Source organism: Streptomyces sp. NBC_01520 (assembly GCF_045040375.1).
Lineage (GTDB): Bacteria > Actinomycetota > Actinomycetes > Streptomycetales > Streptomycetaceae > Streptomyces.
The window spans coordinates 749,731-860,899 of sequence record NZ_CP109404.1 but is presented as its reverse complement, the minus strand read 5'-3'; the positions used below and the strand labels follow the sequence as shown (position 1 = coordinate 860,899).

The following is a 111,169-nucleotide window of genomic DNA, read 5'->3' as shown; positions in this document are numbered from 1 at the left end:
TCGGCGGCATGACCTGTGCCTCGTGCGCGGCCCGCATCGAGAAGAAGCTCAACCGCATGGACGGGGTCGAGGCGACCGTCAACTACGCCACCGAGAAGGCGAAGGTCACCTACGCCGAGGACATCGCGGTCGAGGACCTGATCGCCACCGTCGAGGCGACCGGCTACTCCGCCCGGCAGCCCACCCCTCCCCGGCACGACGGCGAGGGCGCGGCAGCCGGACCGAGCGACGACGAACGGGCCGACGACGAACTGCGTCCGCTGCGCCAGAGGCTCGTCACCGCGGTCGTTCTCGCCGTTCCCGTCATCGCGATGGCGATGGTCCCGGCCCTGCAGATCGAATACTGGCAGTGGCTCTCGCTCACCCTCGCCGCGCCCGTCGTCACGTACGCGGCCTGGCCCTTCCACCGTGCCGCCGTCACCAACGCCCGGCACGGCGCGGCCACCATGGACACCCTGATCTCGGTCGGCACCGGCGCCGCGTTCCTGTGGTCGCTGTGGGCGCTCTTCTTCGGCACGGCCGGTACACCGGGCATGACGCACCCCTTCGAGTTCACCATCGCGCGCAGCGACGGCTCGGGGAACATCTACCTGGAGGCCGCGGCGGGCGTCACGGCCTTCATCCTGGCCGGCCGGTACTTCGAGGCACGCTCCAAGCGCAAGGCGGGTGCCGCGCTCAGGGCGCTCCTGGAGCTCGGCGCCAAGGAGGTGACCCTCCTGCGCGACGGACTCGAAGTCACCGTACCCACCGCCGAGTTGCGGGTGGGCGACCGCTTCCTGGTACGGCCCGGGGAGAAGATCGCCACCGACGGCACCGTCGTCGAAGGGGCCTCCGCCGTCGACGCGTCGATGCTCACCGGCGAGTCCGTACCCGTCGAGGTGTCCGTCGGCGACCCCGTCACCGGGGCGACCCTGAACGCCGGGGGCCGGCTGGTCGTCGAGGCCGCCCGGATCGGTGCCGACACCCAGCTCGCCCGCATGGCCGAGCTCGTCGAGGACGCGCAGAACGGCAAGGCCGCGGCCCAGCGCCTCGCCGACCGGATCTCCGCCGTGTTCGTGCCCGTCGTCATCGGGCTCGCGCTCGCCGCACTCGGCTTCTGGCTCGGCAGCGGCGCCGGCCTCACGGCCGCGTTCACCGCCGCCGTCGCCGTACTGATCATCGCCTGCCCCTGCGCACTCGGCCTGGCCACCCCGACCGCCCTCATGGTCGGCACCGGCCGCGGCGCCCAGCTCGGCATCCTCATCAAGGGCCCCGAGGTGCTGGAGACCACCCGCAAGGTGGACACCATCGTCCTCGACAAGACCGGCACCGTCACCACCGGCCGGATGACCCTGGTCGGCGTGCACACCGTGGGGGACACGGACGAGAAGGAGGTCCTGCGTCTCGCCGGAGCCCTGGAGCACGCCTCCGAGCACCCCATCGCCCAGGCCGTCGCCGCCGGCGCTTCGGAGGAGGCCGGCCCCCTGCCGACCCCGGAGGACTTCGCCAACATCGCCGGGCTCGGTGTCCAGGGCGTCGTCGACGGCCACGCCGTCCTCGTCGGCAGGGAGAAGCTGCTCACCGAGTGGGCCATGCAGCTGCCCGAGCCGCTCCGGCGCGCCAAGGACGAGGCGGAGAAGGCGGGAAGGACCGCGGTCGTCGTCGCCTGGGACGGCGAGGCACGTGCGGTCCTGGAGGTGGCCGACGCGGTCAAGGAGACGAGCCCCGAGGCCATCCGGCGGCTGCGCGCACTGGGTCTCACCCCGATCCTCCTGACCGGCGACAACAGGGCGGTCGCCGAATCCGTCGCCGCCGAGGTCGGGATCGACGAGGTCATCTCCGAGGTCATGCCCGAGGACAAGGTGGCCGTCGTCAGGAGGCTCCAGGCCGAGGGCCGCAGCGTCGCCATGGTCGGCGACGGCGTCAACGACGCGGCGGCGCTCGCCCAGGCCGACCTCGGGCTCGCGATGGGCACCGGCACCGACGCCGCCATCGAGGCCGGCGACCTGACCCTCGTCCGCGGAGACCTGCGGGCCGCGGCCGACGCGATCCGGCTCTCCCGCAAGACGCTCGGCACGATCCGCTCGAACCTGTTCTGGGCGTTCGCCTACAACGTGGCGGCCCTGCCGCTCGCCGCGGCCGGCCTGCTCAACCCGATGATCGCCGGAGCGGCCATGGCCTTCTCCTCCGTCTTCGTCGTCGGCAACAGCCTGCGCCTGCGCGGCTTCCGCGCCGCCGACTGAGACCGGGCACGGCGTACGGCGCCGGGGCGGACCGACGGTCCGCCCCGGTCCTGTGCCGTTCGTGCGGGTCAGGCGTGGAAGCCGTTGCACACCACGGACGTGTACTCCCCGGGCCCGCCATCGACGTGGTAGAACACCACCGTCCAGTCGCCCTTGTCGTCGCCCACCGGGATCGCGTCGACGACCCGGTCGCCGCCGAAGTGGGCCCGGAAGTCGTCGGGGTACTTGAGTGTGATGGTGCCGCCGGACGACCACCGGGAGTAGAGGTCGAACGGCTTGCTCGTGAAGCCGATGCCCTTGCTGACGGACCCGGTGGGCCGGCCGGTGGCGCGGTCCGTCTCGTGCGGCGGCCGCACCCCCACCGCCAGGTGGTACGGATCCGGCCGCTCGCCCTTCCCGGACTCCTTGGGGCGCAGCGTCACCGTGGCGGTGTCCGTTCCGGTCGTGTGCGAGACGCTGGACTCCAGGTTCATCGGCACATGGTCCAGCGCGAGATCCGCCGGGTCGCACGAGCCCGCGAGGAAGGCTGCCTGACCCGGATCGTCCGACAGGGTCCAGCGGTCCTTGGAGACACGGTCGTTCAGGATGTGGTCCGGGGGCCCGGCCGGAGTGGACGGGGCGGTGGTGCCGGGCGAGGAAGCGTCCGAGGAAGTGCCCGCCGTGCCCGATCCCCGCGCGCCTCCGGCCGACCCGCCGTCCGGGCCGGTCAGCTGCCAGACCAGCGCCGCGGCGGCCAGCACGACCGCGCAGGCCGTGAGCCAGAACCCTCTGCGGCGGACGGGACGCGGCGAGGCGTCCGGACCGTCGTACGGCGTGGGGGCCTGCGGGGGAGCGGCCACGTCCTCCCGTTCCGCGGCGTCGCCCGCGCGCGGCAGGACCTCGGTGCCCGCCGTCTCGCGTACGGGGACGGGGCCGTCGCCCTGGACCAGCGCGCGGTAGTGGGGGTCCGTCGCCAGCGCCGAGTCCACGGCGCACCGCGCGATCAACGTCGCCGGATCCGGCCGGTCCGCCGGGTCCTTGGCGACACACTCCCGGATCAGCGCGGCGAGCGCGGGCCGCACCCCCGCCAGGTCGATGTCCTCGTGCACCGCCCGGTAGCTCACGACCGACGGATCACCGGAGCCGTACGGGGGCCGGCCGGTGACCGTGTACGCGAGCGTCGCCCCAAGGGCGAAGACGTCAGCCGCCGGACCGGCCTCGTTCCGCCGGATCACCTCGGGCGCCGCGAACCCGGGCGTCCCCGTCGCCATCCCGTCCCTGGTGATGAAGGTCTGGTCGAGCCCTCGGGCGATCCCGAAGTCGATCAGCTGCGGACCCTGCGGCGAGAGGATCACGTTCTGCGGCTTGAGGTCCCGGTGGGTGACCCCGTGGACATGGACCGCCGCCAGCCCCTCGGCGAGCGCCGCGAGCAGCCGCAGGGCGCTGTCGGGCGGGAACGGCCCGCCCGCCTCCACCGCCCCGCGCAGCGTCGGCCCCGCCACGTACTCGGTGGCCAGCCAGTAGGGGGAGGTGTCGAGGGACGCCTCGATCAACTGGGCGGTGTACGCGCTGCGTACGGTCTCCACGGTCGCGGCCTCACGCCGGAACCGGGTCAGTGCCTCGGGGTGATCACTGATCTCGTCGCGGATCACCTTCACGGCCACCAGCCGCCCGCCGGGCGACCGGCCGAGATACACCTGTCCCATCCCGCCGGCGCCGAGACGGGCGAGTAGCCGGTACGCGCCCATGCGCGAGGGATCCTGGGGCCGCAGATCATCCACCGGCACGACTGTGCCATATCCGGGCACCCGTCGGACCCGGCGTCCCGGAATCGGCAGGCACCCCGCGCGGACCGCTCCGACCCGGCCGGACAAATCCCCGGATGCCATGAGCGGGAGCGGGTACGCGCCGTCCGGGCCCGCTCCGCCGGGACCTCCGCAGCCCGGCGACCGTACAGCGCCCGCGCTCCCGCCCCGGGATGCGGAGGGCGGCGAACGAACCGAGGATGCCTAGGGGACCGGCCGCGGGGCCCGGACCGTACGCACCGGCAAGCGACATCCCGAGGGAGACACCACCATGGCGCCCGAGCGATCCTCCTCCGGCAGCACCTCACCGCGCGACCCCGCCCTCGCCCTGCCGGTGGCGGACCGGGCCGGATGGAGCGCACTGGACGTGCGGGCGGTCGACACCGTACGCGTACTGGCCGCCGACGCCGTGCAGAAGACCGGCAACGGACATCCCGGTACGGCGATGAGTCTGGCCCCGCTCGCCTATCTGCTGTTCCAGCAGGTCATGCGGCACGATCCGGGCGACGACCGGTGGCTCGGCAGGGACCGCTTCGTACTCTCCTGCGGCCACACCAGCCTCACGCTCTACATCCAGCTCTACCTCGCGGGCTACGGCCTGGAGAAGGAGGACCTGGAGGCGCTGCGGACCTGGGGCTCGGCGACCCCCGGGCATCCGGAGTACCAGCACACCCGCGGTGTCGAGATCACCACCGGACCGCTGGGACAGGGCCTGGGCGCCGCGGTCGGGATGGCCATGGCCGCCCGCCGGGAGCGGGGACTCCTCGACCCCGACGCCGCCCCGGGCACCAGCCCCTTCGACCACCACGTCTACGTGATGGCGTCCGACGGCGACATGATGGAAGGCGTCGCGTCCGAGGCCTCGTCGCTCGCCGGCCACCAGCAGCTGGGCAACCTCGTCGTGTTCTACGACTCCAACCACATCTCCATCGAGGACGACACCGACATCTCCTTCAGCGAGGACGTCCCGGCCCGCTACGCCGCGTACGGCTGGCACACGCAGACCGTGGACTGGACCCGCACGGGCGACTACGTCGAGGACGTCGATGCCCTGCTCGCCGCGATCGAGGCCGCGAAGGCGGACCGGGAACGGCCGTCCCTGATCATGCTGCGCACGATCATCGGATGGCCCGCCCCGACGAAGCGGAACACCGGCAAGGCGCACGGAGCGGCCCTGGGGGACGACGAGGTCGCCGGCACCAAGCGGCTTCTCGGCTTCGACCCCGAGTCGTTCTTCCCCGTCGAGGACGAGGTCCTCGCCCACACCCGGGAGGTCGGCGCGCGGGGCAAGGAGGCCAGGAAACGCTGGCAGCGGACCTACGAGACCTGGCGGACCGCGAACCCCGGGCGCGCGGCGCTGCTGGACCGGCTGCGGGAGGGGGAACTGCCCGACCGGTGGACCGACGCCCTGCCGGTGTTCCCGGCCGACCCGAAGGGCATGGCCACCCGCAAGGCGTCCGGCGAGGTGCTCACCGCCCTCGCACCCGTGCTGCCCGAACTGTGGGGCGGCTCGGCGGACCTCGCGGGCAGCAACAACACCACCATGGACGGCGAGCCCTCCTTCGTCCCGTCCGACCGGCAGACCCCGGAGTTCGCCGGCGGCCCCTACGGGCGCACCCTGCACTTCGGCATCCGCGAACACGCCATGGGCGCCGTACTCAACGGCATCGGCCTGCAGAGCCTCACCCGCCCCTACGGCGGCACGTTCCTCACGTTCAGCGACTACATGCGGCCCGCCGTCCGCCTCGCCGCGCTGATGAAACTGCCCGTCACCTACGTCTGGACCCACGACTCGATCGGGCTCGGCGAGGACGGCCCCACCCACCAGCCCGTCGAACACCTCGCCGCCCTGCGCGCGATCCCCGGCCTCGACGTCGTACGCCCCGGCGACGCCAACGAGACCACGGTCTGCTGGCGGACGGTCCTGGAACACGCCGACCGCCCCGCCGGACTCGTGCTGACCCGGCAGAACCTTCCGGTGCTGGACCGCACCGACGGCGTCCACGCCCCGGCCGAGGGAGCGGCCCGCGGCGCCTACGTCCTCGTGGACGCCGCCACGAGCACCCCGGACGTCATCCTGGTGGCGACGGGGTCCGAGGTCCAGATCGCCCTCGACGCCCGCAAGCTGCTGGCCGACGAGGGACTGGCCGTACGCGTGGTCTCGATGCCCTGCCGCGAATGGTTCGCCGAGCAGCCGTTGTCCTACCAGGACGAAGTGCTGCCACCGGACGTGCGTGCCCGCGTCGGTGTCGAGGCCGCCGTCGGCCAGGGCTGGCGCGAGGTGGTCGGCGACGCGGGCCGGATCGTCGGTCTGGAGCACTACGGGGCGTCCGCCGACTACCGGACGCTCTACGAGGAGTTCGGCATCACCGCCGAAGCCGTCGTCGCCGCCGCGCGCGGCAGCATCCGCGACGCGGTGGAGCCTCCGAGGCCCGGCGGGCAGAGGCCGTAGGCGTCCGTCAGCTCATCTGACGCCGCACCAGTTCATGGAGCTGCCCGCCGGTGTCCGCGAGGAGCTCGGCGGGCGGCCCCTCCTGGACGACCCGGCCCTCCGCCATCACGATCACACGGCGGCGTCCATGACCGTGGACAGCCGGTGCGCGATCACGACCCGGGTGCCCCGTAGGGCCCCGGTGCTCTCGATCACCGTGCGCTGCGTCTCGTTGTCGAGCGCGCTGGTCGCCCCGTCGAAGAACAGGACGCGGGGACGCCGGACGAGACGAGAGCCTGGGCGACCATCAGCCGCTGGCGCTGCCCACCGGAGACCGCCCCGCCACCGGAGATCATCGTGTGCAGGCCCATCGGCATCCGCTTGACGTCCTCGGCCAGACCGCCATCGCCGCGGCCTCCCACGCCTCCTCCTGACTGAAGACCTCCGCGCCGCAGACGCAGTCGAGGATCGCCCCGGACAGCGGCTGGGAGTTCTGCAGCACGACCCCGCACTGGCGGCGCACCGCCGCCCGGTCGAGCGAGGCCAGGTCCTGGCCGTCGTACAGCACGCTGCCCGTGACCGGTTCGTCGAAGCCGATGAGCAGCCTCAGCAGCGTCGACTTGCCGCACCCGCCGGGTCCCACGATCGCGACGATCTCGCCCGGCCGCACGGTCAGCGACACCCCGTCGAGGACCACGGCTCCGAGGGCCCCGCGAATGCTGCGGACGGCCATCGGTCAACGGTGGGCGGACGGTGCGTACGGGCGAGGTCACCGGATTCATCCGATGAACCGGCTGCACCACCCTTCACTCGGGCGACGCGCGGCGCTACCATCGGGGTGCTTTATGGGAGCGCTCCCATCTCTGTGTCAGCCCCGTACCGCCGCCCCGCGGCGGTCCAGCTCGGAGAGGACGCTTCCGTGCCCTTGAGCGCCAGACCCTTCGCCGCCCTACTGGCGGCACTCGCCCTGACCCTCGGACTGTCGATCACCGGCAGTCCGGCCGCAGCACGCACCGACGAGACGCCCCCCGCGGCCGAAGCATCCGATGTGTCGATCGCCGCGGACACCTATACCTGGAAGAACGCGCGGATCGACGGCGGCGGTTTCGTACCGGGCATCGTCTTCAACCGGTCCGAGAAGAACCTTGCCTACGCACGCACCGACATCGGCGGTGCCTACCGCTGGGACCAGACAGACAAGCGGTGGGCCCCGCTGCTGGACTGGATCGACTGGGACAAGTGGGGCTGGTCCGGCGTGGTGAGCCTCGCCTCCGACACGGCCGAGCCCGACAACGTGTACGCCGCCGTGGGTACGTACACCAACAGCTGGGACCCGACGAACGGGGCGGTCCTGCGCTCCTCGGACCGGGGCGCATCCTGGAAGGCCGCCACGCTCCCCTTCAAGCTCGGCGGCAACATGCCGGGGCGCGGGATGGGGGAGCGGCTCGCCGTCGACCCGAACAAGAACTCCGTCCTCTACCTGGGCGCGCCCAGCGGCAAGGGACTGTGGAGGTCCACCGACTCGGGGGTCACCTGGTCGGAGGTGACAGCCTTCCCGAACCCCGGCAACTACGCGCAGGACCCGTCCGACACCAGCGGATACGCCAGCGACAACCAGGGCATCGTGTGGGTGACGTTCGACGAGCGCTCCGGCGGCGCGGGCAGCGCCACCCAGGACATCTACGTCGGGGTCGCCGACAAGGAGAACACCGTCTACCGCTCCACGGACGGCGGCGGCACCTGGTCCCGGATCGCCGGCCAGCCGACCGGATACCTCGCGCACAAGGGCGTACTCGACTCCTCGACCGGCCACCTCTATCTGACGCTGAGCGACACGGGCGGCCCGTACGACGGCGGCAAGGGGCGCATCTGGCGGTACGCCACCGGGACCGGTGAGTGGACGGACGTCAGCCCGGTCGCGGAGGCGGACACCTACTACGGGTTCAGCGGGCTCTCCGTGGACCGGCAGAAATCCGGCACCCTCATGGCCACCGCGTACAGCTCCTGGTGGCCCGACACCCAGATCTTCCGCTCCACGGACAGCGGCGCGACCTGGACGAAGGCCTGGGACTACACCAGTTACCCCAACCGTTCGAACCGGTACACGCAGGACGTCTCCTCCGTCCCCTGGCTCTCCTGGGGCGCCAACCCGTCCCCGCCCGAGACCACGCCCAAGCTGGGCTGGATGACGGAGGCGCTGGAGATCGACCCCTTCGACTCGAACCGGATGATGTACGGGACGGGCGCCACGGTCTACGGCACCGAGAACCTCACGTCCTGGGACTCCGGCGGCCAGTTCAAGATCACCCCGATGGTGAAGGGGCTGGAGGAGACGGCGGTCAACGACCTGGCGAGCCCGCCGTCCGGTGCCCCGCTGCTGAGCGCGCTCGGTGACATCGGAGGCTTCCGGCACACGGACCTCGATGCGGTGCCCGCGATGATGTTCACCTCGCCGAACCTCGACTCGACCACCAGCCTGGACTTCGCGGAGTCGTCCCCCGGCACGGTCGTGCGGGTCGGCAACGCCGACGCCGCCCCGCACATCGGATTCTCGACCGACAACGGGGCCAACTGGTTCCAGGCCTCCGAGCCCTCCGGCGTCACCGGCGGCGGCACGGTTGCCGCAGCGGCGGACGCCAGTGGATTCGTCTGGAGCCCGGACGGCGCGGCCGTCCACCGCACCACGGGCTACGGCAACTCCTGGACCGCGTCCACCGGCATCCCGGCCGGGGCAACGGTCGAGTCCGACCGGAAGAACCCGAAGAAGTTCTACGGCTTCAAGGCCGGCACCTTCTACGTGTCGACCGACGGAGGCGCCACCTTCACCGCCAAGGCGAACAACCTGCCCGCCGAGGGCAACGTCCGCTTCAAGGCGCTGCCCGGGACCGAGGGCGACATCTGGCTCGCGGGCGGCACCGCGGCCGGGACGTACGGACTGTGGCGCTCCACCGACTCCGGTACGAGCTTCACCAGGTTCTCCGGCGTGGAGCAGGCGGACAGCGTGGGCTTCGGCAAGGCCGCCGCGGGCGCCTCGTACCAGACCGTCTTCGTCAGCGCGAAGATCGGCGGGGTGCGCGGCATCTTCCGGTCCACGGACGGCGGTGCGAACTGGACCCGGATCAACGACGACGCGCACCAGTGGGGCTGGACGGGTGCCGCGATCACGGGTGACCCGCGGGTCTACGGGCGGGTGTACGTCTCCACGAACGGCCGCGGGATCCAGGTGGGCGAGTCCTCGGACACCGGCGGGGGAGGCACGGACCCGGACCCCGGCACGGACCCTGAGGAGCCGCCGGCCGATGCCGACTGCTCGGTGACGTACAAGGTGACCAACCAGTGGTCCGGCGGCTTCCAGGCCGATGTGACGGTCACCAACACCGGGGCCACGGCCTACGACGGCTGGCAGCTCGGCTGGTCGTTCCCCGACGGGCAGAAGGTCACCCAGATGTGGAACGCCACCTCGCAGCAGGACGGGGCGAAGGTGACGGCCACGAACGCGGGCTGGAACGCCAAGGTGGCGGCCGGCTCCTCGGCGGGCTTCGGCTTCTCGGGCAGCTGGACGGGCGCCAACACCGAGCCGACGGCGTTCACGCTGGGCGGTGAGGTCTGCACCGTCGGCTGACGCACGCGGACCGGCGTGGGAGGCGGACCCTTCCGCGCCGGGGCCGCGGGCTCGCCCGAAATGGACACGACGCACCCTGTGTGCTGCATTGGAGTGGACGTACTTCGCCTGGGAGGCACCCGTCGTCGACGTCGACGTGCTGGTCGTAGGAGCGGGTCCGGTCGGTCTGACTGCCGCGTCCGAGCTGAGTCGCCGGGGCCTCGCCTGCCGGGTGGGCGACCGGCTCCCGGCCCGTCCGCCCTACGCCAGGGCGGTGGGCGTCCAGCCGCGGACCCTGGAGATCTGGGACCGGATGGGCATGGTGCGCGAGGCACTGGAGACGGCCGTCCCGATACGGGGACAACTCCTCTACGCCAACGGCGTGGAACAGGCGAGGATCGAGCTCACCCTGCCCCCGGACGTGCCCTACGGCTTCGCCGCACTCCCGCAGTACGAGACGGAACGGCTCCTCGAAGAACTCCTGGAACGCTGGAAGTGGTCCGGCGGACGGTCCGTCACGCACGGAGCGGCATCGGGTCCGATGCCGACGACCCGGACACGATGATGCGCCGGGAGGCCCAGCTCCTGGTCGGCTACCGAGGCAGCCCCGTCGTCGGGCCGGACGGCTTCTCGCACGACGGTCCCGCTCCGGGCGACCGCGCCCCCGACTGCGGCGGCCTCACCTACGCCCTGGCTGCCTTCCCCGTACGGCTGTTCACCGTGCCGCGTGGACGGGACCACACGCTGCTGCTGTACGCGGACCACGAGGAACAGGCGGACCGGTTCGACGAGGTGGCGGCCGCTGCCGGGCGCGCGGCGCCCGGCCTGCTGAACGCCTGCGCGGTACTCGCCCCGAAGGTGCGGGCTCCCGGACTGCGGCTGCCCGCCGTGCACGACGGCCTCGACGAGTTCCGGTCGGCGTACGGCGCACGGGGCGGCGAGGCGATCCTCGTACGGCCGGACGGATACCTCGGGCTACGGTCCACCCCGGCGACCGGCCCTGAACTGTGTGCGCATCTGCACCTGCTCTTCGGGCGTGACGCGGGGCCCGGCAGTGACCGACTGCCGGGCCCCGCGCCGTACGGTGAGTGAAGCTCAGCTCACCTCACCTCACCCCGCCTCAGGGGAAGGAGACCACCTGGGACGGGATGGTCGACGTACCGGAGGTGGGGGCTCCGGTGTTGTTGATGACGTGTTCGTACTGGCCATGGCCGCCGAGTGACACGACGAGCAGGTCGTGGAACTTCACGCCGGGTTTCACCGGGGCCTGGAATCCGTGCTGCTGGCGGATCGTCGGGTCGACGTTGAAGTAGCAGTAGCTGCCCATGCCCCAGCCCTCGTGGGTGGTGACGGAGTCGTCGACCTTGTAGGCGGCGTAGCCTTTGATGTCGCCGTTCTGGACGGCGGCCTGGTTGGGCGCGTCGTAGGCCTTCTCGTTCTGGAAGAAGATCGTTTTCCCGTTCTCGCCGTACCACTGGACGTCGTACTTGTTGAAGTGCTCGACGAACAGGCCGGTGGCCAGGACGTCGTCACCGTTGACCCGGAGGCCGTAGTCGGACCGGTTGGTTTCCCAGCCGACTCCTTCGCCGTGGTCGGCACGCCAGAGCCAGGTGTGGTCGATGATCGTGTCGTCGCTGTTGACGACGATGCCGGTGGTCGCCTTGCCGGGGCCGGCGCCGCCGATGCGGACGAACACGTCCTGGAGGGAGGTCGGGTTGGCCGAGTGGTCGGCAAGGGCGCCGTCGGGGCCGACCTCGATGAGGGTCCCGGAGTTGACCGGGCCCGCGTCGATGAGGAGTCCGGCGAGCTTGACGCCGTCGACGTCGCCGATCTTGATCGCGGTCACGCCGTTGTCCGGGATGATTGTGGCCAGGCCCAGGCCGAGTGCGATCGTGTCGGCGCGGTTGATCTCGATGGTCTCGTTCACGTGGTAGATGCCCGGGGTGAAGAGCAGGTGCAGGCCCTGGCGTACTGCTGCGTTGATGGTCTGTGCCGTGGCGCCGGGTTTGACCACGTAGAACTGGTCGAGTGGGACGGACTCGCCCTGGGGGGTGCCGTTCCAGGAGACGCCGCGGGTGTTGGTGCGTTTGGCGGGGACGAAGACCTTGTAGTCGTTGCCGTCGAGGTGGAGGAAGGGCTTCTCGCGGGAGACGGGGGTGGTTTGCAGGGTGGTGTAGGGGGGTTCGGGGAAGCTTTGTGCGGGGGCGCCTTCGACGCCGGAGAAGGTCATGTTCCAGACGCCGTTGCCCCAGCTGCCGATGGTGCTGTCGCGGGTGTACCACTGTTGTTGGGAGTAGGGGGCGACCTGGCCGTCGATCTTGCTGTCGGCGATGTAGCCGCCGCTGGCCCAGCCGTAGCCGTCGGGGGCGAGGTTGAGGCCGCCCTTGACGTGCATGCGGCGGAAGGGGGCGGCCTGGGAGACGGCCCAGCGGTTGGTGCCGCTGACGGGGTTGAGGGCGAGGTTCTCGGCGGAGCGCCAGAAGTTCTGGGTGGCGTTGCCGTTGAACCAGCCGGCGTCGACGGTCACGTCGCCGTTGAAGGTGGTGTCGTCGGGTTTGAGGCCGAGTCCGGCGATGGAGGTGTAGAAGCCGATCTGGGCGTTGATGTTGTTGTAGGTGCCCGGTTTGAACATGAGGGCGTAGCGGTCGGTCCCGAACTGGGCCGACTCCTGCTTCTTGAAGATCTCGTCGACCTTGCCCTGGATGTCGGGCGTCGACGGGTCGAAGACCAGCACGTTGGGACCGAGATCACCACCGCCGGGGATCTGCGGGTCGCCCCCGCCGCCCGTCGTGCCGAACACCTGGAACTCCCAGAGGGAATAGCCGTACCCGGTGGCCCGGGCGGTGCCCGTCAGCCGGACGTAGCGTGCGGTGCCGGAGACGTCGAGCGTCTCCGTGCCGCCGGGGCCCGTGGTGGTCGAGTAGGCGGTGCTCCAGGTGTTGTTGTCCGAGGAGAACTCGATCCGGTAGGCGGTGCCGTAGGCCGCCTCCCACCGCAGGACGATCTGGCTCACCGAGGCGGCGGCGCCGAGGTCGACCTTGATCCACTGAGGATCGGCGAAGGCGCTCGCCCATCGCGTGCCGTTGTCGCCGTCGACCGCGGAGCCGGCGGGGGTCCCGCCGTTCTCCTGGCTGGAGGCGGTGACCGTCTTGCCCTGGGACAACAGCGACGGTGCCGCGCTCGCGGACGTCGTGGGGACGAACGCGAGGAGCGAGAGGACGAGTCCGGCGACGACGGCCAGCACACCGCCGCGTCTTCCGCGCGGTGAGGGGACGGGTCTGTGGAACAGAGGGGGTGCGTACATGGGGGTCTCCTGAGCCGTGGGGCGGGTACACGACGCGCACAGCCGGAGAGAGCGCTCTCCGGCTGCGGCAGATACTTCACCCTTGTTACGAACACGTCAAGAGATGTGCAACAACAGATGTCTCAGGGCCTGTTGACGACAAGAACTGATGGCATCTCCGCTGTGATTGCCCCTTTGGCTCGACCTCCGCGGTGACGGAACGTGAGATCTGACGCGCGGTTTCTTCAAAAAGTAACGGATCGGCCCGGGCGGTTCCGGTACTGCTCCTGGTCACGGCCCGCCGTGGGCTCACCCCAGGTCGGACATGTCGAGTACGAAGCGGTAGCGGACATCGTTGTTCCGCAGGCGGTCGAGGGCCTCGTTCACCCGCGCCGAGGGGAGCAGTTCGATGTCCGCGGTGATGCCGTGCTCGGCGCAGAAAGCCAGCATGGCGGCGGTCGCGGGCCTGCCGCCGCTCCCTGCCGAGCTGAGCTTCTTGCGCCCCACGAGCAGGTCCATGGTCTCCACGGTGACGGGCCCGAGATACCCGAGCTGGCTGAGTGTGCCGTCCATGGCGACCAGGCGCAGGTACGGGCCGAGGTCGTGCGGGGCGGAAACGGTGTCGATGACGACGTCGAAGCTGTCGCGGGCCTCCTTCATCTGCTCCGGGTCCGTGGAGGCGATGAGGGCGTGGGCGCCGAGACGGCGGGCGTCGTCGGCCTTGTCCGGGGAGCGGCTGAGGACGGAGGTGTCGGCGCCGAGCGCCACCGCGATCTTGACCGCGAGATGGCCCAGGCCGCCCAGCCCCGCCACGGCGACGCGGCTGCCGGGTCCGACGCCGAGGGAGCGCAGGGGTTCCCAGACGGTGATCCCGGCGCAGAGCAGAGGTGCCGCGGCGGCCGGATCCAGGCCGGCGGGAAGGATGTGGGCGAACCGGTCGCGGACGACGTATTCGCGGGAGAAGCCACCCAGGGTGGTCGATCCGTCATGCCGGTCGACGCCCCCGTAGGTGAGGGTCGGGAAGGCGTGGCAGAAGTTCTCCTGGCCGGCCTCGCACATCGGGCACTCGCCGCACGAATCGACGATGTTGCCGACCGCGACGGGGTCGCCGGGGGAGAAGCGGGTGACCGCCGTCCCCGTCTCGGTGACCACGCCCGTGAACTCGTGCCCCGGCACCAGCGGGTGGCCCGCCTCGCCGTCGTGGGCGTGGACGGCGTGCAGATCGGTGTGGCAGACGCCGCAGTAGTCGACCCGGACCGCGAGATCGTCGGGGCGCAGGTCGCGCCGCGTCAGCGACGTACGCCGCAAGGGTGTCGTCGCCCCGTCCGCCTGCCAGCCGGTTGTTGTCCGCACCGTGCAACTCCTTAAACAGACTGTTCTGTCTATTTCAAGGTAAGGGCATCCGGGCCGCCAGGCAAACCAACTGTTCTGTTTGGTAGCGTGAAGGCATGGCAGACCAGCCCCTTACCCCGCGCGGAGCGGCGACGTACCGGCGCATCCTCGACGTGGCGACCCAGGAATTCGCCGAGCACGGGATCGCCGGAGCGCGCATCGAGCGGATCGTGGCTGCCGCGCGCAGCAACAAGGCGCAGCTCTACGCCTACTTCGGCAACAAGGACGGGCTCTTCGACGCCATCTTCTTCGGCTCCCTCGAACGGATCATGAACGTCGCCCCGATCGACGCCACCGACCTCGCGGACTGGGCCGTACGCCTCTACGACGAGTACCTCCGCCGCCCCGACCTCATCCGGCTGGCCACCTGGGCCCGCCTGGAGCGTCGGCCGGGCGGGCACCTGGTTGACGACCCCGACCGCCTCGACGACCTCAAGCTGCGCGCCATCGCCGAAGCCCAGTCGGCCGGTCTGGTGCGCCGGGGGGACCCGTTCGACGTGATGGCCATGGTCATCGCCATGTCCATGGCCTGGTCGCCGGTCAGCAACGTCTACGCGGCGACCGCCGACGAGCCCTCCGAAGTGCACGAACAGCGCCGCGCCCTGCTCCGCGAGAGCGTCCGCCGCGCGGTGGCGGCGGACTGACGGAGCGCGGGACGGCGCCGTTGCGCGCCGCGGAATCCGGCCGGGAGTGTTGCGCGCGGAGGCTCCGGGCCCGGGCGTGTTGCGCGGAGTGGGCGCGCCGGGCCGGGCGTGTCGCGTGCCACGGACCCCAAGTGGTGCGACCGGTCACCTCAGTTGGCCGCGTGGACGAACCTCGCAGGTCGCGGACGGTCCTCATGACGCATGCTCACCACGACACGCCGGTGCGGGGTGTCGGCGGCCGAGTGAAGCGCCCGGGTCCGGAAGCGGCACGCCCCGCGGGACCACCCATGATCACCGTCGCGCAAACATCCTCTCGGCGTGGCGTGCCCTCCAATGGGTGATATCCGGCCCGCAGTCACACGATGAGCCCATGGCATCGCTCGAATGCGGCGCTCTCCAGTGGTGGGAAGCGGAATTCCGGCTGACGGTGGAGCACGTCGCACCTGTGATCCGATGAGCCGACAACCAGCCGGCCGTCGCAGGGGTGGCGAAAGGACTGTGTATCCATGCGCTCTGCCCGCACCCTGTTCGCATCGGCCGCCGTCACGGCGGTCCTCGCGGTCTCCGTCCCCGCCGCATACGCCGTGACCTCGGCAGACGGCTGGGACAAGGACAGCGGATCCTCCTCCAGCAGCAACAACGACGACCGTGAGAAGCCGGACTCCTGGAAGCACGAGAAGCCTGAGGGCGGTGTGCACACCGGTGGTGGTGCGCTGGCCGGCATCACGGCGGACGACTGGCAGAAGGACAAGGGGTCGGAGTCCGCGACGGGTAACAACGCGGACCGTGAGAAGCCCGAGTCGTGGAAGCACGAGAAGCCTGAGGGTGGTGTGCACACCGGTGGTGGTGCGCTGGCCGGCATCACGGCGGACGACTGGCAGAAGGACAAGGGGTCGGAGTCCGCGACGGGTAACAACGCGGACCGTGAGAAGCCCGAGTCGTGGAAGCACGAGAAGCCTGAGGGTGGTGTGCACACCGGTGGTGGTGCGCTGGCCGGCATCACGGCGGACGACTGGCAGAAGGACAAGGGGTCGGAGTCCGCGACGGGTAACAACGCGGACCGTGAGAAGCCCGAGTCGTGGAAGCACGAGAAGCCTGAGGGTGGTGTGCACACCGGTGGTGGTGCGCTGGCCGGCATCACGGCCGACGACTGGCAGAAGGACAAGGAGTCCGAGTCCGGCAGCACGACGGACAGCGGGAAGCCGGGTTCCTGGGAGCACAAGAAGCCTGAGGGCGGCGTGCACACCGGTGGTGGCGCGATGGCCCTGTCCGGCAGCGGCCTGGCCGCAGGCTCGGTGCTGATGCTCGGTGGCCTCGGTGCCGCCGCGTACAAGATGCGCCGCCGCAACGCCTCGGGTGCCGCGGCAGTCTGACGGGCGCCCGCACCGCTGAACGAATCCTGTCGTGGCCGCCGCCCTTCCCGGGCGGTGGCCGCGCCGATTTTCCCGGTCCTCGTACCTCAGCTCTTCCCTCACGCGAAAGGAAGCACGCGCATGGCCGCCCAGCAGCCGTCCGACTCAGACTCCGCCTCCCCTGCCCCCGGCCGTTCCCTGCTGTGGCCCGCCGTTGCGGTGGGGCTCGGCTTCCTCCTCGTCTACAACTCGATCGACGCCTCGGCGGGGGTCCCGCCGCCCGTCGCCGCCCTGGCCTCCGCCCCCGCGCCCGCCGTCACCGCCCCGGCCCTGCCCTCGTCGTCGCCCACCCCCAAGCCGTCGGCTTCCGCGCCTGCCGTCGACCACGGACTGCCCCGGTCCGAACCCGAGCGGATCAGGATCAAGAAGATCGCGGTCGACGCCCCCTTCACACCGCTGGCCATCGGCCCGTCGGGGCGGCTGGACGCGCCGCCCGCGAACGACATGAACCTGGCCGGCTGGTTCAAGGACGGGGCCACTCCCGGCGAGCGCGGTACCTCCGTCGTCGCCGGTCACGTCGACACCAAGACGGGCCCGGCCGTGTTCCTGCTGCTGAGCACGCTCAAGGCGGGCAACAAGGTGAGCATCACCCGGGAGGACGGCATCGACACCGTCTTCAAGGTGGATTCGGTCGAGACCTTCAGCAAGGCGGACTTCCCGAACGACCGGGTGTACGCCGACAACGGTACGGCCCAGCTGCGGCTGATCACCTGCGGCGGCGAGTTCGACAAGAAGGAGAAGGACTACAAGGACAACGTGGTGGTGTTCGCCCACATGGTGGGCGCCAGGAACTCGTGACGGGCGCCAGAGGGCTTGACCTTGACGCGCAGGTGAGGGTTTAGCGTCTGCGTGCCGCCGGCCGGCCGGCGGCACGGTACGCAGACGAGGAGCCCCGCATGACCGTTCGCCCGTCCCTGCCCCGTACCTCCCGGGAAGTGCGGCTCGCTTCCGTACCCGAAGGACTGCCGCGCCCGGAGCACTTCCATGTCGTGGAGACGCCGCTGCCGCGGCCGGGGCCCGGCGAGGTGCTGGTGCGCAACACGCACTTCCAGGTCGTCCCCGCCTTGCGTACGGTCATCGGCGGGGGAGTGGAGGGTGCGCCCTTCCCCGGTGTGAGCCCCGGTGACACCCTGTTCGGTGCGGCCGTCGGTGAGGTCGTGGCCGCTCCGGGCCCCGGCGGACCACCGGTCGGCGCACAGGTGTCGCACTACCTCGGCTGGCGTGAGTACGCCGTGGTCCCCGCCGCCGGATGCACCTCGCTCGACGGGGAACTGCCCGACCCGGTCGCCTACCTGTCCCAGGGCGCCCTGGCATACGCCGCCCTGACCCGGGTCGCGGAACTCCGGGCCGGGGAAACGGTGTTCGTCTCGGGCGGGGCAGGGTCGGTCGGGTCCATGGCGGGACAGATCGCCCGGCTGCTCGGTGCCGGACGGGTGATCGGAAGTACCGGCTCACCGGCCAAGGCCGACCGGATGACGGAAGACCTGGGATACGACGCGGTCGTCCTGAGGGGCCCGGACGGCTCGGTCTCCGCCCGGCTGGCCGAGGCGGCCCCCAAGGGGATCGACGTCTTCGTCGACATGGTCGGGGGCGAGCAACTGCGCGCTGCCGTCGGAGCTGCCCGGCCCGGCGCGCGCTTCGTCCTCGTCGGAGCGCTGTCCGGTCAGCTGGCCGCACAGGGCAGCGGCACCACGGCACCGGTCGAGATCGACTCCTTCCAGCTCGTCGTCAAGCGGATCACGATGAGCGGCATCAGCGGCCTGGACCACCCGGAGGTCCTCGGCGAGTGGAACCGGACGTTCGGGCGATGGCTGCGGTCGGGGGAGATCACCTTCCCGCATGTACGGATCGCGGGCATGGACCACGCCGCCCGGGCGTTGCACGAGATGATCGGCGGTCACCATCTCGGAACCGTCGTCGTCACGTTGTGAGAAGGCTGCGGGAAGCCAGGGGGTGGCAGATGCGGATCGGTGACGCCGCCGCAGCGGCGGGGACCACGAGCAGAGCGCTGCGGTTCTACGAGGAGCGGGGGCTGCTGCCACCACCGACGCGCAGCACGACGGGCCAGCGCCAGTACGGGACGCGGGACGTCGCGAGGGTCAGGGTCATCCGTGAACTGCTGGCCCTGGGGCTCACCGTCGAGGATGTGCGCCACTGTTCGGACCGCCTGGACCTGCTGGTGGACGAAGGACCCCGGCGGTGCTCGGGATTCGGCGAAGGAGGCGTGGCGAGCGAGGGCGTCGCGGCGCGGCGGCTGGCCGTGCTCGACGCCGAGATCCATCGGCTGACCCGGCTGCGTGAGCAGCTCGCGGCCAGAATCACCGGGCGCACGGCGGTCTCCTGAGCCTGTCCGCACGCCGGTCTCCTGACGCCGGTCTCCCGGGGCCGGCGCAGGCCGTCGGCGCGTACGGTTCAGCCGGTGCGCAGGCCCTGGCCTTCCGCCGTGGCGACCTGGTGGAGGGTCCGGCCGGTGCGGGCCGAGCGGGCGTGGTACGGATCCGGGGTGCCCGGCCTGTCGTGGACGGCCTGCCGGTCGTTGGCCTTGATCAGCAGCCACGCCTCGGGCGCCTGCGAGTCACCCTCGTCGCCCACCTGGAAGCGGGTGAGCGTGAATTCGCCGTGCAGCTTCGCCCCGTCGAGCCAGAAGGTCGCGTGCCCGCGCTCCAGGGACTCGCCGAAGGGGACGGGCGCGCCCCCGGGGTCGTGGCTGAGGGGCCGGTAGGTCCCCTGGTCCCAGACGATGACGGTGCCGCTGCCCTGTTCGTCCTGCGGGATGACGCCTTCGAACTCGCGGTACTCCAGCGGATGGTCCTCGGTCGGCACGGCCAGCCGCTTGTCGCGCGGATTGTCCGAGGGGCCGCGAGGCACGGCCCAGGACCTGAGTACGCCGTCGACCTCCAGCCGGAAGTCGAAGTGCATCCGCCGGGCGTCATGGATCTGCACCACGAAACGCCGTCCGCCGTCGCTGTTCACGGCTGAAGTCCTTCCGCCGGGATGCGGCCGGACCCTGTCCGCCCATCGGCTGGACCGGTGGGACCCGCACGGTCCGTACCCCGTACCTCCACTGTGCCGCCGCCGGCCGTGCCGCGCACGACGGCGGCCACGCGATCTCCAACGCGTGGCCGCCGTCGTGCGCGGGCCGGGCCGTGTGCCGGTCAGTCCGTATGCCGGTCGAGCACCGCGTCGGCCTCGGCGCTCGACCTGTGCCACCACGTGGTGACCGGTTCCCACACCCTGATCCCGTCGGGCGCCCCCAGGGTGGCGGCGTCGAAGGTCCGGCCGCGGTGCGCGGGGTCCCCGGCGACCGTCAGCGCGTCCACCAGCCGCAGCTCGGTGGATACCGGGTCGAGGGCGCGGACCGCCGCGTACGCGGAGCCGCCGGCGGGCAGGCGGTACGGCGCGCTGTCGGCGTCGGGCACCGGGAGTGTGGGCCCGTCGAGGTCGCCGCACACGACGGTGGGGATGCGGTCCACGACGCAGGCCCCGGCGCCGCGGTTGGTGACGCTGATCCGCAGCGTGTCGGGCCTGTCCGCGGCGGTGGCGGCGACAGCCAGGCGGCTCTCCCGGCAGGCGGGGACAGCGGGGGCGGTGACTCCGGTGGAGGAGGCCGTCGCGACACCGGCCGGGACCGGCAGGGCGAGAGCGAGGATCGCAGGAACGGCCGGTACATGGCGAATAAGCATGAGTTGTCCGTCCCCATTCCGAGGACTTCTATCCGTCGGGTCCGGAACGCGTCCTTGACGAGTCTTAGGTCGCTGCCTTAAATCAAGTGCTGAAATATATACCGGAGGCGACCACTCCCACTGTTCGCCCCAGGTGCATACCTGTCATGGGCATGCCCCCACGCATGCCGGCACGCCCTCGATGTACCCCCACCCCGAAGTGATGTGATGACTGTGCAATCCCCCCGCCACGCCGTGAGGCGTCCGGCGAAGCGGCGTCGCGCGACGCTGTACGCGCTCTCCCTGCTGTGCTGTTCGACGGCCATGACCGCCCTGCCCGCCGGAGCCTCCGCCGCACCCGGCCCGCACACGGGAGCATCCTCCACGGCGTCCTCCGCACCGGCCGCCGTGGCCTTCGCCGACGAGTTCGACGGCCCCGCGGGCTCCGCCGTCGACGGCGGCACGTGGCAGATCGAGACAGGCGACAACGTCAACAACCACGAGCGGCAGTACTACACGCCGGGCAACGACAACGCCGCCCTGGACGGCCAGGGCAACCTCGTCATCACCGCACGCAAGGAGAACCCGGGCAACTACCAGTGCTGGTACGGAACCTGCGAGTACACCTCGTCCCGCCTCAACACCTCGGGCAGGTTCACCCAGACGTACGGTCATGTCGAGGCCAGGATGAAGGTCCCGCGCGGACAAGGCATGTGGCCCGCGTTCTGGATGCTCGGTGCCGACATCGGCAGCGTCGGCTGGCCCGACAGCGGTGAGATCGACGTCATGGAGAACGTCGGCTTCGAACCCGGCACCGTCCACGGCACCCTGCACGGCCCCGGCTACTCGGGCTCGGGCGGCATCGGCGCCGGTTACACCCTGCCGGGCGGGGCGGCCTTCGCCGACGACTTCCACACCTTCGCCGTCGACTGGGCCCCCGACTCCGTCACCTGGTCCGTCGACGGAACGGTCTACCAGCGGCGCACCCCCGCCGATCTCAACGGCAACGCCTGGGTGTTCGACAAGCCGTTCTTCCTCATCCTCAACCTCGCCGTCGGCGGCTACTGGCCCGGCGACCCGGACGGCAGCACCTCCTTCCCGCAGCAACTGGTCGTCGACTACGTCCGCGTGACCACCGACGGCTGACCCGCCCGGTGCCCGTCCGCCGCACGACCTGCGGACGGGCACCCTCGCCGTCCTCCGTGCCGGTCCCGTGTACCGACGTAGCATGATCCGTATGGAGCAGCGCACACTCGGCAGGACCGGCCGTGACGTATCGGTCGTGGGACAGGGCACTTGGCAGCTGGGCGGGGACTGGGGTGAGGTGCGGGAGGTCGACGCCTTCGGTGTCCTGGACGCCGCCGTCGAATCGGGAGTCACCATTTTCGACACCGCGGACGTCTACGGGGACGGCCGCAGCGAACAGCTCATCGGCCGCTATCTCAAGGACCGGCCGGACGCGGACATCCTCGTCGCCACCAAGATGGGCAGGCGCGCCGAGCAGGTCCCCGAGAACTACGTCCTCGACAACTTCCGCGCGTGGAACGACCGCTCGCGCGCCAACCTCGGTGTCGACACGCTCGACCTCGTCCAGCTGCACTGCCCGCCGACGAGCGTCTACTCCTCGGACGCGGTCTACGACGCCCTGGACACGCTCGTCGCCGAACAGCGGATCGCCGCCTACGCGGTGAGCGTCGAGACGTGCGCGGAGGCGCTCACGGCCATCGCCAGGCCCGGTGTCGCCAGTGTCCAGATCATCCTCAACCCGTTCCGGCTGAAGCCGCTGGACGAGGTCCTCCCGGCGGCCGAGGCGGCAGGGGTGGGCATCATCGCGCGGGTTCCGCTCGCCTCCGGGCTGCTGTCCGGGAAGTACACCGCGGACACCGTCTTCGCCCCCGAGGACCACCGTACGTACAACCGCCACGGCGAGGCGTTCGACCAGGGGGAGACCTTCTCCGGTGTCGACTACGCGACCGGCGTGGCCGCCGCCGCGGAGTTCGCCGGCCTCGTCCCCGAGGGCACCACCCCGGCACAGGCCGCGCTGCGCTGGATCATCCAGCAGCCCGGTGTCACGAGCGTCATCCCCGGCGCGCGGTCCGTGGAACAGGCCCGGGCCAACGCGGCGGCCGCCGCGCTCCCGGCGCTGCCGCGGAAGACGCTGGACGCGGTCCGTGACCTGTACGACCGCCGCATCCGCGCGGAGGTCCACGCACGCTGGTGACCCGCGGGACTCAGTCGTCCTCGTCGTCGCTGTCCTGCGGGGGAGCGTCCCCCGCAGGGTCGGCGGGACCCTCGGACCCGGGCGATTCGACCACGGCTGTCGGGGTGGTGTCCGGGTCCGGGGTGTCGGCCGCACCGGAGTCCGGCGCGAACAGGACCGTCCCCAGATACACCGCCGCCACGAACGCGACCGCACCGGCGACGGCGCTCGCCACCCGGGGCCGACGGCGGATCGCCTCACTCGTGCTCATCCGGCGGGTGGTCGTCGACCGCGCGGCCCGGGGCGCCGGAGCGGCCCGTCTGCGCCCGGTGGCCTGGGGCAGCCGGTACGTCGAAACGCCCCCGGCGGTCGGTGCGCCGGCGGCGGACGGCGGGCGCGCGGCCGGAGCGGCGGGCGACGGGGCGGCGGGAACGTGCCGCGGCAGCGGCTCCGCACGCCCACGCCAGGCGTCGGTGCGGAACCAGTCGGAGACCTGCTGCGCGCTCGGCCGGTCCTCCGGCTTCTTCGCGAGCAGGCCCATCAGATACGAATCGAAGGCGGGGGAGACATCGACTCCCCGCTGCCTCACCGGCACCGGGGGAGTGTCCACGTGCTGGTAGAGCGTGGCGGTCGCCGTGTCCGAGCGGAACGGCGGTTGACCGACCAGGAGCTGGTAGACGACGCAGCCGAGGGAATACATGTCCGACGCGGAGTCGGCCGTGCGGCCCAACGCCCGCTCCGGAGCCAGATACAGGCTCGTGCCGACGATGTGTCCCGCCGTGGTCAGCGCCGTCGAAGGATCGTCGACGAACTGGGCGATGCCGAAGTCCCCGATCTTCACGGACCCTTCGGCATCCAGCATCAGGTTGCCGGGCTTGATGTCACGGTGCACGATGCCCTGCCGGTGTGCCGCGGCCAGACCGGCGGCCGCCTGGCCGGCGATCAGGGCCACCTGCTCGGGACGGACCTTCTCCTGAGCCTCCAGCAGATCCCCGAGGCTCTGGCCCTCGACCAGCTCCATCACCAGGAAGAAGCGGTCCTCCCACGAGCCGAAGTCGAACACGGCCACCAGATGAGGGTGACTCAGACGCGCCGCGGTCTGCGCCTCCAGGCGGAACCGCGCGGTCGACGAGGCGTCGGCCTGGTCCCCCAGCAGCAGCTTCACCGCCACTGCCCGGCCCAGCACTTCGTCCGTGGCGCGCCACACCTCGCCCATGCCGCCACGGCCGATGGGGGATATCAACCGGTACCGTCCAGCTACCAGCACCTGTGCACACCAATCTCGAACTGTGGCCCGCTCCGACTGCCGCGGCGTGACCTCATCGGCTCGGTACGGTGAGTAGGCGCGCGGCATGATCAGGATATCCGTCCGCCGGACCTCCGCGAGCCCGGCCGGCCGCCGTCCCGCTGAATCAGGCCAATCCGACTGCCCGATCGGCCCGCGCTCACCCCTCGGTGAGCCACTCCAGCACGGCAGCGGCCTCGAACTCGGCCTGTCCGCCGGGGAAGAGCAGCTCCGCCTGCCCGAACACCGCCTCGTCCGCGCTCGCTTCGGAACCCGAAGCGTCCGAGGTGTCCGAAGCATCCGCGGCATACGGAATCGCGACACAGCGCATTCCGGCCGCGTGCGCCGCCCGGACGCCGGGGGCGGCGTCCTCCAGCACCACACAGGCCGCCGGTTCGGCGCCGATCCGCCGGGCGGCCTCCAGGAACACGTCGGGCTCCGGCTTCCCGTGCGGCACCTCCTCGGCCGACACGTACAGCGGGAGGTACGCGTCCAGTCCGGTGACCGCGAGCGTGGCCTCGATCGCCGCCCGGGAGGAGCCCGAGGCCACCGCCATCGGGACACCCTCCTCGTGCAGCCGCTCCACGAGGAGGCGCATCTCGGGGAAGACCTCCGTGGAGGTACCGGCGAGCTCCAGGTACAGGGCGTTCTTTCCGGCCAGCAGTTCGTCGACCGGTGCCTCGATCCCGTACTCCTCCCGCAGGACGGTGAGGGTCTCGCGGGTGCCGATCCCGATGAAGCGGGCGTGGTCGTCCCAGCCGAAGTCCGGTACGCCGTACCGGGCGAGCAGCCGGCGTACCGCCTCGTAGTGGTTCGGCTCGCTGTCGACGAGGGTGCCGTCGAGATCGAGGAGGACGCACGGGGCCGGGACGCGCAGGGGACTCATGCGGCCCAGGATGCCAGCCGGGTGTCAGCCGGTACCGCCCGCCGTCCGCCCCACCGCTTCGACCAGCGGCAGTACCCGGTGCGCCACCCGCTCGCGCAGGGCGACCTCGGTCCGCGTCCTGACCACGCCGGGGAGCTGGATCAGCTGCTGGATCACGTCCTCCAGATGCCCGTTGTCGCGGGCCACGACACGGGTCAGGAGGTCTCCGCCCCCGGTCGTCGAAAACGCCTCGATGATCTCCGGGACGGCCGCGAGGGCGTCCCCCACCTCGTCCAGATGCCCCTGGGTGACCTCCAGGTGCACGAAGGCGAGCACCGGGTGACCGAGGGCGGCGGGGGACAGGGCCGGACCCGTGCCGGTGATCACGCCGTCCCGTTCGAGGCGGTCCAGACGGGCCTGGAGGGTGCCGCGTGCCACGCCCAGGACGCGCGCGTACTCGCGGACGCTGGTGCGCGGCTGCTCGATGAGCAGGCGCAGGATGCGGGTGTCGAGGGCGTCCACGGCCATGTCCGGCTGTCCCTTCCGGCTCGGTGATCGGTCGGCCGACTGTACCCATGACACGGCCCGGGACCGGCCACGGGCACCGTCGGCCCGATGTGGCACAGCTGCCGTCCGCCCACTCGCACGGCCCTCTCTGCCGGGGGTCCGTTGGCTTAGTCCTGGTGCAGTGAAACGGCACTTCGATGGACCAATGGTCCAGTCGATTCGCATCGATTTGAGCCATGAGGCTCCGGGATGCTCTGATGGACCTGTCGATGGCGCTGCGGATCCCCGCGGCGCCTTTTTCATGCCGGTACGCAGGGGCCGGGGTGCGGAATGGGGGACCATGTGGTGCTGAAGAGGATGTTCGTCGCGCCGGATCCGGGGAGGATCCGGCTGCGCGCCGCTCTCCGGGCCGTTCTCGGCATCGGGCTGGCGGTCACCGTCTGCGGTCTCTCCGGGCACTCGCTCGTCGCGGCCGTCACCGGTGGCCTCGCGGCGCTTCTGGCCCTGTTCACGGTGACCGACACCACCGTGCGCGGGCAGCTGGTCACCACCGCGCTGCTGCCCGTGGTGGGGCTGCCGGTGCTCGCCCTCGCGGCGGTTCTGCACGCTCATCCGGTGGCGCGCGACGTGGCGTTCCTCGCGGTCATGGGCGCGGGCGTCTACGCCCGGCGCTGGGGGCCGCGCGGCCACGCGCTCGGCGTGTTCGCCTTCATGGCCTTCTTCACCACCCAGTTCCTCCACACGCTCCCCGGGCAGCTGCCCGAGCTGTACTCGGCCGTCGGGCTCTCCCTGCTGGCCTCCTCGGCCGTCCGCTTCGGCCTGTGGTACTACGAGCGGCGGATGCCCGCCGCCACCGTGCTCGCCACCGTGGCCGGCCGCGGGCTCGCCCGCGCGACCACGCGCCAGGCGGTCCAGGCGACCGCGGGCGGAGCCCTTGCCCTCCTGGCGGGCCAGCTCCTCTCCGAGGAGCGCTGGTACTGGGCGGTGGGGGCCACCTGGTGGGTGTTCGTCAACACCACGTCGCGGGGCGAGACGCTGGTGCGCGGATTCCGCCGGGTGCTGGGCACGCTGATCGGCGTACCCGTCGGCCTGGTCGCCGTCGTGCCGCTGCACGGGGCCGCCGTGCCCACCGCCGTCCTGGTGGCGGCCGGGGTCTTCGGGATCTTCTACGCCGCCGCGGTCTCGTACACGTGGATGATGTTCTCGGTGACGGTCATGGCCGGCGCGCTCTACGGGCTGCTCGGTGTGCTGGATCCCGCGCTGCTCGCGCTGCGCGTCGTGGAGACCGGTGTCGGGGCGCTCGGCGCGACGGTGGCGGTGCTCCTCGTGCTGCCGGTCACCACGCACGCCACCACCGACGCCTGGATCCAGCGCGCCCTGCGCTGCGTGCACGCCTGCACGGCGGAGGCCGCCGCGCGGCTCGCGGGCTCGCCGACCGCCGACCCGGCCCCCCGCGTCGCCGAGCTGGAGGCGCTCCTCGGGCGGGTACAGCTGTCGCTCGGCCCGCTCGTCCATCCGCTGAGCCCGCTGCGCGCCCGTAAGGCACGGGCCGGGCAGGTGCTCGCGCTGCTCGACGTGTGTGCGCGCGAGGTGCGGGGTCTGGCATCAGTCGCGGCGGATCCCGAGGCGTCCCACGACGCCCGGCTGGCCGCCGCCTGCTGGCGCGTCGAAGCCTCGGTGGAGGCGCTCACGGCGCCCGTGCGCGAGCGCCGCGAACCGGCCGCCGTCGCAGGGGTCCTGCCGCCCGCCGGTGTCGTCGAACCCGCGCTCGCCCATCTGCACAGCCTGGAGAGGGCACTCGCCGATCTCGCCGCGCCGCTGCACAGTTCCCCGCGTGCCCCGCTGATCGGCGCCTGACCCCGCCCGCCACACATCGCCGTATTGGTCTGGACCAGAAAGGGCTGCCTGCTACCGTCGGCCGGGAAGATCGCGACAGACGTGAAGAGGGGTAGCGCGATGGGCAGCAGCAGTGCCGGGCGGGCCGGACGGGCATTCATAGGGTCGTTCACCTCGGCGGGAGGACGGGGGATCACCGCCGTCGCCGTCGACGCGGACACCGGGGCACTGGCCGTCCTCGCGGACACGGCCGCCGTCCCGGACCCGTCCTTCCTCGCGGTCGGCACCGCCCCGGGGACGGGTGCCACCGTGCTGTACGCGGTCAGTGAGACCCCGGAGGGGGGCGCCGCCGCACTCGCCGTCGACGACGGCCCGCCACGCCTGATCGGCGAGGTGCGAGCCGTGGCCGGGGACAGCCCCACCCACCTGGCCCTGGCCGGCGGGCACCTGCTCACCGCCAACTACGGCTCGGGCGGTGTCACCGCGCTGCCCGTGCGGGACGACGGCGGGCTCGGCCGGTTCGCCTCCGTGCTGCGGCACGAGGGAAGCGGCCCGGACACGGGCCGCCAGGCGTCGCCGCACGCGCACCAGGTGCTCGCCGACCCGTCGGGGAAGTGGGTGCTGAGCGTGGACCTCGGAACGGACTCCGTACGTGTCTGCGCCCTCGACGACGGCACCGGGACGCTACGGCTCCACGCCGAGACCGCCCTGCGCCCCGGCACCGGTCCACGCCATCTGGCCTTTCACCCGTCCGGGGGGCACGTCTACGTCCTGAACGAGCTGGAACCGACCGTCACGGTGTGCCGCTGGGACGCGGCCGGCGGCTTCCTCGACCCGGTGGGCGAGGTGCCGGTGCTGCCCGACGGTGCGGACACGGGGGACGGGGTGCGCACCTACCCGTCCGAGCTGGCGGTCTCCCACGACGGACGGTTCCTGTGGACCGCCAATCGCGGACACGACAGCATCTCCGTGCTCACCCTGGACGCCACGGCCGAGAAGCCGGTCCTGACCGCGGCCGTGGGCTGCGGCGGGCGCTGGCCCCGTGACCTCACCCTGGACCCCACGGGCCGGTGGCTGTACGTCGCCAACGAGCACAGCGGCGACGTCAGCTGGTTCGCCGTCGACGCGGAGACGGGAGTCCCGGCCCACGCGGGCTCCGTCGACGCCCCTGCGGCCTCCTGCGTGGTCTTCGCCTGACGGCCCGCTCGCGACCCCGGGGACCGGGGCGCCGGCGGGTGCTCGCGGCCCCGGCGGAGTGGCGGGCGTCGTCCCCGGGACCTGCGGGGCGTCGGCCGCGAAAGACATCAGGCGGCACGGACCGGGAGAACCGGTCCGTGCCGCCTGTTCCGGCAGGGTTCCGGCGCGGACCGCTGCCGCCCGACCGGGCGAGGTCCGGGCACGGCTCAGTGCGCCTGGGCTCCCTGCGGCGTCGCCGGGGTGATCCCGAGCGTCGTCGCGTAGAGCGAGAGCACGAGCTTGCCGATCGCGGGGTACGCGCCGAGCGGCTCGGCGGTCGCGCAGCCCGCCTCCTTCGCGGCGGCGTCCAGCAGCCCGGCGTCGATCTCCGGACCCACCAGGTACGGTGCGAGCGCGAGCTGCGCGGAACCGGAGCTCTGCAGCTGCTCGGCGACCGCGGCGACCGAACCCTCCACGTCCAGGGCGGCGGCCATCACCGGCACGGCGAGGCGCGCGGCCAGCAGCATCCCGGTGATCCCCGCGGCCCGCACGGCCTCCTCGCCGCCCACCGTGGCCAGCACGATGCCGTCGGCCGCGGTCGCCACGGTGAACAGCCTGGCGCGGTCGGCGCGCGCCAGCCCGGCCTCCGAGAGCCGGACATGCAGCGCCTCGGCGAGCAGCGGGTGCGGACCGAGCACATCGGTCAGCTCGGCCTGCGTACCGCTGTCCATCACGGCCTGCCGTATGCGCCGGATGTTGGCACTGTCCGGCCCCGCGAGCAGCGGCACCACGACTGCGGACGCCCCCTCGGGTGCGGGGACCTCGCGGCCCGCGGCGGTGGCCTGCTCGTAGCGCGCGGTGCGCTCGGCGGCGGCATGGGCGAGTACCGAGGCGAGCGCCGGGTACTCGGCGTCGTCGCCGTCGAGGTAGCCGATCTGCGCGTTCAGACCGGGAAGCTCGGAACGGGCGATGCTGATCACTTCCTCGGCCAGGCTGCGCGTGGCCGAGGAGGGGGTACCGGGAACGGCGAGAACGAGCGCGGCAGCGCCCTCAGGTGCGACCACGGGCTCCGGGCGGCGGTGCCGTCCGGACTGGCGAGGTCGCGGCATTCGTACAGGCAGGCCGGAAGCGGGCCCAGTGGGGGTGCTCATGGCGCCGCATGCTACTGGTTTTGGGTACCCCTCTGTTCGGGGAGGGGGCGGTCGGGCGTTATCTGTCCGTTTATGTCTGTTGGGCGGCTTACTGGCCGACTGCCCTGCTCTGTCCGGCCGGTTGTCCGCTCGAATCCTCTACGTTACGCCTGGTACGAACAGGAGTGTCGGGTGGGCCGGCAGGCGCAGCTCCGACCGGGCGAGCGCGCCGGCGATCTCCAGCGAGCCCCGCAGCGGATCACCTGCCGCCGGGACCACGCGCGCGTGGGGAAGCTGCCGCGCCAGTTCCTCGCCGAGCGGCCCGAGAAGCGGGTCGCCCATCTTGAAGAGGCCACCGGTCAGGGCGACTTCGCACGGTTCCCCGCCGGGTTCCGCGGGCCGGGGGCACACCGCCGCCGCCGCTTCGGTGATGTGGGCGGCGGCCTCCCGCAGGATCCCCGCCGCGACCTCGTCGACGGCGGCGCAGGCGGCGACCTCGGGGGCGAACGAGGCGAGGAGCGCGGGACGGTCCGTACGCGGATAGAGCAGGCCGGGAAGACCCGGGGCGGGGCCGAAGACCGCTCGGAGCCGGGCCAGCAGCGCGTCGGAACCTCCGCGCCGGCCGTCGTGGGCACGCATCGCCGCGTCGAGCCCGGCCCGGCCGATCCAGGCGCCGCCGCCGCTGTCGCCCAGCAGATGGCCCCAGCCATCGGCCCTGCGCCACGTCGTGAGGTCGGTGCCGAGCGCGATCATGCCGGTGCCGCCGGCGACGACCGCCCCGGGCCGCTGCCCGAGCGCTCCGGCGTACGCGGTCACGGCGTCGGCCGCCAGTCCCACCTGTCGTACGCCCAGCGCGTCCGCGAGCGCGGCGGGCAGCCGCGCGCGCAACTGTTCGCCGAGCGTCGCCATTCCGGCGGCCCCGACCACCGCGGCGGTGATCGCGGCACCCGGCCCGGCCTCCGCCAGCAACCGCCGGGCCGCCGGGATCAACTGCTCCAGCAGATGCCCGGCGTCGATGCCCTCCGCCCCCGTACGCACCGGTTCCGCGCAGACGGCTGTGGACGCCCGCTGTCGTCCGTCGGCCGCGCGGAGTGCCACTCGCAGCCCGGAACCGCCCGAGTCCACCCCGAGGACGAACGCGCCCTGCGCCGCGGCGGTCACGAGGGTTGCCCGGGGGAGGGGCACGGGGTGATTCCAGGGGTGCGGACCGGACGCGGCCCGCTGCCGGACGTCTTCCTGCGTGACCTCATGAACCGCTCCGGAGGGAAAGGGGCTGTGGCGACGACCGGCACCCTATCTCCGGCCAGGGCCCCGGCGGGACCCTCATGATCGCCAGGGTCCGTGTGGGCCGGTAGAGTGACGGGCTGTGGCAGCACGACCGTTGAGTGAACTAGTTGAGCCCGGCTGGGCCGAGGCACTGGCCCCCGTGGCCGGACGGGTCGCGGCGATGGGGGACTTCCTCCGCGCCGAGATCGCGGCCGGCCGTACCTATCTGCCTGCGGGGCAGCACGTCCTGCGTGCTTTTCAGCAGCCGTTCGACGACGTACGGGTCCTGATCGTCGGTCAGGACCCGTATCCCACACCGGGTATGGCCATCGGCCTGAGCTTCGCGGTGGCGCCCGACGTGCGGCGGCTGCCGGGCAGCCTGGAGAACATCTTCCGTGAGCTGCACAGCGATCTCGACCTTCCGAAGCCCTCCAACGGAGACCTGACGCCGTGGACTAAGCAGGGTGTCCTCCTGCTCAACCGGGCGCTGACCACCGCCCCGGGCAAGCCCGCCGCCCACCGTGGCAAGGGCTGGGAAGAGGTGACCGAGCAGGCCATCCGCGCGCTCGTCGCCAGGGGCAAGCCGCTGGTATCCGTGTTGTGGGGGCGCGACGCCCGCAACGTACGACCGCTGCTCGGCGACCTGCCCGCGGTCGAGTCCGCCCACCCCTCGCCCATGTCGGCGGATCGCGGATTCTTCGGATCGAAGCCCTTCAGCCGTACCAACGACTTCCTGGTGCGCGCGGGTGAACAGCCCGTGGACTGGCGTCTGCCGTAGACGGCGGCAGGGTCCGCGGTGTGGGCGGCAGCAGGGGCCGGCGTGGGCGGCCTTCGACGTCCGGCGCCGTTCGGCCGCCGACGGCGGATCCGGTTTGGACCGGGCATCACGCATATCCCCTCGATTCCCGGGCACGAGCCCCTGTGATCCGAGCTCACGCAGGCTGACCGGTGTGCTCGTGGTGGGGTCCCTGGCGGATGTCGCCGTCAGCTTCGGACTGCTGGCCGTCGGCCTGGACAGCTGGGCCGAGAACACCTTCGTACGCCAACTGCTCACCGTGCTCCTGATCGTGGTGATGACGGGCCTGTGCGTCATCGGGACCGAACTGTCGGCCAAGGTGCAGAACGTCCTGATCCTGGCGCAGGTGGCCTTCCTGCTGGTCCTCGTGATCGTCGCGCTCTACCGCGTCTACGCGGGCACGACGTCGTTCGACTCCGTCAGACCGTCGGCCGAGTGGCTCAACCTCTTCGGCGCGGGCGGCGCCGGGCTCACGAGTGGCCTGCTGCTCGGCGTCTTCATCTACTGGGGCTGGGAATCGGCCGTCAACCTCACCGAAGAGGTCGAGGACTCCGCCACCGCGCCCGGGAAGGCGGGCGTCTGGTCGACCGTCATCCTGCTGGTGACCTATCTGTCCGTCGGCTTCGCGGTCGTCGCGTTCGCCGGAACGGCGTACCTGACCGAGAACGCCGAGGAGGAGGAGTTCATCTTCGCCCTCCTCGCCGGCGAGGTCATGGGGAGCTGGGACTGGATCGTGCTGCTCGCGGTCGCGACCTCCGCAGTCGCCTCCACCCAGACCACCATCATTCCCGCGTCGCGCACCGCACTGTCGCTGGCCCGCTGGCCCGCTGGCCCGCCGGCACGCCCTGCCGACGCACGTCGCACACATCAGCCCGCGCTTCCGGACCCCTGACGTGAGCACATGGTGGGTGGCCGCCATCGCCATCGCCTGGTACCTCCTCGTCAACCAGATCAGTGAGAACGCCCTCTTCGACTCGCTGACGGCCCTGTCCCTGGGCACGGGGCGAGAGTCATCGTGGTGGGCAGCTGGGGCGAGAGCCCGATCCGAGGGGCGCTGCTCGGACCGACCCTGCACAAGCTCCTGCACCTGTCGACCGTGCCGGTGCTCTGCGTGCCGACCGACGCATGAGCCGACGCTGCCGTCCGCGGACGCGCCCGCCCGTGTGCCGACAACTGCGGCTGCCGCGCCGGCTCATGTGCTGATCCCAGCTCCGCCCGCCCGCGTGCGGATCGCCGCCGTGCCCGCCGGTGCCGTCGCCGCCGCGTACGGCCATGACCGGACGGAGGCCCCGGCACCCCCCGCGACCTCGCGTTCCTGCCCCCGTACGCCGGTCAGCCGAGCACCACCGCCCGCACGCACAGCACGTCGGGCAGATGCGAGGCGAGCTGCTGCCAGCTGTCCCCATCGTCCGCGCTCGCGTACACCTCGCCGTTGCGATTGCCGAAGTAGACGCCTGCGGGGTCGGCGTCATCCGTACAGAGCGCGTCGCGCAGCACCGTGCCGTAGTGGTCGCCGTCCGGCAGGCCCCTGGTCAGCGGCTCCCAGGTCTCTCCCGCGTCCCGCGTACGGAACACCCGGCAGCGGTGACCGGCGGGGACCCGGTCGGCGTCGGCGTTGATCGGGAAGACGTAGAACGTGTCCGCACGGTGTGGGTGGGCCGCGGCGGCGAACCCGAAGTCCGACGGCAGGCCCGCGCCGATGTCCTTCCAGGTGCCCCCGGAGTCGTCGCTGCGGAACACTCCCCAGTGGTTCTGCAGATAGAGCCTGTCCGGGTCGCCCGCGTCCCGCGTGACCTTGTGCACGCACTGGCCGAACTCGGGGTCGGGATCCGGCAGGAACACCGCGGACACGCCCTTGTTGGAAGGGGTCCACCGCTCGCCGCCGTCCTCGGTGCGGAACACCCCGGCGGTGGACACGGCGACCGTCACGGAGCGGGCGTCCCTGGGGTCGGTCAGGATGGTGTGCAGGCCCTCGCCGCCCCCGCCCGGCACCCACCGGGACCTGGTGGGGTGCTCCCACAGAGGACGGACCAGCTCGAACGACTCGCCGCCGTCCTCCGACCTGAACAGCGCCGCGGGTTCGGTGCCCGCGTACACCACGCCGGGGGCCTCGGGCCCGGCGGGCTGCAACTGCCAGACGCGCTCCAGCGACGTTTCGGTGAACCGGGGGAACTTCACCGCCGGCTGCTCCGGCTCGACCCAGGTCGCGCCCAGGTCGTCGGAGTGGAAGACCGAGGGGCCCCAGTGCGCGCTGTCGCCCCCCACCAGCAGCCGGGGCGCGGGGCCGCGGGTGTCGATCGCGATCGAATAGATGGCCTGGGCGTTGAAATGCGGATCACCGAACTCCCATGTGCCACCACGCCTGCGGCCGATGAAAAGTCCCTTGCGGGTGCCCACGGTGAGCAGTACCTCGGTCATGACACGACCTCCCGAAACGCCGTTGTGCCGGATACGGGCCAGTCTGCACCCGGCCACTGACAGTGGCGCGCGGATCCGCGTCCGCGCAGGTGGGACCGGCGAAGGCGGGACGGAGGCACCGGCGGGGCGGGGGACCGGCGGGCCCTGACCTCCGCGCGCAGGGCGGGTTGGCTGATCCGGAAGGCGCTTGCCGCCCTCGTGGCGGCCGACCCGGCACGGAGCTGGAGAGGGGGCACCCATGACGGCCTTCGAAGGGCTGCCCGGAGCCGTGGCGGTCTCACGTCTGCGGGTGTACGACTGGCCCGCCGAGGACGGACTGCGCGGCGGCACACCCCATGTCCACCTGACGTGCTCCGAGGCGTACGTGGCCGTCTCGGGCAGCGGGTCCGTGCAGACGCTCACCACATCGGGCTTCCGGCAGATCCCGCTCGCTCCCGGAGCCCTCGTCCCGTTCACCCCGGGCACCATCCACCGCCTCGTCAACGACGGCGGGCTGAGCATCGTCGTCCTCATGGAGAACAGCGGGCTGCCGGAAGCCGGTGACGCCGTGCTCACCTTCCCGCCCGACACGGTCGCGGACCTCGGGCGCTACCGGGCCGCGGCGGCCCTTCCCGGGGACGGGACCGAGGACGAGCAGGCCCGGGCCGCACGAACCCGCCGTGACCTGGCGGTTCAGGGCTTCCTCGCGCTTCGCCGCGCCACCGAGGCGGGCGACCCCGGGCCCCTGGACGCGTTCCACAGGGCCGCCGCCGAGCTGGTGCGCCCCTGGACCGGTGACTGGCGGGAGCGCCGGCTGCGCGGCGCCGCCGCCGCGTCCGAGGCCACGGGACGGCAGCTCGACGCCCTGGCACGCGGCGACGCCGGCCATCTCCGCGACGCCCGTGTGCACGCCCAACAGCCCTCCGCACACGGAAGGTTCGGCATGTGCGGCCGGCTGGACGGCTACCGCGGCTGACCGGCCGCGTCCGGCGGGGTGTCCTCCCGGACACGGGTCAGAAGCAGGGTCGTGCTCCCGTCGGACTCCTCGATGTCCCGGACGTGCCGGAAGCCGATGCGCCGCAGGAGCGCCAGCGAGCCGCTGTTCTCCGCGGCGACCGTCGCGTGCACCGACCGCAGGCCGAGCGGGCCGAATCCGTGGTCGAGCAGACCGGCGGCCAGTTCCGTCCCGAGGCCCCGGCCCCAGGCGTCCGGCGCGAGCGCGTAGATGATCTCGTGGCCCCCGACTCCTCGGTCGGCTTGATCTCGGCGTGGCCCACTGTCCCGCCGTCCTCGCGGGAACACACCGCCCACACGTCGAACAGTCCCCGCGCGTAGACCTTGGTGAGGACCCGCCCGAACAGGGCGCGGTCCTCGGCCTCGGTCGAGGACCCTTCCCCCATCCAGCGGGACACCCGCACGTCCTGGAACAGTGCGACGAACACGTCCTCGTCGGCCGGTGTGTACGGCTCCAGCAGCAGGCGCTCCGTGTGCAGCACCGGGGTCATCGCGGCTCCCGGACCCCCGGCGGGGCCGTGCTGCTGCGGACGACCAGGCTGGTCGCCAGGTCGACCCGGGTGGTCGCGGGCTGCCGTCCCCGGCCGAGGTCGAGCACCAGACGGGCGGCGGTCTCGGCCATCTCGATCAGCGGCTGCCGCACCGTGGTGAGCGGCGGGCCGATCCAGCGGGTGAGCGGCAGGTCGTCGAAGCCGACCACGCTGAGGTCCTCCGGGATCCGCAGTCCCAGCTCGCGCGCCGCCTCGTACACGCCGAGCGCCTGGAGGTCGTTGCCCGCGAAGATCGCGGTGGGCGGCTCCGGCAGGCGCAGCAGTTCGAGAGCCGCCGTGTAGCCGTCCTCATGGTTGAACTCGCCCTCGCGGACGAGTTCGGAGTCCATCGGCACCCCCGAGGTCTCCAGAGCGGCCCGGTAGCCGTCGAGCCTGGCACGGCTGCACATCATGCGGGCCGGCCCGCCGACGACACCGATCCGCCGGTGCCCGAGACCCGTCAGATGGCGGGTGGCGGCCAGGCCGCCCTGCCAGTTGGTCGCCCCCACCGAGGGGATGTCGTCACCGGGGTCGCCCGCCGGGTCCACCACGACGAACGGGATGGAGCGGCTGGTCAGCTGGGCGCGCTGGGCGGCATCGAGGTCCGACAGCACCAGGATGACGCCGGCCGGCCGGCGCGCCAGGACACCGTCCACCCACGTCTGGCCCGGGGTGAGCCGCCCGGCGCTCTCCGAGAGGACCAGGCTGAGCCCTTCCTCCCGGGCGACGTTCTCGACACCCCTGACGACCTCCATCGCCCAGGCGCTGTCCAGCTCGTGGAAGACCAGGTCGATCAGCTGGGACTGCTGGGAGGCGCCGCGCCTGCGGCGGTAGCCGTGCAGCAGCAGCAGCTCCTCCACCCGCGACCGCGTGCCGGGGGCGACATCCGCCCGACCGTTCAGCACTTTCGAAACTGTCGGAGCCGAGACTCCGGCCGCTCGGGCGATTTCTGCCAGCGTGGCGGTGCTCTCCGACGACTCGTCGACGGGCGCCTTCTCCTGTTGGGGCTGGACCTTTGCAGGGCTCATGCACGAATCGTAGCCTCCCGCCGCCCAGGACAGACGGGCGGGCGCAGTTCGGAAATCCTTGCTCCCACCCTCTTGACGGGCTCGAAACACGACCGTACGGTTCCGGCAACATTCGAACGACACACCGAAACATTCGACAGAGGTGCGGTCATGCGGTCGGGCATTTTCACTTCAGGCACACGTACGACGAGATGGGTCGCGGCCGGCGCGGCGATGGCCATGGCCGGTCTGCTGGCCGGCTGCGGGTCCGGAGACAGCGGCGGGGGAGACGGAACGATCACCGCCTACGTCTACGGCGACGACGCGGTCAAGGTTCAGCAGGCGGCGGTCGATTCCTTCAACAAGACCTCCGACGTCAAGGTCAAGCTGGTGTCGGTACCCGGCACCGACTACGTGAACAAGCTGCGCAGCTCCATGGGCTCGCCCAGCGCCCCGGACATCTTCTTCAACTGGGGCGGCGGTTCCATCAAGCCGTACGTCGACTCGAAGGACCTGGTCGACCTCACCTCGACCGTCAAGAACGACGCCACGCTCAAGGACGGCTTCCTGCCGTCGATCATGACCGCGGGCAGTCTCGACGGGAAGATCTACGGGGTGCCGATGCGCGGCATGCAGCCCGTGATGCTCTTCTACAACAAGTCCCTGTTCGCCGAGCACAAGCTCCAGGTCCCCAAGACGTGGGAGGACCTCCAGAAGGCCATCACCACCTTCAAGGCCGCGGGCATCATCCCCTTCGCCCTGGGCGGGGCCGACAAGTGGCCCGAGCTGATGTGGATGGAGTACCTGCTGGACCGGATCGGCGGACCCGAGGTCTTCCGGAAGATCCAGAACGGCGACACCGACGGCTGGGGCGACCCCGCGGTGCTCAAGACGGCGCAGACCGTCAAGGAACTGATCGACGACGGCGCGTTCGGCAGGAACTTCAACTCGGTCGACTACGGCAACGGCGGAGCCCCGACCCTGCTGAACAAGGGCAAGGCCGCCATGCACCTCATGGGCTCGTGGGAGTACTCGACCCAGCTGGGCAAGGCACCCGAATTCGCCGAGAAGGACCTCGGCTGGACCGTGTTCCCGACGGTGGCGGGCGGAGTGGGCGACCCGGCGAACGTGGTGGGCAACCCGACCAACTACTGGTCCGTCAACGCCCGCACCAAGCACAAGGACACCGCCATCGCGTTCCTGAAGACGATGGCGTCGAAGACCTACGCACAGGCCGTCGTCGACAACGGTGACATCCCCACCACCTCCAACGCGGCCTCGATGCTGAGCAGTTCGCCCAATCCCGAGTTCGCGAACGACCAGTACCAGATGGTCCGGAAGGCCCCGAGCTTCACCCTCTCGTGGGACCAGGCGCTGGAGGCCCAGTACGCCACCCCGCTGCTCACCGAAATCAGCAAGCTGTTCGCCGGCACGACGACTCCCGAGAAGTTCGTCGAAGCGATGAAGGCCACAAGGTAACGATGTCCCACCACACTCCCGCGAAGAGGCGCGGAGACAGGAAGGCGGCCGTCGGCAACGTCGGCCGCCCCCCGGTCGGCTGGGCCGTGCCCGGCATCCTCTTCTTCGCCGTCTTCGCGATTGTCCCCCTGGCGATCGCCGTCTACCTCTCCTTCTGCGAATGGGACGGGCTCAACTCCCCGACCCCGACAGGCCTGGACAACTGGACCCGGCTGTTCAAGGACCCCGAATTCGGCCAGGCCGCCTGGCTGAGCCTCCTGCTCACCACGATCAGCTGGGCCTTCCAGACCCCGGTGGCCCTGCTGCTGGGCGTCTGGGCGGCGGGCCGCCAGCGCAGCCGGGCCGTGCTGTCGGCGATCTTCTTCATCCCGCTGCTGCTCTCCACGACCGCGATCGCCATGCTCTTCCACGCCCTCCTCGACCCCAACTTCGGGGTGATCAAGGAGATCGGCCCCTGGATCGGCATCGACCCCAACGTCATGGGCTCGTCCACCGGCGCCCTCCTCATGGTGGCGTTCGTCGGCGGCTGGCAGTTCATGCCCTTCCACACGCTGATCTACCAGGGCGGTGCCCGGCAGATCCCGGAAGTCCTCCACCAGGCGGCGTCGATCGACGGCGCGGGCATGGTGCGGCAGTTCTTCCACATCACCCTGCCGCAGCTGCGCCACACCATGACGACCTCGTCGGTCCTGATGATCGTCGGCTCGCTCACGTACTTCGACACCGTGCTCATCATGACCAAGGGCGGTCCCGGCACGGACACGACGATCCTGCCCTATCTGATGTACCGGACCGGCTTCCAGACCTACGACCTCGGCTACGCGGCCGCCATCGCCACCGCCCTCGTCGTCGTGGCCACCGGTCTGTCGCTGATCCTGGTCCGCTTCAGCGGCTTCGGATCCATGCGGTCCACCCGGGAAGGTATGTGACGAGATGTCGACCGACACCCGCCCCGCTGCACCGCAGCACGCATCTCCCGTGGCCCCGCGCCGCCCGGCCCCGGCCCGCCGTCGCAGGAGGCGGGGCAACCCGCTGGCCGGCCTGGGCTCCCTGGTCTGGCTCGTCCTCGTCCTGGTGCCGCTCTACACGCTGGTCTCCGCATCGGTGATGCGCCAGGACGAGGCGCTGAACGGCGACCCGCTGGCCCTCCCGACGGATCCGACGCTCGACAACTACGACACCGTGCTGGACAGCGGCTTCCTCGCGCTGCTCGGCAACACCGCGATCGTCGCGGTGGCCACGGTCGCCATCGTGCTGGTGCTCTCCGTCCCGGTGGCGTACGTGGCGGTGCGCACCCGCAGCCGCCTCTCGTCGCTCGCCTTCCGGACCTTCCTGCTCGGCGTGGCGATCCCGGCGCAGGCGGTGATCGTGCCGCTGTACCTGCTGATCGGAAAGATGGGCCTGTACGACACCCTGTACGCGATCATCCTGCCCACCGCTGCCTTCTCGATGCCCGTCGCGGTCCTGGTGCTCAGCGGCACCATGCGTGACGTCTCCGAGGAGATGTACGAGGCGATGTCCCTCGACGGGGCCTCACCCTTCCGGATGCTCTGGCAGCTCGCGGTGCCGCTGTCCAAGGCCGGGATCAGCACGGTGGCCATCTTCTCCGCGCTCCAGGCGTGGAACGGCTTCCTCTTCCCGCTGATCCTCACGCAGTCGGAGGAGAACCGCGTCCTGACGCTGGGGCTGTTCAACTTCATGACCCAGTTCGGAGTGAACATCCCCGCCGTGCTGGCCGCGATCGTCCTCTCCGTCGTCCCCATCTTCGCCGTGTACCTCGTGGCCCGGCGGGCGCTGGTCAACGGACTGATGGGGGTGGGCGGCAAATAGGACACCCCTGCCGCCCCGGACCACCGCACTCACGAGAGGAACCCCTGCCGCCATGGCTATGACCCCCGTCCCGCACGCCCGACAGGCCGATCCGGCCCCCGCCGCAGACGGCCCGTGGCGCGACCCGTCACTCACCCCCGAGGAGCGGGTGGCCGATCTGGCGGCCCGGATGACGCTCGAGGAGAAGGCCGCGCAGCTGTACGGCGTCTGGGTGGGCGCCGACGCCGACGGCGACGGAGTCGCACCGCACCAGAACGACATGGTCGACCCCGTCGACTTCGAGGAACTCACGACCCGCGGACTCGGCCAGCTCACCCGGCCGTTCGGCACCGCGCCGGTGGACCCGGGTGTCGGCGCCGTCGCGCTCGCCCGGGCCCAGGCCAGGATCGCCGAGGCGGGCAGATTCGGGATCCCGGCCCTCGCCCACGAGGAGTGCCTGGCCGGCTTCACCGCGTGGGGCGCCACCGCGTACCCCGTCCCGCTCGCCTGGGGCGCCGCCTGGGACCCGGATCTGGTCGCCGAGATGGCGCACCGGATCGGCGGCGACATGCGGTCGGTCGGCGTCCACCAAGGGCTCGCCCCCGTCCTGGACGTGGTCCGGGACCTGCGCTGGGGCCGGGTCGAGGAGACCATCGGAGAGGACCCCTACCTGGTCGCCACCATCGGAACGGCCTATGTCCGGGGCCTGGAGTCCGCCGGGATCGTCGCCACGCTCAAGCACTTCGCGGGCTACTCCGCGTCGGCCGGCGCGCGCAACCTCTCCCCGGTCCGGGCCGGCGCCCGGGAGATGGCCGATGTGATCCTCCCGCCGTTCGAGATGGCCATCCGCGACGGCGGCGCCCGTTCGGTGATGCACTCGTACGCCGAGATCGACGGGGTCCCGGCCGCTGCCGACCCGGCCCTGCTCACCGGACTCCTCAGGGACACCTGGGGATTCACCGGCACGGTCGTCGCGGACTACTTCGGCATCGGCTTCCTGGAGACCCTGCACAAGGTCGCCGCGGACCGCGCCGACGCCGCCCGCCTCGCGCTCACCGCCGGGGTCGACGTCGAGCTGCCCACCGTGCGCAGCTACGGCGACGCACTCGTCGCCGCCGTACGCGACGGAGCCGTGGCCGAGGAACTGGTGGACCGCGCCCTGCACCGTGTCCTGCTGCAGAAGTGCGAGTTGGGCCTGCTCGATCCGCACCGGCCCCCGCTGCCCGGCGTGCCCGACGGGATGGAGCCGGAGGCGGCCCGCGGCGCCGTGGACCTGGACCCGCCCCGGAACCGGGCCCTGGCCCGGCTCCTGGCCGAGCGGTCCTGCGTCCTGCTGGCCAACCCCGGCGACGCGCTGCCGCTGTCCGGGACCGGCCGGATCGCGGTCGTCGGCCCCCGCGCCGACGACCCGCTGGCCATGCTCGGCTGCTACTCCTTCCCCAGCCACGTCGGCGTCTCCCACCCCGAGGTGCCGATGGGCATCGCCGTCCCGACGGTGCTGGAGTCGCTGCGCGAGGAATTCCCGGGCGCGGGTGTCGACTTCGCCCGGGGATGCGACGTGGACGGTGCGGATGCCTCCGGGATCCGGGAGGCCGCCGAACTGGCGGCGGGCGCCGACGTCTGTGTGGCCGTGCTCGGCGACCGGGCCGGGCTGTTCGGCCGCGGCACCTCGGGGGAGGGCTGCGACGCGGCCGACCTGTCGCTGCCCGGTCTGCAGGACGAGCTGCTCGACGCACTGCTGGCGACGGGCACCCCGGTCGTCCTGGTGCTGCTGACGGGACGCACGTACGCGCTCGGCGGCCGGGCGGACCGGCTGGCTGGGTGTGTGCAGGCGTTCTTCCCCGGCGAGGAGGGCGGCCCGGCGCTGGCGGGTGTGCTCTCCGGGCGGGTCAACCCCTCCGGGCGACTGCCCGTCGGAGTCCCCCACGGTCCGGGCGGGCAGCCGTGGACGTATCTGCAGCCGCCGCTGGGCCGGGCCAACGGGGTCAGCAATCTCGATCCGACCCCGCTCTACCCGTTCGGCCACGGGCTCTCGTACACCTCGTTCGCCTGGGAACCCGGCAGCGGGGTCCCGGCCGACCTGCCCACCGACGGCGCCGCCGACCTGGAGATCACGGTGACGAACACCGGTGACCGGGAGGGGGCCGAGGTGGTGCAGCTCTACGTCCACGACCCGGTCGCCCAGACCACCCGCCCGGAGTCGCGGCTGATCGGCTACGTCAGGGTGCCGCTCGCCGCGGGCGAGTCCCGGCGGGTCCGCTTCGCCTTCCACGCGGACCTGGTCTCGTTCACCGGGATCGGCGGGCACCGGATCGTCGAACCCGGCGACCTGGAGCTGCGCTTCGCCGCCTCCAGTGATCCCGCCGATGTCCGGCACACGGTACGGCTGCGCCTCACCGGCCCGGAACGCACCGTCGACCACCGGCGCCGCCTGGTCTGCGCGACCTCGACGGAACCGGTGCCCGCAGCCCTCTGACGGGCCGGGGGCGGTTCGCCCAGCGCACCCCTGCGGGGGTGCGCTGGGGCCCTTCCGAAACTTTCGAAGGCCGCCCGGCACCCGTGGTGCCCGCCGGCGGGCCGGCACGCATGTGCTCAAATTCTGAGTGGTCGACCACGCGGTGGTGCTGCAGAACCTCGTGGTGGACACCGGCGGCCTCAAGCCCAGCTGTCCGGGCCCGCCGGAGAGTCTCCGGCTGAGCAGACCGGGGCGGGACGAGGAGGCGACACGGATGAGCATCGAGGTCGAGGACACCGACGGGCGCGGTGCGACGCTGGCGGTGACCCCCGGCCCGGCCGAGGGCCCCGTCAGGGTCGCGATCCTGATCGAGGGCCCGACGGTGAGCGGCTCCTGGTCCAGCTCCCCGGCGGCAGCCCGGGAACTGGCCGCGGCGCTCCTCGGGGCCGCCGAGGAGGCGGAGAACGCGCGGTCGGGCGATCCCGTCACCGTCAAGGCGCGCGAACTGCTCCGCGGTGACGTCAGGGACGGCGACCGGCTCATGACGGTCGAGGCCGTCCGGCCGGACGGGGCCGACGTGCAGGTGACGTGGACCTCCGGCGGCGGACGCAGCTGGAGCCAGGTCTACGCGGCCGAGACCGACATCAGGCTCCGGCGCAGGCGGCGGCCGGGAAGGTGAGGGGGCGGCTTCAGGGGGGCCTGGGGTCGGCTTAGTACGGCCATTCTCGTACTACGGCCATTCTCGTAGTACGGTGAATCTCGTACGAGTCGGTGGTCCGCCGTGTCCGGACCGTCGGCGGCCCCTGCCTGTCTGTTCCCCGAGAAAGCGGAGCCTCCCGTGAGTGCACTCTTCGAGCCCTACGTCCTGCGCTCGCTGACCGTCCCCAACCGCATCTGGATGGCTCCCATGTGCCAGTACAGCGCGGAGGTGTCCGGCCAGGACGCGGGCACGGCCAACGACTGGCACTTCACCCACTACGCCGCCCGTGCGGCGGGCGGTACGGGCCTGATCCTGGTGGAGGCCACCGCCGTCAGCCCCGAGGGCAGGATCAGCCCCGCCGACCTCGGCATCTGGAACGACCGGCAGGTGGAGGCGTTCCGCCGTATCACCGCCTTCCTGGCAGGCCAGGGAACCGTTCCGGGCATCCAGCTCGCCCACGCCGGACGCAAAGGATCGACCGACCGCCCCTGGCGCGGTGGCGGCCCCGTCGACGCCGGAACCCCGGGCGGAGAGGGCTGGCAGCCGGTCGCCCCGAGCCCTGTCGCGTACGACGAGGGCCACCCGGTGCCCGACGAGCTGACCACCGAGGAGATCCAGCAGGTCGTCGCGCAGTTCGCGGACGCCGCCCGCCGGGCGCTCGCGGCCGGATTCCGCGTCGCCGAGATCCACGGCGCGCACGGCTACCTGATCGGGGAGTTCCTCTCCCCGCACACCAACCACCGCACCGACGAGTACGGCGGCTCCTTCGAGAACCGCACCCGTTTCGCCCTGGAGGTCGTCGACGCGGTGCGGGCCGTGTGGCCCGAGGAGCTCCCGCTGTTCTTCCGCGTATCCGCCACCGACTGGCTGACCGAGAACGCGGACGACGGGCGCGAGGGCTGGACCGCCGACGACACCGTCCGCCTCGCGTACGAACTGCGGGCGCACGGCGTCGACCTGCTGGACGTCTCGACCGGCGGGCTCGCCCCCCGGGCCCGGATTCCCGTGGGTCCGGGCTACCAGGTGCCTTTCGCCGAGCGGGTGCGGACCGAGACGGGCCTCCCGGTGGCCGCCGTCGGGCTGATCACCGACCCCGTGCAGGCCGAGAAGATCGTCGCCGACGGCAGCGCGGACGCGGTCCTGCTCGGCCGGGAACTGCTCCGCGACCCCTACTTCGCCCGCGGTGCCTCGCGCGCGCTGGGCGGCGACGTGACGGTGCCCGAACAGTACGGCTGGGCGGTCTGACACCACGTCTGTCGGTACGCTGTGCCGCGATGTTCACTCCACAGGGCCCCACCCTCCGCGAACTGGCCGTCCAGGCACTCTCCTCGACGATGCGCGGATACGACCTGCTCGCCCCGAAGTTCGACCGGACGCCCTACCGGACCCCGGACCGGGTGCTCGACGCCGTCGAACGGGCCGTGCGGCCGCTCGGTCCGTTCGCGCGAGGGCTCGACGTCTGCTGCGGCACCGGCGCGGGCGTCGGTGTCCTGCGCAGGCTGTGCGACGAGCAGGTCACCGGGGTCGACTTCAGCGCGGGCATGCTCACCGTGGCACAGGCCGGGCACGCCGAGCAGACGGGGCACGCCGGGGGCCCGTCGGTGGGCTGGGTGCGGGCCGACGCCCGGGCGCTGCCCTTCGCGCCGGCCTTCGACCTTGCTCTGAGCCTCGGCGCGTTCGGTCACTTCCTGCCACGGGAACGGCCCGGGCTCTTCGCCGGGGTGCACGCCTCGCTGCGGCCGGGCGGCACGTTCGTCTTCCCGGTCGGCGCGCCGCCCGCGTTGGGTTCCCGGGCCTACTGGTCACTGTTCGGCTTCGACGCGGCCATGCGGGTGCGCAACGCCCTGTGGCGTCCCCGATTCGTCATGTACTACCGCACGTTCCCGCTGCCCGAAGTGGTGGACGACCTCGTGCGCACCGGGTTCGAGGTGCGGCTGCTGCCCCTGGAGGAGCTCGGCCGCCGGCCCGACGGCAGCCCTCGCGCCCGTCTGGTCGTCGCCACCCGTCGTTGAATTACGACAGATCTCGTACCATGGGTACTCCTGGACGAAGTGGAGCCACCGTGACGACGAACGCCCGCGCGCTCGCCCATCCCTCGCGCGACGACATCCGCGTCGAGGGAGTGCTCCATGCCCTCTCCGACCCGATGAGGCTGCGGATCGTGTGCCAGCTGGCGGTGGCGGCGGACGAGCTGGCCTGCTCACGCTTCGAGCTCCCGGTGTCCAAGTCGACCACCACGCACCACTTCCGGGTGCTGCGCGAGAGCGGTGTCATCCAGCAGACCTACCGGGGTACCGCCAAGCTGAGCGCCCTGCGGACAGAGGACCTGGACGCCCTCTTCCCCGGACTGCTGAGCAGCGTCCTCGGTGCGGCGGACCTCCAGGCGAAGCGGCTGGGCGAGGACTGAGCGGAGCGACTGGGCGAGGACCGGGTGCAGCGCCCGGGGCGAGGACCGGCGATTCCCCGGCGTCTCCCCGGCTCATCGGTCAGGAGCCCTCGCCCCGGGCCGCGCCGAGCAGGCCGGACCAGTCCGGGATCTTCACACGGCCACGGCCCAGCGAGTGCCCCAGCTCCGCCTCCGCACGCTCGATCGACAGCCAGCCGTCCCACTCCACCGGCCGCAGTCCCGAATCCCGCAGGGCGCCCAGCGGATCGGCGGCCACCTCCCTGCGCACGAGCTGTGCGGCGTCCTCGACCAGGGAGGCGACCGTCTCCTTGGCGCACGACCTGTTCGAACCGATCACCCCGGTCGGGCCACGCTTGATCCACCCGGCGACGTACTCCCCGGGGGACGCCACGCCGTCCCTGAGTACCCGGCCGGCGAGATGCGGCACGGTGCCCCGCGCGGTGTCGAAGGGCAGCCCGGGCAGCGGTGTTCCCCGATACCCCACGGCCCGCAGGACGAGCTGCGCCTCGATGTCCTCGTACGCGCCGGTGTCCCGCACGCCACCGGAACCGTCCGGAGCCGTCCGTGCGAACCGGACCCCGGCGACCCGGCCGCCCCGCTCCAGCAGCTCGACCGGGCGCAGGAAGAACCGCAGCCTGATGCGGCGCTCCCCGTGGTGCGCTGCGGGCGGTGGATTCCGCGACCAGTCGTGCAGCACCTCCAGATTGCGCCGGATCGCGGCGGGCAGCGGCGGCGTACCGGGCCCGCCGGCAGGGGTCGCGCAGGCCGGGTCGAGGGCGAGTTCCGAGCCGTCCACGACGATCCCGGCCCCCGGCAGCGCACCGAGCTCGCGCAGTTCCCTGGTGGTGAACCTGGCCTGCGAGGGACCGCGCCTGCCCACGATGTGCACCTCACGCACCCGGCTCGTCCCGAGCGCGTCCAGCGCGGCCCGCGGCACATCGGTGGAACACAGCTCGGCCGCTCCGCGCGCGAGGATCCGGGCGACGTCGACCGCCACGTTGCCGACCCCGACGACCACGGCCGACCCGGCCCGCAGTGCGAATCCGTCGGCCGCCGCGTCCGGATGGGCGCTGTACCAGGAGACGAACTGGGTGGCCGAGAAACTGCCCGGCAGGTCCTCCCCGGGGACGGAGAGCCGGCGGTCCGCCGCGGCGCCGACGCAGTAGACCACCGCGTGATAGAGCTCCTTCAGCCGGGCGGGTGAAAGCCCGGCCGGGCCGCCCACCTCGACATGCCCCACGAAGGTGATCCGGTCGTCCTCCAGAACCGCCCGGAGACTGCCCTGGAGCGACTTGATCTTCTCGTGGTCGGGCGCCACGCCGTAGCGCACCAGGCCGTAGGGCGTGGGCAGCCGGTCCAGCACATGCACCCGCACATCCGGCACCCGCGACTGTTGCAGCAGGGCCTGGGCCGTGTAGACCCCGCTGGGACCCGAACCGACGACTGCGACACGGAGCACGACGCACCTCTTCCCGCAGGGTGCCTCCAGCATGGCACCGCCGTACGGAACCGGGGAGGTGCGGCGCGGGCACGGTTCCCGGGGCGGGTCAGGACATCAGCCCGCGCATCCGGTCGATCTCGACGGTCTGCTGGGCGACGACGTCGTTGGCCATCTCCTCCACCAGCACGTTGTTGCCGTCCGCGAGGGCCTCCGTCGCCATGGTGACCGCACCCTGGTGGTGGGTGATCATCAGCTCCAGGAACAGCGTGTCGAACGCCTTCCCCCGGGCCGCGCGCAGTTTCTTCAGCTGGGCGTCGGTCGCCATCCCGGGCATCGTGGAGTGGTCGTGCGTCTCCTCGCGCGCGTCCGCGTCGTTGTTCGTCAGCCAGCCCTCCATGGCGGCGATCTCCGGCTTCTGGCCCGCCGATATGCGCTCCGCGAGCCGTTTGACGGGGGTGGAGGACGCCCGGTCGGGGACAAGTCCGGTGAGGACCAGGGCCTGTTCGTGGTGCTCGATCATCATCCTGGTGTAGCGGAAGTCCGCGGAGTTGGGTCTGTCGTTCCCGGCGGCGGCCTTCACCGCGTCCTCGGCCGACATCGTCGTGGCCGGTTCCCCCGGCTTCCCCGGCGCCACCACCGTGAGGTCCTTGTCCGCCGCGTCGCTCTTCCCGCCGTCACCCGAATCGCAGGCACTCAGGGCGAGTGCGGCAGCCGCGAGCGTCGCCGTGAGAGCTGTCGCGCGGGTGTGCGTGGACCGACGGGGAATCAGCACGGCTACCTCCTGTGTCACTTGGATGTGTTGCAGACCGTCCTAACAGCTTCCACCAGGCAATGATCAAAAACCTTTATTACGTCTCTGTTGCCATCTGTTGGTGTGTACATGCGAGGGACGATACTGCCGGGGTCCACGAACCGTTTCTCTGCGGACGGACACAAGGGAGGACGCAGTGACCTCGTTGCACACCACCAGAGTGCGGCGCAGACGTCTGGGTGTGGCGGCAGCCGCAGCCGGGCTCATCGCCACTCTGCTGACGGCCGGACCCGCGGCCGCGACCCCCGATCCCGGTGACACCGCTGCCAACCGCAGCGGCATCTCCGTGAGTCAGCAGGCCGAGGCCGAAGCCGCCATCAAGAGCGGTGAGATACCCGGCGTGGACGAGATCGTCCACAGCGACAACATCGCGCACCTCGCCAACGTCCCCAAGGACGCGCTCGCGGGGCCCAACACGGATCTGGCCTTCCAGGGGGAGTACGCCTACGCCGGCAACTACAACGGCTTCCGGATCTTCGACGTCAGCAACCCGAAGAATCCCAGGACCGTCGCACAGGTCCTGTGCCCCGGCTCGCAGAACGACATCTCCGTCTCGGGAGACCTGCTCTTCCTGTCCACCGACTCCTCGCGCAGTGACAACTCCTGTGCCAGCACCACGCAGCCCGCCACGGAGAAGTCCTCCTGGGAGGGCATGAAGGTCTTCGACATCAGCGACAAGCGCAACCCGAAGTACGTCGCCGCAGTCGAGACCGCGTGCGGTTCGCACACCCATACGATCGTTCCCGAGAGCAAGAGCGTCTACGTGTACGTCTCCTCGTACTCGCCGAACGAGACGTTCCCCGACTGCCAGCCGCCGCACGACGGGATCTCGGTCATCAAGGTGCCGCGCGGTGCACCGGAGAAGTCCCGGATCGTCAACTTCCCGGTGCTCTTCCCGGACGGCGGCAACCCCGGTGCGCCGACCAACCCGGGCGTCTCCAAGACCACCGGCTGCCACGACATCACGGTGCTGCCCTCGAAGGACCTGGCGGCAGGGGCGTGCATGGGCGACGGTCTGCTGTTCTCCATCGAGGACCCGGAGAACCCGAAGATCATCGACCGGGTCCAGGACAACGTGAACTTCGCGTTCTGGCACTCCGCGACCTTCAACCAGGGGGCCGACAAGGTCGTCTTCACCGATGAGCTCGGCGGCGGCGGAGCGGCCACCTGCAACGACGAGATCGGCCCGAACCGGGGTGCCGACGGCATCTACGACATCACCGGCCGGGGCGACCACCGCAAGCTGGTCTTCCGCAACTACTTCAAGATCGACCGTCCGCAGGCCGACACCGAGGTCTGTGTCGCGCACAACGGCTCGATCATCCCGGTCAAGGGCCGCGACCTGATGGTCCAGGCCTGGTACCAGGGCGGGGTCTCCGTGTGGGACTTCACCAACTCCTCGAAGCCGAAGGAGATCGCGTTCTTCGAGCGCGGTCCGGTCTCCACGGAGGCGGTCACCACGGCCGGCCCGTGGTCGGCCTACTACTACAACGGTTACATCTACTCCAACGACATCGCCAAGGGCTTCGACGTCCTGAAGCTCGACGACCGGCGCACGGACCCGGCGAAGAAGGTGCGGCTGAAGGAGCTCAACGTGCAGACGCAGCCGGACTACTTCGACCGCTGACCCACCCGGGCGCCCCCGTTCCCCGCGTACGGGAAAGCAGTGCCCCGCCGGGTGTCTCAACTTGGCGGGGCACGCTTAATTCATTGACCGGTGAGCCGCATGGGGAGATGCTGTACCCCCTGATTCCGGCGACGCGGGGGATCGCCGGAATCAGGGGGGACCAGCACGTGAGCGCGGCGGACCGGAGCCGTCCGCACCCGCTCGGGCGGGGGACGTGTCCGCACCCGCTCAGGCGGCCGGACGCACGCTCGTGCCGGCCGCGGCGGCCCACTCCATCAGCAGGCGCTGGTACTCCCGCTCGTCGTCCGGGGACAGCATCCCGTCCGAGCGCTGCCACAGGTCACGAATCGCTTCGTTGACCACGGAGGCAGGACGCGCGGAAACAGATGTGTTCGGGTAGGGGGACATGGGTACAAGGCTAGGCCCCGGTCGAGCCTTGTACCCCATCGGGAGACAGGGATATCTCTCACACCACCTCCCGGAATCCTTCACGAACCGCCTCACGAACCGCCTCACGAACCGTCGCGTGCCCCCTGCCGTGCGAGTGTCACCAGATCGAGCGCCCTGAGCCCGTCCGTGCGTTCCGTCACAGGCAGGTGGTCCACGAAACGCACCTCGCAGCCCACTGCGGCCGCGCCCCCGTCGGCGCGGCGGTCGTCGCCGACCATGACGGCGTCCGAAGGGTCGAGCCCCAGCAGCGTGCAGGCGGCCTCGAACAGGCGCGGGTCCGGCTTCTGGATGCCGTGCTCGTAGGACAGGACGTACGCGTCGACCAGCTCGTCCAGGCCGTGTGCCCGGAAGACGGGCCGCAGGTCCCACCCGATGTTGCTCACGACTCCCACCGCGATCCCGTTGTCGCGCAGCCCCCGCAGCACCTCCGCCGCATCGGGGTACGGCTGCCAGGCTTCGGGGCTCCTGTGGCGCTCGTACAGGGCGTCGTACAGCTCCGGGTCGGGAAGGGGCACCTCACGGGCCAGGCCGGTGTACGCCTCCCGGTGCTGCTCGGCGGTCCTGTCGCGGGCGGCCCACACGGAGGCGAGCCGCGGCGGGATCCGCTGGGGGTTCGGACCGCCGGGAAGCGCACCGGCGAAGGTCAGCTGTCGTACATACCGTTCGAAATCATCCTCTTCCACCATCGTGCCCCGTGCGTCGAGCACCGCACGCAGCCAGGAACCGACGGGCTCGATACGGAAGAGGGTTCCGGAGAAGTCGAAGAGCACACCCTTGATCTGCATGGGCCGATCGTCGCCGCTCCGGGGGCCGCCCTACAAGGGCGCACCCGAGCCACCGGCCGCCCGGCGCGCGGCGTACCCGGCGAGCACGCCGTATCCGACGACGGCGAACGCGACCACGGCCGCGCCCAGCAGCAGCCCGCCCAGCACATCGGTCGGCCAGTGCACTCCCAGGTAGACCCGCGTGACGGATACGCCAACCACGGAGACAACGGCCAGGGTCAGCGCCGCCCACCACCAGGGGGACTTCGCGCTGTACAGGCGCAGCAGCCACAGCAGGAGACCGCAGCTCACCATTGCGGTCATCGCGTGGCCCGACGGGAAGGCCGCGTAGTTCGCCGAGTCCACCGGGTCGGGCCACTGCGGACGCTCCCGGCCCACGGCGGCCTTCAGCCCCTGCTGCACGAGGACGGAGAGCGCGCTGACCAGGGCCACCCAAGCGGCGAGCAGGCGCGCACCGTGCCGCCACAGCGCGATGACGGCCACGGCGATCAGGATGCGCATCGTCCACGGGTCCCACACCCAGTCCGTCAGCACCCGGTTGACGTGGACCAGCCCGGGTTCCGTCACCGCTCTGCGGTGCAGTGCCTCGGCCACCGTGGTGTCCAGCGACATCAGGGGCGACCAGCGCACCGCGACCATGACGAGCAGGACGATTGACAGGAACGCGCAGACGAGGCCCGCGCCCAGCAAGGAGGACCTGGTGGGTGGGGGGAGTGTAGGGGAGTGCATGGGGTGATCCTCGCGGACGGTCCGCGCATTCAGCTATCCCAGGGCGCTGAGCCCCGGCACGAACGCCACCAGCAACGGCACGACCGGCACCAGGGCCGCAGCCGCCGTCAGCCGCAGCCGACGGCCCGCGGTGAGGCGGTCTCCCGGGGCGAGCAGGCGGTTCACCCGGAGCGGCACCTGGGCGTCCGGGGTCGGGCAGGGGCCGAACACCCCGCGGTCCTCGTTGAGTTCGACCAGGGCGAGCGCGATGGTGAGGCGTCCGAAGCGCCGTGACGCCACATCGTCCGCGGCCAGCTCGACCAGCCGGTGCATCTCGTCGCGGAACGCCGCGAACACCGGAATCTGCGGGAATCCGGTCGCGAGCGCACCCGAGCAGTGCAGGAGCCAGTCGTGGCGCGCCTGCGCGTGCCCCTGTTCATGGGCGAGCACGGCATCCAGCTGACGGCCTTTCAGTCTGCCCAGCGCCGCGGTGGTGATGACCAGTTGGGGCGCCGCCCCGGGCAGCCACCAGGCGTCCGGGCGCTCGCCCTCCAGCACCACGAGACGACCGCTGCCGGGCTCCTCGCCCGGCATCAGCGGGCAACGGACCAGCAGTTCCGTGCGCCGCTTCCTGCGGCGCACCTGGGCCCGGCGGACCTCCCGTACGAGCATGGCCGCGGTCCACAGGCCGCCGAGCGCGAGCAGCACCGCGATGACCGCCGACCACGGTCCGTACGCGCCGAGGGCGTACGCCTCCACCACCGCGTGCGGGGCGGGCGCGAAGACATGTCCGCGGACCGCCTGCCAGGCCGCTGCCGCGCTGAAGGTCATCGACAGCCCGAACGACAGGAGCACCGCCGCCACCACGCACTGCCAGACCCACAGCGCCACGACCGGCTCACGCTCCGGCCACCGGGCCCTGGCCATCAGGCTCGGGGCCAGGACAGCGGCCAGCGCACCGAGCATCAGCAGCGTGAGGGAGACCACCATGACCGTCAGCCTATGAGTGCGGCGGTACCCACGGGTATGGCCGTGCGTCCCAAGTGACGTAGGACACGGTTTGTCGGACCCGCTGTCTCACAGGGTGAGCAGCATCGCGAACATGGCCAGTCCCATGGTCAGCCTGCACGCCATCGCCAGCTCGGGCCGCGAGCCCCCGGCGATGCCGGGCACCCCGGCGGACGCCCCGCCGCCCGAACCGCCGCCCGCGGCGACGGCGTCCGCCGGTATCAGCCGTCCCGCCGAGCGCAGCACATAGAGCGCGAAGTAGGCCAGCAGCACTCCCGTCAGCAGGGGTATGCCCCCGGCCGCCCCCGGGGTCGTGTGTGCCCCGTGGCCGCCGTGAACACCCTGACCCGCCCCCGGTGCCATGGCCACCGCCATGTAGACCATCGCCAGCGAACCGACCAGATGGTGCAGATGGTGCCCGCCGCGCCGCGCGCCGACGAGCGCGCGCACCGCCGCGCCCCCGAACACCACCGCGTAGACCACCCACATCCGGTCCGGCAGTGTGAACAGGGCCGCGGGAACCGCCATCGCGGCCATCCCGAACCCCATCACCGCCTCCGCGCGCGCCGCACCGCGTTCCCCCGTCGGACCGCTGCGCGCACGCAGCAGGCAGTACGCCCCCGTGACCCCGCACAGCAGCATCAGCAGCCAGCCGGACAGTGCCGGTCCGTGCACAGCCCACCTCCCCCTACGGCGATGACGCCGGTGTCGTCCAGCCGATCCGGTGTCGTCCAGACGATGCCCAGCTCAAGACCGTCCTACCGGGGCGCATTGGGGTGTGAGGGAGCGCGCCAGGGGCCTGTGGGGGGGCGGTCGCGGCCCGGGTTAGTCTCGGACGGCACCGTCGGCAGCAGACATACGGAGTACCTCGCATGGGCATCGCACCCTCCCCCGATCAGGCACGGCTGACCTTCCGTGACGCGACCGAGGAGGACGTGCCGGTCCTCGTGGAGCTCATCGAGTCCGCCTACCGGGGCGACGCGAGCCGCGCCGGATGGACCACGGAGGCGGACATCCTCCACGGCAGGCGCACGGACGCGGACGGAGTGCGCGAGGTCGTCACGGCCCTCGCGGGACGGCTCCTCGTGGCGGAGCGGGACGGTGCTCCTGTCGCCTGCTGCCAGCTCGAACACCGGGGCGACGCCGCCTACTTCGGCATGTTCGCGGTCACCCCCGGACTGCAGGGCGCCGGCCTCGGCAAGGTGATCATCGCCGAGGCGGAGCGCACCGTACGCGAGAGCTGGGGTGTGAAGGAGATGCACATGACGGTGATCTCGGTCCGCGAGGAACTGATCGCCTGGTACGAGCGCCGTGGCTACCGCCGTACGGGCACGACGACCCCCTTCCCGTACGGCGACGAGCGCTTCGGGATCCCGCAGCGCGACGACCTCGTCTTCGAACTGCTGGTCAAGGAGCTGTGACCGGCGGGCTCAGGCGGTGAAACGGCCCGCGCGACGGATCTCCGGATAGTCGGTCGTCGCCCCGTCCAGGCCCAGCGCACGCACCAGACGCAGATGGTCCTGGGTGTTCACCACCCAGCCGATCACCTTCAGGCCTTCCGCGTGAGCCTGTTCGACCACTTCCAGGGTGAGGCGGCGGATGTTCAGCGCCAGCGTCGCCGCGCCCACCGCCTTCGCCCGCTCCACCACGTCGCCGCCCCAGCGGCTCGCGATCAGCACCGTCCGCACCCCCGGGACCAGCTGAGCGATCTCGGCGACCGCCTCGTCGTGGAACGAGGACACCTCGACCCGGCCGACGAGATCGCGCCGCAGCATCAGCTCGGCCAGCGCCCGTGCCGCGGCCACGTCCTTGATCTCGGCCTGCACCGGTGAACCGACGGCGTCGAGCACCTCCTCGAAGACCGGCACGCGCTCGCCCTGCCCGGCGTCGAGCTCGCGGAGCTCTGCCAGCGTCTTCTCCGCGATCAGCCCCTTGCCGTCCGTCGTGCGGTCCACGGTGGCGTCGTGCATGACGGCGAGCGCGCCGTCCTTGCTCAGATGAAGATCCAGCTCGACGGCGTCCATGCCCGCCTGCTCCGCGTGCGTGAACGAGCGCAGTGTGTTCTCGGGCTCGACACCCATGACTCCGCGATGGCCGATGGTGAGAAAAGTCAAGGTGATCCCGCTTCCGTCCGTCGTCGACACTCCGCGTGCTGCTCCTACCCCCAGGGAACCAGCTTCTTGCACGGAGGACGACGTATGTCCCACCTGCCCGACGGAAGAAGTTGTCCGATGGATGTGTGGCAGGAAAAATGGCGGTGAAGATGAAGGGTGACAGGATAATTTTCTGGATCCCACTTGTCCGAAGGAACCGCATATGGATACGGTTACTTGACGCGAGGTTCTCCTGTGAAGGAAGAGTTATGACGGAAATTCTTGAGCACGCCACCGCCACCGGCGCGATAGCTGCTGCCCAGCGGGTCGTCGAGCACCCGGCCTGGACCGCGCTCAAGAGTGCCGTGGAGGAGTTCCGCCCCTGGCAGTCCAAGGACGGGTCCATCGACTTCGCGGCCGAGGGTGCCCCCTCGGCCGCGACTGCCGGGGCCACCATCGAGCGGGTCGCCACAGCGGTCGAGGAGCTCTCTCCGCTCCTCCCGCACGACGCCGAGTACCACCGTGCGCTCGTCGCGGACCTCCGCCGCTGGACCGCGGACGGCTTCGGCGTCCCGGACTTCCTCGACTCCCTGCTCGCCTTCCAGCCGGCCAGGGACCGCGCCGACGGCCTCCAGCACCTGGTCGTCTTCGCGATGTACACGCAGAACGGCAACCCGGACCGCAATCTCGAAGCGGTCGTGCTGCGGATGGTGTGGCCCGAGTGGCTTGCCGACCTCGAGGCCACGCGCTACGACAACCCGCTGTTCTGCGGCATCACCTTCGAGGACTTCACCTCGGGCTACGACACCAACTCCGCGGTGCTCTTCCCCGAGACCATCGCCGTGCGCGAGGCCCCCGAGCGCTTCAGCTGGGGCGGCATCTTCTGCGACCGCGAAGCCGCCCGCTTCCGCAAGGTCACCGAGGCGTCCGTCGACCTGCTGGGCCTGGAGCTCCCCGACGACATCCGCGAGATGATCGGCGACCAGAAGCGCTGCGAGCAGGCCTTCGTCCTCTGGGACATGGTCCACGACCGCACCCACAGCCACGGTGACCTGCCGTTCGACCCCTTCATGATCAAGCAGCGCCAGCCGTTCTGGATGTACGGGCTCGAGGAGCTGCGCTGCGACCTCACCGCCTTCAAGGAGGCCGTGAAGCTCGAGGCCGACGGCTTCGGCCAGGGCCGTGACGTGCAGTTCGCCGTCCTGTTCGACCGGATGTTCCGCTTCCCCGTCACCGGCGAGCGCGTCCGCAACTACGACGGACTCGGCGGCCAGCTCCTCTTCGCCTACCTCCACAAGCACGACGTGGTCCGCTGGACCGACAACACGCTGAAGATCGACTGGGCCCGCGCCCCGCAGGTCACCAACCAGCTCTGCGGTGAGATCGAGAAGCTCTACCGCGACGGCATCGACCGCCCGAAACTGGTCCACTGGTTCGCGGCGTACGACCTGGTCGCCGAGTATCTCGCACCGCACCCCGGCTCCCGCTGGGCCAAGGGCCCGGACGCCCTGGACGTGACACAGCCGCCGCGTAAGCTCGTCGACGACGTGCTTCCGGACGAGTTTCCCCTGAGCATGTTCTATGAGGCGCTCTCCAAGAAGCTGAAGCACGTGATTGCCTCCACCAAGGGGATTCGCGGGAACGCTTCAGGTTTCGAGTTCGAGATCGGCAGCACCAAGAAGCCCTAACGCTCTGATCAGCAGACAAGCCCCCGCCAAGTGCGGGGGCTTTGTCGTGCCGCGTACGACCTACTACCGCCGGCCGTACGCTCGAACCATGGCAGAGCACCTCGGGGACCGTCTCGCGCGACTCCGCCGCATGGCAGACCAGACGCAAGAGGCACTGGCCGAGCTGTCCGGCGTATCCGTAGACGTGATCAAGAAGCTGGAGCAGAAGCGCAAGCACTCCGCGCGCCTGCCCACCCTGCACTCCCTCGCCAAGGGTCTCGGCGTCGAACTGACAGCCCTCCTCGGAGACCCGCCCGGCGTCCCCTCGACCGGAGACGTCGACCCCCCTCAGCTCGTAGCCCTGCGCCGAGCCGTCATGCCCCCCATGTTCGCCCCGCCACCCGAGCCGAGCGACACTGAGCGCCTGACCATCCCGCTCATGCGCCGGGAACTCGCGGACGCCTGGACCATCTACCACGACGCCAACTTCGGCCGGCTCATGAACGCCCTGCCTGGCATCGTCAACGACGCCCGCTTCCTCGCCTCCATCGGCACTCCGGAAGAAAAGGCGGCCGGTCAGGCAGCCCTCGGCAAAGCCCTCCAGCTCGCTGGCCACCTCGCGATCCGCATGGGCAAGGTCGACCTCGCGCTGTCCGCGCTGGATCGCGCGATAGTGGCAGCCGACCAGTCCTCCGACCCGCTGCTCTCGTCGATGATCAGTAACTCGGTGGCATGGAACTACCAGCGTCAGAACCGGCTCGACGACGCAACGAACCTAGCCATCTACGCGGCCGACAAGGTCGAGCGAGAGCGCATCGAGACCGCGGAAGGCGTTCGGGTATGGGGTGGCCTGGTGATGTCGGCCGCGACGTCAGCCGCCCGCTCCGGGGACTACGACATGGCCTCCGACATGATGCAGACCGCGGAGACAGCCACGAAGCGGCTCTCGCAGCTCCCTCCGCCTGTCGACGGCAAGCTGGTGTCCGTCTTCAGCCGCTCCTCGGTCCGGATCGAGCGCGTACGGCTCGCGGTGCAGCACGAACGACCCGACGAGGCCCTACAGCTCGCCAAGGGGATGCGCCTGAGCTCCGACACGCCCCCGTCATGGCGCACGTGGCTGCTCCTCGACGTCGCCCGCGCCCACACCGACCTCGGGGACGCAGAAGGAGCCGTGAAGGCCCTCACACGGCTGCGGGAGGTCGCGCCGGCGTGGATGCGCCATCACACCCTCGCCGTCGCCATCGTCGGGGACCTCTGGGCGGGGCCGGCGCGTCCTCCTGGCCTGCGGAAGCTCGCAGAGTTCCTCGGAGTGGCGAGCTAATGCCGAGAAAGGGGGACGTTCCGTCCCTGTAGATCCTCCCTCCCACGCGCGAGCCTGATGATCAGTCAGTCAACGCGAGGGGTGCACGGTCATGGCGTACAGCGCGAGAGAGGCACTGTCCGAAGCGATCGAGCAGAACGGGCACGACGGCAAGTTACTCGTCTTCCACGGCACCGACGACCCGCTGGGCACCAGCGCAGAGGGCGCCGACCTGCCCCCGTTCGACGGTATCGAGGGTCGACGTTCGACCCTGCGCGAGCGGGTCGCCAAGGCGAACGCCCGTAGCCGCGGGGAGGTTCTGTGATGCCCGTCCGCGCCATCGTCCGGCACATCCACTGGACCGTTGCCCCCGACTCGGACACGGCCGCCGAGCCCGTCACCTACGCGATGCAGTGCGTCGTCTGCTCCGCGGAGTCCGAGCGCTTCGAGGACTGGGAGAAGCCGCAGGAGTGGGTCCTCACCCACTGCGGACAGAACCCGAGCCACCACACCTACCGGGAGAGCATCACCCGCCCGTGGCGTACCTGGATGAACGTCGATCCGAGGTGCCGCTCATGATCCGGCGAGCGATCGGCCGACTGGCCGGCCCCATCTTCGTCTTCACGATCATGGTCTCCATCGGGCTCGTCGTGGGCTTGGCCATCGTCGGCCACCCCACCCCCTAAGCCGGTCCGTCCTGCGTGGTGACCACCCCCGGTCTCCCCCGTACCCATGCAGGACGGGCCTATCAAACCCCGCTCGGCTGCCTTGGGGTGCTCTGTTGGCAGCCGGGCGGGCCGCAAGTGCAGTGCACCACTCCAACGCGAGAGGAACACGCATGACTGCCGTAGCGAACGAGACGAGGACCGGCCGCGCGCTGGTCGACGAGGCCCTCTTCGGAAGCATCGCGAACTTCGTGATGCAGCACGACGGCGAACCCCTGGACCGTGCCGAGCGGATCGCGGACCAGGCAATCGCCTTCGTCGCCACCACCGCCACCGCCACGGCGTCGATGATGCCGAGCGATGACGTCGACAAGGGCTACCACGCCTTCCTCCTCCACACGAAGGCGTACGCCGAGTTCTGCAACAAGCACGCCGGGCGCTTTCTGCACCACAACCCGGCACCAGCGCCCGTTGAGGGCGGGCGTCCACTGGAGAACGTCACCACCACCGCCCACGCGATGAAGGCCGCTGGCTTCATGGTCTTCGACGACCTCTGGACGGTCAGCGGCATCAACGCCGCACAGTGCGACTCGGACGACGGTCGCGACTACAGGTAACACCGCCCTCCGGCGGTAGGGTGCGGCCAGTCTGTACGCCGGGCTGGCCGCACCCCCATGAAGGGAGCCACAGCGTTGCCCGCAAGAGAACTTCCCATCGTCATCATCGACGCGTTCATGCCTACCTCGCAGCGCCAGGTCCTGAACCGACGCGGCTCCACCGTGTGGGAGATCGCGAACGATGAAGGCAGGTGGGCGGCGAAGCTCGGGTATCCCAACCTCTCGGGCGAAGGGCCGCCCCAGCCGTGGACGGCCGTTGCGCCCGCGCGCGAAGGGCACATCCTCAACCTGCTGAGCAACGACGTCACGCCCTACGGCCCATGGGAGGACGGGACCTGGAACGTCCAGCCCTGGCGGGAGGGGCCCAGTCTGTACCAGCTCTGGGAAACCTGTCGCACCGAAGGGTCGTCGGTCGAGCCGCACCGGAGCGTCGTCCTGTCCTGCGTCGAGACCCTCGCCGAGCTGCACATCAAGGGCTGGGCGCACGGGGACGTACAGCCCGCCCACTTCGTCATCGGGCCGGACCGCACGCACCTGATCGACCTCGCCCTAGCCAAGGGCGGCCGAATCCCCGAGGCGCTGGACTTCCCGTTCCGCGGATGCCTTGTCCACTACGAGGCGCCCGAGATCTCGCGCAGCGTGCTGGAAAGCGGCGAAGCTGAGCAGACGCAGGCCGGCGACGTCTACGCCCTGGGCGCTTCCCTGCTCATCTCCGCTACCGGAGTGCGTGCGGTCGAGTATCCGGATGACGCTCCGCGCCCCGTGCAGCGCCAGGCGATCGTGGACGGTCGACACCGGGACGTCATGATCCCCGGCTCGATGGGCCGGCTGATCCGGGACATGCTTAGCTACGACCCCAGGGATAGGCCCACGATCTATGAGGTGGGCAAGGCCCTGAACTGAATGCACCACATGACGACGACCCCCCAGAGCGCCGGCCTGGGGGGTCTTCGTCATGTCGCACAGGTGGTCAACTCATTGTCGGGTTAGACCTGTTGCTTCATCAGTTTCGCTTGTGCATACGTGCGGTCGCTGCGTGTTATCTTGGATGAGCGAGCTAGGCCCGCTACATCGGCCGGCTTTGCGGGCGTCGGGGACTACGCAGCCATCCCCAAGCCAAAAGACCTGAAAGGCCCGCATTCGCTTGGGGCTAGGCACTTGATGAATCCGCCACACCGGGTTCTGTTGACTGCGCAACGGGACTCGACCGGAAGAGCACTCGGCGCTGCCATGCCGACGACCTCTTCCAAGCCACCCAGTTCGAGGTGGCCGGTCGAGTCTGTGCGCCTTCGTCCGGCACCTCCCGAATGGCGAAGGATGCCGACGTGATGGTTGCAGTCGCGCTTGCCCTCTGCGCGAGCCTCGTATTCTCCATGCTGGTCGCCACGGGTGCCGGCATCTTGATGGGCACGGATAAGAAGACGGGTCTGGCCTACGGGGCACGCGCCCTCGGCGCCACGATGACCATCTGCATCGCCGTGATCGGCGTGTTCGTGATGGTGGCCCTTGGGAAGTGACTGAGCGCCAGGAGCGGGCCCCTCGGGGATCGAGGGGCCCTTCCTGCTCATCGCACCGGGCAGGCGCCCGTGGCACAGTCCTCGTCCGTGGAATCCTCGATCGAGGTCACCTCGTAGGCGTCGAACTCGGCCTCGGTGATCCGCTCGTACGGCGCCTGCTCCCGCGTGCCGTCGACCATGATCGTGGTCCCCTTCAGGTCGGGGAGCCAGCGCTTGATCACCGCCATCGTCTCGTCCACGTCCAGGCCCTCGGGCACGTTCGCGGTGTAACTGACGGCGTTGTCGGCGTACTCGGTTGAACCGGACACGCCGCTTGAAGTGGCGGCCGTAGATCGGGTGGATACCCTCGGTCGCTCCCGGCAGCTTGGCGATGGAACCTGTCGGCGCCACCGTCGTCACCTTCACCGGCTCCGGGATACGCAGCTCGAAGGAGTACGCCCGAGCCTGCTCCCGGACCGTGTCGTAGAGGTCCATCAGGCGGGCCCGGAACGCCTCGTTGTACGCGGCCTTCGAGTAGCGCACGCCCTGCTTCGCGCCGAGCAGAAGGAGGAGCGGGCCGACACGATGCGCGGGGTGATCGACCGCGTCGGTTTGAACGTGGGCGATCTCAGCCGGTCCGAGAAGAAGGGGATCTTGGAACTCCTGCGCGTCCGCGTCGAGATCCAGGGGGAGAGTAAGCCCCGACGCGCGGGCGGGAGCAGGGACCCGATGCTGGAGTGGCACCGGGAGAACGAGATCCCCATTCCGACCGGCGTCTCCAGCGAGCAGTGGGCACGGGTCGAAGGCATCCTGGCAGGAGGACGGAAGTCCAAGCCGGACGACCGAGGATGCTTCGACATGCTCCTGGAGAAGCTGCGTAACGACGCCGGATGGCACGACTATGACCGTGACGAGCGCATGGGCGGGAAGGGCTGGGGCTTCTTCTACCGAGGCGCCCGCCGGTGGTTCTCCTCCGGCCTGTACGCCGAGGCGCTGAAGGCGTACGGCCCGTACGAGGGGGTGCAAGCACCCGATGGCTACACTCTGCCTCCCATGAAGATTTACGGCGCGATCGATGATTCCCCGGAGGAAGTAGTGAAAACTGAAGCGGGCGAGCGGATTAGTTCCACCAAGGGGATCACCGCGGCGGATGCCGGGCGGGCAGCCGCGTGAGCGCACGTTCTGAGGAGGCGGTGGCCATGAACGCAACAGTCAAGGGCGACGGGAGCGGTGTGCTCGACGGTGCGGTGATCGCGGTTGCGGGGGCGGCGGGAGCCGCCGGCCGGGCCACCCTGCTCCGGCTCGCGGAGGCGGGTGCCACCGTGGTCGCCTCCGACGCCCACCCCGAGCGGCTCGCCGAGGCGGTCGACGCGGCGCGCTACGCGCACGGCGGGGCGACCGTCACCGGCGAGACCGTGGACCTGCTCGACCTGGAGGCGGCCAAGGACTGGGCCGCCAAGACGGAGAAGGAATTCGGCCGGGTCGACGGCCTGGTCCACCTGGTCGGGGGCTGGCGCGGCAGTGCCGGCTTCGCGGACACCAGCCTGGCGGACTGGGACTTCCTGGAGAAGCTGCTGATCCGCACCGTGCAGTCCACCTCGCTCGCCTTCCAGGACGTCCTCCAGCGCAGCGACCGCGGCCGCTACGTGCTGATCAGTGCCGCCGGAGCGAGCAGCCCCACCGCCGGCAACGCCGCCTACGCGGCGTCCAAGGCGGCGGCCGAGGCCTGGACGCTCGCCCTCGGCGACGCCTTCCGCAAGGCGGGGGGCGACGACGGCCCGAAGGCGGCTGCTGCGATCCTGGTCGTGAAGGCACTGGTGCACGACGCGATGCGCGCCGAGCGCCCGAATGCGAAGTTCGCGGGTTTCACCGACGTCAAGGAGCTGGCCGAGGCCATCGCCGGCGTCTGGGACGTGCCCGCCGGAGAAGTGAACGGAAAGCGCCTGTGGCTGACCCCGCAACCCTGAGGACCGACGCGCGGCGGCATCACGATCCGCAGGTACGCGGTTTCGCCAGTGACAACTACGCGGGCGCGCACCCGGAGATCCTCGCGGCCCTCGCCCTCGCCAACGGCGGCCATCAGGTCGCCTACGGCGAGGACGACTACACCGGACACCTCCAGCGCGTCATGCACAGCCACTTCGGCCCCACCGCCGAGGCGTTCCCGGTGTTCAACGGCACCGGCGCCAACGTCGTCGCCCTCCAGGCGCTGACCGACCGCTGGGGTGCGGTGATCTGCGCCGAGTCCGCCCACATCAACGTGGACGAGGGGGGCGCGCCCGAGCGGATGGGCGGGCTGAAGCTGCTCACCGTCCCCACCCCGGACGGCAAGCTCACTCCGGAACTCATCGACCGCCAGGCCTTCGGCTGGGACGACGAGCACCGGGCGATGCCGCAGGTCGTCTCCATCACGCAGAACACCGAGCTCGGCACCGTCTACACGCCGGACGAGATCAGGGCCATCTGCGCGCACTCGCACGAGCGGGGCATGAAGGTGCACCTGGACGGTGCCCGGATAGCCAACGCCGCCGCCTCCCTGGACGTGCCGATGCGCACGTTCACCAACGCGGTCGGCGTCGACGTCCTCAGCTTCGGCGGAACCAAGAACGGCGCGCTCTTCGGCGAGGCCGTCGTCGTCCTCGACCCGGACGCCGTCCGTGCGATGAAGCACCTGCGCAAGCTCTCGATGCAGCTGGCCTCCAAGATGCGCTTCGTCTCGGTCCAGCTGGAGGCCCTGCTCGCGCGCGACCTCTGGCTGCGCAACGCCCGGCACGCCAACGAGATGGCGCAGCGGCTCGCCGCCGGGGTCCGAGTGGTGGACGGTGTGGAGATCCTTCACCCGGTCCAGGCCAACGCCGTCTTCGCGCGGCTCCCGCACACGGTGTCCGAGCGGCTGCAGAAGCGCTTCCGGTTCTACTTCTGGGACGAGAAGGCCGGTGACGTCCGCTGGATGTGCGCCTTCGACACCCGCGAGGAGGACGTTGACGCGTTCGTCCAGGCGCTCAAGGAAGAGATGGCGCGCCAATAGCATAAGTATGCGGCCGACCGGAAAGTCATTGGCTTCCTGTCGGTCGCATCGCTACGCTCGGCGGGCATGGAGCTGATTCAGCACACCCCCGAGATCTCTGCCTACCTTGCCGCCGACGAGGCCATCGACCATGACCACCCGCTGGTGCGTGAGACGGCCGGCCGTCTCGGCGCGGAGTCGGCCGATGCATACGCATACGCCGCTGCGGCTTTCACCCTTGTGCGCGACACCATCCCGCACTCGGCGGACGCCGGTGATCCGCGGGTCACCTGGAGGGCCTCCGACGTGCTCGGCGCGCGTACCGGCATCTGCTACGCCAAGGCGCACGCCCTGGCGGCCCTGCTGCGGGCTGCGGGGATCCCGGCCGGTCTCTGCTACCAGCGGCTCACCGATGACGAGGGTGCCGACCCGGCCGTCCACGGGCTGGTGGCGGTGAGGCTCCCGGGGGCTGAGCGCTGGGTGCGGCAGGATCCGCGCGGGAACAGGCCGGGCATCGACGCCCAGTTCTCGGCCGGCGTGGAGCGGCTGGCCTGGGTGCCACGGGCGCAGTTCAGTGAAATGGACTATCCGGTACTCTATGCAGCACCGCATCCGGCGGTTCTCCGTGCGCTGCGGAGCGCCCGGGACCGCTCGGAGCTGTGGCGGAACCTGCCCACCGCGCTCTGATGGTCGTGCCGGGCGTGGTCGTTCCCCGTATCCGTACCGCGTCGACGTAAGGCAGAAGATGACCCTGATGATCACGGTTTGCGACGAGGTCCGCAGCCTCGCCCCCGGTTTCACCCACCTCGCCGTCGAGGCGCGCGGGCTGGTGAACGGGCCGAGCGACGAAGGCAGTTCGGCCCTCCTGGACGACGCGACCCGCAGGCTCGTCGGGCGGCTCGGCGGCCGGGCGCCGCACGAGGACCCGCATGTCGCGGCCTGGCGCGAGGCGTACGCGGCGTTCGGCGCCAAGCCGTCCCGTACCCGCAATTCGGCCGAGGCCCTCGCCCGGCGCGCGCTCACCGACGCCGGGCTGCCCCGCATCAACCGGCTGGTCGACCTCTACAACGCGATCAGCGTCGCCCACCTGATCCCGGTCGGTGGCGAGGACACCGATCACATCAAGGGCGCCATGCGGCTCGTGCGAGCGACCGGGCAGGAGCCGTTCCCGACGGCCGCGGGCGGGGCGGACGTCGTGGAGCACCCGGAGCCCGGCGAGGTCGTCTGGTGCGACGACGAGGCCGTCACCTGTCGGCGTTGGAACTGGCGCCAGGGCGTCCGCACGCGCCTCACCGAGGAATCGGTGAACGCGGTCTTCCTGCTGGAGGGCCTGGCCCCCGCGACACCCGGCGAGCTCGAGGCCGCGGCCACCGAACTCGCCGAGTCGCTTGAGAAACTGAGTCCGGGAGCGCGGATCACCCTCCACGCACCGGCGTGAAGCCTCCGCCGTGCCCCGTCGTCAGCCGCGCTCGCGTACCTCGTCGGGCGTCGGGGCCGTGCCGCCGAGGTGGGCCGGGACCCACCAGGTGTCGCTCGCGTCCTTGGGGCGTACCGGATAGGCGCGCTGTGCCGCCTCCAGGAGCTCCTGCACGCGCTCCCGCAGCCGACGGGTGATCGCGCCCGCGTACTGGTCGGAGGGCGCGGCCATGGGCTCACCGACCCGGATGGTGACCGGGATGTGGCTGCGGCGGAAGTTGCGTGAGTGGCCCTTGGTCCACAGTCGCTGGGTGCCCCACAGCGCCATCGGGATCAGGGGTACGCCGGCTTCCTGGGCCAGCCGGGCGGCACCCGACTTGAAGCTCTTCAGCGTGAAGGACTCGGAGATGGTCCCCTCGGAGAACACCCCGACGATCTCGCCGGAACGCAGCGACGACAGCGCGTGCGCGTAGGCGTCCTCGCCCTGCTTGCGGTCGACGGGGATGTGCTTCATGCCGCGCATCAGCGGTCCGGAGACCTTGTGCCGGAAGACCGATTCCTTCGCCATGAAGCGGACGAGCCGCTTCTGGGGCAGGGCACCGAGTCCGGTGAAGATGAAGTCCAGATAGCTGATGTGGTTGCTCACCAGTACCGCGCCACCGGTCTTCGGGATGTGCTCCGAACCCTGTGTGTCGATCTTCAGGTCGAGCGCCTTGAACAGCGTGCGAGCGGCGCCGACGACCGGCCGATAGACGAGTTCTGCCATCTGGATGAAGACCCTTCTTCAGTGCCTGGGGAGGGTTCTCCCGGCGTAAGTTACGCAGCCGTAGGTATTCGGCATTGTGGCGATCGTGCCCCATGTGCGACGCCGTGGCCAGCCCCAAAGGGCCCGGGGCGCGAGATTCTCGTCACGTGAATCCTCCGGGAATGTAATGCCGTGGCCCGGTGCTGACTCTTTGCGCAGAGCTCTGAGAAGGAGGCCGCGGATGGACGGGCAGACGGCTGCCGACATGCTGGACCGAGCCCAACTCGGCGCTGAACTGGGAGATCGGGCGACTCTCGTGCAGTTCTCGAGCGCGTTCTGCCAGCCCTGCCGCGCCACCCGGCGCACGCTCGCCGAGGTGGCCGCGATGGTCGAGGGCGTCGCCCACGTGGAGATCGACGCGGAGGCGCATCTCACTCTCGTACGCAGGCTCCGCATCAGCCGCACACCGACCGTCCTGGTGCTGGACGCGGCCGGCCGGATCGTCCGCAGGGCGGTGGGGCAGCCGCGTACCGCGGACGTCGTCGCCGCGCTGGGACAGGCGATGTGACGGACCGTGACGCATCTCCCACATGCCGGGACACGCTTGACCGCACACGCCGCGCATCGTCACCCTGACGCTATGCCGCCAGAACTCCTTCTCTTCGGCCGGGTCCATGTCGACCTCGTGCGCCACGCCAGTGCGCGCTGTCCGGGTGCCTGAAGAACCCACGGCCCCGTACGCCCCCTCGCAGAAGGACACTTCCATGACGGCATCGCCCGAGCTCGGCACTCCCCGGACGGCTTCGCCCGAGCTTCTCCGTTCCGTCTTCCGGCAGCACGCCGCCGGGGTCGCAGTGATCACCGCGGCCGGCGAGCGGCCGGTCGGCTTCACCGCCACCTCGCTCAACTCCGTCGCGGCCGATCCGCCCCTCATCTCCTTCGGGGTGGGTACCTCGTCGTCCAGCTGGCCCGTCGTGGCCGAGGCGGAGCACATCGGCGTGCACATACTCGGCGAGGATCAGCAGGAGCTGGCCGCCACCTTCGCGCGCAGCGGCGCCGACCGGTTCGGCCCGTCCACCGACTGGCGCAGCGGACCCGAGGGCGTACCGCTGCTCGGCGGTGTGGTTGCCTGGCTGGTGTGCCGGGTGGTGGCCCGGATCCCGGCGGGGGACCATCGCATCGTGATCGCCCAGGCGGTGCTCGGGGATCCGGCGGGCGGTGGCCGCCCACTGGTCTACCACCAGGGCCGTTTCACGGCTCTGCGAGACTGAGGGCACGCAGGCGGCACTTGGGCGGCGCGCGTTGGCAACGTCACAGTTCCAAGCGCTTGCTCATGGGGAATATGCTGGGTGTACTGGCGAGTAATATTGCCCTCGGAGCACCGGTCGCCCCGACCGGATGCGCCCCATAAGGCGCCTATGCTGCGTGCAACAAGGCAGCCCAGAAATGACGATGCAGTAGGAGAGCCGGCGTGAGCTTGAGGATCGTTGTCTGTGTGAAGTACGTGCCCGACGCCACCGGCGACCGGCACTTCGCCGATGACCTGACCCTGGACCGTGACGACGTCGACGGTCTGCTGTCGGAGCTCGACGAGTACGCGGTCGAGCAGGCGCTGCAGATCGCCGACGAGGCGGACGACGCGGAGATCACCGTGCTGACGGTGGGCCCCGAGGACGCCAAGGACGCGCTGCGCAAGGCGCTGTCGATGGGCGCCGACAAGGCCGTCCACGTCGAGGACGACGACCTGCACGGCACGGACGTCATCGGTACCTCGCTGGTGCTGGCCAAGGCCATCGAGAAGACCGGCTACGACCTGGTCATCTGCGGCATGGCGTCGACGGACGGCACCATGGGCGTGCTTCCGGCGCTGCTCGCGGAGCGCCTCTCCGTCCCGCAGGTCACGCTGCTCTCCGAAGTCTCCGTCGAGGACGGCACCGTCAAGGGCCGCCGTGACGGCGACAGCGCGTCCGAGCAGCTCCAGGCGTCCCTCCCGGCCGTGGTCTCGGTGACCGACCAGTCGGGCGAGGCCCGGTACCCGTCCTTCAAGGGCATCATGGCGGCGAAGAAGAAGCCGGTTCAGTCCTTTGATCTGGAGGACCTGGAGATCGAGGCGGACGAGGTCGGCCTGGCGGGTTCCTGGACCGCGGTCGACTCCGCGGCCGAGCGTCCGGCCCGCACCGCGGGCACGATCGTCAAGGACGAGGGCGAGGGCGGCAAGCAGCTGGCCGAGTTCCTTGCGGGCCAGAAGTTCATCTGAGCCCCCGGCTGTTCCCTCACCGCCCCGCACTCCCTCGCACGCAGGAGATTGAAGTCCCATGGCTGAAGTTCTCGTCTATGTCGACCACGTGGACGGTGCCGTCCGCAAGCCCACCCTGGAGCTGCTGACGCTCGCCCGCCGCATCGGCGAGCCCGTCGCCGTCGCCCTCGGCAACGGGGCCGCCGACACCGCCGCCGTGCTCGCCGAGCACGGTGCGGTCAAGGTCCTGGCCGCCGACGCGCCGGAGTTCACCGACTACCTCGTCGTACCGAAGGTGGACGCGCTGAAGGCCGCGTACGACGCGGTGTCCCCGGCCGCCGTGCTGCTGCCCTCCTCCGCCGAGGCGAAGGAGATCGCGGCCCGCCTCGCGGTCCGTATCGGTTCCGGCATCATCACCGACGCCGTCGACCTGGAGGCCGGTGACCAGGGCCCGGTCGCCACGCAGTCCGCGTTCGCCGCCTCGTTCACCACCAAGTCCCGTGTCTCCAAGGGCACTCCGGTCATCACGGTCAAGCCGAACTCGGCCCCGGTCGAGCCGGCTCCGGCCGCCGGCGCCGTCGAGGCCCTCGCGGTGTCCTTCTCCGCGACGGCCACCGGCACCAAGGTCCTCTCCCGCACCCCGCGTGAGTCGACCGGCCGCCCGGAGCTGACCGAGGCCGCGATCGTCGTCTCCGGCGGCCGTGGCGTCAACGGTGCGGAGAACTTCGCGATCATCGAGGCCCTCGCCGACTCGCTCGGTGCCGCCGTCGGCGCATCCCGCGCCGCGGTCGACGCCGGCTGGTACCCGCACACCAACCAGGTCGGCCAGACCGGCAAGTCGGTCTCCCCGCAGCTGTACATCGCCTCGGGCATCTCCGGCGCGATCCAGCACCGGGCCGGTATGCAGACCTCGAAGACGATCGTCGCGATCAACAAGGACGCCGAGGCCCCGATCTTCGACCTCGTCGACTACGGCGTCGTCGGCGACCTCTTCAACGTCGTCCCGCAGCTGACCGACGAGGTCAAGACCCGCAAGGGCTGATCCGGCGGAAGCCGTACCCGTACGACGGCCCGGGGCCGCGTGGTGTTCTCGCCGCGCGGCCCCGGGCCGTTTCCGATCACCATTGACGCAGGCATCGGCGACTTATAACTTCACTATACGGATGAAGGATTCCGGGAAGCGGAAATGCTGTCAGATGGAGGGTGCGGTCATGGGTCAGCAGGAGAAGGTGGCGACGAGCCTCGCCGGCGTGGTCGGTGCGGAGATCGGTGCCTCCCTCGCGGAGGTGGATGCGGAACTCGTCCGCCGTTACCCGGGAGACCCCGGCACGCGCCAGCCCGTCCACACCGTCTACGTCCCCGCCGACGCCTTCACCGCCACGACGATCCGCTCCTGGGGCGACCGTGCCCTGGCGGCCCTCGACGAGCACGCCCCGGACGCCACCGCCCTCGCCGGGGTCCTGGGCATCCCGCAGGAGCTCGCGGAGCCCGTCCACGACCGCGTACGGGCCAAGCTGGAGCGCGAGCCCGTCGAGGACCTGCGCATCGACTTCGAGGACGGCTACGGCCCGCGCCCGGACGCCGAGGAGGACGAGGCGGCGGCCCGCGCCGCCCGGCTGGTGGCCGCCGCGTACGGCGACGGGACCGCTGCCCCGTACATGGGCATCCGCATGAAGTGCATGGAAGCGGCCGTACGAGACCGGGGCATCCGCACCACGGACGTCTTCCTCACCGGCCTGATGCGGGCGGGCGGCCTCCCCGAGGGGCTCGTCCTCACGCTGCCGAAGGTGACGTACCCCGAGCAGGTCGCGGCCTTCGTCCACCTGCTGGAGGCCTTCGAGGGGGCCCACGGGCTGCCGGCCGGGCGCCTCGGCTTCGAGATCCAGATCGAGACCAGCCAGGCCATCCTCGCCGCCGACGGCACCGCGGCCGTGGCCCGTATGATCGACGCCGCGCACGGCCGGGCGACCGGCCTGCACTACGGGACCTTCGACTACAGCGCCTGCGTCGGCGTCAGCCCCGCCTACCAGGCCAGTGACCACCCCGCCGCCGACCATGCCAAGGCCGTCATGCAGGTCGCCGCCGCGGGCACCGGCGTACGCGTCTGCGACGGCTCCACCAACGTGCTGCCCGTCGGCCCCACCGCACAGGTCCACGACGCCTGGCGCCTCCACCACGGCCTCACCCGCCGCGCCCTGGCCCGCGCCTACTACCAGGGCTGGGACATGCACCCCGGGCACCTGCCCACCCGCTACGCGGCCGTCTACACCTTCTACCGCGAGGGCCTGGGGCAGGCCGCGTCCCGGCTCGCCGCGTACGTGGCCAAGGCCGGCGGTGACGTCATGGACGAGCCCGCCACCGCGAAGGCCCTCAGCGGCTATCTGCTGCGGGGCATCGACTGCGGCGCCCTGGACACCGCGGAGGTCGCCGAGCTCACCGGCCTCACCCGCGCGGACCTGGACACCTTCGCCTCACCCCGCCGCGGCGGGCTGACCGTGACCGCTCCGTAGGCGGCTCAGGCGGGCGGGATCTCGCCCGAGCCGCGCGGGATGAGCCGCGTCGGCAGCTCCACCCTGGCCGGGGCGTGGTCGGCGCCGTCCAGGCGGCGGAAGAGATGCTCCGCGGCGGTGCGGCCGACCGCCGCGGCGTCCTGGGAGATCACGGTGATGCCCAGCAGGTCGGCCAGCTCGATGTCGTCGAAGCCGACGAGCGCGATCCTGCGGTCGCACTCCGCGAGGACCCGGACGACCGTGACCGTCACACGGTTGTTGCCCGCGAAGAGCGCGGTGACCGGCTCGGGGCCCGCGAGCATGGTCTCGGCGGCGGCCCTGACCCGGGCCGGATCGGTCGGGCCGAGGGAGACCCAGGAGTCCTCGACCGTGATCCCGGCATCGGTCAGGGCGGCGTGGTAGCCGCGCAGTCGCTCCTTCGCCGTGTGGATGCGGGGCTGGTCACCGAGGAAGCCGATCCTGCGGTGGCCGTGTGCGATCAGATGGGCCACGCCCTCGCGCGCACCGCCGAAGCTGTCCGAGAGGACCATGTCGGCATCGACCCGACCGGCCGGCCGGTCGACGAACACGGTGGCGATCCCGGCCTTTATCTCGGGCTCCAGATAGCGGTGGTCGTCACCCGCCGGGATCACGATGAGGCCGTCCACGCGGCGGGCACACAGAGCGAGGACGAGCTCCTGCTCGCGGTCCGGGTCCTCGGCGCTGGAACCGTTGATGAGCAGGGCGCCGTGGGCGCGGGCCACCTCCTCGACTGCGCGGCTCAGCGGGCCGTAGAAGGGGTCCGCGAGGTCTTCGAGCACGAGGCCGATGGAGGCGGTGCGGCCCTTGCGCAGGACGCGCGCGCTGTCGTTGCGGCGGAATCCGAGTGCCTCGATCGCCTCCTGGACGCGGCGCTCGGTGTCGGGGGTGACGCCGGGTTCGCTGTTCACCACCCGGGAGACCGTCTTGAGTCCCACTCCGGCACGGGCTGCCACATCCTTCATGGTCGGCCTGTTGCCGTAGCGGGACTCGGGATGACGGGCGGTCTCGGCCACGGTGCGCTGTCCTGTCGTCGGGTGCGGGTCGTTTCCTGCCGTCCCGGAGCGGTTTCGGGACGGCAGGAGGCTGTGGCGTCGAGCATAGGCCCTGGACAACGTTGTCAACAGAATAGAGACTGTGACTACCACCGACTGAACTCGCAGGTCCCGCCCCTCACCCCTCCGGAGAGTCCACACCGATGCATACCGACCTCGTCGCCGCGCTCGACATCGGCGGCACCAAGATCGCCGGCGCGCTGGTGGACGGCGGCGGATCCCTGCTGGTGCGGGCGCAGCGGCCGACGCCCGCACGTGAGGACGCCGAAACGGTGATGGCGGCGGTCGGCGCCGTCCTGGACGATCTCAGGGCTTCGCCGTTGTGGCACAGGGCGCGCGCGGTCGGCATCGGCAGCGCGGGCCCCGTGGACGCGTCGGCGGGCACGGTCAGCCCGGTCAACGTGCCGGGCTGGCGCGGCTTCCCGCTGGTCGAGCGGGTCGGCGCGGCGACGGGCGGACTGCCGGTCGCACTGGTCGGCGACGGTGTCGCGATGACGGCGGCCGAGCACTGGCTCGGCGCCGCCCGCGGTTACGACAACGCCCTGTGCATGGTCGTCTCCACGGGCGTCGGCGGGGGCCTCGTGCTCGGCGGGAAGCTGCACCGGGGGCCGACCGGAAACGCGGGCCACATCGGCCACATCAGCGTCGATCTCGACGGCGACCTGTGCCCGTGCGGGGCGCGCGGCTGCGTCGAGCGCCTGGCCAGCGGGCCGAACATCGCGCGGCGCGCCCTGGAGAACGGATGGCTCCCCGGCCCGGACGGCGACGCCACCGCAGCCGCGGTGGCCGCCGCCGCGCGGGCCGGTGACCCGGCCGCGGTCGCCTCGTACGAGCGAGCCGCCCAGGCGCTCGCCGCCGGGATCGCCGCGACCGCCACACTGACCGAGATCGACATCGCGGTGATCGGCGGGGGAGTGGCCGGGGCGGGCGAGGTGCTCTTCGCGCCGCTGCGCAGGTCCCTGCGCGACTACGCCACGCTCTCCTTCGTCCAGGGCATCACGGTGGCGCCGGCCGTGATGGGCGCCGACGCGGGCCTCGTGGGCGCGGCTGCCGCCGCCTCGGCGGTCCGTCACGCCGGGGCGGACGTACGGGCCGTAGTGACCCCGTAGCGGACCGGTGGGGTGCTCAGCGGTCCCCGTCCGCGGGCTGCCGCGGTACGACGACGAGGAACGCGTCCTGGTCCATCACCACCTCGGCGGGCAGGCCCTCGCCTCGGCGGGCCGCCGCGAACTCCTCGGCGGGCCCGCTGCCCCGCGGTCCGCCCGCGGGGAACCGCTCGATCACCGTACGGCGCACCGCGCGTACCCCCAATGTCGTCCTGTGCTGCCCGTGCCGTTCCTGTGCTGCCCGCTCCAACGTCCACGAAGCCCCACCTTCGTCCTGTGGCCGCGATGGTCCGCAGCCGGCCGTTCGGGCCGGCCAGCTCGTGCCTGCATTCGGCCAGGCGGCGTGTACGGATCCAGTCTCCGAGGCTGATGTCCGACCGGGACAGCACCGTGTAGAGGTGACGTACGGAGATGCTGTGTGCGGCGGCGATCTGTGCCGCAGACAGATCGTTATCAGCCAGGTGTGCTCGGATGTATTGCGTGATCCGCAGGCTGAGTGTCGCCTCCAACGGTGCTCTGGCCAGGCTGGAGTTGCCGTGCTGGGATGCGAGGGCGGCGCGGAGGAGTTCGATCCTGGGTTCCACGACGGCGTGCGACGCGCCCTGGTGCAGGTCGTCGCTGACGGCCAGTTGGGAGAAGTAGGGGAAGGCGAGGCGTGCAATGGGGTTGTCGGGTCCCAGGGGGACCGCGGTGATGTCCCGTAACACCTGATCGGGGAGTGCGAGTGCCGCGCGGGGGAAACGGAAGAAGTGGTTGTCGACTCCCTCGTCGAAGAGGTGTGTGTAGGGGGTGGTCGATTCGTAGACGGCGAAGTCTCCCGGCCTCAGCAGGCACTGGCGATCGTTCTGCACCACGAGGCTGGTGGACATGGTGTCGCCGTGCGCGCGGCCGCTGCGGTCCAGGAAGACCGCGCCGGGCGGGATCCCGCGGCCAGTGAGCGGGACTTGTCCGGCCGATCACGGATGTGGGCTGTCGGGCATGATGCCCGGGTGAGCATCATCGTGAAGTTCTTCGTCGCGCCGGACGACACGGCAGCGAGCCTGGCCCTCCAGACCGGGCCGGGACGGGCATTCGAGTCGCTCTCCTTCGGCAACTTCGATCCTGAAGAGGCCGTGATCGAGTGGGAATGCCTTCTGGCCGGCGGCAGCTTCGAGGAACTCTTCGAGGCCGGTGAACCTCGCATCGTCGCTGGCCAGGACAACGACGGATGCGTCGTCTTCGCGATCTCGCCTCGCCTGTCCACTGCGCTCACGGACGCCACGCACGTCAGGTTGAGCGATGTCGCCGCCTCGTGGACTCAGCTGCGCGCGGAGGACGGCGAGGTCATCGACACTGAGATCGCCGACGCCATCGTGGGTGATCTGGCTGCTCTCGTCAGCAGCGCCCGGCGCCAGAACCAGAGCGTCTACTGCTGGGTCGCGTAGGAGCTCATGTTCGGAGCCAGATGACGACGGCCGCGGCGGTGGCAGTGCCGAGAAAGACGCAACCGCGCTTGTCGTAGCGGGTGGGTGCGCCACGAGGCGCCATGGAATCGAGTGAGGTGAGAGACCTTCACCACCGGGTTGTCGTAGCAATCCGGTTGAAGCTGGGGGCAGTTCGGTTCGGGGGATGCCGAGCCGAGCGGCAAGCAGCCCCGACAACGCCGGGACGGGTTGGTACTGCCAGACGACCCGGGTCCGGCTAGCGAGACAGGAAGGTGCACGCGAGAAATCAGTGCCTGACGCCCCGTAATTACGACACCGGCTCGAACCTGGCGGATCTGGGCCGGACGCAGTGCACGACCACCAGCGCTCCTCGGTGGTCGACTCCGAAGCCGACTCCACTCATCGGTGGGGAGGCCACGCCGAAAGTCTGCGGCGTAAGTGTGGCGATGCTGCCGGGGTAGAGCTGGGCACCTCACCTGTCGATCGATTCGTGGTGAACGTGGGAACTGTCCGCGGTCGCCCCTATATCGGACGTCCAGTCCGATCGGGGGCAGGTCCATCGCCGGCTGATGGCCGTCGGGCAGGACGGAGGCTCCGTAGTACTCCGAGGCCGGGAAAGCCGGTCACATGGGGAAGGGGTCCAGCAAGTCAGCAGTAAGGAGAGTGGAATGCCAGGAGGTCGTCGCCGGTGAATACCGACGAGCTGGAATGGGCCTTGATGAAGGCCGAACGCCGGGTACTGGAGATCCAGACCAAGCTGCACCGTTGGGCTGCCGATGATTCTCATCGCAGGTTCGACGACCTGTTCAACCTCGTGGCCGATCCCGCCTTCCTGTTGGTGGCGTGGGACCGTGTCCGGGGAAACAAGGGTGCCCGCACGGCCGGAGTGGATGGGAAGACCGCCCGCTCCATCGAAGCCGGGCAGGGAGTCGAGGCGTTTCTCGACAAGCTACGGACCCAGGTCAGAGACCGCAGCTTCCATCCGGTTCCTGTCCGCGAGCGGATGATTCCCAAGGCGAATGGCAAGCTTCGTCGTCTGGGGATTCCGACCGTGGCGGACCGAGTGGTCCAGGCGTCCTTGAAACTGGTGCTGGAGCCGGTATTCGAAGCGGATTTCCTCCCGTGTTCCTATGGGTTCCGCCCGAACCGCCGAGCTCACGATGCGATCGCCGAGACCCGCTACCTCGCCAGCCACGGATACGAGTGGGTGGTGGAGGGCGACATCGCGGCGTGCTTCGACGAGATCTCGCACCCGGCCCTCATGGAGCGGGTGCGGAATCGAATCGGGGACAAGCGGGTGTTGTCCTTGGTGAAGGCGTTCTTGAAGTCCGGGATCCTGTCCCGTGACGGAGCTTTCACGGACACACGCACCGGGACCCCGCAGGGCGGGATCCTGTCGCCGCTGCTGGCCAACATCGCACTCTCGGTCCTGGACGAGCACATCGCCCAGGGCCCCGGAGGACCAGATGGCACCTCCGAGGATCGGCACAGGAGACGGCGCCGAGGATTGCCTAACTACCGGCTGGTCCGGTATGCGGACGACTTCCTCGTACTCGTCTTCGGGCGCCGGGAACATGCCGAGGAAGTACGCGACGAGGCCGTAGAGGCATTGAAGCCAATGAGCCTTCGCCTGTCGGTGGAGAAGACAAGTATCACGCACATTGACGAGGGCCTTGATTTTCTCGGATGGCGCATCCAGCGTCACCGGAAAGTTGGCACTGATCGGCAGTACATCTACACCTATCCGGCGCGGAAATCAGTGCGTTCCGTAACGGGCAAGGTGAAGGAACTGACCGGACGACAGAACGTCGGCTTGTCGCTGGAGTCCTTGCTCAACCGACTGAACTCGGTGTTGCGGGGATGGTGCGCGTCTTTCCGTCCCGGAGTGTCGAACGTCGCTTTCTGTCACCCTCAGCCACTACGCGTGGATGAGGGTGACACGATGGATCCGACGCAAGCACCCCGGGATCACTTGGAAACAGCTCCGCCGACGCTATTACGGCGGCCGCTGGTGGCCCGTCACAGAGGAAGCGGAACTGTTCAACCCGGCCAAGGTAAGCACGACCAGATACCGATACCGGGGAAAACTCATTCCGGCTCCGTGGCCCACTACGGCATGAGGAACTGAACACCCCGGAACGGGATTTGTGGAGAGCCCGGTGCCTGGAGACGGACACGCCGGGTTCGGGAGGCGGCTCGGGGAAACCCACTGGTGGAAACACCAGCAGGGCGCCCCGAGTCGACCTCACCGACCGCCCGGGACTGTTTCAGGAGGTTGATCGCCCGCTCAACGGTGTCGCGTTTCTTGTAGCGGACCTCATCAAAGCCGGGTGGCCGTCCACCGCGTGCGCCCTTGCGCAGGCGGGCCGCCTGCTATCGGTCTTCTCCGGGATGGTGTGGCGGATTCCCCGCCGTCGCAGGTACTCGCGGATGGGGCCGTTGCTGTAAGCCCTGTCGGCCGTAAGGCTGTCGGGCTTCTTGCGCGGCCTGCCCAGGCCCGGTCTGGGCACCCGGATCTTCTCCAGGACCGGTTTGAACCGGGTGCAGTCTGCCCGCTGACCTGGAGTGACGATCAGGGACAGAGGGCGGCAGCGGCCGTCCGCGCTCAGGTGGAGCTTGTTGGTGAACCCGCCGCGCGAGCAGCCCATGCCCTCGCCTCCAGCAGAACCTCCACCAGGCGGGCGACGAGACCCTGCCACGGCGTCTCGTCCTGGTGTTCCATCCCTGCGGCCCTCTTTGATCCCGGGGCCGGAGGCGGGTCGGTGCGGGCGCCAGCGGCATGCTGATGCGCACGGACGATAGTGGAGTCGACCGAGATGTCACAGTCGATCTCGCCTGCGGCGTCAGCCGCGGCCTGGACCTGCTGAAGCAGACGTTCCCAGGTGCCGTCGGCCGACCACAGGCGGTGGCGTTCGTAGACGGTCCTCCACGGTCCGAATCGTTCGGGCAGATCCCGCCGCTGCACCCCGGTCCGCACCCGGTGCAGAATCCCGTCGATCACCTGCCGGTGATCCCGCCACCTGCCGCAACGCCCGTTACTGACCGGCGGGAACGGCCGCAGCCGTTCCCACCAGGCATCACTCAGATCACCCCGCCCCATGCCCACAGGAACCGCTCAGGCACGAAGTGGTCACATGATCGGCCGGACAAGTCCTATTCTCGAAGCCGAAGCCGAAGCCGAAGCCGAAGCCGAAGCCGAAGCCGAAGCCGAAGCCGAAGCCGAAGCCGAAGCCGAAGCCAGGGTCAGGGCGGTCAGGCGGTCAGGCCGTCAGGGACCTCCACATCGTCAGCGGTCGGTCCTCGACCGTGACCTGGTCCTCGTGGCCGTGGCCGTCGCGGATCACGATGATCCTGTACTTGTCCTGGTGGAACACCCAGAACAGACTCATGCCGTTGATCCGCTGCATGTCCGGTACCGCGAGGAACTCGTCAACGCGGGTGAGTCCGTCCAGCGATCGCCACACGTCGAGGCCGCGGTCGCCGCGCTCGAGGCTGTCCCGGTGCGTCCTGCCATCGGCGACCGAGATCAGGCGGTAGATCTGACGTTCCATCAAGGTGTGGAACACCCAGTACCAGCTCTTGCCGTCGACCTGCTGCATGTCGGGGACCGGCAGGAAGGCGTCCACCCTCTCGATGCCGTTGAACGAGACCCAGGCGGAGAGCGAGCGGTCCGGGAGGTCGATCGCTGCGCTCTGCTCGGGCGGGAGTCCGGACTCGGCACCGTCGGCGATCGCGATCTTCCGGTAGACCTGCCGGCCTTCGACTGTGTGGAACAGCCAGAACCTGCTGCGGCCGTCGATCCGCTGCTCGTCCGGGACGGGCAGGATCGCGTCGACCTTCTTCACCCCGGCATAGCATGGCCAGGTGGTCAGCGGCCGGTCGGGGCGTTCACGGACGTCCTTGTGCTCGTCCCCGTCAGCGATGGAGATGGTCCGGCAGACGGCGCCGTCGCTGCCCGTCCCGTACGCCCAGTACCAGCTCTTGCCCATGTCTTGCTGCATGTCGGGGATGGGTAGGAAGGCATCGGTCGGCCGGACATCGGCGGGCGGCTTGTCGGTGAGCCGGCCGTCACCGAGCAGCCGCAGCAGGGTGAGCGAGGGTACGAAGGCGTAGACGGACCCCTCGGTGACGACGAACTGGCTCAGGCTCAGTTGAGTGGTCTTGCCGGGTGTCTCGTAGCTGAGCTTTCCGGCGGCACCGACCATTCCGTCGGGGCCGGGCTTGTTAGGCCGGTTAGGCGGAAAGTCTGGGCTGTCGATCCACGCCTTCTGGATGAACTCGAACTGCTGCACTAGGTCCGACTGGTAGCAGACGAAGAGCAGGCCGCGCTTCTCGTCGGGCCCGCCGGGTCCCGCCGCAGCGGGGTCGAAGGGTGCACCGTACGGGGCTCCTCGGCGGATGATCCGGCGGCGGTCCATCACCGGATTCTCATCGAACGGCGGATCGCCAGGCTTCTCCTGCAGGCCGTCCCGGGGGTTGGTCTTGCGCAGATGCGAAAAGAGCGGGGTGATGAAGCCTTCAGGGTCGTTGCGGTATCCGAAGTCGTTGTCGTCGCCGGCCAGCGCGTTGGATGGCCTGTCGGCATTGGGGCACGTGGCGACGGGGGTGCCAGAGCGCCACCGGCCGACGAGGCGGGCCGCCAGCCACTCCGAGGTGGCCTCGCCTGGCACCACCTTGGCCTCCTTGAGTACCTTCAGCTGCCCGGCGACCTGGGACCAGAAGCCCGGGACATCCTGGCCGAGCCGCCGTACCACCTGGAAGGCGCCGTTGTCGGCCCAGTCGGGCGTCTCGTGTGGCGCGCCGCCGACGCGGTCGTGGCCGACGACGAACTCGCCGGGCGGGATCAGCCGGGTGCCGTGGTGGCCCTTTACGTACTCGGGCTTGAAGGGGTCCGGCTCGTCGAAGCCGATCACGCCGGGCTCGCTGACGCCGTCCTTGAAGCCGAAGTGCTCCTTACCCCTCCTGCTGCCGGACAGTGTGGCGGTGTCCTGCTGGAACACGATTACGATCTTGGCCGCGGCGCATGCCTCGCGCTGCTGTCTGACCGTCGCCTGGAGGTCCTGGACGGTATCGGAAGCGACGGTGAGCACGGCGTGGACGACCTGGCCCTTGCCGTTGCCGAAGAGCCACATCTCCGGCGAGCTGTCGCCGGTGTCCCCGAGCGCCCGCTTGTCCGAGCCCTGTTTGAAGGCTTCCAGGCCGCTGCCGGGCTTGACGAAGGGCAGTGGGTCCTTTCCGGTCAGCTCCCGCAGGCCCGCGCAGGTGAAACCGACGTTGATCCAGGTGGCTTTGAGCGCCTTCGGGTCGTCGCCGACCGACGCCTTCCTGGCCTCGCTGAAGGCGGCGTTGAAGGTCGCCACCTGCCTCGTCGTGGAGATCTGCGGTTCCAGGGCCTTGACCCAGGTGCGCGCCCTTGCCGGGTCCTCGAACTTGAGGAACAGCAGGGTCATCTGATCCTTCTTGAAGCCAGCGATCACATCGCCCTGGATGTCGTCGCTCTCACGCAGCTTGAGATCGCCCACCATGTTCTCTCCAGAAGATCGACTCTTCCACGCCAATGTCGCGCATAGTGATCAATAAAGTACGCAGCACGCGCATACTCTTCCACTGGCCGACCGGCCGATGAGGTCATCCGCCACCCGTTCGCTGTCTATGAATACGCTGGTCGGCGGCATGGGAGATGGGATGGGGCGCTGTCGGGCAGTCGTTATCACTCGCCTGCATGTCTCAGGGCGACAGTCGGGCGACACACCGGAATACTGAAACTCATCACTGTGTGTGAATGTGTGGCAATCCTGGAGCAGTCAGTCCCGACGCGTCCCCAGTCGGAACGCCACGCCGTCCTCTCCGCAACAAGGAGTCCCATGTTCCGCAGTAGCCCACCCCTGCCCGCCCGTCGACGGCTCGCCAGTGCAATCTCGGTCTGCGCTGCCACCGCAATGGCCGCGTCCATGGCCCTGATGTCGGCAGACCCCGTACTCGCCCACACCGGTCACGGCGAGGAGGGCGATACTTTTCCATACGGCTCTGCCTCCCGGGCGGCAACCGCACCGGTCGCCGTCGACCCGGCAGAGGCCGCGACGCTCGGCAAGAAGCACGCCGAGGAGCACGCCCGTACCCGGAAGGCTCTGGCCGCCGTCGGCGAGTACCCGCAGACCACCCGTACGGAGCGGCTCAAGTCGCTGACCGCCTCCCAGGAGAAGATCAACGCACCCTTCGACGCCGCCGAGTTCGGCCGGTTCCGGGAGTACTTCCAGTCCCCCGATTTCGCGGCCCATATCGCACTGCTGCCCACGGGCAAGGTCCTGCTGTTCTCATTCGAGCGGATCGAGACCAACCCGCAGAAGGAACCCGCCCCCACCGATACCATCGGCAAGGAGAACGCTGGCCGCGCCTGGATCTGGGACCCCACCAAGGGGACGGACCCCAGCGCGTTCTCCGAGAAGAAGCCGCCGGTCATCAACATGCCCGACGGCAAGAACGAGCCCCGCCCGGCACCGTTCTTCTGCGCCGGCCACTCCTACCTGCCCAACGGCATGCTCGGCGTGTTCGGCGGCAACCTCGGCGGCAACGGAGGCTCCGGCGCCAAGTTGTCCCTGGTCTTCGACCCTTGGGCCGAGGAGTGGTACCTGAACAAGGACATGTCCGTCGGCCGGTGGTACCCGAGCGTGGTCACCGGCGCCGACGGACGTCAGGTGATCATGTCCGGTCAGTCAGAGCTCGGCTGGGGCACCCCCACCCCGATCGTCGAGCGCTTCCCCGCCGCGAACCACCCGGTGCCCTTCGACAAGTCGGTCAAGCCGATCGGCTGGGGGGTGGACACGCTCAAGACCGAAGCTCCGTTCAAGTGGGACTATCCGCATTTGTTCTCGCTGCGCGACGGGAAGATCTACGGTCTTGGCCGCTCCACGGACCAGCAATGGCTCTTCGACACCGTGGCCGACACCAAGACCGACCTGCCGAACCGCCCGGACACCAACAAGGACAAGTCCGGCCCGGACGGCGGGGAGTGGCGGCGCAACTACGGCTCCGCGGTCCCCCTGCCGGCCGGCTTCAGAGGCCCAGACTCGGTCCTGGTCCTGGGCGGCGACCGCAACGACCCGAACACCTACCGTCTAGCCGGCGGCAAGTGGAACACCGAGAAGCCCCGCGCCTTCGGCCGTACCCAGGACGACACCCTGCTCCTACCGAACGGCAACCTGCTCACCGTCAACGGCGCCTTCGACATCCGCGACTACGGCAACGGACCGTACAACCCCAACGCCGACCTGAAGTACCGCCAGATCGAACTGCGCGACGAGAACGGCGACTGGAAGCTCGGACCCGCCCAGCGGCTGCCACGCGGCTACCACTCCAACGCCGTGGTCCTGCCGGACGGCCGAGTCATGATCACGGGTGACGAGCTCCAGCAGCTCGCCAACGACCCCGACGTCACCGACAACAACAACGGCAGCATCGAGATCTACGAACCGGCCTACCTCCACCAGGGCAGCCGCCCCGCGCTCGGGCTGATCTTCAACCCCACTGTCGGCTACAACGAGAAGATCACGGTGAGCACCAGTACGCCCAGCGACGTCACCCGCGCCGTGCTGCTGGCCCCGACCACCTCGACCCACTCGATCAACACCAGCCAGCGTCACCTCGAACTGCGTATCAAGAGCCGCAGCGGCAACTTCCTGGAGCTTCAGGCCCCGCCGACCGCCGCCGCGGCCCCGCCCGGCCATTACATGCTTTTCCTCCTCAACGAGGAGGGCGCACCGAGCAAGGCCGGCTGGGTTCAGCTCAAGCCCCAGACCGCCGCGGGCGCCACCGCCGCCAAGGGGAAGGCGGGTGACTGACACCCAGCCCGTAGCGCAGGCCCTGTGTACGGACCGCTTCCCACCGCGCCCGCTGCTGCCTGTGGTGGAGCCAGCCGCCGTCGGCCAGCAGTAGCGAGCGTGCCGAAGGCAATCAGGATCCACCAGTGGGCCAGCAGCCAGTTGACGACGGCCACCTGGACGACGGCGAGGACCGCGGTCACCAGGAAGCCGACCAGCCGGTCGTCCGCACGCCGGCGGTGCTTGCCCGGCCTGCGGGTCCGTCTCCGTGCCGAACTCGCACGATGCGATTGGCTGGCCCCGGCTCGGCGGCCTCGAAGGAGAAGCGGGTGCCTGTCGCATGGCCTGCTGCACTGGGTGTCGTCTGCCACGAGAGTGGCGGCGGTTCTGTTCGTTTGCCCCAGCAGGGCACAAGGTAGTGCGAGCCACGGAAGGTGGAGGATAGGCCATTCCTCCCAAGGGTTCTGGCGGGGTCGAAACCGGCTGACAGTCTCCTCATGTCCATGGCAGGAGTCGTAAGCGAGAGGGGACAGCTATGCAAATCCGAGGGCTCGTCAGGGGTCCGCGACAGTGGTGGGCGTCGCGGCACTGATCGGAGTGGCCACCGTGACGTCAGCGTCGGCGGCGACCATCGTTTCACGGGGATGACAGGGCCGAAGCGTGGGCGGGAGGGGACGGGGAGAAATCGTCAAGACTTGTGGATCGAGTCAGGTTGCTGTTGATCTGCATGTGGGAGTCGACGGCTCGCTGCGTTCCGAACACGGCGGGTTCGTCCCCGTTCGGCAAGCGGGTCGTGGGGTCGCCGCCGTCCTCGGGTTCCGGAGTGCCGCCGGGCAGGCAGGCCCGCGCCGGTGTCGGGGTCGATGAACTGGGTGCAGCGCAGTATTGGACCTCGTCGAATGGGTCCGCACGGGCAACTCCGTTGGGGTGTTCCGTCCTTTTCTGACGGAAGGGGGGCGGAGCGGTCACTCAAGAAGCATTGTCAAAACTTGTGGAACGATCGGCCGTCGTCAGGCGGATGCGCTTGAGTCTCCCGTAGGGGGAGACTCCAAGGTGGGGTCATGGACGGCGAAGCGCTCTACTCGATCGGCGAACTGGCCCGGCGGACCGGCCTGACCGTCAAGACCATTCGGTTCTACTCCGATCGCGGGATCGTGGCGCCGACGGACCGCAGCCCGGCCGGCTACCGCCTCTACGACATCGACGCCATCGCGCGCCTGGACCTTGTGCGGACCCTGCGGGACCTGGGGGTGGACCTGCCTACGATCCGCAGGGTCGTGGACCGGGAGCTCTCGCTTCCCAAGGTCGCCGCAACGCACGCCGAAGCCCTGGCCGTACAGATCCGCGTCCTGCGCCTGCGGCATGCGGTGCTGACGGCGGTGGCCGAGCGCAGGCTCACTGCTGAAGAGACGGATCTCATGCACAAGCTGGCCCAGCTCTCCGAGGACGAACGCCGACGCCTGATCGGGGACTTCCTCGATGCCGCCTTCGGCAGTCTCGACACCGACTCCGCGTTGGCGGGGATCAGGCGCTCGATGACCCCCGAGATACCCGACAGCCCGGAGGCAGACCAGATTCGGGCATGGGCGGAGTGGGCCGAACTGGCCGCAGACCCGGATTTCCGCGTCAGCGTGCGGCGGATGGCCGAGGACCACGCGGCCGAACAGGCACACGGCGACACCACGGGCCCGCGCCGCGACCTCGGTGCAGTCGTCCGTGACCGGGTCAGCCCCGCCTTGGCGGCGGCCATCGCCCCGACTTCGCCCCAAGCCGATCCGATCGTTGCGGCGCTTGCGGCTCACTATGCACACGTCCTCGGCCGCACGGACGACATCGAGCTGCGCCGCCTGCTGCTGGTCCGGCTGGAGAGTGTGGGCGACCCACGACGGGATCGGTACCTCCAACTGCTCGCAGTGATCAACGGCTGGCCCGCTCCGGAGAGCCTGGTGCCGGCGTTCACCTGGTCCATCGAGGCCGTGCGCGTCCGAATGGAACGGTCGTGAGCCGGGGACGGTCGGCGTGGGCGCGGAACACCGCCGCATACGATCGGCAGGTGAGAGACATCGTCATCCTGCATGCGGGCGCGACGCCGTCCGCTCCCGCCCTCGTCCTTCGTCCCTGATGCATGGAGCACGTTGCTGCCCTCGTCGACGTGTTCCAGGATCCCGTACTGCGCCACTGGACCAGCTCGGCCGTGGAGAACGAGGGCGATGCGATGCAGTGGGTGCGAGGCCAGGAGCGAGGCTGGGCAGCGGGGGACCGGTTCGGGTTCGCGGTTCTTGAAGCGCAACCCGATTCGCCCCAACCCCAGTTGGTGGGCCACGTGGTCCTCAATGAGGTGGCCTCCGGCAAACCGTCGGCCGAGGTGGGCTGCTGGACTGCGGCTCATGCCCGCGGGCGGGGTGTGGCGCCGCGCGCTTTGGAGGCTCTCACGTGGCTCATGGACGAGGCGGGTGCCGGGTCGGGCCATCTGGCTCGCAGCCACGCGCCGGATCGATTTGGAAGCCCAGCTCGGCCCGTTGTCGGGGGCACTGGGCGTCCTGCAATGCGCCGCCGCGGCTGCCCATCTGGAGAGCGACGCCACCGGGAACGTACTCGCCACCGCTGGAGGCCCTCGCCACGACGCGGCAGCCGCTCTGCTGCTGACCCCTTGACCGACCATTCGTCAATCCACGCAGGAGCGAGGGGAAAACCAATGACCGCTGCGACCGTGAACATCGAGGATCTCCGCGCTCTGATAGCCGGCGTACTGGAGACCGAACCCGAGGAGGTCACCGACGAGGGGCACTTCACCGACGAGCTCGATCGACTCGCTGCTGATGCTCGAGATCTGAACCCGCGTGGAGAATGCGTACAGCGTCCCGGAGAACGCCGTGGTCATCAGCGGTGCCAATACCCTTGCTGAGCTGCATGCCTCGTCATCTCGAAGCTCGTCGGCGAGACGTCGGCTTGCCCGGTCATCCGCCCGAGGCCCCTGAGCGACCCAGCGGCGCGCCTGTTCATGTTCCCCACGCCGGCGGCTCACACCTGCTCTACCGGGGCTGGGCGGAGTACTTCCCGAAGGACTGGGAACTCTGTCTCCTGGAGGCCCCCGGCCGAGGCCAGCTACAAATACTGCCGCTGATCGACGACTGCGATCGGCTGGTCGACTACTTCCACACCGCTATCGCTCCACTGTTTGACCGGCCCTTCGGGTTCTTCGGCCACAGCATGGGCTCACTCGTCACCGCCGGCCACTGCTCAGGCCAGCGGTGACGACGTTCAGGCGGAGCTGGCCGCAGCCCGGAAGAGGATGGCGCCGTGAACCGCATCAGAAAGATCCAAAGGCAACTCTACGGGCGAGCCGGATTCGAACTACTCCGCAAAATGATCCTGCTTCAGTGACACTCCGCGACCCGAACTGGCACTACTCAGGCCTGGGTTGAGTACGTGTGCTCATACCCGGTGCCCGCTGCGCGGCCAGTATTGGTGCAACGGCGCAGCCGAGAGCGCCGGTCTGATCCAGCTGAGCCTATTAGGGGAATTTCTCATGTCGCGACGTATCGTTTTGTCCCTGGCCGCCGGTGTCGTAGTCCTCGCCGGTGCCGGAGCGTTCGCTGTCGCCTACGCCGGGGACCAGTCTCCTTCTGTGGCGCACAGCGCTGCCCGCTACGCTGCCCCCGACGGCGACCGCGGCGGCTCGTTGACCTTCACCACTGACGTAACGGCGTCCTCTGGCGTCAAGGACGTGAAGGTCCTGGCCTGGCCGGCGAACTCGTCCTTCGCCAAGCAGGAGCTGACCGCCAAGGATATGGCCGCCGCGGAGCCGGCCGTCTGCAAGCCGTCCGGTGAGGACACCGTGCGCTGCACCCATACCGCCACCGTCACCCGCGCCGAAGCCGACGAGTCCCCGCGCGGTCTGTGGCACGTCGCCGTCCTGACCACCGCCGAGGACGGCGACACGACGCTGGACACCAAGGCGGCCGACTTCACAGTTGTGTGATCCAGACACGCACGTGATCATGGCAAACACAGTCGGGGCCGCGTGCGCTCGCATCTCCGGGGCAGAGAAAGCAGGTCATGATGTCGGCGGACGAGCCGTTGCGGATGTCGGTCGACGGTGAAGAGTTCGAGGTCAGCCAGCCGGACGACAGCCCGGGCACCTACGACTTCACCTGGCTGACCGGGCCCGACCCACAGTACGGGTTCGGGTTCCGCAGCCATCCTCCGGTGCAAGTCGGCAGGGCCGACCTCGAGGAGGCCATTCGGGACTTCCTCTCGCAGGTGGACCCCGACACCGGACACATCGAGTGATCACCAGTCCAGGACTGCACCGCGTGCTGCTCGGCCTCTACAGGTCATCTTTCCCAGCGGGTTCGTAGGCGGCGAGGGCCGTGGAGCCAGGCGACGGCAGACTCGGCCCCCCGGCCCCCGCCCAGGCGAGCCATGCGGTTGTCCGCGCTGGGTGATCTTCGGGACGATGCCGCGCTCGCGCAGCCGACGACAGCACAGGTCGTGGTCTTAGCCAAGACTCCCCCCGTTTTCGAGTTCCCGCAAAACCTGCGCGACGCCCAGGTTGCTCTCCTGGAGACCCGGACCCGGTACGAGGAGTACGCCAAGACGTTGCCGTTGTCCGCACCGGCCAGCTCCGGGTACACGGAGGAGCAGCACGCCGCGGTTGCCCGGTTCCGGGCGGACATCCTCGACCTGTCGGTCACGGTGGAGACGCACTCGTTCTGGGGCACCCTTGACCGCGAGCAACTGGTCGCGGCCCGTATGGCGCTGAAGCATTGCCACGAGCTGGCCGACACCGAGGCGTAGCCGTGCCAGCCCCGGGCGGCAAAGGGCCGTGAGCCGACACCGCTGGAGAAGAACCGGGCGCTGGCGCAGTGGCTGGAGTTTCAGCTGCGGCAGGTTCGCGGGCGGATCCGGGACCTCGAAGCCCAAGAACTCCTGGAGCGTCAGGAGCAGGGGCGGCGGAAGCCGGGGGCCGAAGAGCCGGCCGGGGGCGCCGCGAGGTCGAGGCGAAGCCGTAGCCGCAGCCGCGCACCCCGGACTGGGGCATCAGTGAGGCCGGCACGGGGTCGGTTGTCGAGGTTCACCGCGGTGACTGCTGGGCTGCCGGGAAGGAGCTGCGGGCGATCAGCCGGGAGCGTGCCCTGGCGGAACTCGCCGACGGGGTACCGGCCTGCGACGTGTGCCGCCCGGACAGACCCGTGGGCCTGGCGTGTGAGCAGCTACGGGACTCGGCGGTCGGCGTACAGCTCGGCAAAGGGCTGGCGTGGCCAGCTACGAAGCGGGCTCCGAAGAGTCGGGTGACGCCACAGCGCTCCTCTTGATCGCCGTGTGGGCCACGGCCGAAGCGGAAGAGGCCCAGCGGGTCGCCACGGAGAAGACGCAGGCCCGGCAGATCGCCTACGCCCGCGCCATCGACACAATCGGCCGCGGCGGCCAGGCCGCCCTCGCCCGCCGGGTCGCAAAGAGTGAGCCGACCGTGAAGGACATCACCGACAAGGGGCGTGCACTCATCAAGCAGCAGGCCGACCAGGCCGCCTGACCCGAACACAACCGCACCCCTCGTCCGGCCTGACGCCGGACGGGGGTGCGGCACGTCTACGCCGCCGCGTACGTATGCGCACGCCTCCGCCACTGCCGCATACTCCGGCCGCTCAAGCAGCTGCTCCGCGTCCGGGAGCCCGGCCCGCCGCATGAACTCCACGACGTCCTGGTCCTCGAAGGCGAGTCCGGCGATCTGCCCACGGACGGTGAACCGCCCTTCTTCAGCAGTGCTCGCAGCTGGATCTTGGTCAGCCTTGAAGCTTGCTCGGGGGCGGGTGCGGCGGTCAGCAGGACGCGGGCGATGGGGTGGGTCACGCCTTCACGCCTTCACGCCGTACGCCGACCGCGTCGAGGAAGCCGGGGAAGTACTCGCGCAGGTGCGAAGTGAGTTGTTGCTGGCCTGGGTGCGGTCCCAGACCGTCGGATTGTGTGACCGGTTACGTACGTTGCCGATGGCGAGCGCCAGCGCCCGCCGTCTTCTTCGAGGGCTCGAGCCCGGATCGTCGGTGGGCATTGCGCTGACGTCGGCCACCGGCAGCGGTGCGTAGTGTTCGAGTCCCGGCCACGGCTGATCCTCGCGGGCCCGATCTATCGCCCATGAGATCGTGGGCCGCGAGCGGAGCATCGTCATCGACACCGTCGGGCCTGCTCCTGACCGTACTGGCCACCGCTGCGGGTGTGCAGGACTCGATCGCCGGCCAGACCCTGATCGAACGGGTCGCCGCCGGCCATCCCACCGTCCGCAAGGCCTGGGTCGACGGCGGCTACCGCCAGCACCTCGTCGAGCGCTCAGTGGCGCCCAGAGAATCGAGCGGGCCGATCTCCCGGTGCACTGACCGATCAATTCAAGCCATCCGCAGTCATGTTGAGGACGGATCACGTCGTAACGGCGGGTGGTGGGGGCCGCAGGCCGAAATGCGGACACACCGCCCGCCGAGGTGACCCCAGGCGTTACGTACTTATTTCAAACCATGGTGCAGACCGCAGGTTTTTTCCTTATTACCCATGTACGCGCCAGGAATGATTGGGCCTGATCGATTCTCTTCAAGACCTGGCATGACCACGTAATCTCCCGGCGGCGGGTGAGGAAGTACCTCCCCCACATGTCCGCAAGGAGTCACCGTGCGCGCTCTTGTACGCATATCGCCCCGACTGCGCCGTCACGCACTGAGCACAGCCGTACTGGCTGGAACTCTGGCACTGGCTCCACTCTCCGCCGCGCCGGGCAGCGCCGTCGCCGCATCCTCGACGGCCCTGTCCGCCGAGAAGTGCGAGGAGCCCGCCGGTGCGAGCGCGACCGCCCGCGAGGCGCGCCCCGGCGGGTCCGACCACGCCGCCGAGCCCAACGAGGTGAGCGCCGCCAAGGCCAAGGCCATGGACGCGGACCTCCAGAAGAAGCTGGCGGACCGCCGCATCAACGGCGAGGCCCTCGCGGCCGGGGCGACGATCCCGGTCTACTTCCACGTCATCCACTCCGGGACGACGGGCAAGCTCAGCGCGACGCAGGTCACCAACCAGCTCAACGTCCTCAACGCCGCCTACAGCGGCGCGGGAACCGGCAACACCGACTCCGGCTTCCGTTTCACGCTCGCCGCCACGACCTACACGGACAACGCCTCCTGGTACAACCTGTCCTCCGGCTCCACGGCCGAGAAGGCGATGAAGGGCTCGCTCCGCCAGGGCGGCGCCGGCGCGCTCAACGTGTACAGCGCCAACCTCGGCGGCGGTCTGCTCGGCTGGGCGACCTTCCCGAGCTCGTACAACTCCAACCCGTCCATGGACGGTGTGGTCATCCTCGACACCTCGCTGCCGGGCGGCTCGGCTGCCAACTACGACGAGGGTGACACCGCCACCCACGAGGTCGGCCACTGGATGGGGCTCTACCACACCTTCCAGGGCGGCTGTAACGGAAACGGCGACTACGTCGCCGACACCCCGGCCGAGAAGAGCCCCGCCTACGCGTGCCCGACCGGCCGTGACAGCTGCGCCAGCAAGACCGGCATCGACCCGATCCACAACTTCATGGACTACACGTACGACGCCTGCATGACGCAGTTCACGACGGGCCAGGTGTCGCGCATGAGCGAATACTGGACCGCCTACCGCGCGGGCTGACCGCCCGTCACCGTACGGAACGAGGGCCCCGCGCACGCGCGGGGCCCTCGCTATGTCCGTACAAACCGTCTAGAGCGTGGCCAGGAAACCCAGCGCGACCTTTCAGGTCTGCTCGGCCGCCGCCTCGTCGTAGTCGGGCAGCTCCGGGTCGGTGAACAGATGGACGGCCCCGGGTAGCGGCAGACCTCCACATCGGCGCCGGTCCGCTGCGTCTGGAGATAGCAGGACGTCAGCCAGTCGTGCGACTCGAACGGGTCGGGATCGGCGACATGCAGCTGTACGGGCAGCTTGTCCACCGAGGCACTCTCCGCGATGTCCGAGGCGCCGTGCAACAGCAGCAGCCCGCGCGCCTTCGCGTCACCGAGAGCGAGGGTCTGCGCGGTGGACGCGCCGAAGGAGAAGCCCGCGTACACGAGCCCCTGGTCGGAGCAGGGCGCGGCGGCCAGCACGGCACGCCGCAGCAGCTCGTCCTTGCCCACCTGCTCCTTGAAGGCCATGCCTTCCTCGGCCGAATCAAAGGTGTGCCCCTCGAAGAGATCGGGCACGCACGAAGCACCATGGCTGCCGCACCCGAGGTCCAGCACCCCGCCGGCGACCACGTCGTCGCCGTACTCGTCCTTGAAGGCCCGCGGGCCCCCGCACCCGCCGAAGCCGCCAGGGCGGCTGATGATCGGAAACGCGGGAGGCAAGCCGTCAGGGACTACCGGAACGGGGCAGGCAAATCCGTATTGCTGTCAGTAAGGGCCGAGTCAACCTGCTTCTTTGCCAGGTCCTCCGTGCTCCTTCGCTGGGGTTTGGCGGCATGAGTGCGGACGTAGGCGGCGAGGACGTTGGTGATGGTGGGCTGGTTGCGGCCGGAGTCCTGCATGATCCGCTCCAAGGCGTAGATGCCACTCAGCCGCACGTCCACCTGGTCCTCACCCAGGTTCCCCACCGCCGCCGTATACCGGTCGGTGATCTGCCCCTCCTTGGCCAGCGCCCGGTCATCCCGCGCCTGGGTGTTGGCCTGCTGTGCCTGCTCATTGGCCTGCCTGGTCTGAACGTTCGAATACCACAGACCCACCCACCACCGCCACGACAGCGGCAACCATCACCGTGACCACCAACTCGATCCGGCCGCCCAGTCCAGCGCCTCAGGACGGCCCCTGCTCCCGGGCCGGCGGTCCGGGCAGTGAGGCGGGTGGTGCGGCGTATCCGCGGGCGACGGGCAGGCGTGGGAGGGCATACCCGTATTCGAACCCAACCCCCAACACCAGCGCAGCGATTCGGGTCCATAGAGCCGAGACGACACCGGGACTCTCCCGCCGGCCCGACCGGCGGCTCATCCCGGACTGGTTGCTGCGGTGTCGGCGGCCGGGCCTCGTGCTCGTTCTGCTCGTCGTATGCGGCCCGGGCGTCGGCGACCCCCTGCTCCTACGTCCTCGCGCCACCGGCGTGCGTACGGGCGAGCCGCGCGGCCAGGCCGCGCTGGGTAGCCACCGGCCCGCGGCAGGAGCTCGGTGACGTCCTGGTCCTCGAAGGCGAGTCCGGCGATCCGGCCACGGATGGTGACCCGTCGGCCGCCCGTGGGGGAGGGGCGGTGGATGACTGTCGGTGCACTCATGTATGGGGTGGGTGGTGGGTTGAGGAGGGCGGCGAAACCCTGCCGCCTCAACCACTGAGACTCCACCGACCTTGGCGCGCCAGTTCGGGCGGTCGCTCCCTCTGCCACACTGGGCCAGCCGCTGAAAGCTGCGTTAAGGGGGGTGGGCCGTGGGAGCGGCTTTGGGGCCATGGTGCTCGGTGCGCTGTTCGTAGCGATCGTGCTTGCGCTGACGGGTGCCGTACTTGGCATCCATGGGCTGATCCTTGGTCGAGTCCCCGGTCGCTGGCTACAGCGGCACGTCAAGCAGCCAAGGGTGCGGGGGGCAGGCGTGCTCCTGCTCGTGTGGGGCGCATTCTGGTCTCCGAGTGCCGCAGTTATCGGCGTGGGGCTCGTCGCCATCGGGTGCATACGGACACCGGCGTCCTGAACGGGTCCAGCTGGCGATGACATCAGCGGCTGACACCAACGGGACCATGGTGCATGGTGCCCAGGGAACGACCTCCGCTGGTTGGGGCGTAGCCGCTACCTTTCCGGATGGGCTGCGTAAAGGTCTGCGAGCGGCTTCAGGATGCCGTCGTAGTAGCCGGCCCGGTAGGCGGTCACAGCGGAGGCGTCCGGAATCCCGTTGCCCTGGCGTCCGTCGAACGGGCACGCTTCCGGCATGCGATTCCCCGCCGAAGCCCGCCGCGACGTCCACGTCCGCTACACCCGGCCAAGCTGTATGGGCGGATTCGCATGGTTCACCGTGGACTTCGAGCCGCTCCCGGACGGGCGGCTCGGCTTCGAGTTCGTCAACCCGCTCGGCCCCGAGGACATCGACGCGGAGTGCGCGCAGGCGGTGAGCGACGGGGTACTTCTGTGGCTGATCGGAACAGAACGGAAAGAGCTCTATTCCGTCTACTGCCCGCAGCTCCCCACCGCGAAGGAGCTCGACGCGGGGGTACCCGTCCGCCCGGAGGCCGGCCCGGGGCTCATCGCCCTGCGCGCGGTACTCCGGCACTCACGCGTGCACCCCGTCGACTCACTGCCCCTGGCTCACCGGCGCGCCGGGTGGCGAGCCGCGGACAAGAGCTGGCGGGGCGTGGAGGCGACCGGTGACCCAATGGATCACGCGCCGTAGAGCCGTGCGGTTCATCGGGTCACCGTGAGGTCGCTCCGGCCCACGACGACCTCACCATTGCGCACCGCGGTGCGCCCTCCGAGGGGGAGACAGAGCATCGCCTCGACAGCCTCCGAGGAGATGTCTGTTAGCCGGTCCAGCCCCCGCAGAGCTGACCGGCCCATCCAGTACGACGCGTTCAGATAATTCGTGCAGGCCAAATACTCGCACAACTACGCGAAGGCAGTCCTGGGTACATTCAAGATGCTCATGGACGATGCGGTAGTGAAGTATGAATTCCACGAGGAATCGCCCATCGTGGAGCAGAAGCGGCGGGGCCTGTACAGGAAGAAGCAGGTGCGCCGTGTGAAGAGGCGGCTGTCGACCCGGTCCGTGCACCAGCTGGCCCACAATGCGCACCACGTCCGGGGCTTCGCCGGATGGGCCTACGTCCGGACGATCGCCTTCACCGGGATGCGGTCGCCCGGCGAGATGTTCGCTCTGCAGCGCGGCTACGCCTCGCCGTACTGGCCGGCCTCCGAGCCGGACGACGAGCTGCGCGAGGAGGCCCTCCAGCGGTACGAGTCCCTGCATGCTCTCCGAGTCCAGTACCAGACCTACCGGGCCGACGGTCAGGCGGTGCTGGCCGCACCGAAGTACGACAGCGCCAGGACGTTTGTCCTCCCGCCGTTCCTGCACGAGACGCACCAGGTCCTCCTCGCGTCCCATGACCAGCCGTGGGCCTTCCTGTCGTTGCAGGGCAGCCGCTGCTCTCCACCGACTTCGACAGCACCTACTGGTTTCCGACCGGGACGGTGCCGAGGAGCGGACACCCCGGCCGCGGTACGAGCGGTGGGCGCGGCCTGCGCTGCCGGCGGTCGAGGAGATGGCCGGAGAGGAAATCTACCGGCTGCGGCACTGGCACAAGGCGAAGCTGGACGAGCCAGGCGACATCCCGCGAGTGGCAGTCGAGGAGCGGATGGGCCATGAGCTGCCGGGCGTGGAGGGCACTACAGCGAGGTGACCCTCGCGATGGAGGAGCGGATCGTTGGGTATCTCCAGAGGGTGTGGGAGAAGGAGGTAGTGGGAGCCGGGCTATGGACGCCGCCATTTCCCACTCCCAGACGGCCCCGAGAATTCCTCTCCGCCGCAGTTCAGCGGCCTTCCCATCTTGGAGTACGAGTGATCGTCTGGATCAACGGTGCGTTCGGTGCGGGCAAGACCAGTGCTGCGTGCGAACTGATCGACCTGATCCCGAACAGCACCTTCTACGACCCCGAACTGACCGGCGGGGGACTGCGCCATCTGCTGCCCCAGAAGAAGCTCGCCGAAGTGTCCGACATCCAGGACCTGCCGATCTGGCGGCGCATGGTGGTCGACACGGCGGCCGCGCTGCTCGCAGAGCTTCCCGGAGTGCTCGTGGTGCCGATGACACTGCTGAGGCAGGAGTACCGCGACGAGATCTTCGGCGGACTCGCCTCCCGGCGCATTCCGGTGTGCCATGTACTGCTCTCACCTGAGGAAACGATCCTGCGGAGGCGGATAGCCGGCCGTGAGGAGTTCGCGGGCGATCCCGGGCACAACGAGCGCTCCGGGCAGTGGGCCTACGAACACATCGAGCCTTACCTGGCGGCCCTGGAGTGGATCACCGCGGACGCCCTCACTATCGACACCAGCGCCCTCACCCCGCAGGAGACGGCCGAGCGGATCGCCGAGGCCGTGCGCACCGGAGAGGCCAGGGAGTGCGGCATAGTCCAGACCCCGCAACCGCGCGCGGAGACCGTCGCGTCCGGTGTCCTGCTCTTCGACGAGCAGGACCGGGTCCTGCTCGTCGACCCGACCTACAAACCCGGCTGGGAGTTTCCCGGCGGGGTCGTGGAGCCGGGGGAGGCACCGGCCGAGGCCGGGATCCGGGAGGTCGCCGAGGAGCTGGGGCTCCACCTCCGTATGGTCCCGAAGCTCCTCCTGGTCGACTGGGAGGCGCCGGAGCCGCCCGCGTACGGAGGCCTGCGCTTCCTGTTCGACGGAGGACTCCTGCCCCGCGAGGACGCCGCACAGTTGCTGCTCCCCGGTTCGGAGCTGCGCGGCTGGCGGTTCGTCACCGAGGAGGAGGCGTCCGCCATGCTGCCGCCCACCCGCTTCGAGCGGCTTCGCTGGGCTCTGCGCGCCCGCGAACGGGCCACCGTCCTGAACCTGGAGGCCGGGGTGCCGGTGGGCTGAGGGGCGGCTGCCGGTCACCGGCGGCGTGCCTCAGCCCTCGGTGAGCGGCCACCGGCGGCGCGCCCGTGTACTCGGTGAGCGGATCGCCGTGACCGAAACGGACGGGTGGCCGGGGTGGCCGACCGCCGGAACGGTGTCCTGGCCCGCGCACAGTCCGAGTTGAAGGTGCCCGGTACCACCTGGACCGAAGTGCGGCCCGGGGGAGCGGCCTCCGGCGAGATCCGTGTCGCCGACGTACACACACGAGCAGGCTGACGGCGCCCGGAATTCAGCTCCGGGCGCCGTCAGCCCAAGGCTCGGCGGCGGGGGTCTCAGACCTTCCTGGACTCCGCGTAGTTCCGCAGGAACAGTGCCTCGGCGACGGAGAGGCGCTCGAGCTCCTCGGGGGACACGCTCTCGTTCACCGCGTGGATCTGCGCCTCGGGCTCGCTCAGCCCGATCAGCAGGATCTCCGCCTCCGGGTACAGCCCGGCCAGGGTGTTGCAGAGTGGGATCGAGCCGCCCATACCGGAGGACTGCATCTCCTCGCCCGGATAGGCGACCCGCATGGCCTCGGCCATCGACGTGTACGCAGGGCTGGTGATGTCGGCGCGGAACGGCTGGCCCTGGCCGACCTGTTCGACCGACACCCGGGCGCCCCACGGGGCGTGCGACCGGAGATGGGCGGTCAGCAGCTTCGTCGCCTCGGCGACGTCCTGGCCCGGCGGTACCCGGAGGCTGATCTGCGCCCGTGCGCTCGCCTGCAGCGACGGAGTGGCACCGACCACCGGCGGGCAGTCGATCCCGATGACGGTCACCGCGGGCCGCGCCCAGATGCGGTCGGCCACCGAGCCGGTACCGATCAGCTCCACACCGTCCAGCACCTTGGCGTCCTTGCGGAACTCGCCCACCGGGTACTGCAGTCCGTCCCACTCGGTGTCCGTCGTGAGCCCGTCGACCGTCGTCGTGCCGTCCTCGGCCCGCAGCGACGCCAGCAGATGGATCATCGCGGCCAGCGCGTCCGGGGCTGCGCCGCCGAACTGCCCGGAGTGCAGGTTCCCTTCGAGGGTGTCCAGCTGCACCCGCAGCATCGTCATGCCCCGCAGCGTCGCGGTGACGGTGGGCAGACCGACCCGGAAGTTACCGGTGTCGCCGATGACGATCGTGTCGGCCGCGAGCAGCTCCGGGTGCGCCTCGGCGTACTGTTCCAGGCCGCCCGTCCCCTGCTCCTCGGAACCCTCCGCGATCACCTTGACGGAGACCGGGACACCGCCGTTCGCCTTGAGAGCACGCAGCGCGAGCAGGTGCATGATGAAGCCGCCCTTGCAGTCCGCCGCGCCCCGGCCGAACCAGCGGCCGTCGCGCTCGGTCAGCTCGAACGGCGGGGAGAGCCAGGCGGACTCGTCCAGCGGCGGCTGCACGTCGTAGTGCGCGTAGAGCAGTACGGTCGGCGCACCGGCCGGGCCGGGCAGGAAGCCGTACACCGAACGGGTTCCGTCGGGAGTGTCGAGCAGGGCGACGTCCTGGAAGTCCTCGGCGCGCAGCGCGTCGGCGACCCAGTCGGCCGCCGCCTCGCACTCGCTCTTCGGGAACTGCGCGGGGTCCGCCACCGACCGGAAGGCCACCAGCTCGGTCAGCTCCGCCTTCGCGCGGGGCATCAGCGAGGCAACGGTCTCGGAAATCGGACGGGCGGTCATGGGCACGCTCCTCGTGGGTGCGACGTTAGGACTATGACGCGGTGTGTACGCGACCGTGGGCGACGCCGTGGACGCGGCGTGGCATGTATGACGAAAACATGGCTGATCCTCCCACAGCGGGGCTCGGCCGCAACGCGCCGTAGGATGCCGTGAGCAACTGGGGCCACTGGTCGGGATCGGGAGCAGAAGCACATCGTGAGCAGCGAGAACGCAGACGCCGGACGTGAGCCGGAAGAGTCGTCGTCGGTATGGGACGTCGTCGTGGTCGGCGCGGGTCCGGCGGGAGCTTCCGCGGCATACGCGGCGGCCGTCGCGGGCCGCCGGGTGCTGTTGCTGGAGAAGGCGGAGATTCCCCGCTACAAGACCTGTGGCGGCGGCATCATCGGGTTCTCGCGGGACTCACTGCCCCCCGGGTTCGAACTGCCCCTGAAGGACCGCATCCACGCCGTCACCTTCTCGCTCAACGGGAAGCTGTCCCGCACGCGCAGGTCCAAGCGCATGCTCTTCGGGCTGATCAACCGTCCGGAGTTCGACGCCGGTCTGGTCGAGGAGGCGCAGAAGGCGGGCGCCGAGCTTCGCACGGGTGCCGCGGTGGCACGCGTCGAGCAGCACGGACCCGCCGTGCCGGACCGGCGCACGGTCGCGGTGGTTCTGGCCGACGGCGAGACGGTTCTGGCACGGGCCGTCGTTGGCGCGGACGGCAGTGCGGGGCGCATAGGAGCCCATGTCGGGGTGAAGCTCGACCAGGTGGACCTCGGTCTTGAGGCCGAGATCCCGGTTCCGGCGACGGTGGCCGAGGACTGGGCGGGACGGGTGCTCATCGACTGGGGTCCGCTGCCCGGGAGTTACGGCTGGGTCTTCCCCAAGGGCGACACGCTGACCGTCGGAGTGATCGCGGCGCGTGGCGACGGTGCGGGGACGAAGCGGTATCTGGAGGACTTCATCGGCCGGCTGGGCCTCGCCGGGTTCGAGCCGACGATCTCCTCCGGCCATCTGACGCGCTGCCGCAGCGAGGACTCCCCGCTCTCCCGTGGTCGCGTGGTGGTCTGCGGCGACGCGGCCGGACTGCTGGAGCCGTGGACCAGGGAAGGCATCTCCTTCGCCCTGCGTTCTGGCCGGCTCGCCGGTGAGTGGGCGGTCCGGATCGCGGAATCGCACGACGCGGTCGACGCCCGGCGGCAGGCACTCAACTACGCGTTCGCCATCAAGGCGGGGCTGGGCGTCGAGATGGGTGTCGGCCGGCGCATGCTCAAGCTGTTCGAGCGGCGCCCCGGGATCCTGCACGCGGTGCTGACGGGTTTCCGCCCGGCCTGGAGCGCGTTCGCCGGGATCACCCGGGGGACGACGTCCCTGGCCGAGCTGGTGCGAACGCATCCGCTGGCGCAGCGTGCGCTGTCGGCGATGGATCGCTAACGAGCTCGTGCACGGTAAGCGGTGGGACGTCGATGGGCCGGGGGCCCTCGGTACTCACGTCTGCCGAGCCAGGATCCGGTCTGCGGTCTGTTGGTGGGACAGTAGGCCGGCGATGGCTTGGACGGTGTCGTCCATGTGCTCGCGGCGGCCGAGGTGACGGGCCAGTGCCCGCCAGTTCTTCAGGTGGGCGATTCCGTGCTCGACCCGGATACGGCGTGAGGAATGCGCCTTGCGCTGGCGCTCGTGCATCTCCTCGTACCAGTCCGGGGCGTTCTTCTTGAACTTGCGGTGCGGGGGCGTCACGACGCGGCCGCCGGTCTGTGCTCCGAGTCCCTGGTAGCCGGCATCGGCGAGGATCTCGACCGCCGGCCCGTCGGCCAGGAGCTTGACCAGCCCTAACTCGCGGGCGTGGGTGATGTCCGCGCAGCTTCCGGGTCTGGTCGGGCTGCAGAACAGTAGTCGCCCGTCCCCGTCGGTGAAGACCATGGCCTTCACGGCGTTCTGCTTGTTCTTGCCGGAGATGAACTTGTCCCGGTCCTTGCGGCCGACGGCCGGGCGGCGGACCCGGATCTCGGTGCCGTCGATGATGCCGGTCTTCCCGGCCTGGCCGAGATGCTCCACGACCTCGGCCAGGGAACGCAGCCGTACGCCGGGGCTGACGGTGCACCCTCGCTCGGCGAGCAGGGGCCGCACCTCACCGACAGCCCGGGTGACGGTCGAGCGGTCCACACCGAACCAGCAGGCCAGCACATCATGAGTAACCCCATGGCGAAGGTGCACCAGCGTGGCCAGGAGCCGGTCGACGAACACCATCTGGTGCTTCGCACCAGCGCCCACGGCACGCTTCCGCTGCCTGGACGCAAGCCTGGCCTGGTGCCGCTCATGCCACAACGGGCCGACTTCGGCCACGAGTTCAGCAATCACAGCGGCCGATAAGCCCGTGATCCTCCGGTCGCTGATGATCGCCCTTCGCGTCACGTTCCCCACCACGCAGCCATGATCGCCGATCCGCGCTCGACGTCCCACCGCTTACCGTGCACGAGCTCGTTAGACCGGTGGGGCTGTCGGCGCCGACGGGTCGGTGAGGCCGGTGAGGCCGGTGAGGCCGGTGGGATCGCTGAGGTCTCCGGAATGCTGCGGTCTTGGGGGCGCCGGAGCCCTGGGGACTCCTGCAGCCGTCGGGACTCCTGGGGCTGCTGCACCTGTTGAGGTTCCCGGAGCTGCTGAGGCTGTCGACTCTCGGGTTGTCGAGGTCGTTGGGCGCATGGGGTCGCTGTGACCGCCGGTCTCCTGAACGTGGTCAGCGCTCGATGCTGATCCGGAAGACCGGATGGTCGGGGCAGGCGGCCAGAAGTGCCGCGTCGGTGGACTTCGCGGTGATGCCCTGGAAGTACTGGTTGACCTCCCAGCCCCAGCGGTCGAGGTAGGCGCGGACGATCAGCATCTTCTGCTCGTCGTCCGCGATCTCCTGTGCGGTGAACGTACGGACCTTCCGGCCCACCCGCAGCTCCCCGCCGCCCGCCACGCGCATGTTGCGCACCCACTGCGAGTGGCCGCGGGCGGAGACCAGGTACTGCACGCCCTCGTAGGTGTGGGGGTTCACCGGGATGCGCTGCATCTGTCCGCTTTTCCGGCCCCGCACGGACATCTCGGCGGTGCCGAGGAGGCTGAAGCCGTGGCGGGCGAGCCAGCCGATCGCGCTGTTCATCCGGACGGTGAACGCGTTGCCCTGTCGGTAGTACGGCGAGTGCGACTGTTGCGGCATGAGGACTTCCTTCGATTGAGAGAGCGCTGCTCTCGCTTGAGAGCAGTGTGCACGAGATCGGTGGTCGAAATCAAGAGCACTGCTCTCGTTATTGGTCGGTGCTCCGATTTCATGGCAGACTCCTCCCATGAGCACCATCAGGGGAGCCAGGGAACGCGCCCGTATCGAGGTCACCGCCGCCATCAAGGACGAGGCCAGGAAGCAGCTCGCCGCGGAAGGCGCCGCGAAGCTCTCCCTCCGAGCGGTGGCGCGCGAGCTGGGCATGGTCTCCTCCGCGCTCTACCGCTACTTCCCCAGCCGTGACGACCTGCTCACGGCCCTCATCGTCGACGCCTACGACGCGGTCGGCGCGACCGCGGAGGCCGCCCGCGCGACCCCCGCCGGATCGACCGGCCCCCACCCCGCCCGCTGGACCGCGGTCACGTGTGCCGTGCGGGACTGGGCGCTCGCCCACCCCCATGAGTACGCGCTGATCTACGGCTCGCCCGTCCCCGGATACACCGCCCCGCAGGACACCGTCGGCCCCGCGTCCCGTGTGGGCCTCGTCCTCATCGGGCTGGCACGCGACGCCTACCTCACCGACGGTCTGGCCGCCCCGCCGCCGTTCCCCGAGCTGCGCTCCGAAGCCGAACGCATCGCGGCCGACATCGTCCCAGATCTCCCACCGACCGTCGCACTGGCGCTCGTCGCGGCCTGGGCGCAGCTCTTCGGGCTGATCTCCTTCGAGGTCTTCGGCCAGTTCACCCGCGTCGTCGAGGAACGGGAGCTGTTCTTCCGGCGGGCCACCCACGAACTCGCCCGCTCGGTCGGCCTCCTGGACGGCCGGGCCGCGGGAAGTACGGGAGCCGCCGGAGGTCCCGGCGCGAGTGACTCGACGTCCTGACGTGCGCCCGCGCCCCCGGGAGGCACCCCGCCCCGCGAGGACTCCGGGCCCGTATTCCCCGGGGAGTACGCCCGACCACCCCGCCCGGCTGACGCCCCGCAGGGGCACGCACGTCTAGCGTGGCGGGTATGGACGAGCGGCGACGGTACAGCGGCACGGGCCCCGGCCGGGGCCCGGCAGGCCCCTGGGGTGATCACGGTCCGCCACGGTGGCCGGCCACCGCCGGGCGGGCGGGACACGGCGGCCGGCTGCCCTGGGCCTCGACCGTCGTGCTCGGCGTGTTCGTGATGGTGGGGACGAACATCGCGGCACACGGCCAGGACCGTGAGCCGGTCGGCGTCCTCGCCCGGCTGCTGTTGGTCGCCGCGGTGGCCGTACTCCTCCTGCGCCACCGGCGCCCCGTCCTGGCCGTCGCCGCGACCTCCGCCGTGACGCTCGTCTATCTCGGACTGGGCTACCCGTACGGCCCGGTCTTCCTCGCCGTCGCGGTGGGCTGTTTCAGTGCCATCGTGTCGGGGCACCGCAAGGCCGCATGGTGGTCGCTGGGCGCGCTGTGGGCGGGCCACGCACTCGTGTCGCACTGGCTGTACCGGTGGCTGCCGCCCTCCGGCGACACCGCGGCGCCCTGGGGGCAGGAGGCGTTCGTCACCGCCTGGGTCGCGGCGATCGTGGCGGCGGCGGAGCTCCTCCGGGTACGCCGTGAGCAGTGGGCGGCTGCCCGGGCGGAGCGGGAGGCCGCGGAGAAGCGGCGGGCGGACGAGGAGCGGCTGCGCATGGCACGCGAGCTCCACGACGTCCTGGCGCACAGCATCTCCGTCATCAACGTCCAGGCCGGCGTCGGACTGGCCCTCCTCGACTCCGACCCCGAACAGGCCCGCACAGCCCTGACCACCATCAAATCGGCCAGCAAGGAGGCGCTCGGCGAAGTGCGCCAGGTCCTCGAGAACCTCCGTACCCCCGGCGACGCGCCCCGCGCCCCGGCCCCGGGCCTCGACCGGCTGCCCGAGCTGGTCGACCAGGCCGCCGGAGCGGGCCTGGCCGTGACCGTCGAGACGGACGGCACCCGCGGGGCCGTTCCGCCCGGCACCGATCTGGCGGCCTTCCGCGTCGTGCAGGAGGCCCTGACGAACGTCGTGCGGCACTCCGGATCGCGTACCGCGCGGGTCCGTATCGAGTACGGCAGCGACCGCATCCTGCTCCGTGTCGACGACGGGGGACCTGCCACCGGCGGCGACGCGGGAGGCAGCGGCAACGGACTTGTCGGGATGCGTGAGCGGGCCGCGGCCCTGGGAGGCACGATCGACGCGGGGACGCGTCCCGACGGAGGGTTCCGGGTCACCGCGGAACTCCCGTTGCGTCCCGGCCGGCGAGCCCCGGCCGAGGCGCGGGTGGACGACGGGACGGAGGAGGCACCGTGATCCGCGTACTGCTCGCCGACGACCAGCTGCTTGTCCGCGCAGGCTTCCGGGCACTGCTGGACGCCCAGCCGGACATCGAGGTGGTGGGCGAGGCCGCCGACGGCGAGGAGGCCGTGCGCCTGGTGCGTGAGCTCCGGCCCGGCACGGTGCTCATGGACATCCGGATGCCGCTGCTGGACGGCCTTGCGGCAACCCGGGAGATCACCGGCGATCCCGCGCTGAGCGAGGTGAAGGTGGTCATGCTCACCACCTTCGAACTCGACGAGTACGTCTTCGAGGCCATCCGGTCCGGGGCCTCCGGCTTCCTGGTCAAGGACACCGAACCCGACGAACTGCTGCGGGCGGTACGTGCGGTGGTGGGCGGTGACGCCCTGCTCTCGCCCGGAGTGACGCGACGGCTGATCGCGGAGTTCGCCGCCCGTTCCAAGGAGCCCGCGGCTGCGACAGCACTGGACGAACTGACCGAACGGGAGCGGGAGGTGATGGCCCTGGTCGGGATCGGACTCACCAACGAGGAGATCGCGCGCAGGCTCGTCGTCAGCCCTCTGACCGCCAAGACCCACGTCAGCCGCGCCATGGTGAAGCTGGGCGCCCGCGACCGGGCCCAGCTCGTGGTGCTCGCCTACGAATCGGGGCTCGTCCGGCCCGGCTGGCTCGACTGAGCGGCCGGCGCACGGCGCGCCTCCGGGAAGTGCCGGGAGAGGGCGTCACGGCTCCACGCGTACGAGCCGAACGGGCGGGAACGACACTTCGCAGCTCTGCCGGTGTGCGGACGTGGCAGCGAACAAGCCCGAGCGGGCACTCGTAGACGAGGGGTACGGCATCCTCGGGCCAGGTCGTTCGCGTACGCCCCGGCGCCCCCGCCGCCCGCCGGTCCGGAAGACCGCCGGTCCGGAAGACCGGCGCGGGCGTGCCCCGGGAGGGTCAGGCGCCCTGCGGGTGGGCGGAGTGCTCGCGGCCCGTGCGGCGTACCAGGCGGGTGAACCAGCCCAGTGCGCAGGCCTGCGCAAGTACGGACACGATCAGCGCGAGATAGACGAACCAGACGGGTCCACCCGACTCCGCCCCGGCCATGGAACCGCCGACGAGGAAGAGGAACACGGTCGGTGCCGCGAGGAAGAACACCCAGACCCCGGCGAACGAGGCGTCGTCGTGTGCCACGAACAGCGTGTCCACCGCGACGAACACGACAGCCGCCAGGACGAGCCCGAGGTAGACCCGCGAAGCCGTGTTGGCGAAGGTCAGCCGCGCCAGCGTACGCAGTCGCTTGTTCGTCATCTGGTGACTCATGTCCCGCTCCTCGTGGTCGTTGATGCTTCCATCGTGCGCCCGGGGATCGGTCGGTGCCTGAGTACGGCTACTCAATCGCTCAGGTGTGCGCAACGTTCCGCGCGCCGTAGCCCAGTACGGCCGCGGTCGCGGCGAGCACAGCCACGGTGGTGAGGGCCACCGGCAAGGAGAACCAGTCGGCCATGAAGCCGATCACCGGCGGTCCCAGCAGCATCCCGCCGTAGCCGAGCGTCGACGCCGCTGCCACTCCGCTCGGGCCGGCCAGCGCCCCGGCCCGGCCGACGGCGACGGGAAAGATGTTGGCCAGTCCCAGACCGGCCACGGCGAAGCCGAGCAGGGCGAGCCAGACGGTGGGTGCGAGCGCCCCGAACAGCATGCCCGCCGCGGCTGTGACCCCGCCCGCCACGAGCGTGCGGGTCTGCCCGAACCGTTCGAGGAGTGTGGTGCCCGTGAGCCTGCCGATCGCCATGGTCAGGGCGAACAGGGAGTAGCCCGCGGCGGCCAGGCCGGGATCGGCGTGCAGGTCCTGCGTGAGGTGGAGCGCGCCCCACTCCGCGAGCGCGCCCTCGCCGTACGCGGTGCAGAGGGCGATGACGCCGAACAGGATCACGATCCGGCGGGCGCGGCTGCTCATCCGCCGCGGATGCGCCGGTGCCCTCACCGGCTCCCGCCCGGCGGCGGCACCGGGCGCCGAGCTGTGGCGCAGGAGCACGGGTCCGGTGACCGCGGTGACGACCAGTCCGATACCGGCCAGCGCGAAGAGGTGGGTCGAGGCGGAGAGGCTGCCCGCGACCAGCCCGCCGAGTCCGGCTCCCGTCATGCCGCCCAGGCTGAACGCGGCGTGGAAGCTCGGCATCACGGGGCGGCGCAGCGCCGTGACCAGATCGACGGCGGCACTGTTCGCCGCCACGTTCATGCCCCCGTACGCGGCGCCGAACAGCAGAAGTACGAGGCCGAGGGAGGGTGCCGAATGCGTCTGCGCGGGAAGGGCGATGCTCAGTGGCAGCAGCACACCGCAGACCACGGTGACGGCGTGGCTGCCGTAGCGACGGCAGAGCCGGCCGGTGAGCATCATGGTGATCACCGCACCCGCCGACACGCCCAGCAGGGCGAGCCCCAGGGTGGAGGCGGTCGCCCCGGTCTGGTGCTTGATGGCCGGGATACGGACCACCCAGCCGGCGAAGAGGAACCCGTCGAGGGCGAAGAATATGGTCAGCGCAGTACGCAGGCGGGCCGACGAGGGTGGGGCGGTGTCTCCGCCAGGTTCCCCCGATAGGGCCGTCCGCAGTTTGTTTAGTTGCGGCACAAACTCAGCATAGGGGCGCGCGGACGACGTACGCAAGACGGCTGCCGCCGATGACGTGCCGGTGAACGGTACGGGACCCCGGAGCGTCGGCAGCGGCTCCGGATCATGGGAGACTCGCCCCCATGAACGGCAAGTCGACCGCCACGCGGACGAAGTTGGAGAGGGGCCGCAGCGCGCTCGGGCCCGCCCTGGAGCTGGTCCACACAGGCCGCGCGCCCACGCGCGCCGTGCTGACGTCCGAACTCGGTGTCACACGGGCCACCGCCGGCGCGGTGGCCGCGGAGCTCGAAGCCCTCGGGCTCATCAGGGTCGACTCCAGCCCGGGTTCGGCGGCCGGTTCGCAGGGCCGCCCCTCGCACCGGCTGTCCGTCAGGGACGGCGGCCCGGTCGCCCTGGCCGCCCAGGTGCATGCCGACGGCTTCCGTGCCGCGCTGGTCGGGCTCGGGGGCGGGATCGTGGCCACCGCACCCGGCTGCGTCGCCGTCATGGCCGACCCCGCACAGGTCCTCGGCGAGGTCGTCGAAGCCGGTGCCCGGCTGCTGCGCGACAGCGGGCTGCGCTGCGTCGGCGCCGGGCTGGCCGTCCCCTCGGCGGTCGCCGAACCCGAGGGCACCGCCCTCAACCCGATGCACCTTGCCTGGCCGGCGGGTGCCCCCGTCCGTGAGATCTTCTCCGCCTGCGTGCGCGCGGCGGGCATCTCCGGACCGGCGTTCACCGGCAACGACGTCAATCTCGCCGCCCTCGCCGAGCACCGGCACGGGGCGGGACGCGGTGCCCAGCACCTGCTCTGTGTAGCCACCGGACACCGGGGTGTGGGCGGCGCCCTCGTCCTGGACGGCCGTCTGCACAGCGGGAGTTCGGGCCTCGCTCTGGAAGTGGGACATCTCACGGTCAACCCGGAGGGCCGCCCCTGCCACTGCGGCGGACGCGGCTGCCTGGACGTCGAGACGGACCCCCTGGCCTTCCTCACCGCGGCGCACCGCGAACCAGGCCCGGAGGAATCACTCCTCAAGCAGTCCGGCGACCTGCTGCGCACGGAGTACGACGACCCGTGTGTGCGCGCCGCCGCCGAGGAGCTGATCGACCGCCTGGGCCTGGGCCTCGCCGGGCTGGTCAACATCCTCAACCCGGACCGCATCATCCTCGGCGGCCTGCACCGCGATCTCCTGGAGGCCGACCCCGAGCGGCTCCGCGCGGTGGTGGCCGACCGCAGCCTGTGGGGCCGTAGCGGCAGTGTGCCGATCCTGTCCTGCACCCTGGACCACAACAGCCTGGTGGGCGCTGCCGAACTGGCCTGGCAGCCCGTGCTCGACGACCCGTTGGCAGCCCTCGCCTGACCCGCGCCGGCCGTACGGACCGGGCGTCACCTCACCCCTGCCCCCGCGCTCAGCGCGGCGCGCTCCGGCGCCGAGAGGTGCAGCACTTCGTAGCGTTCGCCGGCGGTCCCGTCGGGCTCGTCCTCCCAGAGCGTGAAGTACAGGATTTCCCAGTGGCGCGGGTCGACGGCCAGTGCCGAGGCCACGGCTCCGGGGGCGGCGGCGAGCCGGCGGTTCTCCTCCAGCGCGGCCTCCATCGCCTCGGCGGGCCGGACCGTGCCCGCGATCCGTTCGCGGCGGCGGACGGCGGTACGGGGAACGGCTCCGGAGGCCGGCCCCTCCAGATGGGCGAGACCCGACCAGTGCTGCACCTCGGGTCGCCCGAAGTCGTCGACGATGCCCTGGAATCCGGGTCCCCGGAGGAACGCGTTCATGCCCTCGGGGGCCGACCACAGGTACAGCGGCGCGTACTGGTTGACCGGTGACGGCCCGCCCCGTTCGCGGATCAGGTACGCCTTGAGCCCGAGGCCCGGGAAGTCGTCCAGGAGATGGCCCCTGGTGGCGACCCGCTCGCGGATGATCTTCATGTCGTAGTCCGCGGGCAGCGTGATCTCGTACTGCATGACGTGCATCGTGTGCTCCTCAGGCGGACGGGGTGCGGGGGGAGAGCAGGGAGAGCAGCCCTTCGATCGCCGAGTCGAAGGCGGCGGCCGAACCGGAGGCGCGGGCCAGGACGTAGCCGCCCTGAACCGTGGCCACCACGGTGGATGCGATCGCCGCGGGCGCGATGCCGGGTGTGAACTCGCCTCCGTCCAGGCCTTCCTGGACGATCTCGGCGATCCGCCCGCGGAGCCAGCCCATCGTCTCGTCCACCGGGGAACGCAGCCGATCGCTCGCCACGACCTCCGGGTCCATGGTCAGTCGCCCCACCGGGCAGCCCCGAAGCACATCGCGCTCGCGCAGCAGATAGGCGGAGAGCCGCTCGTACGCGGAGCCGGGGCCGTCCAGCAGGTCACCGGCCGTCGCGCGAAGCTGTGCGGACGTACGCAGGACGGCGGCCAGGGCCAGATCGGGCTTGCCCGTGAAGTGGTGGTACATGCTGCCCTGGCCCGCACCGGCCAACTGCTGGATGGCCTTGGGGCTCGTACCCACGTACCCGCGCTCCCACAGGAGCTCCTGGGTGGCCTCGATCAGACGGTCCGGAGTGCTCATGCGGTCACTGTACATACCGGTAGGTACAGAAGTGAGGGTGTTCGCCGAGGAACAGGGGAGCAGGTGCCGGGGCGCCGCGTACTCCCGCCGGGGTACGCGCACTGCCGCCGGTGGTACGACGCCCGGACCCCCCCTCCCGGAGACAGGCTCGTAAGCGACAGGAACACGTGGACGAACCCCTCACCGAGGAGCTGACCGAGATGAACACCCTGGCGTACTCCGGCGGACCCGGACCCGGACCCGGACCCGGACCCTGGATCCTGCTCTTCCCGATCATCTGGGCGGCGGTCGTCATCGGCGCCTTCACGCTGCTGCGGCGCACCGTGTGGCGTGGCCGCCGTCCCCCGTGGCAGTCGCCCGGTGTGCGCCGGGGCGGCGCCGCCGAGCACACGCCGGTCGACCTCCTGGGCCGGCGGTTCGCGGCGGGGGAGATCGAAGAGGACGAGTACTGGCGCAGGCTCTCCGTCCTCGACGAGCCCTACGGCCGTTCCGGCAAGGACGGTCCGGCCTGACCGCACCGGGGAAGCGGGACGGGGGAGCGCGCCGGCCCTGGACGGCCGGCGCGCTCCCTCGCGATCCGCGTGACGGCCGCGGCACCGCCCCGGTCAGCCGACGACGGCCGACCGGGCACGCGTCGCCGCTGCCGCGGGTTCCATGAGGATTCCGGGCCCGGAGCCGAACGGACCGTCGGTCATCGACCCGTACACCGGGAGGGGACGCAGAGCGGTGGCGAAGGAAGGAGCGGGAAGGGTGAACCAGACGATCTTCCCCGCGTCGTCGCTCGGTCGTACGCCCCAGCTCTCGCTGACAGCCGCGATCAGTGCCATTCCGCGCCCCGAAGTGGCGGAGGAATCGGCAGCGCACATGGTCGGCAGCCGGGGGTCGTGGTCGTGGACGGAGACCGTCAGACGGTCGAGCAGCAGCTCGATCTCGACGGTGCACGATTTGTCCGGCTGTGCATGCCGGTGGACATTGGTCAGCAGTTCGGTGACGCCGAGCGCTGCCTGGTCGATCAGAGGATCGAGATGCCAGTAGCGCAATTGCGCCGAAATGATTCTGCGGACTTGACCGATCCGCGACGGCAGGGCCTGGAGCTCCACCGCGCAGTGCCTGCTTGGCTCGCTGATCACGGCTGCGACTCCCCGAAATAGGTCCGGAAGAAGACGAAGGAACGGATCCAGCAGATGGCTGACTGCTGTTTCTGGTCTGGTGATGCGTGGTCCGCCCTGCATGGCCCCGGCGGAGCGGCTTGCGCTGTCACCGCCGGTGCACCATCAGTGACGTGTGACCAGCGTGACCCAGGGGGTTGGGCTCCGCAACTCGCGGTGCCTGTACGCAACCGTTGCGTCAGGTCCGTCGGCCGCTCGCTCCCCGCAGCGCCTCCAGGAACCTGCGGACCGGGGCCGCCCCGCCCGGCCTGCGGTTGCGCTGCCCCATCGTCAGCCGGTAGCGCACCCCGTTGACCCGCGCGACCGCGGAGTCGGCGGCCAGGAACCACCGCTTGCCCGCACGCACCGCGGTCACCGGCGCACTGTCGATCTCCCGGCCGTTGCTGGTCAGCAGGGCCAGCCGACCGTCCTTGACGATCACCTGGCCGGCCCTGGTGAGGGAACGGTCCCATCGTTCGATCCTGACATCCGTCGCGCTGAACTCTGTCTCGGCCATGGCGACTTCACCCCCCTTGTCCCGGCTTCTGCTGAGAAGTCTGCCCCGGACAGGGGCGCTTGCACCAGACCACATCGGGACGGAATCCGCCGGGCCGCCGCGCCGGGCGCGCGCCCCCGGCATCTGTGCAAAGGCAGGGCTATGGGCCATCAAAGCGATCGTTTGTGCAGGTGGGGGGAATATCGTGGAGGCTCCGGAGTACCGCCGCGACAAGGAGATCCCTGATGGACGCCAGTGAGCACCGAGGTGACGGCGGGGTCATGGAGACGGTGGACACCGACCGCAGCGATCCGGACTACCGGGCCTGGCTCAAAGAGGCGGTGCGCAAGGTCCAGGCGGACGCGAACCGTTCCGCCGACACCCACCTCCTGCGCTTCCCGCTGCCCGAGCAGTGGGGCATCGACCTCTACCTCAAGGACGAGTCGACGCACCCCACGGGCAGCCTCAAACACCGGCTGGCCCGTTCGCTCTTCCTCTACGGGCTGTGCAACGGCTGGATCCGCCGGGGGAAGCCGGTCATCGAGGCGTCCAGCGGCTCGACGGCCGTCTCGGAGGCGTACTTCGCGAAGCTGATCGGTGTCCCGTTCATCGCGGTGATGCCCCGCACCACCAGTCCCGAGAAGTGCCGGCTGATCGAATTCCACGGTGGGCAGTGCCACTTCGTGGACGACTCCCGCAGGCTGTACGAGGAGTCCGCCGCCCTCGCCGCCGAGACCGGCGGCCACTACATGGACCAGTTCACCTACGCGGAGCGCGCCACCGACTGGCGCGGCAACAACAACATCGCGGAGTCCATCTACCAGCAGCTGAGGCTGGAAAGGTACCCGGAACCCGCCTGGATCGTCGCCACGGCCGGCACGGGGGGCACCTCGGCGACCATCGGGCGCTACGTCCGCTACATGCAGCACGACACCCGGATCTGCGTACCCGATCCGGAGAACTCCTGTTTCTTCGACGGCTGGACCAGGCACGACCCGCTGGCCACCAGCGACTGCGGGTCACGCATCGAAGGAATCGGCCGGCCCAGGATGGAGCCGAGCTTCGTGCCCGGCGCCATCGACCGGATGATGAAGGTGCCGGACGCGGCCACCGTCGCCGCCGTCCGCGTGCTGGAGCGCGTCCTCGGCCGCAAGGCGGGCGGCTCGACGGGCACCGGGCTGTGGAGCGCGTTCAAGCTGGTGGCCGAGATGGTGGAGCGGGGCAGCACCGGCAGCGTCGTCACGCTGCTCTGCGACCCGGGTGACCGCTACCTCGACAAGTACTACTCGGACAGCTGGCTGAGCGAGCAGGGACTCGACATCGGGCCGTACACGGAGACGATCGACGGCTTCCTGGCCACGGGCACCTGGTCCGCCTGACCGCGCCCGCCCGACATCCGTACGGCGGTCGTCGGCTAATCGTCGAGCAGGGTGTCGAGCACGCGGCCGAAGAGTCTCCGGCCCGCGGTCGAGAGCAGGGGATCACCCCAGCGGGGCAGCAGCCGTACGCGCAGTTCCTCGACCCAGATCACATGCGACCCCGCACCCGTCGGGCGGACATCGATGGAGGCCCGGCCCCGCACCACGGGGCCGCGCTTCTCCAGCTCGCACAGTCCGGCCCGGCCGCCCGCCGGCGGGGTCCACCGCACGACCTCCATCGGATCGTCGAAGCCGAACGGGCCGAGACCCGTACGGGCCACGAAGACCGTTCCCGTGCGGGTGGGCGGATCTGTCGGGACGGTGACCGAGGTGAACGGGACGGTCCCGCCATGCCGCTCCCAGTCGGTCACCCGGCGCCAGGTCTCGGCGGCGGGGAGGGGAGTGAAACGCTCGATCCGGAAGACGGCCACACACCGATCCTAGGACGTCCACCGCTCCGCGAGGTGCGGAGCGGAACGTACGGGCGCCCAGGGCCTCCCGTACGGATCATGCCGCCTCACGGTCCCGGCATCCGGACCAGCGGGGTCCGATCCGGCACCCGGAGGTCCTAGGCGGCCGGAGATCCGCCTGCCACCACCAGGCCCGGCAGATGTTCCTCGATCTCCCGGCGGGCGCCGTCCGGCAGGCCCGCGTCCGTGACGAAGCTGTCCACCTCGTCGAGCGTCGCGAAGGAACTCAGGCCCACCGTGCCCCACTTGGTGTGGTCGGCGACCACCACGACCCGCCGCGCGGCCCGGACGAGGCGGCGGTTCGTCTCGGCCTCCGCGAGGTTCGGCGTCGAGAGACCCGCCTCGACCGAGATTCCGTGCACCCCGAGGAACAGCACGTCGAAGTGGAGTGAGTCGATGGCCCGGTCCGCGACCGGACCCACGAGCGAGTCCGAAGGCGTACGGATTCCGCCGGTCAGCACCACCGTGGCCGCCCCGGCCCGCGAGCCGCCCGTCGCCGTCGGCCGCTGCGCGTCGTGGAACACATCGGCGACCCGCACCGAATTCGTCACCACGGTCAGTGCCGGTACGTCCAGCAGGTGCCGGGCCAGCGCGAACGTGGTCGTACCGCCGGAGAGCGCGATCGCGCTGCCGGGCACCGCCATCGCGGCAGCCGCCTGCGCGATGTCCTCCTTGGCGCTGAGCTCCAGCGTCGACTTCGCCTCGAACCCCGGCTCGTGCGTACTCGCCTCGACCACCGGGACGGCCCCGCCGTGCACCTTCTCGATGACACCCTGACGCGCCAGCGCGTCCAGGTCCCGGCGGATGGTCATGTCGGAGACGCTCAGCTTGCGGGTCAGCTCGTTGACCCGGATCCCGCCGCGCTTGCGCACCTCGTCGAGAATGAGCGCGCGCCGCTGCTCCGCGAGCAGGTTCTGGTTCTCGCTCAACGCCGGCCCGGCCCTTCCCTCGGTCCACCTGTCCACACGGTCCGGCAGCGGCCTGCGGGACGCCCTCATCCTGCCACGCACCCCTACAGGCCGCGTCACTGGGGAGATTCGGTGAGAGCGGTGCGGCGGACACCCTCCGTCCGGGATGGTGGTGACTGCGCATCAGCCCAAGAGCCACACGCCGCGCCCCGTCCCTTCCCCGCCGGCCCAGACGCCGTACGGACCAGAGAGTGAGTCACCGAAATTGCCCCCTGCACCCCAGGCCCCGCAGAGCTCCGGGGCGGCGCTGGAACTGCTCGTCCACGGCGTCGGCGGAGCCACCCCCCAGGAGATGCTCGGCGACCCCCGGACGACCAGGATCACCGGTGACGCCACGGCCGCCGTCTATCGGCGTACCGAGGACGTCGCGGCCGAGCAGCATCCCGAGCGCCACCGGGACGGACCCGTCGCCGAGGCCTACTGCTGGTCCAACCTCACCTCCGGCAACGGCTCCCGCGCCCTGTGGCTCCTGCTGCTCCCCTTCATGGTGGTCAACCTCGCCCACTGGATGCGGCCCACCGCCCGGGGGCGCACCGTCGCG

Annotated in this window: 106 protein-coding genes and 10 pseudogenes (2 of these 116 running past the window's edge); 70 read left to right on the top strand and 46 right to left on the bottom strand. The window is 70.5% G+C overall.

Going from position 1 to position 111,169, the window contains the following annotated elements; all coding sequences use genetic code 11:
- Window positions 1–2,222: the 3' portion of a heavy metal translocating P-type ATPase gene (locus OG524_RS03910; RefSeq protein WP_405809072.1), read on the top strand. It extends 43 nt beyond the left edge of the window; the window shows 2,222 of its 2,265 coding nt (coding positions 44–2,265); its start codon lies beyond the left edge, outside the window; it ends in the stop codon at window positions 2,220–2,222.
- A gap of 68 nt (window positions 2,223–2,290) precedes the next feature.
- Here the strand turns inward: OG524_RS03910 and OG524_RS03905 are convergent, their stop codons facing one another.
- Window positions 2,291–3,982 carry a serine/threonine-protein kinase gene (locus tag OG524_RS03905; RefSeq protein WP_405809070.1) on the bottom strand — a complete coding sequence of 564 codons (1,692 nt, stop codon included), beginning with the start codon at window positions 3,980–3,982 and terminating at the stop codon, window positions 2,291–2,293.
- 295 nt (window positions 3,983–4,277) lie between these two features.
- Between OG524_RS03905 and tkt the strand changes: the two genes are divergently transcribed.
- The gene (gene tkt / locus OG524_RS03900) at window positions 4,278–6,458 is read left to right on the top strand and encodes a transketolase (RefSeq protein WP_405809068.1); all 2,181 of its coding nucleotides are present in this window, start codon (window positions 4,278–4,280) and stop codon (window positions 6,456–6,458) included.
- A 7-nt stretch (window positions 6,459–6,465) separates the two neighbouring features.
- Here tkt and OG524_RS03895 read toward each other — a convergent pair.
- A pseudogene (locus tag OG524_RS03895) lies at window positions 6,466–7,140 on the bottom strand (ATP-binding cassette domain-containing protein); the annotation flags it as partial.
- 216 nt (window positions 7,141–7,356) lie between these two features.
- Here OG524_RS03895 and OG524_RS03890 point away from each other — a divergent pair.
- Together OG524_RS03890 and OG524_RS03885 are read left to right on the top strand one after the other, a co-directional pair.
- A complete protein-coding gene (locus OG524_RS03890) occupies window positions 7,357–10,059 on the top strand; it encodes a cellulose binding domain-containing protein (protein ID WP_405809067.1) in 2,703 nt (900 codons plus the stop codon).
- A gap of 88 nt (window positions 10,060–10,147) precedes the next feature.
- Window positions 10,148–11,130: pseudogene (locus OG524_RS03885) on the top strand (FAD-dependent monooxygenase).
- A 28-nt stretch (window positions 11,131–11,158) separates the two neighbouring features.
- Here OG524_RS03885 and OG524_RS03880 read toward each other — a convergent pair.
- Together OG524_RS03880 and OG524_RS03875 are read right to left on the bottom strand one after the other, a co-directional pair.
- Entirely contained in the window at window positions 11,159–13,342 is a 2,184-nt protein-coding gene (locus OG524_RS03880; protein ID WP_405809065.1) for a discoidin domain-containing protein, read from the bottom strand.
- Window positions 13,343–13,630: 288 nt separating this feature from the next.
- The gene (locus OG524_RS03875) at window positions 13,631–14,674 is read right to left on the bottom strand and encodes an NAD(P)-dependent alcohol dehydrogenase (protein ID WP_405809063.1); all 1,044 of its coding nucleotides are present in this window, start codon (window positions 14,672–14,674) and stop codon (window positions 13,631–13,633) included.
- Window positions 14,675–14,769: 95 nt separating this feature from the next.
- Here OG524_RS03875 and OG524_RS03870 point away from each other — a divergent pair, with 95 nt between their 5' ends.
- From OG524_RS03870 to OG524_RS03850, 5 genes are all read left to right on the top strand, one after another.
- Entirely contained in the window at window positions 14,770–15,357 is a 588-nt protein-coding gene (locus OG524_RS03870; RefSeq protein WP_405392352.1) for a TetR family transcriptional regulator, read from the top strand.
- A gap of 506 nt (window positions 15,358–15,863) precedes the next feature.
- Window positions 15,864–16,730, top strand: coding sequence for a hypothetical protein (locus OG524_RS03865; protein WP_405809061.1), 867 nt, complete (start codon window positions 15,864–15,866; stop codon window positions 16,728–16,730).
- A gap of 120 nt (window positions 16,731–16,850) precedes the next feature.
- Window positions 16,851–17,567, top strand: a complete 717-nt coding sequence (locus OG524_RS03860) for a class F sortase (RefSeq protein WP_405809059.1) — start codon at window positions 16,851–16,853, stop codon at window positions 17,565–17,567.
- Window positions 17,568–17,665: 98 nt separating this feature from the next.
- Window positions 17,666–18,700, top strand: a complete 1,035-nt coding sequence (locus tag OG524_RS03855; RefSeq protein ID WP_405392355.1) for an MDR family NADP-dependent oxidoreductase — start codon at window positions 17,666–17,668, stop codon at window positions 18,698–18,700.
- 29 nt (window positions 18,701–18,729) lie between these two features.
- A complete protein-coding gene (locus OG524_RS03850; protein WP_405392356.1) occupies window positions 18,730–19,113 on the top strand; it encodes a MerR family transcriptional regulator in 384 nt (127 codons plus the stop codon).
- A gap of 68 nt (window positions 19,114–19,181) precedes the next feature.
- Here the strand turns inward: OG524_RS03850 and OG524_RS03845 are convergent, their stop codons facing one another.
- Both OG524_RS03845 and OG524_RS03840 read right to left on the bottom strand, forming a co-directional pair.
- Window positions 19,182–19,928 carry a DNA polymerase ligase N-terminal domain-containing protein gene (locus OG524_RS03845; RefSeq protein ID WP_405812424.1) on the bottom strand — a complete coding sequence of 249 codons (747 nt, stop codon included), beginning with the start codon at window positions 19,926–19,928 and terminating at the stop codon, window positions 19,182–19,184.
- Window positions 19,925–20,452 carry a DUF4232 domain-containing protein gene (locus OG524_RS03840; protein ID WP_405809057.1) on the bottom strand — a complete coding sequence of 176 codons (528 nt, stop codon included), beginning with the start codon at window positions 20,450–20,452 and terminating at the stop codon, window positions 19,925–19,927. The genes OG524_RS03845 and OG524_RS03840 overlap by 4 nt, the downstream gene beginning before the upstream one ends.
- Window positions 20,453–20,659: 207 nt before the next feature.
- On the opposite strand from OG524_RS03840, the gene OG524_RS03835 reads away from it, so the two are divergent.
- The gene (locus OG524_RS03835; RefSeq protein ID WP_405809055.1) at window positions 20,660–21,577 is read left to right on the top strand and encodes a family 16 glycosylhydrolase; all 918 of its coding nucleotides are present in this window, start codon (window positions 20,660–20,662) and stop codon (window positions 21,575–21,577) included.
- A gap of 82 nt (window positions 21,578–21,659) precedes the next feature.
- Window positions 21,660–22,652, top strand: a complete 993-nt coding sequence (locus tag OG524_RS03830) for an aldo/keto reductase (RefSeq protein WP_405392359.1) — start codon at window positions 21,660–21,662, stop codon at window positions 22,650–22,652.
- A gap of 10 nt (window positions 22,653–22,662) precedes the next feature.
- On the opposite strand, the gene OG524_RS03825 is transcribed toward OG524_RS03830, so the two are convergent.
- The 3 genes from OG524_RS03825 to OG524_RS03815 all read right to left on the bottom strand — a co-directional run bounded on the left by OG524_RS03825 (window position 22,663) and on the right by OG524_RS03815 (window position 25,309).
- Entirely contained in the window at window positions 22,663–23,847 is a 1,185-nt protein-coding gene (locus OG524_RS03825) for a serine/threonine-protein kinase (RefSeq protein ID WP_405812423.1), read from the bottom strand.
- A gap of 229 nt (window positions 23,848–24,076) precedes the next feature.
- A complete protein-coding gene (locus tag OG524_RS03820) occupies window positions 24,077–24,802 on the bottom strand; it encodes an HAD family hydrolase (protein ID WP_405392360.1) in 726 nt (241 codons plus the stop codon).
- A gap of 24 nt (window positions 24,803–24,826) precedes the next feature.
- Window positions 24,827–25,309: an Lrp/AsnC family transcriptional regulator gene (locus tag OG524_RS03815; protein ID WP_405392361.1), complete on the bottom strand. Its 483-nt coding sequence runs from the start codon at window positions 25,307–25,309 to the stop codon at window positions 24,827–24,829.
- Window positions 25,310–25,633: 324 nt separating this feature from the next.
- Between OG524_RS03815 and OG524_RS03810 the strand changes: the two genes are divergently transcribed.
- Both OG524_RS03810 and OG524_RS03805 read left to right on the top strand, forming a co-directional pair.
- Entirely contained in the window at window positions 25,634–27,145 is a 1,512-nt protein-coding gene (locus tag OG524_RS03810) for an FUSC family protein (RefSeq protein WP_405812422.1), read from the top strand.
- A 99-nt stretch (window positions 27,146–27,244) separates the two neighbouring features.
- On the top strand, window positions 27,245–28,321 hold the full coding sequence (locus OG524_RS03805) for a lactonase family protein (RefSeq protein ID WP_405392362.1): 1,077 nt from the start codon (window positions 27,245–27,247) through the stop codon (window positions 28,319–28,321).
- Between the two features lie 206 nt (window positions 28,322–28,527).
- Here the strand turns inward: OG524_RS03805 and OG524_RS03800 are convergent, their stop codons facing one another.
- The gene (locus OG524_RS03800; RefSeq protein WP_405392363.1) at window positions 28,528–29,451 is read right to left on the bottom strand and encodes a sirohydrochlorin chelatase; all 924 of its coding nucleotides are present in this window, start codon (window positions 29,449–29,451) and stop codon (window positions 28,528–28,530) included.
- A gap of 138 nt (window positions 29,452–29,589) precedes the next feature.
- Entirely contained in the window at window positions 29,590–30,615 is a 1,026-nt protein-coding gene (locus OG524_RS03795) for an N-acetylglucosamine kinase (protein ID WP_405392364.1), read from the bottom strand.
- Between the two features lie 181 nt (window positions 30,616–30,796).
- Here OG524_RS03795 and OG524_RS03790 point away from each other — a divergent pair, with 181 nt between their 5' ends.
- The 3 genes and pseudogenes from OG524_RS03790 to OG524_RS03780 form a co-directional block, all read left to right on the top strand.
- A complete protein-coding gene (locus OG524_RS03790; RefSeq protein ID WP_405392365.1) occupies window positions 30,797–31,474 on the top strand; it encodes a uracil-DNA glycosylase in 678 nt (225 codons plus the stop codon).
- Between the two features lie 163 nt (window positions 31,475–31,637).
- Window positions 31,638–32,487, top strand: a pseudogene (locus tag OG524_RS03785) (APC family permease); the annotation flags it as partial.
- A 2-nt stretch (window positions 32,488–32,489) separates the two neighbouring features.
- A pseudogene (locus OG524_RS03780) lies at window positions 32,490–32,621 on the top strand (universal stress protein); the annotation flags it as partial.
- A gap of 203 nt (window positions 32,622–32,824) precedes the next feature.
- Here the strand turns inward: OG524_RS03780 and OG524_RS03775 are convergent.
- On the bottom strand, window positions 32,825–33,910 hold the full coding sequence (locus OG524_RS03775) for a WD40/YVTN/BNR-like repeat-containing protein (RefSeq protein ID WP_405392366.1): 1,086 nt from the start codon (window positions 33,908–33,910) through the stop codon (window positions 32,825–32,827).
- Between the two features lie 238 nt (window positions 33,911–34,148).
- On the opposite strand from OG524_RS03775, the gene OG524_RS03770 reads away from it, so the two are divergent.
- Window positions 34,149–34,865 (top strand): cupin domain-containing protein, encoded by a 717-nt coding sequence (locus OG524_RS03770; RefSeq protein ID WP_405809052.1) that lies wholly within the window; start codon window positions 34,149–34,151, stop codon window positions 34,863–34,865.
- Here OG524_RS03770 and OG524_RS03765 read toward each other — a convergent pair.
- Both OG524_RS03765 and OG524_RS03760 read right to left on the bottom strand, forming a co-directional pair.
- Window positions 34,853–35,394, bottom strand: a pseudogene (locus OG524_RS03765) (GNAT family N-acetyltransferase). The gene OG524_RS03770 and the pseudogene OG524_RS03765 sit on opposite strands and share 13 nt — an antisense overlap.
- The gene (locus tag OG524_RS03760; protein WP_405392367.1) at window positions 35,391–36,461 is read right to left on the bottom strand and encodes a LacI family DNA-binding transcriptional regulator; all 1,071 of its coding nucleotides are present in this window, start codon (window positions 36,459–36,461) and stop codon (window positions 35,391–35,393) included. The pseudogene OG524_RS03765 and the gene OG524_RS03760 overlap by 4 nt, the downstream one beginning before the upstream one ends.
- Before the next feature lie 213 nt (window positions 36,462–36,674).
- Here OG524_RS03760 and OG524_RS03755 point away from each other — a divergent pair, with 213 nt between their 5' ends.
- From OG524_RS03755 to OG524_RS03720, 8 genes are all read left to right on the top strand, one after another.
- Window positions 36,675–37,919, top strand: coding sequence for an extracellular solute-binding protein (locus OG524_RS03755; RefSeq protein WP_405393334.1), 1,245 nt, complete (start codon window positions 36,675–36,677; stop codon window positions 37,917–37,919).
- A 2-nt stretch (window positions 37,920–37,921) separates the two neighbouring features.
- Complete coding sequence (locus tag OG524_RS03750) at window positions 37,922–38,848, top strand: carbohydrate ABC transporter permease (protein ID WP_405392368.1); 927 nt, start codon at window positions 37,922–37,924, stop codon at window positions 38,846–38,848.
- Between the two features lie 4 nt (window positions 38,849–38,852).
- The gene (locus OG524_RS03745; RefSeq protein ID WP_405809050.1) at window positions 38,853–39,749 is read left to right on the top strand and encodes a carbohydrate ABC transporter permease; all 897 of its coding nucleotides are present in this window, start codon (window positions 38,853–38,855) and stop codon (window positions 39,747–39,749) included.
- A gap of 52 nt (window positions 39,750–39,801) precedes the next feature.
- On the top strand, window positions 39,802–42,204 hold the full coding sequence (locus tag OG524_RS03740) for a glycoside hydrolase family 3 N-terminal domain-containing protein (RefSeq protein ID WP_405392370.1): 2,403 nt from the start codon (window positions 39,802–39,804) through the stop codon (window positions 42,202–42,204).
- A 253-nt stretch (window positions 42,205–42,457) separates the two neighbouring features.
- Window positions 42,458–42,862, top strand: coding sequence for a hypothetical protein (locus tag OG524_RS03735; protein WP_405812421.1), 405 nt, complete (start codon window positions 42,458–42,460; stop codon window positions 42,860–42,862).
- A gap of 159 nt (window positions 42,863–43,021) precedes the next feature.
- The gene (locus tag OG524_RS03730) at window positions 43,022–44,128 is read left to right on the top strand and encodes an NADH:flavin oxidoreductase/NADH oxidase (RefSeq protein WP_405809047.1); all 1,107 of its coding nucleotides are present in this window, start codon (window positions 43,022–43,024) and stop codon (window positions 44,126–44,128) included.
- Between the two features lie 29 nt (window positions 44,129–44,157).
- Entirely contained in the window at window positions 44,158–44,895 is a 738-nt protein-coding gene (locus OG524_RS03725) for a class I SAM-dependent methyltransferase (protein WP_405392372.1), read from the top strand.
- Window positions 44,896–44,915: 20 nt separating this feature from the next.
- On the top strand, window positions 44,916–45,290 hold the full coding sequence (locus OG524_RS03720) for an ArsR/SmtB family transcription factor (protein WP_405392373.1): 375 nt from the start codon (window positions 44,916–44,918) through the stop codon (window positions 45,288–45,290).
- Window positions 45,291–45,369: 79 nt separating this feature from the next.
- Here OG524_RS03720 and OG524_RS03715 read toward each other — a convergent pair whose 3' ends face one another.
- Window positions 45,370–46,749, bottom strand: coding sequence for an FAD-dependent oxidoreductase (locus OG524_RS03715; RefSeq protein WP_405392374.1), 1,380 nt, complete (start codon window positions 46,747–46,749; stop codon window positions 45,370–45,372).
- Between the two features lie 88 nt (window positions 46,750–46,837).
- Complete coding sequence (locus OG524_RS03710; protein ID WP_405392375.1) at window positions 46,838–47,521, bottom strand: DUF305 domain-containing protein; 684 nt, start codon at window positions 47,519–47,521, stop codon at window positions 46,838–46,840.
- A gap of 157 nt (window positions 47,522–47,678) precedes the next feature.
- Here OG524_RS03710 and OG524_RS03705 point away from each other — a divergent pair, with 157 nt between their 5' ends.
- Window positions 47,679–49,169 carry an LVIVD repeat-containing protein gene (locus OG524_RS03705; RefSeq protein ID WP_405392376.1) on the top strand — a complete coding sequence of 497 codons (1,491 nt, stop codon included), beginning with the start codon at window positions 47,679–47,681 and terminating at the stop codon, window positions 49,167–49,169.
- A 228-nt stretch (window positions 49,170–49,397) separates the two neighbouring features.
- Here the strand turns inward: OG524_RS03705 and OG524_RS03700 are convergent, their stop codons facing one another.
- The 5 genes from OG524_RS03700 to OG524_RS03680 all read right to left on the bottom strand — a co-directional run bounded on the left by OG524_RS03700 (window position 49,398) and on the right by OG524_RS03680 (window position 52,795).
- Window positions 49,398–49,577, bottom strand: coding sequence for a hypothetical protein (locus OG524_RS03700; RefSeq protein WP_405392377.1), 180 nt, complete (start codon window positions 49,575–49,577; stop codon window positions 49,398–49,400).
- Window positions 49,578–49,681: 104 nt separating this feature from the next.
- Window positions 49,682–50,404, bottom strand: coding sequence for an HAD family hydrolase (locus OG524_RS03695; protein WP_405392378.1), 723 nt, complete (start codon window positions 50,402–50,404; stop codon window positions 49,682–49,684).
- A 30-nt stretch (window positions 50,405–50,434) separates the two neighbouring features.
- Window positions 50,435–51,133: a phosphatase PAP2 family protein gene (locus OG524_RS03690; RefSeq protein WP_405809044.1), complete on the bottom strand. Its 699-nt coding sequence runs from the start codon at window positions 51,131–51,133 to the stop codon at window positions 50,435–50,437.
- A 33-nt stretch (window positions 51,134–51,166) separates the two neighbouring features.
- On the bottom strand, window positions 51,167–52,102 hold the full coding sequence (locus OG524_RS03685; protein WP_405809043.1) for a M56 family metallopeptidase: 936 nt from the start codon (window positions 52,100–52,102) through the stop codon (window positions 51,167–51,169).
- An 87-nt stretch (window positions 52,103–52,189) separates the two neighbouring features.
- Entirely contained in the window at window positions 52,190–52,795 is a 606-nt protein-coding gene (locus OG524_RS03680; protein WP_405809041.1) for a DUF5134 domain-containing protein, read from the bottom strand.
- 197 nt (window positions 52,796–52,992) lie between these two features.
- Here OG524_RS03680 and OG524_RS03675 point away from each other — a divergent pair, with 197 nt between their 5' ends.
- Entirely contained in the window at window positions 52,993–53,541 is a 549-nt protein-coding gene (locus OG524_RS03675; RefSeq protein ID WP_405392382.1) for a GNAT family N-acetyltransferase, read from the top strand.
- 9 nt (window positions 53,542–53,550) lie between these two features.
- Here OG524_RS03675 and OG524_RS03670 read toward each other — a convergent pair whose 3' ends face one another.
- Complete coding sequence (locus tag OG524_RS03670) at window positions 53,551–54,234, bottom strand: glycerophosphodiester phosphodiesterase (RefSeq protein ID WP_405392383.1); 684 nt, start codon at window positions 54,232–54,234, stop codon at window positions 53,551–53,553.
- 248 nt (window positions 54,235–54,482) lie between these two features.
- Between OG524_RS03670 and OG524_RS03665 the strand changes: the two genes are divergently transcribed.
- From OG524_RS03665 to OG524_RS03635, 7 genes are all read left to right on the top strand, one after another.
- Entirely contained in the window at window positions 54,483–55,901 is a 1,419-nt protein-coding gene (locus OG524_RS03665; RefSeq protein WP_405392384.1) for a DUF6421 family protein, read from the top strand.
- A gap of 88 nt (window positions 55,902–55,989) precedes the next feature.
- Complete coding sequence (locus OG524_RS03660; protein ID WP_405809038.1) at window positions 55,990–57,201, top strand: helix-turn-helix domain-containing protein; 1,212 nt, start codon at window positions 55,990–55,992, stop codon at window positions 57,199–57,201.
- A gap of 91 nt (window positions 57,202–57,292) precedes the next feature.
- Entirely contained in the window at window positions 57,293–57,505 is a 213-nt protein-coding gene (locus OG524_RS03655; RefSeq protein ID WP_405392386.1) for a hypothetical protein, read from the top strand.
- Complete coding sequence (locus OG524_RS03650) at window positions 57,505–57,759, top strand: hypothetical protein (protein WP_405809036.1); 255 nt, start codon at window positions 57,505–57,507, stop codon at window positions 57,757–57,759. The genes OG524_RS03655 and OG524_RS03650 overlap by 1 nt, the downstream gene beginning before the upstream one ends.
- A 259-nt stretch (window positions 57,760–58,018) precedes the next feature.
- The gene (locus tag OG524_RS03645; RefSeq protein ID WP_405392387.1) at window positions 58,019–58,462 is read left to right on the top strand and encodes a glycine-rich domain-containing protein; all 444 of its coding nucleotides are present in this window, start codon (window positions 58,019–58,021) and stop codon (window positions 58,460–58,462) included.
- 57 nt (window positions 58,463–58,519) lie between these two features.
- Window positions 58,520–59,365, top strand: coding sequence for a protein kinase (locus tag OG524_RS03640; RefSeq protein ID WP_405392388.1), 846 nt, complete (start codon window positions 58,520–58,522; stop codon window positions 59,363–59,365).
- A 422-nt stretch (window positions 59,366–59,787) separates the two neighbouring features.
- Entirely contained in the window at window positions 59,788–59,979 is a 192-nt protein-coding gene (locus OG524_RS03635) for a hypothetical protein (protein ID WP_405392389.1), read from the top strand.
- Window positions 59,980–60,026: 47 nt separating this feature from the next.
- Here the strand turns inward: OG524_RS03635 and OG524_RS03630 are convergent, their stop codons facing one another.
- A complete protein-coding gene (locus OG524_RS03630; protein WP_405809035.1) occupies window positions 60,027–60,287 on the bottom strand; it encodes a hypothetical protein in 261 nt (86 codons plus the stop codon).
- Window positions 60,288–60,552: 265 nt separating this feature from the next.
- Between OG524_RS03630 and OG524_RS03625 the strand changes: the two genes are divergently transcribed.
- The 5 genes from OG524_RS03625 to OG524_RS03605 all read left to right on the top strand — a co-directional run bounded on the left by OG524_RS03625 (window position 60,553) and on the right by OG524_RS03605 (window position 64,403).
- A complete protein-coding gene (locus tag OG524_RS03625; RefSeq protein ID WP_405809034.1) occupies window positions 60,553–61,131 on the top strand; it encodes a hypothetical protein in 579 nt (192 codons plus the stop codon).
- 26 nt (window positions 61,132–61,157) lie between these two features.
- Window positions 61,158–61,925 (top strand): SDR family NAD(P)-dependent oxidoreductase, encoded by a 768-nt coding sequence (locus OG524_RS03620; protein ID WP_405392392.1) that lies wholly within the window; start codon window positions 61,158–61,160, stop codon window positions 61,923–61,925.
- On the top strand, window positions 61,922–62,986 hold the full coding sequence (locus tag OG524_RS03615) for a threonine aldolase family protein (protein ID WP_405812420.1): 1,065 nt from the start codon (window positions 61,922–61,924) through the stop codon (window positions 62,984–62,986). Before OG524_RS03620 ends, OG524_RS03615 begins: the two co-directional genes overlap by 4 nt.
- Window positions 62,987–63,052: 66 nt before the next feature.
- Window positions 63,053–63,652, top strand: a complete 600-nt coding sequence (locus OG524_RS03610; RefSeq protein WP_405809032.1) for a transglutaminase domain-containing protein — start codon at window positions 63,053–63,055, stop codon at window positions 63,650–63,652.
- Between the two features lie 58 nt (window positions 63,653–63,710).
- On the top strand, window positions 63,711–64,403 hold the full coding sequence (locus tag OG524_RS03605) for a B3/4 domain-containing protein (RefSeq protein WP_405392394.1): 693 nt from the start codon (window positions 63,711–63,713) through the stop codon (window positions 64,401–64,403).
- A gap of 21 nt (window positions 64,404–64,424) precedes the next feature.
- On the opposite strand, the gene OG524_RS03600 is transcribed toward OG524_RS03605, so the two are convergent.
- Window positions 64,425–65,147 (bottom strand): lysophospholipid acyltransferase family protein, encoded by a 723-nt coding sequence (locus tag OG524_RS03600; protein ID WP_405392395.1) that lies wholly within the window; start codon window positions 65,145–65,147, stop codon window positions 64,425–64,427.
- A gap of 220 nt (window positions 65,148–65,367) precedes the next feature.
- Between OG524_RS03600 and OG524_RS03595 the strand changes: the two genes are divergently transcribed.
- The 5 genes from OG524_RS03595 to OG524_RS03575 all read left to right on the top strand — a co-directional run bounded on the left by OG524_RS03595 (window position 65,368) and on the right by OG524_RS03575 (window position 69,872).
- Window positions 65,368–65,694, top strand: a complete 327-nt coding sequence (locus tag OG524_RS03595) for a TlpA family protein disulfide reductase (protein ID WP_405392396.1) — start codon at window positions 65,368–65,370, stop codon at window positions 65,692–65,694.
- Between the two features lie 196 nt (window positions 65,695–65,890).
- Complete coding sequence (locus OG524_RS03590) at window positions 65,891–66,397, top strand: flavin reductase family protein (protein ID WP_405392397.1); 507 nt, start codon at window positions 65,891–65,893, stop codon at window positions 66,395–66,397.
- A 200-nt stretch (window positions 66,398–66,597) separates the two neighbouring features.
- Complete coding sequence (locus OG524_RS03585; RefSeq protein WP_384498710.1) at window positions 66,598–67,383, top strand: electron transfer flavoprotein subunit beta/FixA family protein; 786 nt, start codon at window positions 66,598–66,600, stop codon at window positions 67,381–67,383.
- Window positions 67,384–67,441: 58 nt separating this feature from the next.
- Window positions 67,442–68,404 carry an electron transfer flavoprotein subunit alpha/FixB family protein gene (locus tag OG524_RS03580; RefSeq protein ID WP_405809030.1) on the top strand — a complete coding sequence of 321 codons (963 nt, stop codon included), beginning with the start codon at window positions 67,442–67,444 and terminating at the stop codon, window positions 68,402–68,404.
- Between the two features lie 169 nt (window positions 68,405–68,573).
- Window positions 68,574–69,872, top strand: a complete 1,299-nt coding sequence (locus OG524_RS03575) for a DUF6986 family protein (protein ID WP_405392399.1) — start codon at window positions 68,574–68,576, stop codon at window positions 69,870–69,872.
- 5 nt (window positions 69,873–69,877) lie between these two features.
- Here the strand turns inward: OG524_RS03575 and OG524_RS03570 are convergent, their stop codons facing one another.
- Window positions 69,878–70,906 (bottom strand): LacI family DNA-binding transcriptional regulator, encoded by a 1,029-nt coding sequence (locus OG524_RS03570; RefSeq protein WP_405392400.1) that lies wholly within the window; start codon window positions 70,904–70,906, stop codon window positions 69,878–69,880.
- A 182-nt stretch (window positions 70,907–71,088) separates the two neighbouring features.
- On the opposite strand from OG524_RS03570, the gene OG524_RS03565 reads away from it, so the two are divergent.
- Window positions 71,089–72,054 (top strand): ROK family protein, encoded by a 966-nt coding sequence (locus OG524_RS03565; protein WP_405392402.1) that lies wholly within the window; start codon window positions 71,089–71,091, stop codon window positions 72,052–72,054.
- A 16-nt stretch (window positions 72,055–72,070) separates the two neighbouring features.
- Here OG524_RS03565 and OG524_RS03560 read toward each other — a convergent pair whose 3' ends face one another.
- Together OG524_RS03560 and OG524_RS03555 are read right to left on the bottom strand one after the other, a co-directional pair.
- Window positions 72,071–72,301, bottom strand: coding sequence for a hypothetical protein (locus OG524_RS03560; RefSeq protein WP_405393432.1), 231 nt, complete (start codon window positions 72,299–72,301; stop codon window positions 72,071–72,073).
- Between the two features lies 1 nt (window position 72,302).
- A pseudogene (locus OG524_RS03555) lies at window positions 72,303–72,914 on the bottom strand (AraC family transcriptional regulator); the annotation flags it as partial.
- A 126-nt stretch (window positions 72,915–73,040) separates the two neighbouring features.
- Between OG524_RS03555 and OG524_RS03550 the strand changes: the two are divergent.
- Window positions 73,041–73,475 (top strand): hypothetical protein, encoded by a 435-nt coding sequence (locus OG524_RS03550; RefSeq protein WP_405809027.1) that lies wholly within the window; start codon window positions 73,041–73,043, stop codon window positions 73,473–73,475.
- A gap of 688 nt (window positions 73,476–74,163) precedes the next feature.
- On the top strand, window positions 74,164–75,603 hold the full coding sequence (gene ltrA / locus OG524_RS03545) for a group II intron reverse transcriptase/maturase (RefSeq protein ID WP_405809026.1): 1,440 nt from the start codon (window positions 74,164–74,166) through the stop codon (window positions 75,601–75,603).
- 139 nt (window positions 75,604–75,742) lie between these two features.
- On the opposite strand, the gene OG524_RS03540 is transcribed toward ltrA, so the two are convergent.
- The 3 genes from OG524_RS03540 to OG524_RS03530 all read right to left on the bottom strand — a co-directional run bounded on the left by OG524_RS03540 (window position 75,743) and on the right by OG524_RS03530 (window position 79,000).
- Complete coding sequence (locus tag OG524_RS03540) at window positions 75,743–76,123, bottom strand: transposase (protein WP_405809024.1); 381 nt, start codon at window positions 76,121–76,123, stop codon at window positions 75,743–75,745.
- Window positions 76,081–76,575: an IS5 family transposase gene (locus OG524_RS03535; protein WP_405809022.1), complete on the bottom strand. Its 495-nt coding sequence runs from the start codon at window positions 76,573–76,575 to the stop codon at window positions 76,081–76,083. The genes OG524_RS03540 and OG524_RS03535 overlap by 43 nt, the downstream gene beginning before the upstream one ends.
- Before the next feature lie 160 nt (window positions 76,576–76,735).
- Entirely contained in the window at window positions 76,736–79,000 is a 2,265-nt protein-coding gene (locus OG524_RS03530) for a Dyp-type peroxidase (RefSeq protein WP_405809020.1), read from the bottom strand.
- 339 nt (window positions 79,001–79,339) lie between these two features.
- Here OG524_RS03530 and OG524_RS03525 point away from each other — a divergent pair, with 339 nt between their 5' ends.
- The 4 genes and pseudogenes from OG524_RS03525 (at window position 79,340) to OG524_RS03510 (ending at window position 83,946) form a co-directional block, all read left to right on the top strand.
- The gene (locus tag OG524_RS03525) at window positions 79,340–81,313 is read left to right on the top strand and encodes a galactose oxidase-like domain-containing protein (protein WP_405392407.1); all 1,974 of its coding nucleotides are present in this window, start codon (window positions 79,340–79,342) and stop codon (window positions 81,311–81,313) included.
- A gap of 1,040 nt (window positions 81,314–82,353) precedes the next feature.
- On the top strand, window positions 82,354–83,295 hold the full coding sequence (locus tag OG524_RS03520; protein WP_405392408.1) for a MerR family transcriptional regulator: 942 nt from the start codon (window positions 82,354–82,356) through the stop codon (window positions 83,293–83,295).
- Window positions 83,296–83,417: 122 nt separating this feature from the next.
- Window positions 83,418–83,681, top strand: a pseudogene (locus tag OG524_RS03515) (GNAT family N-acetyltransferase); the annotation flags it as partial.
- A gap of 64 nt (window positions 83,682–83,745) precedes the next feature.
- Entirely contained in the window at window positions 83,746–83,946 is a 201-nt protein-coding gene (locus OG524_RS03510) for a hypothetical protein (RefSeq protein WP_405812547.1), read from the top strand.
- A gap of 11 nt (window positions 83,947–83,957) precedes the next feature.
- Here OG524_RS03510 and OG524_RS03505 read toward each other — a convergent pair whose 3' ends face one another.
- On the bottom strand, window positions 83,958–84,173 hold the full coding sequence (locus tag OG524_RS03505) for a hypothetical protein (RefSeq protein WP_405812546.1): 216 nt from the start codon (window positions 84,171–84,173) through the stop codon (window positions 83,958–83,960).
- Between OG524_RS03505 and OG524_RS03500 the strand changes: the two genes are divergently transcribed.
- The 3 genes from OG524_RS03500 (at window position 84,140) to OG524_RS03490 (ending at window position 85,585) form a co-directional block, all read left to right on the top strand.
- Window positions 84,140–84,547 carry a thioesterase II family protein gene (locus tag OG524_RS03500; protein WP_405809017.1) on the top strand — a complete coding sequence of 136 codons (408 nt, stop codon included), beginning with the start codon at window positions 84,140–84,142 and terminating at the stop codon, window positions 84,545–84,547. The genes OG524_RS03505 and OG524_RS03500 overlap by 34 nt on opposite strands.
- 274 nt (window positions 84,548–84,821) lie before the next feature.
- The gene (locus OG524_RS03495; RefSeq protein ID WP_405392410.1) at window positions 84,822–85,274 is read left to right on the top strand and encodes a DUF5707 domain-containing protein; all 453 of its coding nucleotides are present in this window, start codon (window positions 84,822–84,824) and stop codon (window positions 85,272–85,274) included.
- A gap of 77 nt (window positions 85,275–85,351) precedes the next feature.
- Window positions 85,352–85,585, top strand: a complete 234-nt coding sequence (locus tag OG524_RS03490) for a hypothetical protein (protein WP_405392411.1) — start codon at window positions 85,352–85,354, stop codon at window positions 85,583–85,585.
- Window positions 85,586–85,635: 50 nt separating this feature from the next.
- Here the strand turns inward: OG524_RS03490 and OG524_RS03485 are convergent.
- Window positions 85,636–85,792: pseudogene (locus tag OG524_RS03485) on the bottom strand (IS5/IS1182 family transposase); the annotation flags it as partial.
- On the opposite strand from OG524_RS03485, the gene OG524_RS03480 reads away from it, so the two are divergent.
- The 5 genes and pseudogenes from OG524_RS03480 to OG524_RS03460 all read left to right on the top strand — a co-directional run bounded on the left by OG524_RS03480 (window position 85,718) and on the right by OG524_RS03460 (window position 88,945).
- Window positions 85,718–86,092, top strand: coding sequence for a hypothetical protein (locus OG524_RS03480; protein ID WP_405392412.1), 375 nt, complete (start codon window positions 85,718–85,720; stop codon window positions 86,090–86,092). The pseudogene OG524_RS03485 and the gene OG524_RS03480 overlap by 75 nt on opposite strands.
- Window positions 86,093–86,334: 242 nt before the next feature.
- Window positions 86,335–86,610, top strand: coding sequence for a DUF6233 domain-containing protein (locus tag OG524_RS03475; protein WP_405812419.1), 276 nt, complete (start codon window positions 86,335–86,337; stop codon window positions 86,608–86,610).
- The gene (locus OG524_RS03470) at window positions 86,553–86,828 is read left to right on the top strand and encodes a hypothetical protein (RefSeq protein WP_405392414.1); all 276 of its coding nucleotides are present in this window, start codon (window positions 86,553–86,555) and stop codon (window positions 86,826–86,828) included. Before OG524_RS03475 ends, OG524_RS03470 begins: the two co-directional genes overlap by 58 nt.
- 601 nt (window positions 86,829–87,429) lie before the next feature.
- Window positions 87,430–87,622, top strand: a pseudogene (locus OG524_RS03465) (IS5/IS1182 family transposase); the annotation flags it as partial.
- A gap of 330 nt (window positions 87,623–87,952) precedes the next feature.
- Window positions 87,953–88,945, top strand: coding sequence for a zinc metalloprotease (locus tag OG524_RS03460; protein WP_405392415.1), 993 nt, complete (start codon window positions 87,953–87,955; stop codon window positions 88,943–88,945).
- A 102-nt stretch (window positions 88,946–89,047) separates the two neighbouring features.
- Here OG524_RS03460 and OG524_RS03455 read toward each other — a convergent pair.
- From OG524_RS03455 to OG524_RS03445, 3 genes and pseudogenes are all read right to left on the bottom strand, one after another.
- Window positions 89,048–89,544: pseudogene (locus tag OG524_RS03455) on the bottom strand (dienelactone hydrolase family protein).
- A gap of 101 nt (window positions 89,545–89,645) precedes the next feature.
- The gene (locus OG524_RS03450) at window positions 89,646–90,008 is read right to left on the bottom strand and encodes a hypothetical protein (protein WP_405809014.1); all 363 of its coding nucleotides are present in this window, start codon (window positions 90,006–90,008) and stop codon (window positions 89,646–89,648) included.
- Window positions 90,009–91,052: 1,044 nt separating this feature from the next.
- Window positions 91,053–91,193 carry a hypothetical protein gene (locus OG524_RS03445; RefSeq protein ID WP_405392418.1) on the bottom strand — a complete coding sequence of 47 codons (141 nt, stop codon included), beginning with the start codon at window positions 91,191–91,193 and terminating at the stop codon, window positions 91,053–91,055.
- On the opposite strand from OG524_RS03445, the gene OG524_RS03440 reads away from it, so the two are divergent.
- The 3 genes from OG524_RS03440 (at window position 91,192) to OG524_RS03430 (ending at window position 93,849) form a co-directional block, all read left to right on the top strand.
- On the top strand, window positions 91,192–91,650 hold the full coding sequence (locus OG524_RS03440; RefSeq protein ID WP_405392419.1) for a hypothetical protein: 459 nt from the start codon (window positions 91,192–91,194) through the stop codon (window positions 91,648–91,650). The two genes, OG524_RS03445 and OG524_RS03440, sit on opposite strands and share 2 nt — an antisense overlap.
- Before the next feature lie 865 nt (window positions 91,651–92,515).
- Window positions 92,516–92,653 (top strand): hypothetical protein, encoded by a 138-nt coding sequence (locus OG524_RS03435; protein WP_405809012.1) that lies wholly within the window; start codon window positions 92,516–92,518, stop codon window positions 92,651–92,653.
- A gap of 158 nt (window positions 92,654–92,811) precedes the next feature.
- The gene (locus OG524_RS03430; RefSeq protein WP_405809010.1) at window positions 92,812–93,849 is read left to right on the top strand and encodes an NUDIX domain-containing protein; all 1,038 of its coding nucleotides are present in this window, start codon (window positions 92,812–92,814) and stop codon (window positions 93,847–93,849) included.
- A 311-nt stretch (window positions 93,850–94,160) separates the two neighbouring features.
- Here the strand turns inward: OG524_RS03430 and OG524_RS03425 are convergent, their stop codons facing one another.
- Window positions 94,161–95,525, bottom strand: a complete 1,365-nt coding sequence (locus OG524_RS03425) for a dipeptidase (protein ID WP_405809008.1) — start codon at window positions 95,523–95,525, stop codon at window positions 94,161–94,163.
- A 195-nt stretch (window positions 95,526–95,720) separates the two neighbouring features.
- On the opposite strand from OG524_RS03425, the gene OG524_RS03420 reads away from it, so the two are divergent.
- On the top strand, window positions 95,721–96,938 hold the full coding sequence (locus OG524_RS03420) for a geranylgeranyl reductase family protein (protein ID WP_405392423.1): 1,218 nt from the start codon (window positions 95,721–95,723) through the stop codon (window positions 96,936–96,938).
- 54 nt (window positions 96,939–96,992) lie between these two features.
- On the opposite strand, the gene OG524_RS03415 is transcribed toward OG524_RS03420, so the two are convergent.
- Complete coding sequence (locus OG524_RS03415; protein WP_405809005.1) at window positions 96,993–97,775, bottom strand: transposase family protein; 783 nt, start codon at window positions 97,773–97,775, stop codon at window positions 96,993–96,995.
- 463 nt (window positions 97,776–98,238) lie between these two features.
- Window positions 98,239–98,703, bottom strand: coding sequence for a nitroreductase/quinone reductase family protein (locus tag OG524_RS03410; RefSeq protein ID WP_405809004.1), 465 nt, complete (start codon window positions 98,701–98,703; stop codon window positions 98,239–98,241).
- Between the two features lie 127 nt (window positions 98,704–98,830).
- On the opposite strand from OG524_RS03410, the gene OG524_RS03405 reads away from it, so the two are divergent.
- From OG524_RS03405 to OG524_RS03395, 3 genes are all read left to right on the top strand, one after another.
- On the top strand, window positions 98,831–99,586 hold the full coding sequence (locus OG524_RS03405) for a TetR/AcrR family transcriptional regulator (RefSeq protein ID WP_405809002.1): 756 nt from the start codon (window positions 98,831–98,833) through the stop codon (window positions 99,584–99,586).
- Between the two features lie 128 nt (window positions 99,587–99,714).
- Complete coding sequence (locus OG524_RS03400) at window positions 99,715–101,004, top strand: sensor histidine kinase (RefSeq protein WP_405392467.1); 1,290 nt, start codon at window positions 99,715–99,717, stop codon at window positions 101,002–101,004.
- Window positions 101,001–101,666: a response regulator gene (locus OG524_RS03395; RefSeq protein WP_405808999.1), complete on the top strand. Its 666-nt coding sequence runs from the start codon at window positions 101,001–101,003 to the stop codon at window positions 101,664–101,666. Before OG524_RS03400 ends, OG524_RS03395 begins: the two co-directional genes overlap by 4 nt.
- A gap of 262 nt (window positions 101,667–101,928) precedes the next feature.
- On the opposite strand, the gene OG524_RS03390 is transcribed toward OG524_RS03395, so the two are convergent.
- Together OG524_RS03390 and OG524_RS03385 are read right to left on the bottom strand one after the other, a co-directional pair.
- Window positions 101,929–102,294, bottom strand: a complete 366-nt coding sequence (locus OG524_RS03390; protein ID WP_405808997.1) for an SCO4225 family membrane protein — start codon at window positions 102,292–102,294, stop codon at window positions 101,929–101,931.
- A 79-nt stretch (window positions 102,295–102,373) separates the two neighbouring features.
- Window positions 102,374–103,600 (bottom strand): MFS transporter, encoded by a 1,227-nt coding sequence (locus tag OG524_RS03385; protein ID WP_405808995.1) that lies wholly within the window; start codon window positions 103,598–103,600, stop codon window positions 102,374–102,376.
- Window positions 103,601–103,722: 122 nt separating this feature from the next.
- Here OG524_RS03385 and OG524_RS03380 point away from each other — a divergent pair, with 122 nt between their 5' ends.
- A complete protein-coding gene (locus tag OG524_RS03380) occupies window positions 103,723–104,937 on the top strand; it encodes an ROK family protein (protein ID WP_405392471.1) in 1,215 nt (404 codons plus the stop codon).
- Window positions 104,938–104,963: 26 nt separating this feature from the next.
- Here OG524_RS03380 and OG524_RS03375 read toward each other — a convergent pair whose 3' ends face one another.
- Complete coding sequence (locus tag OG524_RS03375; RefSeq protein WP_405808993.1) at window positions 104,964–105,548, bottom strand: DUF4865 family protein; 585 nt, start codon at window positions 105,546–105,548, stop codon at window positions 104,964–104,966.
- 10 nt (window positions 105,549–105,558) lie between these two features.
- Window positions 105,559–106,128, bottom strand: a complete 570-nt coding sequence (locus OG524_RS03370) for a TetR/AcrR family transcriptional regulator (protein WP_405392473.1) — start codon at window positions 106,126–106,128, stop codon at window positions 105,559–105,561.
- A 200-nt stretch (window positions 106,129–106,328) separates the two neighbouring features.
- Between OG524_RS03370 and OG524_RS03365 the strand changes: the two genes are divergently transcribed.
- Complete coding sequence (locus OG524_RS03365; RefSeq protein WP_405812418.1) at window positions 106,329–106,640, top strand: SHOCT domain-containing protein; 312 nt, start codon at window positions 106,329–106,331, stop codon at window positions 106,638–106,640.
- A 93-nt stretch (window positions 106,641–106,733) separates the two neighbouring features.
- Here OG524_RS03365 and OG524_RS03360 read toward each other — a convergent pair whose 3' ends face one another.
- Together OG524_RS03360 and OG524_RS03355 are read right to left on the bottom strand one after the other, a co-directional pair.
- Complete coding sequence (locus OG524_RS03360; protein ID WP_405392474.1) at window positions 106,734–107,258, bottom strand: ATP-binding protein; 525 nt, start codon at window positions 107,256–107,258, stop codon at window positions 106,734–106,736.
- A 217-nt stretch (window positions 107,259–107,475) separates the two neighbouring features.
- Entirely contained in the window at window positions 107,476–107,793 is a 318-nt protein-coding gene (locus OG524_RS03355) for a hypothetical protein (protein WP_405392475.1), read from the bottom strand.
- Window positions 107,794–108,017: 224 nt separating this feature from the next.
- Here OG524_RS03355 and OG524_RS03350 point away from each other — a divergent pair, with 224 nt between their 5' ends.
- Complete coding sequence (locus tag OG524_RS03350; RefSeq protein WP_405392476.1) at window positions 108,018–109,151, top strand: PLP-dependent cysteine synthase family protein; 1,134 nt, start codon at window positions 108,018–108,020, stop codon at window positions 109,149–109,151.
- 35 nt (window positions 109,152–109,186) lie between these two features.
- On the opposite strand, the gene OG524_RS03345 is transcribed toward OG524_RS03350, so the two are convergent.
- Together OG524_RS03345 and OG524_RS03340 are read right to left on the bottom strand one after the other, a co-directional pair.
- On the bottom strand, window positions 109,187–109,621 hold the full coding sequence (locus OG524_RS03345; protein WP_405808990.1) for an SRPBCC family protein: 435 nt from the start codon (window positions 109,619–109,621) through the stop codon (window positions 109,187–109,189).
- A gap of 137 nt (window positions 109,622–109,758) precedes the next feature.
- Window positions 109,759–110,589 carry a DeoR/GlpR family DNA-binding transcription regulator gene (locus OG524_RS03340; protein ID WP_405392478.1) on the bottom strand — a complete coding sequence of 277 codons (831 nt, stop codon included), beginning with the start codon at window positions 110,587–110,589 and terminating at the stop codon, window positions 109,759–109,761.
- A 331-nt stretch (window positions 110,590–110,920) separates the two neighbouring features.
- On the opposite strand from OG524_RS03340, the gene OG524_RS03335 reads away from it, so the two are divergent.
- Window positions 110,921–111,169, top strand: the 5' portion of a protein-coding gene (locus tag OG524_RS03335) for a hypothetical protein (RefSeq protein ID WP_405393344.1). It continues 2,025 nt past the right edge of the window; only the first 249 of its 2,274 coding nucleotides appear in the window; it begins with the start codon at window positions 110,921–110,923; its stop codon lies off the right edge, out of view.

What these genes read in the sequence shown, in the direction of transcription:
- OG524_RS03565 (WP_405392402.1), top strand. Translation starts at nt 71,089, where the DNA reads ATGCATACCGACCTCGTCGCCGCGCTCGACATCGGCGGCACCAAGATC.
- OG524_RS03640 (WP_405392388.1), top strand. Translation starts at nt 58,520, where the DNA reads ATGAAGGGAGCCACAGCGTTGCCCGCAAGAGAACTTCCCATCGTCATC.
- OG524_RS03370 (WP_405392473.1), bottom strand. Translation starts at nt 106,128, where the DNA reads ATGAGCACTCCGGACCGTCTGATCGAGGCCACCCAGGAGCTCCTGTGG.
- OG524_RS03525 (WP_405392407.1), top strand. Translation starts at nt 79,340, where the DNA reads ATGTTCCGCAGTAGCCCACCCCTGCCCGCCCGTCGACGGCTCGCCAGT.
- OG524_RS03425 (WP_405809008.1), bottom strand. Translation starts at nt 95,525, where the DNA reads ATGACCGCCCGTCCGATTTCCGAGACCGTTGCCTCGCTGATGCCCCGC.
- OG524_RS03590 (WP_405392397.1), top strand. Translation starts at nt 65,891, where the DNA reads ATGACGGCATCGCCCGAGCTCGGCACTCCCCGGACGGCTTCGCCCGAG.
- OG524_RS03865 (WP_405809061.1), top strand. Translation starts at nt 15,864, where the DNA reads ATGCGCTCTGCCCGCACCCTGTTCGCATCGGCCGCCGTCACGGCGGTC.
- OG524_RS03505 (WP_405812546.1), bottom strand. Translation starts at nt 84,173, where the DNA reads ATGACCACGGCGTTCTCCGGGACGCTGTACGCATTCTCCACGCGGGTT.
- OG524_RS03740 (WP_405392370.1), top strand. Translation starts at nt 39,802, where the DNA reads ATGGCTATGACCCCCGTCCCGCACGCCCGACAGGCCGATCCGGCCCCC.
- OG524_RS03380 (WP_405392471.1), top strand. Translation starts at nt 103,723, where the DNA reads ATGAACGGCAAGTCGACCGCCACGCGGACGAAGTTGGAGAGGGGCCGC.
- OG524_RS03760 (WP_405392367.1), bottom strand. Translation starts at nt 36,461, where the DNA reads ATGAGCCCTGCAAAGGTCCAGCCCCAACAGGAGAAGGCGCCCGTCGAC.
- OG524_RS03665 (WP_405392384.1), top strand. Translation starts at nt 54,483, where the DNA reads ATGACGGAAATTCTTGAGCACGCCACCGCCACCGGCGCGATAGCTGCT.
- OG524_RS03375 (WP_405808993.1), bottom strand. Translation starts at nt 105,548, where the DNA reads ATGCACGTCATGCAGTACGAGATCACGCTGCCCGCGGACTACGACATG.
- OG524_RS03870 (WP_405392352.1), top strand. Translation starts at nt 14,770, where the DNA reads ATGGCAGACCAGCCCCTTACCCCGCGCGGAGCGGCGACGTACCGGCGC.
- OG524_RS03530 (WP_405809020.1), bottom strand. Translation starts at nt 79,000, where the DNA reads ATGGTGGGCGATCTCAAGCTGCGTGAGAGCGACGACATCCAGGGCGAT.
- OG524_RS03690 (WP_405809044.1), bottom strand. Translation starts at nt 51,133, where the DNA reads ATGCACTCCCCTACACTCCCCCCACCCACCAGGTCCTCCTTGCTGGGC.
- OG524_RS03445 (WP_405392418.1), bottom strand. Translation starts at nt 91,193, where the DNA reads ATGCCGGAAGCGTGCCCGTTCGACGGACGCCAGGGCAACGGGATTCCG.
- OG524_RS03660 (WP_405809038.1), top strand. Translation starts at nt 55,990, where the DNA reads ATGGCAGAGCACCTCGGGGACCGTCTCGCGCGACTCCGCCGCATGGCA.
- OG524_RS03435 (WP_405809012.1), top strand. Translation starts at nt 92,516, where the DNA reads ATGGCCGGAGAGGAAATCTACCGGCTGCGGCACTGGCACAAGGCGAAG.
- OG524_RS03575 (WP_405392399.1), top strand. Translation starts at nt 68,574, where the DNA reads ATGGGTCAGCAGGAGAAGGTGGCGACGAGCCTCGCCGGCGTGGTCGGT.
- OG524_RS03355 (WP_405392475.1), bottom strand. Translation starts at nt 107,793, where the DNA reads ATGGCCGAGACAGAGTTCAGCGCGACGGATGTCAGGATCGAACGATGG.
- OG524_RS03815 (WP_405392361.1), bottom strand. Translation starts at nt 25,309, where the DNA reads ATGGCCGTGGACGCCCTCGACACCCGCATCCTGCGCCTGCTCATCGAG.
- OG524_RS03645 (WP_405392387.1), top strand. Translation starts at nt 58,019, where the DNA reads ATGACTGCCGTAGCGAACGAGACGAGGACCGGCCGCGCGCTGGTCGAC.
- OG524_RS03410 (WP_405809004.1), bottom strand. Translation starts at nt 98,703, where the DNA reads ATGCCGCAACAGTCGCACTCGCCGTACTACCGACAGGGCAACGCGTTC.
- OG524_RS03495 (WP_405392410.1), top strand. Translation starts at nt 84,822, where the DNA reads ATGTCGCGACGTATCGTTTTGTCCCTGGCCGCCGGTGTCGTAGTCCTC.
- OG524_RS03700 (WP_405392377.1), bottom strand. Translation starts at nt 49,577, where the DNA reads ATGTCCCCCTACCCGAACACATCTGTTTCCGCGCGTCCTGCCTCCGTG.
- OG524_RS03835 (WP_405809055.1), top strand. Translation starts at nt 20,660, where the DNA reads ATGACTGTGCAATCCCCCCGCCACGCCGTGAGGCGTCCGGCGAAGCGG.
- OG524_RS03735 (WP_405812421.1), top strand. Translation starts at nt 42,458, where the DNA reads ATGAGCATCGAGGTCGAGGACACCGACGGGCGCGGTGCGACGCTGGCG.
- OG524_RS03820 (WP_405392360.1), bottom strand. Translation starts at nt 24,802, where the DNA reads ATGAGTCCCCTGCGCGTCCCGGCCCCGTGCGTCCTCCTCGATCTCGAC.
- OG524_RS03695 (WP_405392378.1), bottom strand. Translation starts at nt 50,404, where the DNA reads ATGCAGATCAAGGGTGTGCTCTTCGACTTCTCCGGAACCCTCTTCCGT.
- OG524_RS03775 (WP_405392366.1), bottom strand. Translation starts at nt 33,910, where the DNA reads ATGACCGAGGTACTGCTCACCGTGGGCACCCGCAAGGGACTTTTCATC.
- OG524_RS03755 (WP_405393334.1), top strand. Translation starts at nt 36,675, where the DNA reads ATGGCCATGGCCGGTCTGCTGGCCGGCTGCGGGTCCGGAGACAGCGGC.
- OG524_RS03860 (WP_405809059.1), top strand. Translation starts at nt 16,851, where the DNA reads ATGGCCGCCCAGCAGCCGTCCGACTCAGACTCCGCCTCCCCTGCCCCC.
- OG524_RS03825 (WP_405812423.1), bottom strand. Translation starts at nt 23,847, where the DNA reads ATGGGCGAGGTGTGGCGCGCCACGGACGAAGTGCTGGGCCGGGCAGTG.
- OG524_RS03750 (WP_405392368.1), top strand. Translation starts at nt 37,922, where the DNA reads ATGTCCCACCACACTCCCGCGAAGAGGCGCGGAGACAGGAAGGCGGCC.
- OG524_RS03840 (WP_405809057.1), bottom strand. Translation starts at nt 20,452, where the DNA reads ATGCTTATTCGCCATGTACCGGCCGTTCCTGCGATCCTCGCTCTCGCC.
- OG524_RS03655 (WP_405392386.1), top strand. Translation starts at nt 57,293, where the DNA reads ATGGCGTACAGCGCGAGAGAGGCACTGTCCGAAGCGATCGAGCAGAAC.
- OG524_RS03440 (WP_405392419.1), top strand. Translation starts at nt 91,192, where the DNA reads ATGCGATTCCCCGCCGAAGCCCGCCGCGACGTCCACGTCCGCTACACC.
- OG524_RS03595 (WP_405392396.1), top strand. Translation starts at nt 65,368, where the DNA reads ATGGACGGGCAGACGGCTGCCGACATGCTGGACCGAGCCCAACTCGGC.
- OG524_RS03830 (WP_405392359.1), top strand. Translation starts at nt 21,660, where the DNA reads ATGATCCGTATGGAGCAGCGCACACTCGGCAGGACCGGCCGTGACGTA.
- OG524_RS03880 (WP_405809065.1), bottom strand. Translation starts at nt 13,342, where the DNA reads ATGTACGCACCCCCTCTGTTCCACAGACCCGTCCCCTCACCGCGCGGA.
- OG524_RS03605 (WP_405392394.1), top strand. Translation starts at nt 63,711, where the DNA reads ATGACCCTGATGATCACGGTTTGCGACGAGGTCCGCAGCCTCGCCCCC.
- OG524_RS03405 (WP_405809002.1), top strand. Translation starts at nt 98,831, where the DNA reads ATGAGCACCATCAGGGGAGCCAGGGAACGCGCCCGTATCGAGGTCACC.
- OG524_RS03365 (WP_405812418.1), top strand. Translation starts at nt 106,329, where the DNA reads ATGAACACCCTGGCGTACTCCGGCGGACCCGGACCCGGACCCGGACCC.
- OG524_RS03490 (WP_405392411.1), top strand. Translation starts at nt 85,352, where the DNA reads ATGATGTCGGCGGACGAGCCGTTGCGGATGTCGGTCGACGGTGAAGAG.
- OG524_RS03745 (WP_405809050.1), top strand. Translation starts at nt 38,853, where the DNA reads ATGTCGACCGACACCCGCCCCGCTGCACCGCAGCACGCATCTCCCGTG.
- OG524_RS03770 (WP_405809052.1), top strand. Translation starts at nt 34,149, where the DNA reads ATGACGGCCTTCGAAGGGCTGCCCGGAGCCGTGGCGGTCTCACGTCTG.
- OG524_RS03535 (WP_405809022.1), bottom strand. Translation starts at nt 76,575, where the DNA reads ATGGGGCGGGGTGATCTGAGTGATGCCTGGTGGGAACGGCTGCGGCCG.
- OG524_RS03600 (WP_405392395.1), bottom strand. Translation starts at nt 65,147, where the DNA reads ATGGCAGAACTCGTCTATCGGCCGGTCGTCGGCGCCGCTCGCACGCTG.
- OG524_RS03350 (WP_405392476.1), top strand. Translation starts at nt 108,018, where the DNA reads ATGGACGCCAGTGAGCACCGAGGTGACGGCGGGGTCATGGAGACGGTG.
- OG524_RS03390 (WP_405808997.1), bottom strand. Translation starts at nt 102,294, where the DNA reads ATGAGTCACCAGATGACGAACAAGCGACTGCGTACGCTGGCGCGGCTG.
- OG524_RS03805 (WP_405392362.1), top strand. Translation starts at nt 27,245, where the DNA reads ATGGGCAGCAGCAGTGCCGGGCGGGCCGGACGGGCATTCATAGGGTCG.
- OG524_RS03725 (WP_405392372.1), top strand. Translation starts at nt 44,158, where the DNA reads ATGTTCACTCCACAGGGCCCCACCCTCCGCGAACTGGCCGTCCAGGCA.
- OG524_RS03855 (WP_405392355.1), top strand. Translation starts at nt 17,666, where the DNA reads ATGACCGTTCGCCCGTCCCTGCCCCGTACCTCCCGGGAAGTGCGGCTC.
- OG524_RS03480 (WP_405392412.1), top strand. Translation starts at nt 85,718, where the DNA reads ATGCGGTTGTCCGCGCTGGGTGATCTTCGGGACGATGCCGCGCTCGCG.
- tkt (WP_405809068.1), top strand. Translation starts at nt 4,278, where the DNA reads ATGGCGCCCGAGCGATCCTCCTCCGGCAGCACCTCACCGCGCGACCCC.
- OG524_RS03620 (WP_405392392.1), top strand. Translation starts at nt 61,158, where the DNA reads ATGAACGCAACAGTCAAGGGCGACGGGAGCGGTGTGCTCGACGGTGCG.
- OG524_RS03850 (WP_405392356.1), top strand. Translation starts at nt 18,730, where the DNA reads ATGCGGATCGGTGACGCCGCCGCAGCGGCGGGGACCACGAGCAGAGCG.
- OG524_RS03720 (WP_405392373.1), top strand. Translation starts at nt 44,916, where the DNA reads ATGGGTACTCCTGGACGAAGTGGAGCCACCGTGACGACGAACGCCCGC.
- OG524_RS03540 (WP_405809024.1), bottom strand. Translation starts at nt 76,123, where the DNA reads ATGGGCTGCTCGCGCGGCGGGTTCACCAACAAGCTCCACCTGAGCGCG.
- OG524_RS03650 (WP_405809036.1), top strand. Translation starts at nt 57,505, where the DNA reads ATGCCCGTCCGCGCCATCGTCCGGCACATCCACTGGACCGTTGCCCCC.
- OG524_RS03685 (WP_405809043.1), bottom strand. Translation starts at nt 52,102, where the DNA reads ATGGTGGTCTCCCTCACGCTGCTGATGCTCGGTGCGCTGGCCGCTGTC.
- OG524_RS03520 (WP_405392408.1), top strand. Translation starts at nt 82,354, where the DNA reads ATGGACGGCGAAGCGCTCTACTCGATCGGCGAACTGGCCCGGCGGACC.
- OG524_RS03580 (WP_405809030.1), top strand. Translation starts at nt 67,442, where the DNA reads ATGGCTGAAGTTCTCGTCTATGTCGACCACGTGGACGGTGCCGTCCGC.
- OG524_RS03500 (WP_405809017.1), top strand. Translation starts at nt 84,140, where the DNA reads ATGCGTACAGCGTCCCGGAGAACGCCGTGGTCATCAGCGGTGCCAATA.
- OG524_RS03675 (WP_405392382.1), top strand. Translation starts at nt 52,993, where the DNA reads ATGGGCATCGCACCCTCCCCCGATCAGGCACGGCTGACCTTCCGTGAC.
- OG524_RS03400 (WP_405392467.1), top strand. Translation starts at nt 99,715, where the DNA reads ATGGACGAGCGGCGACGGTACAGCGGCACGGGCCCCGGCCGGGGCCCG.
- OG524_RS03610 (WP_405809032.1), top strand. Translation starts at nt 63,053, where the DNA reads ATGGAGCTGATTCAGCACACCCCCGAGATCTCTGCCTACCTTGCCGCC.
- OG524_RS03800 (WP_405392363.1), bottom strand. Translation starts at nt 29,451, where the DNA reads ATGAGCACCCCCACTGGGCCCGCTTCCGGCCTGCCTGTACGAATGCCG.